The organism is gamma proteobacterium symbiont of Scutellera amethystina (genome assembly GCF_059730845.1).
Genome location: NZ_AP035936.1, coordinates 1 through 111,789, shown reverse-complemented (window position 1 = coordinate 111,789; position 111,789 = coordinate 1). Strand labels below are relative to the sequence as shown.

The following is a 111,789-nucleotide window of genomic DNA, read 5'->3' as shown; positions in this document are numbered from 1 at the left end:
TCAGAAGCAGAAGCATCACACCGCACAGCGCGGGAATGGCACGCTGCAAAAACGGACGCAGGCGCGCAGGCGAGCGCATCTTTTTTGGCGTGACCTGAAGGGGCACCACCGTGGCCCGGGTGGGCAGCGTCTCAGGCTGCGTCAGGGAGCGAGTCTGGCTTTTCATCACGACCTCTCTTTGTGGTTAATGGCAAAGCTGGCGGCGTAAACGGCAGGATTCGTGCCATCCCACACCTTGCCGTCGATCAGGGTGCTGCTGCGCATCTCACTGCCGGGCAACGTGATGTTGCCGACGGCGCTCGCTGCCTGTTTGTAGATATCAATTCGGTTGATCTGCTTTGCGACGCCCAGATAGTCCGGATCCTCGGTCAGCATTCCCCAGCGCTTAAGCTGGGTGAGGAACCACATGCCATCGGACAGATACGGGAAACTGACGCTGCCGTCATGGAAGAAGCGCATCGCATGCGGGTCTTGCCATTTGTGTCCCAGCCCGTTTTCGTACTGGCCGAGCATGCGACCCTGCAGAATCTCAGGTTTGGTGTTGATCCAGGCGCGTCCGGCCAGCACCTGCGCCGTTTCGCGGCGGTTATCATCGGAGGCATCGATCCAGCGTGCCGCCTCCAGGACAGCCGCCGTCAGCGCGCGCGCCGTATTGGGGTTTTCTTTCACCCACGCGGCGCGGGTGCCAAGAATTTTTTCGGGGTGATCGGGCCAAATCTGCTGACTGGTAGCGACGGTAAAACCAATATCATCACTGATGGCGCGCTGATTCCACGGCTCGCCCACACAGAAGCCGCTCATATTGCCAATCTTCATATTCATCACCATCTGCGGCGGCGGCACGACGACAGTGCGCACGTCATCAAATGGATTGATACCGGCATTCGCCAGCCAGTAGTAGAGCCACATCGCGTGGGTACTGGTCGGAAAGGTATGCGCAAAGGTGAGACTGCCTTTGGCCTTGCTGTCGATGGTCTTTTTCAGGCTGGCGGCATCGGTGACTTTTTGCGCTTTAAGCTGGTTCGACAGGGAGATTGCCTGGCCATTGTTATTGAGCGTCATCAGGTTCGCCATCGCATGCTGAGGACCGGCAACGCCCAGTTGCAGGCCATAGATCATGCTGTACAGGACGTGTGCTGCATCGAGCTCACCGGAGATCAGTTTGTCGCGGACGGCTGCCCAACTGGCTTCTTTACTGGGCTGTAGCGTCAGACCATATTTTTTGTCGAAGCCTTTCACCGAGGCCATGACGACCGGCGCACAGTCGGTCAGTGGAATAAATCCCACCCGCACGGTGGCTTTTTCTGGCGCATCGGAACCCGCCGCCCATACGGCGTTGCGCAATCCCGGCAACAGCCACAGCCCGCCAGCGGCGGCGCTGGATAACAGCAGTTGACGTCGAGACAGTGAAACTGGCGATTTGCTCATTTTTTGCCACCCTCAGGAAATAAAAAAAGGCGTCCTCTCCACTGCTTTCACAGGGAGATGGACGCCTTTATCCAAAAGCACTCGCTTTACCGCCGTTGGCAAAGCTAATGCATACACTTAATAGGGTAAAGCAAACTGCATGCCAGCTTTGAAACGGCCCTGCGCGTGGCGATCAGGGCTTTCCCCGGGCTGGTTTTTTAACCGATTTTGCACGTTTTTGACGCAGAATACGCACAAGCATTGTGCAGCTAACGCTTTAGAGTTATCTCTTCATTGTGGCTGCCACCGTGACGATCGCCTGGGCGATTTCCGGTAGCCGTTTATTCTGATCCATCGCGCTTTTACGCAGCCGTTGCCAGGCGTGCTCTTCACTCAGCCCATGCTGCTGCATCAGCCAGGTTTTGGCCTGGTCGAGCAGTTTGCGCTCTTCCAGCGTGGCGCGCAGGGTGGCCAGCTCATTGGCCTGATGCTGTAAACGCTGAGACTGCTCCGTGATCAACGACAGCAGTGAACGACCCAGCTGGGGTGCCAGCCCGTCGCTGTTCAGCGCACCGGACTCGGTGGGCAGCCAGTCCACCCCGGAGACATATAAAGTAAAATCGCAGCCCGACTGCGCCACATGCAGAGGTTCAGCTGCCTGATGCTGTGCCAGTGCGATCGCCTCGCGGCAGCGCAACATCAGCGTGGCTGACAGCCGATCCTCCAGCAATTTCATTTGGTCGATGCGCTGTGACAGCAGCGAAAACCAGTGCAGCGCGCCACTGTCGTCCCGCCGACCGTCGGTACAGGCAATGCGTCGCAGTCGTTCAATTTCACGACTGGCCTGCGCCAGCGGCTGCCAGTGGTGTAAAACCGCCTCATCGGCAAACTGCTGGAAGGTCGAAAAGCTTTGTTCCTGTGCTTCAATTAAGGCCACCATGGCGCTGCGCTGCTCCGCGCTAAATTGTCCGGCAGCAAAGCCGGCCGCTCCCAGGGCGCGTTCCTGTCCCGTCAGCTCTTTGCCCTGCATAAAGCTGAATAGCGCAATGAGCGCGCGGGTAATGTCAGGATGGCTGGCGGTGTCGGCGGCCTCAAAAACCAGGTTCAGTAAGCTACGGATAATGGTACTGAACGCCGCAACGGCCTGCGCGTGCGCGATCTGCTGTTGCGTAATCTGCTGGCGCAACGCCGGTAATCCGGCCAGGGCCTGCAGCGCGGCGGCGATCAGGTTGCAGAAGCGGCTGTATCCCGGCTGGGCTTCAACCCTGGGTAAGGCCTGGCAAAAATCCCGTTGGCAGCGCGTCACATCCTGCTCACTGGCGAGCCGTTGCTCGCCGTAAAGCCTGCCTTCTGAACATATCCACAGATTGCTCGCCCCCCGCTCGCGCTGAAGCTGATGCACCAGCTCGCTGACGGTGGTAATGAGTTTGCCGGTCTGGCGAAGGCGTTGCAGGCTGGCAATATCGCTTTGCCTTGAGGCCTGTAACCAACTCAGTGCGTCATCCATTGCTCCCCCACCCTTTGATGCCAAAAAGTGAGTCAAGCAAAAGCCGTGCCGTTTTCGTATCACCTCATTTCTCTTCACGAGAATCGCAGCGGCTGCCCGGTCATAAAAATCTTTCTATGACCAAAAAGTATCCCGGTCCGCGTGGAGACGAGAACGTAGTGGTCTAAACAATGTATTTGATTTTCTGACAAATTTCGCAAATTTACGCACAGCTGAAAATCTGACCTTGCAAATCATGCCGTTGTGGATATGCTATATACATATCATATACGTTTCATATAAAGGCCAGCTATGGGTATCGTCAAAATTTCGGATTTAATGCATGAGAACCTGCGCATCGCCAGCACGGCGCTCAGTCGTTCGATCAACGCGCAGGCGGAGCACTGGATGAAAATCGGCATGCTGGCCGAACTTTATCCGCAGCTCAGCCATCAGGAACTGACACGCCTGCTGATGCGGGTCGAACGTGATGGCGGCGCTGAACTGGCGCAGCTGCTTGACCAACCTTCCTTTATTCCGCAGGGAATCGCGCAATGAGTATTAAACTGCATACCGCTGAAGAAATTGAACGGGCGCGCGCCGCCGGTCACGCCGCCGCCAAAGTCCTGGAGATGATCGCGCCCTGGGTGAAACCCGGCGTTACCACCGATGAACTGGATCGCCGCTGTCATGACTATATTGTCAATGAGCTAAAGGTCATTCCGGCTAACATTGGCTATCAGGGTTACACCCGTACCGTTTGCACCTCGGTTAATCACGTGGTGTGCCACGGGATTCCGGGCGAGAAAAAGCTCAAAGACGGCGACATCGTCAATATCGACGTGGCGGTCATCAAAGATGGCTGGTACGGCGACACCAGCCGCATGTATTTCGTCGGTCAGCCTTCGGTACGCGCTAAGCGCCTGGTTGACGTGACGTATGAATCAATGGTGGCAGGCATTCGGGTGGTGAAACCCGGTGCAACGCTGGGCGATATCGGTGCGGCTATTCAGCAGGTCGCTGAAAAGGCCGGTTTTTCCGTGGTACGCGAGTATTGCGGTCACGGCGTCGGCGAGATCTACCACGGCGATCCGCAAATTTTGCATTACGGCACGCCGGGCCAGGGGCTGGCGCTGCAGGCTGGCATGATTTTTACCATTGAGCCCATGATTAACGCCGGCAAAGCGGGCACCAGCGTGCTGTCTGATGGCTGGACGGTGGTGACCAAAGATCGCTCCCTGTCCGCGCAGTGGGAGCACACTGTCGCCGTCACGGATACCGGCTTCGACCTGCTCACGCCCTGGCCGGAGGGTACCGGTGATTACGCCGCGATCGTTTAACGCCTGCCAATCGTCCAATCTGTGATCTCTATTGTAGTACAATCAAAATAGATTGTACTACACTGCTAACTCATGACGATTTATATCGCTCATGTGCAATATCACTATCGGCATAGTTAATGCTGCCGCGTGGCCGAAATAAAATGATTTTTATTTTCGGCTGTACTTCATTTATTGCTTAGCAAGCGAAACAGATCATTCATGACATCGCTACCCTTGCGCCTGTCTGCCGGCGCGGAGTGGCGTAATGCTGCGTGACGAGGTGGATATGATAAGTTCCGATGTTTCTGGTTCTACGTTGAGTCAATTAAATAAGCGCATCATCCCGTTTATCGTAATCTGTTATTTTGTCGCTAATCTCGATAAAACCAATATCTCTATCGCTGCGCTGCAAATGAATGCCGATCTCGGGCTTACCACCAGCATGTACGGCCTCGGTGTCGGCATGTTCTATATTTCCTACATTCTTTTCGAAATTCCCAGTAATGTCATTATGACCAAAGTCGGCGCCCGGCGCTGGATAGCGCGCATTATGATTACCTGGGGCATTGTCAGTACCGGCATGGCGCTGGTTCATAGCGCCAATCAGTTATATGTAATGCGTTTTTTACTCGGTATGGCCGAAGCCGGTTTTGCGCCGGGTATTATCTATTATATTTCCTGCTGGTTCCCTAAAAGTAACCGCGCACGTGCAATGTCTTTCTTTTATATGGGATCGGTGGGCGCGTCGATTATTGGTCTGCCCATTTCCGGTGCCATTCTCAATATGCATGGCATTGCCGATATCGCAGGCTGGCGCTGGCTTTTCGCGCTGGAAGGCATTCCCGCGGTAGTGCTTGGTTGTCTGGTGCTGTGGCGCTTACCCGATAAGCCCGACGATGCTGTCTGGTTAACTACACCGCAAAAACACTGGCTGCGCCAGCGCCTCGAACAGGACAATCTGGGTGTTACCCTGAATAAGAACCACTCCTGGCTGCAGGCATTAAAAGATCGCACGGTGTTATTGCTCAGTCTGGTATGGTTTTTACAGGCGTTTGGCTCGATCGGTATTACGTTGTTCATGCCGTTGATTATTAAAAGCATGGCCGCTGAGCAGAGTAATTTTATTATCAGCCTGTTATCCGCCCTGCCCTTTGTGATGGCCTGCGTATTTATGTATTTAAACGGACGCCACTCCGATCGCAGCGGTGAACGCGCCTGGCATATGGGCTTGCCATTAATTTTATCGGGCCTGGCACTAACCGGCGCGATTTATTCGGACAGCCTGTTGCTGTCCTATATTTTGCTGGTCTTCACCGTCGGGCTTAACTTTGCCCTGACGCCAATATTCTGGGCAGTGACCACAGAAAAATTAGCTGGCGTAGCTGCTGCGGCATCGATTGCCTTTATCAACACGGTGGCAAATTTTGTCGGACTGGGTTTACCGCCGCTGCTGGGAAAAATGAAAGATGCGACGCAAAGTTATCACTCAGGATTGCTGATTGTGGCGATGGCGCTGATTGTCGGCGGTATTCTCGGTATTATTATCGCCCGTCCATCGGGCGGTGCCGGTGCCAGCAAAACCCGCGCGCCGCATGCCGAAACCGGGCACTGAACGTGATTACGGCCCGCCTGCGGGCCTGACACTGGCCATCGCCTCTATCACCTCAGTCATGCGCTGAATCACCATCTGCGCCGCCCGCGATAGCTGGCGCGACGGCGCAGTACACAGCGCCAGGGTCAGCGGTCGCATCACGCTGTGCCTGAGCGGTACAAAGCAGAGCTGGTTCTCCTGCACCTCGGTCATTACGTCCAGCAGGCTCAGCACGCTGATGCCGGTGCCCTGCGCGATCAGGCTGCGAATCAGGCGGATGTCGTTACAGGCGATAATGTTTTCCGGCGCCAGGCCCTGCTTGCGGTACAGCGCATCGACACGTTCGTGGACCACCAGCGCGGCGCCAGGCACAATGTGTCGCTCATGACTGAGTTCGCTGAGCGACAGCAGCGGCCTCGTGCTAAGCGGATGGTCGGCGGCCATCACCACGCCCATCTCCAGTTCGGCAAACGCCAGCACTTCAAGTCCGCTCTGCCCGGCGGGATCGAGAATCAGGCCAAAATCGATTTCCGACTGGCGAATCATCTGGCTGATGCGGTGGCTGTTGTCCACCGTCAGCTCCAGCCGCAGCCACTGATGCTGGCGTGCGATATCGGCGATGGCGTCTGCCACGCTGCCTTTGGTCAGCGACTGCACCAGCCCGGCCGTGACGTTACCGCGCTTAAGTCCCTGTATATCATCGAAACGCTGCCGCGTGACGCGAAACTCACGCTGCCAGCGCATCACATCGTCATACAGCAATTCTCCGGCGGTGGTCATGCGCAGCCCTTCCGGCAAACGTTCGAACAGCGGCGTACCAAAACTCTCTTCCGCCTGCAGAATCTGCCGGTTAATGGCAGAAGCGGAAACGTGCAGTTGCTCAGCGGCTTTGCGCAAACTGCCGCTGCGCGCCACTTCGGCAAAATAGACGGCAAAGCGGGAAAACGGGCTCATTGCTCACCTGTACGGTTTTTTGCAACACATGGCTGCATTCTTGCTGATGGATTTGCACAGGCAAGCATATTAACAATGTCCTGACAAAAATGAAGCCTTCTATTTCGCCTTGTGTGAGCACCTGACAGGACAACAGCATGAATAACATTACGCCTCCCGCACACTGCACGTTTGAACCTGATGACTGGCTGCGTCTGGCGCGACAGTGGCATCCGGTTGCCCGTTCCTGTGATATCGCCGGCGCACCGACCAAAGCGGTGCTGCTTGACGAGCAGCTGGTGCTGTATCGTCTGCAGGGTCAGGTGGTAGCGGCACGCGACGTTTGCCCGCATCGTGGCGTCCCGCTGACGCTGGGTTTTCATGATGAAGAGGGTATTGTCTGCCCTTATCACGGCTTGCGCTTCGGTGCCGGTGGCCGCTGCAATCGCATCCCGTCCAGCCCCGACCAGCCGATTCCGGCCAAACTCAATTTGATCAGTTACGCGGTGGAAGAGCGCTTTGGGTTGATTTGGGTGTGCCTCGCGCCGGATGCTGACCAGCCCGCGCCGCTGCCCACCATGCCGCACTGGGATGATGCTGGTTTTCAACAGATCAACTGTCCCGGTTTTGACGTCAACGGCTTTGCCGGACGCCAGGTGGAAGGTTTTCTGGATGTGGCGCACTTCGCCTGGGTGCACACGGAAACCTTCGCCGATCCCAACAACCAGGTAGTACCTGCCTATAACCCGGTCGAAACCGAGACCGGTTTTGCCGTGGATTACTGGAGCTCAGTGAGTAACTTTGCCGCTGACAGTCCGCAGCAGGCGCCGGAAGGATTTAGCTGGCTGCGTCATTTCGAGATGCATCTGCCGTTTACCGCCACGCTGACCATTCATTTCCCCGGCGAATCGCGCCTGGTGATCATGAATGCCGCGTCGCCGGTGTCGGCGCGCAAAACGCGCATGTTTGCGCCCATCGCGCGTAATTTTGACCTGCACATCCCGGTCGAAGAGGTGCACGCCTTCAATCAGCGCGTATTCGAAGAAGACCGCCTGATGGTGGAAACCCAGCAGCCGGAGCGTTTGCCGCTCGACCTCGCTCTGGAAGCGCATATTCCGGCCGATCGCAGCTCCATTGCTTATCGTCGCGGCCTGAAGCGCATGGGCTTCGGCGAATTTTTCCTGGTGTAAGGAGGCAACGATGAGTGATCTGCTGAATGTGGTGGTGGATGGCCTGTATCGTCAGGGCCGTCACAATCTCAGCGTCACGCTGGTGGCGGAAAATGGCCAGCCGCTGCCGGACTGGCAACCGGGTGCGCACATTGATGTCCACCTGCGTGATGGTCTGATACGTCAGTACTCACTGACCGGACGCTGCGATGACGCGCGCGGCTATCAAATCTGTATTGCCCGCGACGGGCAATCACGCGGGGGCTCGCGCTACGTGCACGACACGCTGCGCCCCGGCCAGACGATTGCGATTTCGCCACCGCGCAACCTGTTTCCTCTGCAACCGGCCGCTAAAGTCATTTTGCTGGCGGCCGGAATTGGCATTACGCCGCTATACGCCATGGCGCTGGCGCTGGAGGCCGCCGCCGTGCCTTTTGTGCTGCATTACTTCGTGCGCCAGCGCGGTGATGAAGCTTTTGCCGCCGAACTGGCGCAGCGTTTTCAGCATGGATTTTGTGAAATCTGGTACAGCAGCGAAGGCCGCAGCGCCCGTGATTATCCACCGGCGGAACTGCTTGATGCTGCCGCCGACACGCATCTGTACCTGTGCGGGCCGGAAGGGTTTATGACGCACATGCAGCAGCAGGCGCTGGCGCGCGGCTGGGATAGCGCCAATATTCACGCTGAAGCGTTCAAACCTGTCGCCCGCACGGCTGGCGCGGAAGAGGGCTTTACCGTGACGCTGGCACGCAGTGGGCAGCAATGTACCATTCCACCTGACAAAACCATTGCCACGGTGCTGCTGGAGCATGGCGTCGACGTTCCGCTCTCCTGCGAGATGGGCATGTGCGGCGCCTGCCTGACGCGGGTCACCGCCGGAGAGATCGATCACCGCGATACCGTGCAGTCTGACAGCGAAAAAAGCGCCCCGGAGCAGTACATCGCCTTGTGCTGCTCGCGCAGCAAGTCGGCGGAACTGGTGATTGATCTCTAGGGCGCGCCGTAGGATGACTTAATCCGTGCCGGAAAGCTCAGGTTCAGTGCGCAGCACAATGGCTTCTTCTGCCGCCTGTGGCAGCAGTTGCAGCAGCCAGCTGGCCATCTGGCTTTCCTGCTGCAGGATGCGCCGCACGATCCTGACATCCTCCCCCTCTTCCGCCTGCTCTGCGGCCACCAGCAACGTCGAGTAGGTGGCGATTTTATAGTTACAGAACACGTAGCTGCTGACGGCCACACGGATGCCCTCTTCATCCTGCAGCATGTCGCTGGCGGCCTGACCGACCACCGACATCCGGCCTAACGACTCCTTCAGCACCGACCAGCTGCTGTCATACTGGCGCAGCAGCGTTTTCACCTGCTGCTGCTGGTCACGGCTCTGCTCAAGATACTGCTCAATACGCGCCTGCAACGCGGGATGATCCGTCAGACGTGATGCAGCCGCCTTAAGCAGGCTCTCCGCATGTTTCTCCATAGCATGCGCATCGCGCAGCCAGTCCAGATATACAGATTCCTTCGTCATGGTTTGCTCCAAAGTGAATGACACGGGCGATCTACCTCAACGGCGTCAGAGACGGATCCCTGATCGGGCAGCACGCTTTGACCTCATCGCTTTCAGGCTGGTTATCTGAAAAATAAGCGAAGCGCTAATTAAGTCCAGGCGAACAACTTAATTAAACGTAGCAAGCAAGCCGGGCTGTGCAAGAAAGGTTTTTAAGAAATGCGACAGCGGTTAATTGTCACAACGTCATCAATTCACACTAGCGTCGCTAAAAGAACGCTTCCCTTTATGAAAGTAAAATGTTAACAATTCCCCCCCCAGATGATTTGCCGGAATAAATCAGCCGAATTGACTCATCGTTAAACAACCAACGTGCTGTAAATTAAAAGTTAAGATTATTCCTGGCTTGATTATGGTAAAAACATCGCTACATTTATTTTTGCTTCATGCGGGTATGAACAGAGAGGAAAAAATGAAGGATCCAAAGAAGAAACCTGAAGAGGAAGAAAAAGTGACGCAACGTCGTGGGGGTTCAGGCAACTTCGCCGCCGATAAGGAGCGCGCGGCTGAAGCAGGCCGCAAAGGCGGTCAGGTCAGTGGTGGTAACTTCAAAAATGACCCACAGCGCGCCATTGAAGCCGGCAGGAAGGGAGGAAAGATCAGTCGTCGTAAATAACCACTCCCCATCTTTGTATTGATTTAACCTCGATAACTTTTTGCACTGTGCTCTCCTGACATCGCGTTTACGCTTCGCTTAAACGCACGTCTAATCTTGTCAGGAGAGTAATTTTCCCATCCGAAAACAATTAATCGATCAAATCTTCAGCGATCCTGCGTTATTTACCGCTTCGCTTATCAGGCGACCGCTTTTCAGTTTATTTATCCTAAAATTAAATCATTGATTATTTAACTATCAGCTTCAGGCACCCTATATTTGTACAAGCCACGCAGAGTTGTACACTTTTATTTAATCTGCGTTAATTACCCGGGCTGATATATATACACAAGCTTACAATTGGCTAACTCCACAATATTTAAGGAATTATTGCATACGCAATGCACCTTACATGGATTAATTACCCGCTATCCGCTTGATATCACCCCGCTTTTAGCTAAATTCTCCATTCACGCTCACTATTGCGTCGCTATTAACCTGACGCTAAGGGAAACGCATGAACGCTGACCTCAATGACTGTATTGCGCTGTGCTATCGCTGCGCGACCGCCTGCGACCACTGTGCTGCCGCCTGTCTGATGGATGCTGATGCCAGTGAGATGAGTCCCTGCATTACGCTCAATCAGCAGTGCGCGGCGCTGTGTCGCGTAACCGCCCAACTGCTGGCTGCCCAGAGTGAACTGAGCGAGCAGCTCTGTACCATCACGTCGATGGCCTGTCAGCTGGCTGGTTGGGAGTGCCAGAAGCACCAGCATCCACACTGTCAGACCTGTGCGGAAATTTGCCTGCAGTGCGCAGATAGCTGCATGACGGTGGGCATGGCGGAATAACGGATAGAGTTACCGGGAGGGCGGTGGCAGGTCGCCAGTGCGGTGACTGGCGACCTGGCTTAATGATCCTGCATCACCAACCCGCCATCGACATACAGCGTCTGGCCGGTGACAAATTCGCTCCACGCTGATGCCAGAAACAGCACTGGCCCGGCGATATCCGCGGCGCGCGCCAGTCGTCCGAGCGGCGTTTGCGCCGTCAGCGCATGGCGTACCGCTTCTGGCGTATGTTGACTGGCGTCGGTGGGATACACCAGTCCCGGCGCCACGCAGTTCACCCGAATGCCCAGCCCCCCCAGTTCGGCCGCCAGCGTCCGGCTAAAGCCCGTCAGCGCGGCTTTTGCGGTGATATAGTCGTGATAAGCCACCGCCGGCCGGGCGATCAAATCACTTACCAGATTGATGATACTGCCGCGCGCGCGGCGGCGCATCAGCGGCAAGGCCGCCTGACACACGTTGTAGCAGGCGTTCACTGCGCCATCAAACTGCGTCTGGTAAGCAGACCAGGACGTTTCCCAGAAGCGCTGGCGCTGGTCCGGATCGAAGCGATAAGGTGCGAAGGCATTGTTCACCACCACATCCAGTCGCCCGGTAGCGGCCTCGATCTGCTGCATCATATCGGCTACCTGTGCGGCACAGGTCACATCGGCGGCAATCGCCAGTGCCCCCCCGCCCTGTGCTTCACAGGCCGCGACTACCTGCGAAGCGGCGTCGTGATTACGTAAATAGTTGACCACGACAAACGCGCCTTCGGCGGCAAAGGCCTGGGCAATGGCGGCGCCAATACCGCGGCTGGCGCCGGTCACCAGCACGGTGTGATTGCTGAATTTCATTGCGTTTCTCCACGCCCGCTCAGTCAAGATAGGGCGCATAGTGTTCAGCGGCGGTTTCCGCCGCCTGTTCGATTTCGCACAGGGTGACCAGATCCAGCAGGCTAAAACGGCCATCGTGATGCCAGCCCGCCTCCGGTGAAGTCATGTTACCCAGCGCCGTGATGCGCGTGACGCCCGCCGCACCGAGCTGCGCCGCCAGCCGAAACAGCACCTCGGGCGCGGCCGCGAGGCCAACGCTTTGCAGATACGCGCGCTGCGCGGCTACCCAGCTTACCGCCTCCTCCAGCATATCCACGGCAATCACCTTCAGCGTACGTCCGAGCGCGCCCGGTTGTAACGGCTCCGGCTTGTCGACGTACACCACCGCCCAGGCATCGTGCTCATCGCCGTACAGCGTGCGGTCACCGCTCAGCGCAGATATTTCCTCCGCGTTACGCCACGCGGCCACAGCCTGACTTTCACCCAGCGTCAGCGTCGCGCGCGGATAGCGCTGTGCCAGCGCGGCAAGTTCATGGGCGAGGTAAGCAGCAAACTCCTGTGGCGACACCCGGCCACCGCGCTCAATAAACAGCGCCTGCGGCGAGTAACAGCCGGCCTGGTCATAGCGCATCACATCGTAAGCCACCTGACGCGCCAGCGCCGTACCGCGCCGCACGTCCAGCGCCGACCGCGCCACCATGCCAAAACTGATTTTGTGGCCGTGCGGCAGAAAGCGCGTGGCTGGCGGCAGACGCCGCTGCATCGCCGTCAGCGCGGCTTCTCCGCCATAAGCCATCACCACGTCTGCCTCGCGGAACCACTGCTGCTCAGTGCTTTCATCACCGCCCTGCCACCATACAACGGCCAGACAGTCGCCCAGCTGCGGATCGATCTCCGCCAGCAGCTGGGCGAACCAGCCCGCCATCAGCGGCTCTGCGCTCGCCACTTTGCCCACGCTTCCCGCCTTCACCAAGAGGCCGGCAATCAGGCTCCACAGCGACAAACCCGGCACATTGCCGGCCCAGACCTGCAGCAACAGCTGCGGACCAAACGCGCGGGCAAAGCCGCCTTTTGGCCGCGGCTGAAAATCGTCCAGCATCTGCACGTTGCCGAAATCCTCCGCCAGAAAACGCCGCAGCTGCGGTTCACGGAAGGTTTTGAGATAGCCGGTTAAACCGAGCCGCAGCATCCCGGCGTCATAGCCGGTAACCAGCGGCAGCAACCGCTCCGCCTGCTGGCGCAACGGGTGCGAACGGTCAAGCAGGCGCGCGATGGCTTCATCAATCAACGCGGTAATGCGCGCTACGCTCAGGGTGTGCAGGTAGCGGCGCGCGTTATCGCGAACGCTGGCCGCCAGCGTGGCAATCTGCGCCTCGGACAGCACCGGCACGCACACTTCCAGCGCGCTGCCCTGCTGGCCAAAGTGCAGGCTGTGCCACGTTACCTCGCTGTGGCGGATGCCCGGCAGATGTCCGGCATACACTTTCATGCCCGTGCCTGCGCAGCAGCGAGAAACGATTCCATTGCCAGCGAGCAGCCTTTGGCATCGGCGCCCGCGACGCGGCCCAGCAACTGAAACCCGCCGGGCACCATCACGCCGGCATCTTCGGTCAGAATGGCGGAAACAGAATTGAAATGGGCGAGATCGTGATGCACCAGTACGCCTGTCTCACCTTCCGGCACGTCCGCACCGGTCAGCGGATTGACCACGCGCGTGCGGATCCAGTGCGGTCCGGATTTCACCGGCGGGCAGATTTCATTGCCGGCATCGTAAAACTGGGTGCTGAGTTCAGTCATGCCGTACATATTGATGCAGTGCGAACGCGGCACGCCGAGCGTCTGCTGCAGCGCGCTATAAAACGCCTCCGCCGCAACTTCACGCGACTGGCCCTTAAAACCCCCGGTGTCGAGGATGCGGCTGCCCGGTGGCAGTCTGAAACGCCGCTGCTGACGCGCCAGTTCGTCCAGCAGGTGGACAAAACTGTAGCTGGCACCCAGCAGGGCATAGGGTTGGCCGCTGGCCTGCGCCTGCTCCAGCGCGGCGATCAGACGCGGCAGTTTCAGCCCCTGCGCATCCACCATCACTTCGCTGTCTGGCGTGCCACATTCTTGCATCGCCAGCGTCAGATAATGGGCCAGCGAAGAGTTGGGCAGCTCGCTGCTGTGCGGAAACAGGATCGCCATCGGCAGGCGCGGATAACCGGCCATAAAGCGCTGGCGGAAATTGATCAGCATTGAGCGATCGTAAACTGCCAGCGTCGGGTGATAGCTGCGCCCCCGGCCAGTACCCGTGGTGCCGCTGGTCATAAAGATGTGGGGAATCTCCGCCACTGGACGGCAGCTCAGCGTCAGATCTTTAAACGCCGTAATCGGCACCGCCGGAATCTGCCGCCACTGTTTTACCGTCAGCGGCGTGCGGCCGCGCTGGCGGGCGAAGCGGGCGTAAGGAAGATTGTGTTCGAATTGCCACGCGAACAGCTGCAGTGCCAGCTGGTTGAAATCCGCTTCCGTGGTTTCTTCGCGCTGCATAAACGCCAGCAGCGCGGCAATGATTGACGCTTCGGTCATGAAAGTGCCCTCTTTGGATTGCGGCATAACGGCCAGCCAGGGGCTGAGTGATGCGCAGGATTCGCAGAAAGGCGCAAAGAGGGAATGAGGGCGTGCAGTGACCCCGGTTCCACATCCCTACGCCGGTATTAGCCGGATCAGGTTCAGAGGGTCACTACGTTGCCGGCCGTGACAGCCGCGCGGGTAGAATCTCAGCCCTCTAACAGGGCACCCCTTGGAACAAGCTGCATTCTGGGGTCGGAACGGAGGGCGTGTCAAGGCGGGAAGGCGGAGAACCCCCCGCTTCAGCTACGCGATTATTAACGTGCAATATCACTCACAGGAGCGCGATCGGTCCGGCTGACGCAGGCAAAGCGATCGCTGAGCAGCGGATAGTTTTGCGCATCCGGCAGTTCAAAGTGCCACCATTCGGTGGGCATCCCGACAAAACCGCCGCCGAGCATGATGGCGTTCAGCAACAGGCGATGGCGCTGCGCCTGCTGCGGCACGTTGGGATGGTACGGGTGCGACTCAGCAGACATGTCGTCAAACCCGGTCCCCATCTCCAGAATGTTGCCCGACTCATCCACCAGCGTCACATCGATCGCCACGCCACGGCTGTGATTCGAGCCCCGCGCCGGTGGCACCACATAATCCGCGTCGGGACAGGCATCCCACAAGTGCCACTGCGCCTGCTGCGGACGATACGCGTCCAGCACCAGCAGGCGGAACCCCGCCAGCCGGGCGATGTCACTGCTGCGGCGCAGCGCGGCGGCGGCATCCGGATGCAGCAGCGCCTGCGCGTCGCGATAAATAGCATACCCGGCGATGTTATCGGCTGTGGCGTATTTCAGATCAAACATCAGGCCCGGCAAGGTGGCAGCCAAATCGATTAATTCAACGTCCTGCACTGTACATCATCCTGTTAATTGTTAGCCGGCAGCGTAAAGGGCTGGCGCGGCAGCGTGGTGAGTCGCTCTGCGCCCTGTGCCGTGACGCGCACGGTTTCACTGAAGGCGAGGCCCTGCGCTGAAATATACATGTGAAACACCATGTTTTCCTCCAGTAACCACGGCGCCTGAGGATGAAAACAGCAGCTGAAATCGCTCGGACGCGGGGTGCGCGTATACAGACCCAGCGCATAACCGGTGATGTTGCTGTAATCCTCACGCAGCCCGGCGCTGAGCACCGCCTCACGCGCGACGGCATCCACCGTACAGGCCGCAACGCCCGGCTTCATCGCCCGCAGCTGGCGATCCTGAATGGCGATCAGCTGTTGTGCCAGCGCCGCGCGCGCCGCAGAGATTTCACCGACAATCAGCGGACGCATCAGGCGCGCGCTGTAGTGCCGCACTTTAGGGATCAGCTCAACGTGCAGTACATCGCCCGGTTGCAGATGCTGCTCATGGCCGCTGGCATGCAAAAATCCGCTGTCGCCGCTGGCGATAACAATCGGTCCGGTTTCACCGCTGTCAGCACCGAGCCGCAGAAATTGTGCCGCCGCCAGCGCGGCGACATCACGCACGCGCCAGCCGCCCTGCACCTGCGCACTCAGCTGGGCCAGCGTGGCATCGGCAATGCCGGCGGCCTGGCGTAAGCTGGCGATTTCAGCCTGAAATTTGACGCTGCGCAGCCGGTCGCTGAGATCGCTTACATCACACCAGCGCACCCCAGGCAGATGGCGCGCCAGCTGTTGCCAGCTGTGTACCGTCATGCCGTAGGATGCATAATCCGCGCCCAGCCGCGCCCGCTGATAGCCGCGCCGCGTCAGGCTTTGCGCCACCGCCAGCCACGGATCGTCTTCATCACGGTACGCGTCAATCGCCAGCTGCGGTGACTGCGCGCGGCACGGCGCGGCATCCAGCTGGCGCAGCACCATCCACGGTTCGTCCTGCAACGGCACCAGACAGGCACGATAACGCGTTTCCGACACGGTATAACCGGTTAACCATGCCAGCAGTTCGCCATGATCGATCAGCATCACCTCGATGTCGGCGGCGCGCATGGCGCTGCGCAGCCGTGACAGCGCGTCGGCGATCATGACGCCGGTTCAACCGGCTGGCAGATGTCGAGGATCGCCAGCAAATAGATGCGCACCATATCAAGAAATTCACTGATCTCGACGCGCTCGTCCGGCATGGTGTTGTACTTGCCGCCGGGTCCGCACACGATGCCCTCCATGCCCGCATGCTGATACAGATGCGCCGCATCGGTACCGTAGAAGGCGGGCGGCGTGATCACCCCGGTGGGCTGCGGCGTGCCGCGCACGGTCTGCCAGCCGCGATTGACCGCTTTAACGATTGGCGATTCCGGCGACACCTCAAACGGCAGCATGGTGGGTTTATCGCGCAGGCCGTCATCGAACAGCTGCGCCTGCAGGCCCGGATAGCGCTGGCACAGTGCATCCAGCAGGGCCTGCAGATCGGCCAGCACGCCGTCCACCGTTTGCCCCGGCGCAAAGCGAGCGGAGCCTTTCAGGCGGACAAAATCCGCGACCTGCGGCGGCCGCCACTCCTGCAAATCACGCCCCAGCGCACCGTGTACGGTGCCAATATGGCCACGGTTAATTTTGCGGTGTTCTGCACTTTTCGCTCCGCTGAAAGTGATGTTATTGATCTGCGGAATCAGTTCGACCGCCGCCGCAATCGCGTCGACCGCCTCCTCACGCTTTGACAGATGGCGCGTATCGCCGGTCAGTTCAATGGTGAACATCAGCGAGCCGGCATGCATGGTCAGTGCCTGTAAATCCGTGGGTTCGGCATTGATGAAATAGTCGGCGCGTACGCCCTGCTCAATCGCCGCCAGCGTACCGATGCCGCCCTGTAACTCGCCGACCACGTATGTGAGGATCACGTCGCCCCTGAGCTTCACGCCGGCATCAATCAACGTCTTCAGCGCGCAGAAATAGGCGGCATCGCCCGCTTTCATGTTAGAAACGCCGATGCCGTAAATAAACTGCTCGTCGATTTTTCCCGCCCAGGGATCGACGGTCCAGCCTTCGGTGACCGGGTTAGTATCAAGATGACCGTTGAACAGCAGGCTGTGGCCGCCTCCGCTGCCGGCCAGCCGCCCAATGGCGTTCAGCCGATCGCCGGCCACCGGCTGCAGTTCCGTCTCCAGCCCCAGCTGCGCCATCTGTTCCGCCATATAGCGGGCTAATTCGCGTTCGCCCTCGGTGGCACTGTAACTTTTGTGCTGCACCATTTTTGCCAGGAAAGCGAGGCAGTATTCACGATCGATGTGATGAATTAACTCTTCAGGGTTCATGCGCTTCTCGTTATGCCACGGATTGGGTCAGATCAGGGATGTGCACGGCATCAAGCAGTGCACGGGTGTAAGGATGCTGTGCCTGCGCCCGCATATTCTCGCCGGGCAGCACTTCCACCACATCGCCGCGATACATCACCGCCACGCGATGCGCGATCTGGCGGATGAGATTGAGATCGTGGGTGATGAACAGATACGCCGTGCCGTAGCGACGGCGCAGCTCCAGCAGCAGCTCGATGATGGTGGCCTGCACCGACACATCCAGCGCCGCCGTGATTTCATCGCAAATCACCAGGTCCGGCGGGTTAGCGAAGGCGCGCGCAATCGCTACGCGCTGTTTTTGCCCACCCGAGAGCGCGTGCGGATAGCGGCTGGCAAATTCCGCAGGCAGCCGCACTTCCTGCAGCAGACGCGCCACCGCCTGCGTCTCGCTTTCTCCCGGTGGCAGTCCATGCAGCCGCAGCGGACGCGCGATAATTTCGCCGACGGTCATGCGCGGATTGAGTGACGCATCCGGATGCTGAAAAATCATCTGCACGCGGCGGCGATACGCCGGGTCCATCTGCGCGCGGCCATATAACGTCGCGCCGCAGAAGTCGATGCTGCCACTGAACGGCACCAGGCCGGTTATCGCCTTGCCGAGTGAAGATTTACCCGAACCGGACTCGCCGACCACGCCGAGAATTTCGCCCTGATGCACCGTCAGCGAAACCGCATTGGCGGCCCGCGTCGTGTTCGCCTCCCGTTTCAGCAGCCGATCGAGCACGCCGTGCTGGCCATAATTAATCGTCAGCGCCTGCAGGCTGAGCAGCGGCTGACTGCCGGCCGCATCCGCGACCAGCCGATGCTGCGGATCCGGCACCGCGGCAATCAGTTTGCGCGTATACGCATGCGCGGGTGCGCTGAATAGCGTGCGCGTAGCGGCCTGCTCGACGATACGGCCCTGCTCCAGCACGCATACGCGGTCGGCCACTTTCGCCACCAGCGCCAGATCGTGTGAGATATACAGCGACGCAACGCCGGTCTCGGCGCGCAGTCGCTCGTAGAGATCGAGGATTTGCGCCGAGCTGATGACGTCCAGCGCCGTGGTCGGCTCATCAAAAATCAGGCAGTCCGGCTGGCAGGCGAAGGCGGTAGCGATCAGGATGCGCTGCTTCTCACCGCCGGAAACCTGATGCGGATAGCGCTGCATCATGCGTGCCGGGTGCTTCAGCTCGACATCGCGCAGCAGCGATTCCCCCAGCTGCTGCGCTTCGCGCGCTGACAGCCCACGATGACGGCGCAGCACTTCGGTGACCTGTTCACCCAGCGTCAGCGTCGGGTTCAGCGACGCGCTGGGATCCTGAAAAATCATGCCAAGCTTTTTACCGCGCAGCGCCATCAGTTGGTTCGCTGGCAGCTGCAGCAGGCTCTCGCCGTTCAGCCGGATATCACCCGCCTGCTCGCGTGCGTTACTGGCCAGCCAGCGCATGATCGCCCAGCCGAGGGTGGTCTTGCCGGAGCCGGATTCCCCTACCAGCCCCAGCACTTCGCCCGGCATCACCTGCAGGGTGATATCGCGCAGTACTGGCAGCGAATGGCCGCGCGCTAACGCATAATCGAGGCTGTAATTGTCCACCGACAGCACCGGGTTGTGCGGACTCTTCATTTGTGGCTCCCTGGATTTAACACATCACGCAGGCCATCGCCCAGCAGGTTGAAGCCAATCGCCACCAGCGCGATAGCCAGACCGGGGATCATCATCATCCACGGTGCTTTAAAGAAATAGCTGCGCGCCTCGGACACCATCAGCCCCCACTCCGGCTCGGGCGGTTGCGCGCCGAGGCCGAGAAAGCTCAGCGTGGCAAACAGCATGATGGCGAATGCCACGCGAATGGTGGCTTCTACGATGATCGGCGCGAGAATGTTCGGCAGCATTTCGCGCAGAATGATGTAGTAACCCGCTTCGCCGCGCGCGATGGCGGCGCTGATGTAGTCCTGCTGACGCGCCGCCAGCGCCACGCTGCGCGCAATGCGCACCATGCCCGGCACGAAGGCGATAGTGATAGCCAGCACGGCGTTCATGCTGCTCTGCCCCAGGGTGCTGACAATCAGCAGCGCAAACAGCAGGCTGGGAATCGCCATCACCGCATCCATGGTGCGCATCAGGAATTCATCCACTTTGCCGCCCAGATAGGCGCTGGCGGTGCCCAGCACCGAGCCAATAACCATCGCCAGCGCGGTCGCCAGCAGCGACAGCAAAATGGTGGATCGCGCGCCGACCAGCACCCGGCTGAAAATGTCGCGCCCCAGCTGATCGGTGCCGAACCAGTGCTCTTCGCTGGGCGGGCGGTAACGCGTCAGAATTGAGATCGCTTCCGGATCAAACGGTGCCACGTGCGCGCCGCCCGCCACCATCAGCAGCGCCAGCAGCAATATCAGCACACCCGCCGCACCCTGCGGCGAGCGCAGTAATCGTTTCAGTATTTCAGGCATAGGAAATCCGCTTATCGAGCATCACGTAGGCCAAATCCGCGAGGAAATTCACCACGGCATAGGTTGCCGCGAGGATCATCACGCCGGCCTGAATGGTGGGCAAATCGCGCGCCTGTACCGCGACGATCAGCTCCCGGCCAATACCGGGAATGGCAAAAATCTCCTCCACCACCACAATCCCGCCCAGCAGATAGCCGACGTCGAGCGCCACAATGGTGATGGTGGGCAGCAGGCCATTGCGCAGTGCATGGCGCCACAGGATGCGCCGGCGCGACAGGCCTTTCAGCCACGCGGCGCGAACGTAGTCGGTGTGCAGCACGTCAACCATTTCTGAGCGCACCATGCGCGAAACGTGTGCCACCAGAATCAGCGCAACGGTGATCGACGGCAGAATCAGGTGCTGAATACCGCTGATAAAATTTTCGCTGAGCGGCACGTAGCCGGTGGCGGGCAGAATCTGCCAGACATCGGCAAACAGCAGCAGCACCAGCGTGGCGGTGACGAATTCCGGAAACGAGATGCCCATATATGAGATCACGCTGACCAGCACATCGGCGGTCTTACCGCGCCGCACGGCCGCCCAGATGCCGAGCGGAATGGCGATCACCAGCATCAGCAACAGGGCGCACAGCGCCAGCAGCAGCGAGCGCGACAGCGCCGTCAGCAGCGTTGGCCCGACCGCCAGGCCATTACGCATCGACACGCCAAAGTTGCCCTGCAGCGCCTGCGTCAGCCAGTGCCAGTATTGCAGCCAGGCGGGCGCATCCAGCCCAAGCCGCGCCCGCACCGCCGCCAGCGCTTCCGGCGTGGCGTTTTGTCCCAGTAGCGTGACCGCGGCATCGGCGGGCAGCAGCTGAGTGATGCCAAACACCAGCAGCGACACCACCAGCAGCGTGTAAATCATCAGCAGCAGGCGTTTAAGCAGGTAACTTGCTGTCACGTTCGCTCCTTACAGGCTGCGCTTTGGCGCGTTAGCGGTCAGCCAGACATGATCGAGGCGGAACACCGCACCGCGCGGATGCAGATGATAGCCCGCCACGTGCTCACGACTGGCAGCCAGCAAATCAAAGAAGGTCGGGATTAACGAGGGCACCTCGTCGTGCATCAGCTGCTGGGCTTTGCCGTACAGCTGGGTGCGCAGCGTTTCGTCATTGGTTTCGCGCGCCGCCATCACCGCACCGTCGAAAGCCGCATTGTTCCAGCGCGTTTCGTTCCACGCCGCTGTTGAGGTATAGAGCAGAGAAAACACCGCATCTGGCGTCGGCTGCATATTGTAAAAGCCGACGTAGAAATTGCCCTTCTTCCACACCTGATCGAGATAGGTGCTGTGTGCCATGGTCTGCACATTGATGCGGAAACCGCCCGGTTTCGCCATCTCCCGCAGGGCAATCCCCAGCTGGGTGCGGGTTGACGGCTTGTCTGAGGCGACAAGCGTTAAATCCAGCCCATTCGGATAACCGGCCTCCGCCAGCAGCGCTTTGGCTTTGCTGTAATCCAGCGCTTTTTGCGTTAGCTGCACGTAATACGGATAAGCGGCGTTGATCGGCGTGTCGTTACCCGGCGATCCGAGCCCGTCTGCGACAAAATCCACCGATGCCTGGCGGTCCACGCATAACGCCAGCGCCTGGCGGACGCGCACATCATTAAACGGCTTTTGATCGCAGCCCATGTTGACGTTAAGAAACTGGCCGGACGCCACGCGCAGCGGCAGCACGCCCGCCGATTTGGCTAAGCGGGCGAACTCGCTCGACTGCGCACTCAGCATCAGATCGGTATCGCCGGCGATCAGCGCGGAGCTTTCAGCGATGGCATCGGGATACACCACCACTTCCACGCCATCCAGATACGGCCGCGTGGCGTCATAATAGTACGGGTTGCGTTTCACCACGATTTTGCGTTCCGGATCGTAAGACACCAGCTGGAACGGCCCGGCCCCCAGCGAGGCGCTGCTCAGCTTGTCGTACTGCCCCTGCGCGATATGCGCCGGGATGATTTTGGCATCCGGATAGGCCAGCATCACCGGCAGATCGGCATAAGGCGCCTCGGTCTCAATCAGGACGGTGTTATTGTCTTTAGCGCTTACCGTTTTAATCGGGCCGATGTTGTGCAGCGCCGGTGAGGCGTTTTTCGGGTCCAGCAGCGCCTGCAGGCTGGCGACCACATCCGCTGCGGTGAGCGGCGAACCGTCGCTGAAGCGCAGATCGGGCCGCAGCGTGAAGGTCCACTGGGTTAAGTCGTCGTTCGGCTGCCAGGACTGCGCCAGATCGGCTTCCGCTTTCATCGCCTGCGTCAGGCGGGTTAAGCCGCTGTACAGCAGCTCTGCCACCAGATATTCCGGATTAACCCGCACCTGATGGGGATTGAGCACGCTGACCGCCTGGTCAACGCTGATGCGCAATACGCCACCTTTACGCGGCGTGCCGCCCGGGGTCGCGCTGGCAACGGCGGCAGCCGAGGCACTGAATGACCAGGGCAGCAGCGCCGCTCCGGTCAGGGCGGTTGAACTGGCGATAAACTGTCTGCGGTTTAACCCTTTCATGGCGCACATCTTCTGTTCCTCGTTGGTTTATTAATTACCCTGGGTTGGCTGAAAATCATTGGCGAGATACGCCAGAATCGACTGCGAAAGTGCAATAACATCTGCCATCGTGGTGTATTCATCGGCGGCATGAATGCGGTTATCGGGACGGGCAAGTCCGCCCAGCAGAATTTCCTGAATGCCGGCCTGCTGTACCCAGCCCATATCCGAGCTGGTGGCGGATCCCCAGGCTTTGAATTCTGCTGGCGGGAAGCCGAAGCCCTGGCTGAGCGCCGCCTGCCAGCGCGGCCAGTGCGGACCGGTGGGATCGGCGACTGGCGCCAGATGGCCAATCAGCTGCAGCGTGACGTCGCTGGCGGCGCTGCCCTGCATCGCCTTATCCACGCACTGCGTCAGCTCCTGCCACACGTCGGCAAACGGCTCTTCCGGCGCATAACGGCGATTAACCAGCAGCTCGAAGCGTTCCGGAATGGTGGAGCCTTTACTGCCGCCGTGCGCGGCGGCCAGCGTCAGTAAGGCGGTGAGCGGCCGGCCCTGATAATGCGGCGGTGCGGGCATTGCCGAAACCCGCTGTTCCACCTCGCCTTTCAGCTGATACAGCGCATTCATCAGCGGAAGCGCAGCCTCAATAGCATTGATACCCTGCAGCGGATCGCCGGAGTGCGCCGAGCGGCCGCTGACGATAATTTTGATATCGATACTGCCAAAACAGCCGGCCCAGATGCGCGGCACCGCGCCGCCGTTGAAGCTGAGCAGGTGACCGTGAAATAACTGCTGCTCCGCCAGATAACGAATACCGGGATAAAGGCCGCCCTCTTCATCGGTACAGAGTAAAAACACCGGGTTATAGCGCAGGCTGAGTTGAAAGCGCTGCGCGGCCCGCACCGCAGCCAGCGCGGCCACGATGGTGCCTTTCATATCCGCGGCGCCGCGTCCAAACAGCTTGTTTTCCGCAACGCTGAGCGCCAGCGGCGGAAAGCGCCAGCCATCGCCGGCCGGAACCGTATCGGTGTGAAAGTAGAGATTGCAGTTTTCAGCCGCGCCGGCATCCAGCGCGGCCAGCAGATTCACCCGCTCGCCCTGCGCGCTGCCGTCCGGCGTCTGCCACAGCGCGTCGGGCACCGAAACGCGCTGCAGGTTAAAATGCAGCGGCTGCAGCATCGTGCTCAGCAGGTCGGCGAATGCTGCGTAACCCCGTCCGGGCGGGAAGCAGGTATCCACCGCCAGCATGCGTTGCAGATCGTCAAGAATCTGCGCCTGATCGTCGGCGATATGGGTCAGAGCGCGCTGTAGTGATGAATTTTCCTGCATAAACTGTTCACTTATTGTATTTCTATATAGTTTATAGATAATGCAAATGAACAGCTGGGGTCAATCGGTAATCGGAAACATGCAAAAAAACTATGACGCGCACGACGTTCCTCAATTCAGTCGCCTGAACGAAGGCGAAGGCGCTCCGCTGTACGAAGTAGTGAAGCGCCATATCAGTGAATCCATCCTGCAGGGCGAACTGCCGGCAGGCACCATTTTGCCCAGTGAAAACAGTCTGGCGGCGAAGTTCGGTGTCTCGGTCGGTACGGTGCGCAAGGCGCTGGCGGCGCTCACGACGGAAGGGATGCTGATGCGCCGGCGCAAAACCGGCACGGTGGTGACCGGCTGGGCGCCGCTGCATAACCTCAGCCATTTCTTTCACTATTTTCGTCTGCATGACAAATCGGGCGGTTTGCTGCAGTCGGAAACGCGACTGCTGGAGTATCAGCACAGCCGCGCCAGCGCCGACGAGGCCGATAAGCTGCAGATCGCACCAGGTGACGCAGTGATTCGCCTGAAACGCCTGCGCCGGGTGAAGGGCATTGCGGCCATGCATGAAACGCTGGTGCTGCCCGCCGCGCGTCTGCCCGACTTTCCGCCGGCGGAACAGCTACCGCAGCTGCTGTATCGTTACCTGTTTGAGCAGTACGATGTGCGTGTTGCAGCGGTGCGCGAGCAGATCAGCGCCACGCTCGCCACGGAAGAAGATGCCAGCCTGCTGGAACTTGCTCTGCCGCACGCGGTGATGGTGATCGATGAGGTCTCTTTTGATCAAAGCGCCACGCCGGTGATTCTTGCGCATCACCGTTTCAGCACAGAACACTTTATGTATGTCAATGAGATACGCTGATTACATGGATGTTTTACTGTAAGGTGTTTCAGATGCGCATCGACGCGCACCTGATTAATTTGAACCAAAACGCAGCGAACGTTGTGAATAACAACCGCTAAGGTGACCTCACTGAACAGGACATTTCCCATGGCAGCACGGCAGCACCATTACCAGATTCACCTTCGCTGGAGCGGCAATCGCGGCGATGGCACAGCTTCTTATACCGCTTACGATCGTGAAAGCGAATTACAGGCACCCGGTAAACCGCCCATTTTGCTGAGTGCCGATCCGGCATTTCGTGGGGATAAAACGCGCTGGAATCCTGAGGAATTGCTGCTGGCGTCTGCGGCGGCCTGCCATAAGCTGTGGTATTTACACCTGTGCGCCGATGCCGGCATTGTGGTGGAGGAGTATGAAGATGCTGCCGAAGGGAACATGGTCGAGGGGGCGCGTGGACGCTTTACCGATATCACGCTGAAGCCGCGCATCAAACTGCGCGACCCAGCGGATGCCGATCGCGCGCGGGCATTGCATCATCAGGCACACGAAGCCTGCTTCATCGCCAACTCGCTGAATTTTCCAGTAAACTGCGATCCTGAATTTTTCTGATTATGATGCGCGGGCCAGCGGCGTTTGCCACAGCCGCACGCCGTTGCGCCCGGCGCGCTTCACTTCATACAGCGCTTCATCCGCATGGCGCAGCCAGTCGCTTAACGATTCGGCGCTGACCGCAGGCGCAATACCGATACTGACCGAGCAGCGAAACTCTGCCGAGGCCGGTAAGCGCAGCTGGGCAATCTTCTCTTTTAGCCTTTCGGCCAGCTCCACCACCGATTCATCGCTGGCCTGATGCACGATAACGCCCAGCTCATCGCCGCCAAAGCGCGCCGGAATGTCCTGCAGCCCGACATAGTTGCGCAGCAGCGCCGAAATCTCGGCCAGCAGAAAATCGCCCGCCTCATGGCCCCAGCTATCATTGACCACTTTGAAGTGATCGACATCCAGCAACAGCAGATAGCCGCTGCTATCGCCGCGCCGCGTGCTGAGAAACTCACTCTCCAGCCGCCGCTCAAACAGGCGGCGGTTAGGGATTTTCAGGCCGGGATCCATCAGCGCGATGCGCTCCAGTTCACGGTTGCGGGTGCGTAAATGCCAGGTGAGATTGTACGAAGCCACGCTGAGTACCAGCATGTAACAGGTAGCCAGCGGCAGCGTCAGCCAGACGGTTTGCGTGCTGAACGCCAGATTTACGCTGGTGCCATCCAGCAGCCACACCATAATAAACCCGCACAAAAATGCCTGTATGGCGGCAATCAGCTGCGCGCCGCCGCCAGCGGCATAGCGATCCGATGCCAGCACCGCCATGATGACAAAAGAGGGCATCGGGCTTAACGCCATCAGCGCCACCCAGATTCCGCCGAAGGCGGCATCCAGCGTCAGATTCTGGCGTTCGGTACCGGTTGAGTCTTCGGCACGAAGCGCACGCTGATACGCCAGCCATGGCCAGAAAAAGGCGTTCACAAACAGCAGCGCGCTGAATGCCAGTCCGCGCTGCATTTCCAGCAACACTGAGAGAATCGGAAAGAAACAGAGGATCGTGCCGAGCTGACGCATGATGAACATACGACGAACGAAGCGTTTTGACCGGCGCTTCAAATGGTTTTCATCAGGCGAGTAGTAATTCATTCACGGGAAAATTCAGGTCGACAAAAATGGCAGTGTATCGGGAAAAAGTCGCCCTGCGGCGACTTTTTTTAAGAATTTTCACCTTGCATATTGGCGACACGCAAATAAGAAGCGCTTTGCTGCCAATAGCAGCAGCGGCCAGCGGGTAAAGTTCGCTGCCGCTGCGCGTGTTTTTTAGTTCACTGCCCCTTGCAAACGGAACTGGCTGACCAGCCGCTGCAGCATGAATGCCTGCTCTTCCAGCGCCTGTGCGGAATGGGATGACGCAGTGACCAGCGACGCATTTTGCTGAGTGGTACCGTCCAGCTCACCTACCGCGCGCGCGATTTGCTCAATGCCGCGGCTCTGCTCATCAGAAGCAGCCGAGATCTCCGCCATGATTTCATTTACGCGTGCGATGCTACTGACAATCTGCTCCATCGTTTCACCCGCGCGCGCCACCTGCTGATGGCCGTTGCTGATACGCCCTACCGATTCGCCAATCAGTCGTTCAATATCTTTCGCCGCTCCGGCACTGCGCTGGGCCAGATTACGCACTTCGCTGGCGACCACCGCAAAGCCTCGCCCCTGCTCGCCGGCGCGGGCGGCTTCAACCGCTGCGTTGAGTGCCAGGATGTTGGTCTGGAAGGCGATGCTGTTGATCACCGCAGTAATCTCGGCAATTTTCTTTGAACTATCAGAAATCTCGCCCATGGTGCTGACGACGTTGTGCACCGCAATACCGCCCTGACTGGCGTTATGCGTCGCTTCCGCCGCGATCTGGCTGGCGAGACGCGCATTGCTGGCATTATTTTTCACCGTGGCGGTCAGCTGCTCCATGCTGGCGGCGGTTTCCACCACCGCAGCCGATTGCTGGGCGGTGCGCGACGACAACTCCAGGTTTCCCTGATGTATAGTGCTGGCAGCCTGCGACACATTGCTGACGCTGTGCAGCACCTCGCCAATCATGCCGCGCAGCCGCGCATTCATGCGTCCCATGGCAGAGGTGAGCTGGCCGAGCTCGTCCTGGCGATTAGTGACAAACTGCGAGCTGAGGTCGCCGCTGGCAATGCGTTCCGCCAGCGCGAGGTTGTGGAACACCGGGCGCGTAATCTGCCGGATAATGGTCCAGGCCACCAGCACGCCCAGCACTATTGCCAGGCTGCCAATCAGCAGCGAGAGCGCCGCTGACCCGTTAGCCAGTTCATCGTTACGCGCCTTAACCAGGGCGATGATCTGTTTGATCGCCGCGCTGCTGTTATCGCCCGCCACTTTGACGGTGTTTTCCGCGACACGCAGCTGGCCGTAAATCGCTGCCGCCTGCAGGCTCAGATCTTTGAAACGTTCGGTATCCTGCCATAGCGCGTTAAATCCGCCCTGCTGCTCCGCCGGTAGCTGAGTCAATAGCGTGTTCATGTCCTGCCCGGCGCGCTGAAAATCATGTTCCAGTTTATTGCGCAGTGCCTCGCTGACGTTGAAGCGCAGCGCCCAGGCCTCTTCGCGCACATTACTGATGGCAAACAGCAGCTGATATATCTGGTTGGTGAGTTCGGGTGTGCTGACGGGGGTCCGGATTAGCCCGGTATAGCGCGACGTCATGTCCTGCTGGCTCAGCGCGTCCAGCTGGCTGCGCAGATCGTTGAGCTGTCGGGTTGCCTGTGTCATGGCGGTGATGCTGTGCTGGAAACGGGCAAGATGGCTGGCGACATCGTTGAGCAACCCTCTGGCGTCCGCCGTCCACGGCAGCTGCTGGGCCTGCTGCGTCAGTTGCTGAGCGTGCGTGACGTAATCCGTCATGGTGCCGCCCGCTTTGTCTTCGCCGTATAGATATTTAAGACGATTGATTTTGGCCTGAAAGACTTCAATGTTGATGTCATAAATCAGATTGGTTTTCTGATAGATGTCGTGAATCTGGTTGAATCGTTGCACGCTGAGCGCTGTAGCCAGCGCCACCAGCAGCAGGACGATGCCGAAGCCCGCCGCCAGCTTGCGCGTAATGCGCACATTCCGTAATCGGGAGACCAGTCCCATGTCTCGCTCCTGTCATTGTTGTTTTTGTTGAGTTTGCAGAAGGGGTTATCGGACCGTAGCGGGAATTGTTTACTGTTGCGGGGCGAAAATGTGCTGTGTCATAAAAGCGGTATAGTATTTAGCCAAAATACTCTTTTAAAGCACTTCTTAAAGCGCTAATATCAGCACCATAAAGTGTTAATATACTTCACCTGTTTTCATTATCTAAGTCCGGATATCTCACCATGCCATTTCAGATCCTGTCAAACACCGCTGCCAGCATCACCGATTTAAAGCGTGATCCCATGGGAACAGTGCGTTCAGCGGAAGGGGAAACCATTGCTATCTTAAACCGCAACGAGCCCGCTTTTTACTGCGTTCCACCGGCTGTTTACCAATATCTGATGGAATTAGCAGAAGATGCAGAACTGGGTCGTATCGCTGATGAACGCATTTCTGAATTAGCGGATGCGAAAGAGATTTCGCTGGATGACTTATAAATTAAAGTTCGTTCCTTCCGCTGAAAAGGAGTGGAAGAAACTGGGTCATCCGGTGCGTGAGCAGTTTAAGAAAAAGCTGGTACAACGGCTGGAAAATCCCCGTGTCCCCTCAGCACAACTTCACGGCCGAAAAGATCAGTACAAAATAAAACTACGTGCTTCAGGCTATCGCCTGGTGTACCTGGTGCAGGATGAAACCATCACTGTCATGGTATTAGGTGTGGGTAAACGCGAAGGCAGTCAGGTCTATGCGGATACGGAATACAGATTGCCTGAGTAATCTGTTGATAGCAAAGCCGGCGATTTCAGCCTGAAATCGCCGGCCATGGCTGGGCAATTACCAGCGAGTCGCCAGCATATCAATGACGAAACGGTACTTCACCTCGCCCTTCAGCATACGCGCGAAGGCCGTTTCGATCTCTTCACCGGCGATCAGCTCAATATCTGCCGTGATGTTATGCTCGCCGCAGAAATCCAGCATCTCCTGAGTCTCTTCAATGCTACCGATGGATGAACCGCTGATGCTCAGACGGCGAAACACCAGCGGCGTGACGTTCGGCGACTGATGCGGTTGGTCAGGAATGCCGACCAGCACCAGACGGCCATTGGTCTTCAGCGTCGCGAGGTAAGGATCGAGATCGTGCGGTGCCGCCACGCAGTCAATGATGAAATCAAGCGAGGTCTGGCATGCCGCCATCTGCGCGACATCACGCGACACCACCACGCGCGTCGCACCAAGACGACGTGCGTCAGCGCCTTTTTCCGGTGAGGTAGTAAACAGGGTTACCTCGGCGTCCAATGCGCTGGCCAGTTTTACCGCCATGTGGCCCAAACCACCCAGCCCCACCACCCCGACGTTATCGCCGGCTTTGACGCCAAAATGGCGCAGCGGTGACCACACCGTTACGCCCGCACACAGCAGCGGTGCCACGCCCGCCAGCGCCAGATTGTGCGGAATCGACACGACGAAATGCTGATCGACCACCACATGCTGCGCATAGCCGCCCCAGGTGCTGTCGCCGGTGTATTTATCGATGCCGTTGTAAGTGGCGGTGAAGCCCGCTTCGCAGTACTGCTCTTCCTGCTGCTGGCAGAAGTGGCAGGCACGGCAGGAATCCACCATTACGCCCACACCGACCACATCACCGGCTTTGAAGCGCGTAACCTGAGTTCCGGTCTCCAGCACGCGTCCAACGATCTCGTGGCCCGGCACCAGCGGATAACGACTGACCGCCCACTCATTGCGTGCCATGTGCAAATCGGAATGGCATACGCCGCAGTAAAGAATTTCAATTTTTACGTCCTGTTGCTGCAGCGGACGCAAGGTAATCTGGCCGGCAGCCAGAGGTTGCGCTGCATCCTGTGCCACCAGTGCGTTAATTTTCATGATGCCTTCCTCAAATTCTGATGTGGGCTGAATGAAGGCGGCAGACTATAATCAACGCGGTGCAGAATTGATAGTAGTCACCATTTGGTGACCATAAAGGAGAGTGCGATGCCTGCCTGGGTTGATGGCAAACTGGTTTTCTATGCGGATTCGCCACCGCGCCGTCTGATGGATCTGTTTTCGGTGAAATGGAGCACGATGGTGCTGCACGCGTTGTATCACTGGCCGGGACAGCGCGCCCGTACCGGTGAACTGCAGCGTAGCCTGCAGGGGATTTCGAAAAAAATGCTGTTTCAGACACTGAAAGAGCTGGAGCAGCGCGGCTTAATTGCACGTCAGGTCTACGAAGTGATTCCACCGAAAGTGGATTACCGGCTGACCGCGCTGGGGATGACCTTCGCCCGGCCAATTGAGCAGATGTATCAGTGGGGATTAGAAAACCAGGCGGCACTGGATGAGATGGAAGCTAACCTTCGCGCAGCAGGCGGCACGCCGGCGGAAAACGCCCGCCCTGCAGCGTCATCCGCCAGTGAATAACCACGCGCGGGTCGCATACTGTTCGTCGCGGCGCGATTTATCACACATTAAATAGCGCCGCAGTTCGTGGATCGATCCAGTGACCGTTAACCAAACGGCGTTTCGCGTGCCAGCAGACGGGCGATGACGTTGAGAGCGCCCTCGTCGTTATTACTTTCCGTCCGATAACGCGCGACGGCTGCCACCGGTGCAGCGGCGTTGGCCATGGCAAAGCTGTAACAGGCCTGGCGCAGCATTTCGATATCGTTGGCGCTGTCGCCAATCGCCAGCACTTCACAATCATCAATGCCCCACTTCTCCTGCAGCAGCGCGATGCCGTGCGCCTTATGACAGCCGGGAATGATTAAATCGACAAAGCCAAATCCGCTTGAGACCGGATGCATGATGTTTTCAATCGCGTTCAGTTCGCTGTGCAGACGTGCCAGCAGCGCCTCGACACCTTCGTGTGCCAGATTCAGCGAAAACTTGAAAATGGTATCGTCGATATCGTACAGGCTGTCGCGCTTCTCCAGCCGGCGATAGTGATTGGCCAGCATGGCGACCACCTCATCCGGCATTGACTTGTGCACATAGGCTCCGTTGCGACCGCACACCACGGTGCTGATCTCCGGTTCTTTGGCGAGAATATCCAGCACCTGATGAACACGTTCCGGCGCCAGTTCACCGCAGAAAATTTCTTCGTTGCTGTCGGATACCCAGGCACCGTTTTCAGCCACGAAGGCGATCTCATCTTTGATAGCGGGAAAATAGTGCTGCAACTGATAATACTGATTGCCGCTGGCGACCACGAAACGGATGCCTTTCTCCTTCAGCAGCGCGTACTGGCGCGCAAAACGCTGCGCGTTGTACTGCTTATTGTCATCGAGAAATGTCCCATCCATATCCACCGCAATCATTTTTACTGCCATCATGCTCTCCCGTCTCTGTGTGCCGTCAATCCATCCGGCTTTACCAAGGTTTTATCAAGCTTACTCGCGGTGTGGATTAATGAGAATGTGAATAATGAGTTTGTTAACCGCTTTCAGAGATTTCCAGCCCATTTTTTACTGCAATTCGGCCCCTTTTTCTCTGATCCAGGCACAGAACATGTCTGCCATATCGCGCGCATAAGCCTGAATTTCTGCTGCGCTGCGCGGCGATTCGGAAAAATGCTTGCCGACGTCACCCAGCGTGCTGTTGATTAAATCCGCCGCCCGCGCCACCTCAGCCGCGTCCCGCTGCGGCAGCAGCTGTTGCAGAAACTCGCACATCACATTCTCGCCATTGGCGCGCGCGGCCTGCACTTCCGGCGCATCCCGGTAAAGCGGCGCGGCATCATTCAGTGCGGTGCGCATCGCCGCCTCTTCACACTCCGAGTGCAGGAACGCCCAGGTCAGCTGGTGCAAGCGCTGACGCGGCGTGGATGTGCTGTCGCGCAGAATCGAACCCAGCAGATCGCCGGTTCGCTGCCACTCTTCGCTCTGCAGACGGAAAAGGATAGCGGCCTTATTGGGAAAATACTGGTACAGCGATCCAATACTGACGCCCGCCCGTTCGGCCACGCGGGCAGTGGTAAAGCGCGTGGCACCCTCCTGCTCCAGAACCTGAGTCGCCGCCTGCAAAATGGCTGCTACCAGCTCACTGGATCGCGCCTGCTGCGGCTTTTTTCTTTCAGAAATCTTAGCGTTACGTTGTGTGGCCATCGTCTGCTCCTGAAAGCGAATAGTAAAATGCGAGTAATTCATCGTATTCTGTTCCTGACGCAAAATCCACTTTCTGATGCAGGAACCCCGATGATGAACACCCTGACTTCCGCGCCGCTGGCGCCGCTGCTTAACTATCTGTTTGAGCTGGCGGATAACATGGCGCATCCCACCAATGAAGCGTTTCGCGTGATGTCCGATGAGGAGCAAACGCGTCTGCTGCGGAGCAAAACCGATTACCGCGAACTTTACGGTCATTTAAAAGATGTGCCGCTGGCGGTCTCGCGGGAAACCGGCAAACTGCTGTATATGCTGGCGCGCAGCAGCCGGGCGCAGCATATCGTTGAGTTTGGTACCTCGTTTGGTCTCTCCACCCTGCACCTGGCGGCGGCGGTGCGCGATAACGGCGGCGGCCGCATCATCACCAGCGAGTTTGAACCGGGCAAAGTGGCGCTGGCGCGCAATCATTTTGCCGATGCTGGCGTCAGTGACCTGATTGAAATTCGCGTGGGCGATGCGCTGGACACGCTGAGTCAGGACCTGCCAGCCAGCGTTGATATGCTGGTGCTGGATGGCGCGAAGGCGATCTATCCGGAGATTTTGCAGCTGGTGCAGCCCTGGTTGCGTCCGGGTGCCCTGATTGTGGCCGATGATGCCGATTTCAGCCCGGAATATCTGGAAATGGTCCACGGCAGCCGCCTCTATGCCTCGCTGCCGTTTGCTGATGGCGTCGAAGTTTCAATGTGGCTGGGATCGCCACATAAAGGCGCTTAACAGCGTCACGTTTATGTTATATCGTTACAATCCCGTGCTCTGATTGAGGTTGCTGCGATGAAGGTTACCGTTCCACTGTTAGTGATTGCTTTTGCTTCGGCGAAAGCGGGGGCATTTCAGGCGAAAATCGATCCGTTAAAGCTGGCGCTGAAACCGGCTAATGCGCTCGCCAGCACCGATCAGGCGCAGCCGCTGGCAATTGCCGAAGCGCATGCGCGCCTGGCGGCGGCGGTGAGCGGCTGTCAGTGTCCGTTCTGCACCCAGATGCGGCTGATGAATACCGGGTTATGATGATAGGTTCGTCGCCGCACAGCCCGCTGCGCGGCGACGCTTCAGTCAAACCATGGCTGAAACGGATCAGGCAACTGTGCCCAGCCGTCTGGCCCCAGCGCCATCTCCTCATCGGTCAGTAACGCATGGTGCAGCTGCTGACGCAGCACGGTTTCATCCATATCGATACCGATGATCACCAGCTCCTGCCGCGCATCCCCCGTGCCCTCATGCCAGTTTTCGCGGATGTAATGCAGCGTGTCTGCGTCCTGCGGCCAGCGATCTTCAGGCACGCAGGCCCACCACATCCCGGCCAGCCCCTGCCGCGTGACGCCGCCGGCCTGCGACCAGGATCCGGCGTGACGCGGGCGGGTTGCCAGCCAGAAATATCCTTTCGACCGCACCACGCCCTGCATGTGCTGCGTAATCACCTGATAAAAACGCTGCGGATGGAAGGGACGCCGCGCGCGGAAAACAAAGCTGCGGATGCCGTACTCTTCAGTTTCAGGCGTGTGCTCGCCGCGCAACTCTTTCAGCCAGCCGGGGGCCTGTGCCGCAGCATCGAAGTCAAACAGGCCGGTATTCAGTACCTGATCAAGCGCCACCTGACCAAACTGAGCGCGAATAATCCGCGCACGGGGATTGAGCGAGTGCAGAATCGCGGTCAACCGTGCCTGCTCCGCCGCATCAATCAGGTCGGTTTTGTTGAGAATCAGCACATCGCAGAATTCAATCTGATCGATCAGCAAATCGACCACCGTGCGCTCATCCTCCTCACCGAGCGATTCGCCGCGCGATCGGACGCTTTCGCTGGAATCATAGTCACGCAGGAAATTGTAGCCATCCACCACGGTCACCATGGTATCCAGCGCCGCCACGGCGGACAGGCTTTGCCCCTCTTCATCGGCAAACGTAAAGGTTTCCGCCACCGGCAGCGGCTCAGAGATGCCGGTCGATTCAATCACCAGATGATCAAAGCGCCCCTCTTTCGCCAGCCGGTTGACTTCCAGCAGCAGATCTTCGCGCAGCGTGCAGCAGATGCAGCCGTTGCTCATTTCCACCAGCTTCTCGTCGGTACGTGACAACGCCGCCCCGCCCTCGCGCACCAGCGCGGCATCAATATTCACTTCCGACATATCGTTGACGATCACCGCCACGCGGCGGCCTTCGCGGTTGTTGAGAATATGGTTAAGCAAAGTGGTTTTTCCGGCACCGAGAAAGCCAGAGAGTACGGTGACCGGCAGCCGCCTGAAGCCGCCGTTTGTGGATAAAGCTGACATAATCACTCCTGAATAATGACATCACGCGCACCTGAAAGGGTGCTGATATTGATATGTTATAACATAACAATATGCAGTGTCATGATCGTCGTGCACTTTTTGTGGGGTTTTGCTTTGGGCAGGATGGGAACAGCGGGCCGGGCGCCCGCTGCGGACAATTACTGGTTGTCCGGATAGCTCAGTTCGATGGCATCGTCCGGCAGTTGAGTGAAGGTTTTCACGAGGGTATGGAAATCAGCCACCGGTTTGAGATCGGCAAACTGCTGCGGATAGAGATCCTTCGCGAGGATTTCCATGCCGATAATGTTGTACGGGTGATTGTAGAAGTGATGATACACCCCGTACACGCGCCCCTGCTTCACCGGCGCGATTTGCGCCAGACCGGTACGCTGCAATAACGTCTGGAACGTGGCACGCACTTCCTGCGGCTGCACGCCGTAACCAAACGGCAGCACGTTGCTGTTTGGCCGCTTTGAACCGGTCATGATGTAAACGTCCGGTTTCATGGCGATGATTTTTTCCAGCGCGACAAAGCCGGCATTGCCTGGCAGCAGTGCCGAACCAATATTTTTGCCGCCGACCGCTTCTACCAGCCCACCCCAGCCATTATGGCTGTGGGTAAAGCAGCAGTTATCGCTGTTACCGGCAATGGGTTCGATAAATACCGTGGGTTTGTTTTTGACCTTCGCAACGGCTTGCGTGATGCGGTCGAAGCGCTGCTGGTAAAAATCGGTGTAGGCTTTGGCTTCGCTTTCGCGGTTCAGCACTTTGCCCAGCAGCGTGACGCTCGGGGCGGTGTTTTGTGCCGGATGCAGTTCATAATCGACGAACAGCACCGGGATGTGCAGGTTGTTCAGCGTGCTCAGCACGCCGGATTGTTCCAGCGCCGGCTTAGCGCGCAGCTGCGCAATCATCAGATCCGGTTTCTGCGCCAGCACGCTTTCCAGATTAACCTGGCCTTGATCGCTGAAGCCCATATCGACAATTTTTGTCGCTTCAGGCCAGCGGCGCTTCAGCATATCCCAGGTTTGCGTATCCTGCTTTTTCGGCAGATTGTTCCAGGCCACAACGCGTTTAAACGGATTGTCGCGATCGAGCAGCGCCAGCGTCAACACATCGCGGCCATCCTGCAGAATGATGTGCTGCGGTTCTTTGCTGATTGTTTGCGTGTGACCATCCATGTCGGTGACGGTGAGCGGATAGTCAGTCGCGCAGGCTGCGGTTGAGACCAGAATCCCCATTGCCAGTAACAGGCGCGTTTTCATGCCAAAACTCCGTGGTAAAAGAAATAGTTATTATTATCAATTACCTTAACACAACCTTAATCACGGCAAAATAAACCCGACGGCACGCGGTTGTAAGCGAATAATACGGCGCCGGGAGCCCGCCGCATTACGCTGTGGCGAAGCAACGGCTCAGGTGAAATCAGACAATTTCTGCCCAGACGCGATCAGTTCCTGCAGCAGCATCTGTCGGCGTTCCGCCGGAGTATCACGGCTGACCATAAAGCAGATTGCCGCAACCGCCTGGCCGCTGCGCGAGCGAATCGGTGCAGCCATACAGCAGGTAAAGCTTTCGGACAGACCTTCGGTCATGCAGTAGCCCAGCTGGCCGGCACGGTGAATCTCTTCGAGGAAGGTCTGCTTGTCGAGAATCTGACCGCTGGCCAGCCGATAATCCTCCTCCGGAATCAGGTCGAGAATGGCGCTGTCCGACCAGTTACTCAGCAGTAAACGACCGGTCGCCGTCCAGGTGATCGGCACGCGCACACCGATATCAGAGGTGATTTTAAACGGATGGGCGTTACTCTCCGACAGCACCACGGTGTATTTGTTACCTTCCAGCATACACAGCTGCACGGTTTCGCCATGACGCGCCACGATCTCAACCATAAGCTGATGTGCACGACGGATCAGATCGTTGTGGGCCATGTAATCCGCACCGTAATAGTGCATTTCACGACCGAAAAACACGGCACCTTCCGCATCAAGCTCAACCAGACCCGCTTCACTCAGCAAACTGACCAGCTCATAAATACTGGAGCGCGGTGCACCGGTCGCTTCGATTAAATCTCGCATCGCCATAGGCTGACGCGCGATATGCAGCTGGCGAAAAATATCAATAACCCGGTCAACACCGCGTGCCCGGGACGTTTTTTCATCCGGCATACGCTCACTCCCCTGTCGTTATGGTGCTACTCATCTGCGTTTAAAAAGAGCTGCATGATACACCCGGCAAACGAAATTACCCATCCCCGCAATAATAAAAATCTTTCCGGCGACTTTATTTATCATGCGCTATTTTCGGGCCCCATTGTGGCGCATAAAAAAGATGGGACTCGCTGTTAAATTCGATAGCGGTCACATTTCCATTCAAAAAAATCACGCACTGGAATTTATTTTGCGATCGCACCAGCACGGCAAAAAATTAATTGCCGATTGCCATATTGCAAAAAAGCAACAGCTGTGCAAATCTCGTCCTATCCGGTATTGCAGATAGCAGTCTGGTATATCAGACAGAAACGGTAGTGTGCAAAGGAGCAGAAAGACATGACGATCAAACGTTATGGCATTGAGGGCGGTACCGGTACCGGCGGGCAAAAATTGCCGTTCGCCCGCGCCGTGGAGGCCGATGGCTGGCTGTATATCTCAGGCCAGACGCCGATGCGCGACGGCGAAGTAGTAGAGGGCGGCATCATCGAACAGACACAGTTAGCGTTCGACAACTGCCTCACTATCATGCGCGAAGCGGGTTATCGCGTGGAGGATGTGGTCCATGTGACGGCGGTGTTGACCGACGCGCGTTATTTCAGTTCTTTCAACAAAGTATTCAGTGAGATATTCAGTGGTCATCCACCGGCGCGTATTTGTAGCGTGCAGGATTTAGTGGTCGACTGCAAAGTCGAAGTGGACATGAAATGTTTCCGCGCCGACCGTAAATAAGTAATACCGTTCAACCAGGCTGCGATGTTCATTTTCTTCGCCAACACCAGGCCAGCCTGATATTAATTAATGCATTTGCTTTTTCAATAAAATAACCCGAAATACGCGGTGCGGCCGCTGCGCTGGCGATCGTCTATTAAACGGGTGATGCGGAATAACGCCGTCTCGTCAAACATTTAAAGAGAGCATAAAGATGAATGCAACATCGCTGAAATTAAGTGCCAAAACCGTGGCCGGTGCGCTGGTCTTGCTGGCGATAGCAGGCTGTACGCCGACCGAAGAGAAAAAAGAGGCTGGCGCCGCGCCACAGTCGGCGCTGCAAACCGTGCTGCAGCGCGGCACATTGCGCGTCGGTGACTGCCTGAGCTTCGCACCGTTCGGTTTTTATGACAAAGACGGCAACCCGGATGGTTACGACGTTGACCTGGCGAAAGCGCTGGCCAAAGAGATGGGCGTGAAGCTGGAAATGGTCAACACCACCAGCGCCAACCGCATCCCTAATCTGCAAACCAACAAAGTCGATGTGGTGTTTTGTAACTTCACCCGCAATCTGGAACGTGCCAAAGAGATTGGCTTCACCCATCCGTACGTAGTAGCCAGTGAGGCAATGCTGGTGCGCAAAAACAGCGGCATTCAATCTGCGCATGACATGGCCGGCAAAACCATTGCCACAGTGAAAGGCTCGACCAATGGCGACGAAGTGCGCAACCTCGGCATCGACGTGAAAATTCAGGAGTACGACTCATCCCAGGCGGCGATTCTGGCCGTCAAACAGGGCCAGGCCGATGCGATGATCGAGGATAACAACTTCCTCGCTTACCAGGCGAAGCTCGATCCGTCACTGGCCGTAACTAACGAAGCGCTGGTACCACTGGAGTACAACGCCTTTGGGGTGAAACAGGGCGACCAGGTATGGACCAATTACCTCAACGAATTCCTGTTTGAAATCAACGCATCCGGTGAGAACGCCCAGCTGTATGAGAAATGGTTCGGCAGCAAACCGCGTTATCCGCTGAATCCGCAATACTGATTGTCAGCCCACGGCGCAGTCGCACAGGCTGCGCCGCCTGAAGGAGTCATACCATGAGTTATCAATGGCTAACCCTGTGGCGTTACGCCGACACCTTTCTGGAGGCCGCGTGGCTCACGCTGCAGGTTACCCTGCTGGCGTTCGCGCTGGCGGTGGCGCTCGGTCTGCTGGCCGCGCTGGCGAAATCTTCACCGCTGGCGCCGCTGCGCTGGATCAGCCACTGTTATGTTGAGTTCATCCGCAATACACCGGTGCTGCTGCAAATTTTTATCATCTTTTTTGGCCTGCCGTCGCTCGGTATCACCATGAGCGCCTTTACCGCCGGGGTGCTGGCACTGGGTATTAACGTGGGTGCCTATTTGTCGGAAACCTTCCGCGCCGGTATTCAGTCCGTGGCGAAGGGCCAGCTGGAAGCGGCGTATATCCTCGGCATTCCGCGCCACCAGATTTTCCTCAGTGTGGTGCTGCCGCAGGCTGCTCGCGCCGTCTGGCCGGCGATCATTAATAACCTGATTCAGCTGCTGCTCGGTACGTCGCTGCTCTCGGCGATCGCCCTGCCGGAGCTGACCGGCACCGCCACGGTGATCAACGCGCGCACCCTGCTTTATATCCAGACTTTCAGCGTGGTTGCCCTGGTGTATCTGGTGCTGAGCAACCTGTTTTCATGGCTTGGCACCGTGGCCGGACGCCGGCTGTTCCACCCGCCGCTGGTGACGCCGGTAAAAAAGTCCGGCTGGCGGTGGGCAAAAAAATGGCTGATTAATCCAGTGAAACGGGAGAATGCGTTATGAGCGAACTTATCATTAGCTCGCTGCCAATCCTGCTGAAAGGGCTGGTCATCACCTTACTGCTGTCCATCGCCGCTATCGCCGGCAGCACCCTGCTCGGTTTACTGGCCGCGGTGCTTCGCACCAGCCGTCTGCCGATCGCCAGAGAGATTGCCGTGCTGTACACCGAGCTGTTTCGCGGCACGCCGGTGCTGATCACCCTGATGTTCATTTACTTCGGCGTGGCCTATTTTGGCTATGAAATCAATTTGTTCGCCGCCGGCATTCTGGGCCTGAGCATTTATCAGGGCGCTTACATTGCTGAAGTGTTCCGGGCCGGCATTGAAGCCGTGCCGAAAGGGCAGTGGGAAGTGTCGTGGATCCTCGGATTATCAAAACGCCAGACGTTTCTCAGCGTAGTGCTGCCACAAACGCGCGGCATCGTGCTGCCGCCGCTGGTGGGCCAGTATCTTTCGCTGATCAAAGATACGTCGATTGTCAGCATGATCGGCATGTCGGAGCTGATGCACCAGGGGCAGGCGATTGTCGATCGCATTGGCCAGCCGGTGGTGGTTTACGGCCTGGTCGCCCTGCTCTACTTCGCTGTCTGCTTTCCGCTTTCCCGTTGGGTTCAACATCATCAAACCAGGAGCCAGTTATCATGAGCAAATCCGCCATTACGCTGAGCCGTATTACCAAATCCTTTGGCGCAACCCAGGTACTGAAAGAGATCAGCCTGGACGTGTCGCCGGGCGAAGTGTTGGTGCTGATTGGCGCCTCCGGCTCGGGAAAAAGTACCGTGCTGCGCATTATGAGTGGCCTGGAAACCGCCGACGGCGGCGAAATCTGGGTTAATGAAGTACCGCTGCACGACCGTAAACGCAGCAGTGAAATTTGCGGCCACGTCGGCATGGTGTTTCAGCAGTTCAACCTGTTCCCGCATAAAACCGCACTCGGCAACGTGACGCTGGCGCTGATCAAAGCGCAGAAGCTGTCCGAAGCGGAAGCGAACAAACGCGGCATGGCGGCGCTGACGCGCGTTGGCCTGGCGGAGCGCGCGCATCACTATCCGGCTCAGCTGTCCGGCGGCCAGCAACAGCGTGTGGCGATTGCCCGCGCGCTGGCGGTCGAGCCGAAAATCATGTTCTTCGATGAAGCCACCTCCGCGCTCGATCCCGAGCTGGTTGGTGAAGTGATGGAAGTGATGCGCAGTCTGGCACGGGAAGGCATGACCATGGTGGTGGTGACGCATGAAATGGGCTTTGCGCGTAAAACCGCCGATCGCGTGGTGTTTATGGACCAGGGGGTGATCGCCGAACAGGGTTCGCCGGAGCAGATTTTTGTTAATCCGCAGAATCCGCGTACCCAGCAGTTTTTGTCGCGCGTGCTTGAACACTAACAGGAGGCAGGATGTCGATTCACTTCCCTTTGCAGGCCGATGGCGCGCTGGATGCGCTGCAGCCTGCGCCGCGGTTTAAATCGGTGGCCGGAACGGGCAATCAGCCGCTGGCTAACGGTACGCCGGTGTTTAACAGCCCTGAAGTTTTCTCACCGCTGATGCTGATGAAACAATCGGCGCTGGAGAATAACCTGCGGCAACTGGCAGCGTTCTGCCAGGAAAACGGCGTGATGCTGGCTGCGCACGGCAAAACCTCGATGTCGCCGGCGATTCTGCGCCGTGCCGTCAGTGAAGGCGGCGCCTGGGGCCTGAGCGCAGCGACGCCGGCCCAGGTGCGCGCGCTGCGCCAGTTTGGCATCCGCAACGTGTTTCTCGCCAATGAACTGGTCGATCCCGCCGGGATTCGCTGGATTGGCCAGTGGCAACAGCAGCATGCCGATCACGGCTTTCTCTGTTATGTGGATTCGCTGCAGGGCGTAAAACTGCTTGAGCAGCATCTCGGCGGCGCACAGATCGCCGTGCTGCTGGAGATGTCGGTCAGCGGCGGCCGCACCGGCTGTCGCTCGCCGCAGACCGCGCTGGAAATCGCCCAGGCAATCCATGACAGCCGCTCGCTGCAGCTGGTGGGGGTGGCCGGATATGAAGGTGCGCTGGGTGCCGGACGCGATGCTGCAGGCGTACAGCGCGTGAAAGATTACTGCGAGATGATGATCGCGACCGCCGCGCTGCTGGCTGAACACCAGCTGTTTGCCAGCGGAGAAATTATTCTCAGCGCCGGCGGTGGCGCGTGGTTCGATGTGGTCGCGGCCTGCTTCAGCGCGGCACAGTTGCCGCTGCCGGTCACGCCGCTGATTCGATCAGGTGCGTACATGGCACACGACAGCGGCTTATATGAACGCATTGCCCCCTTTGCGCAGCCGGGTGCAACGCACCATTTCAGCGCCGCACTGGAGATCTGGGGCCGCGTGTTATCGCGTCCGGAGCCGGGGCTGGCGTTTGTTGATTTCGGCCGGCGCGATGTGCCGTTCGATCAGGATCTGCCCAATCCGCTGTGGATTCGTCAGGTGGACGGCAGCGCACCGCGCGCGGCCACGCATTTGCGCATCACCGACGTCAACGATCAGCACGCTTATTTGCAGTTACCGGCGGACGATCCGCTGCAACCGGGCGACTGGATTGGCTGCGGCATTTCCCATCCCTGTACCGCATTTGATAAGTGGCGCTATTTACCGTTGGTGGATGATGACTATTGCGTCACCGATTCACTGGAAACAGCGTTCTGACGCTTTTTCAGCCACAAAAAAGGCTGCCAGTGCTGGCAGCCAGTTCTGGCACATCCCTGTGCGACCATGCGGGTCGGCGTTGTGCCTTCAATGAGCACATAATAACACAGATTATAATTAGCAGGCTAGTTATTTGTTGCCAGCGCCAGCTTCACCGCGTCCTGCGCATGGATTAATGTGGTATCGAACAGCGGCACCGCCGCATCCTCCGCTTTAACCAGCAGCGTGATTTCGGTACAGCCAAGGATAATGGCTTCAGCCCCTTGTGCCACCAGCTGAGCAATGATGTCACGGTACTGCGCGCGTGATTCTTCACGGATCACGCCAAGGCACAGCTCCTGATAAATAATGTCGTGCACCGTTTTACGTCCGGTAGCGTCCGGTACCAGCACCTCGATGTCATATTGCTGCTCAAGGCGCCCTTTATAGAATTCCTGCTCCATGGTGAACGCGGTCGCCAGCAGACCGACGCGTTTCACGCCGGCCTGACGAATGCGTTGTGCCGTGGCGTCAGCGATATGCAGCAGCGGAATGCGGGTGGCCGTGGTGATCTGATCGGCGACTTTGTGCATGGTGTTGGTGCACAGCACAATGAAATCCGCCCCGCCCTTCTCCAGGCTACGGGCGGCTTCGGCCAGGATTTCACCGGCCTGCTGCCATTCACCGGCGACCTGCAATTTCTCAATCTGCTGAAAATCGACGCTGTACATCAGGCTGCGCGCCGAGTGCAGTCCGCCCAGCTGTTGCTTTACCTGTTCATTGATGATGCGGTAATAGAGCGCGGTGGATTCCCAGCTCATGCCGCCAATCAGGCCAATCATTTTCATCAGTTACCGTTCCCCACGGAAATTAGCTCGTCTGGCACTGTACGGTATTCAATGAAGGCATGAAAGCGTCGCGACGCTGAACCGCATCGCAGGCACAAAAAAGCCCGGGATAACCCGGGCTAAGCACGTTAACGGAGAAAGGGATTGTTATTATTTGTACAGCTCAGCAGTCATGTCGACGCCGTTGTCTGCGCGGGCGCTGGTGATTTTGTAGCTGTCTGCACCACTCGCTTTAGCCTGAGCGGCAACCTGGGCTTCAGCGCTATCCAGGGTGCTGCCGTGGACGGAGATGCTTTCAGCGGCGAAGCTACCGAAAGAGATCATAGAAAGAGCAGCAACAGCAGCGATGGTCAGAGTTTTTACGTTTTTCATGGTCATATTCCTTCAATGTTTGGGTCAGAGCTGAATGCTCTGCATGGAAGTTATAGTAACCATTGTTATTATTACCGACCTAACAAAAAGTGCGATCTTAATCACACTATGTGCGGTTTTGCTCTGGCAGCGGCTGCGGCCAGCGCGCGCCAGGAAAGAGCGACAGACGGATATTGAACAGATGAAACAGCGGCGCAAACAGCGCATTTTCCTGCTGCGCCGCCGCCTCCAGCCGTAGCAGCAACACATCAAGCTCATGCAAAAGCGCTGGCGACGGCGTGCTGTCCAGCGTTTTCAGCCGCTGCTTAAGAAACTGGCTCAGCTCGTGAAACATGGCTGCGCTTTCTATCTGGTTCGCCAGCAGCAGGTGCCGATGACGGGTGTAATAGTCATAGCAGTTAGCCCCGAGCCAGGCTTCCGCAATCAGGTTACCGCCCGCCACCAGTTCCGGTGCCGGATCGACGCGTTTACGCGGCAGAATCACGTTTACCCTGTCCAGCGTGCGTGCGACAAATTGCTGCCGCGCCGTCAGCGTGGCGGTGTTCATGCGCAGCGCGGTAATAAACTGCAGCAGATCGCGAATGCCTTTGCGCAGCGCACGCGTGGCCGTCCACGCCGGGCGTTTGTTGCGAATCAGCAGCGTCAGTACCAGCGCAACGGCAATGCCCACCAGCGTGGAGATCATGGCATTCACTATGAGCTGCAAATCGGGTTTGAAATGGTGGCTCATGCCGATCAAACCGGGGATCTGCGTGGCGACGATGAGACCGATCAGGTTGGTTGACGGATTGGCGATCACCAGCCCTAAAGCAAACAATCCCGGCGCGAGGCAAATCACCAGTGCTTCAAACGTCACCGCCTGCGGAATCAGCAGCGTGACGTAAATCAGGCTGATCGCCATGGAGATCAGTACGCCCTTCAGAAACAACTTCATCGGCGCGATGGGGCTATCCAGCCCGGCGAAGAACGAACACAGCACCGCCGCCATCATCGGCGCGGTTGAACCATCACGCCAGCCGCTGCCGATCCAGAACAGGCAGGTGGCAAAAGTGGCGATGAAGGCAGTAAAGCACGACAGCAGCAGCAGACCTTTATCGACATGCTTGTGCGCGCGTGAGGCCTTGCCCGGTTTCACCGCTGGCGTCCAGTCACTGACGCGCTCGCTGACGCTGTGGTAAGCATCGGCAATACGGACAAAATTGAGTAACCGTTCCAGCAGGCCGATGAGCAAAATGCTCTCTTCACTGTTAAGCCGCCCTGCGCGCCAGGCCTGCTGCAGCTGCTCCTGAGCGTCGGTGAGGCGATCGCGCACCGGCTGCTGCGCGTCGCCGTTCAGCCATTGTAAAAATTGCTGAAAGGCCGTCGCGACATAATCGGGAAAGCGGATCTGCTGCTGTGCCAGCAGATTCAGACGCGATTCAATGGCGGTGAGCGTCGGGATAAGGTACGACAAATGCTGATACTGCACGCTGACCAGCCGCACCAGCCGCCGCGCCGCATCCCCTTCATAAACGCAGTGGGTGATCAGCGTTTCGACGTTAAGCGGATAGTTGGCCATCTGCACCAGAATATCCTCGCGCTCCAGCGATTTTGCCGCAGGCATCGCCGTCATCAGCTCGCTACACAATTTACGCGCGTTCTGATACCACAGCCCGGCGCTCTGTTCGAGCAGATGGCGCATCGAAACCGGGAAGATCAGCCGATGCACCAGGCTGCTGCAGACAATCGCCACGGTGATTTCCTCAATGCGGGAAATTACCGTATAGGTAATGGCGCCGGGCGAGGTCACATCGGGAAAGCCCATAATGGCGGCGCTGTAGCCGGCCAGCATAAAGACGTAACTTTTTGGCGTGCGGTCGTGCAGCGAGAGATACAGGCAGACGGCAACCCAGAGTGAAATACACAGGCTGAACAGCATCGGCGACTGGACCGTAGCCGGATAGATCAACAGAGTAAACAGCCCGCCCAGCACGGTGCCAAAAAAGCGAAACACCGATTTGGACACCGTCGAAGCGGAATAAAGCTGCGAGGCAACATACACGGTGGTCAGTGACCAGGCGGGTTTGTCCAGGTTGAGTTCCAGCGCAAGATAAAATGCCAGAAAAGCGGCCAGACAGGTTTTGGCAGAGAACAGCACGGCGCTTCGGGAAAACCACTTCATAGAACGGGAGCAACCTATAGCAGGCAACGTTATCGCTTATCCTGACAGAAGCCTGCGGCGTTGACATTTTGATTTGTTATACAAATTATTACCGTGCTAATTATCCGGTTCTCTATGCAACTTGCCCATTACAGTGAATGCTGATGCAGGCTGGGATTAGAGTTATAAGCGATATTAAAAAGTTATTTATTGGTTATATAACAACTTTGCCAGGATGGACGAAAAACCACGAGAGACGTCCCATGAAAGCACAACGTTTTGCCCTGAGCGCACTGGCACTCAGCTTCGGCCTGCTCGCCACGCACGCCTTTGCCGCCAACCCGGAAACCGTCACCATCGGCTATCAGAAAGCCAACATTTTTGCACTGCTGAAATATCGCGGCACGCTGGATGAGACCTTCAAAAAAGAGGGTATTGCGGTGCGCTGGGTGGAATTCCCCGCCGGCCCGCAAATGCTGGAGGGGCTCAACGTGGGCAGTATCGATCTGGCCGCCACCGGCGATGCGCCACCCGCCTTTGCGCAGGCGGCAAAGGCCGATCTGATTTATCTCGGACATTCACCCGCTAACCCCAAAACCGAAGCTATCGTAGTACCGAAAGACTCACCCATCAAAAGCGTGGCCGATCTCAAAGGCAAACGCGTTGGCCTGAACAAGGGTTCAGACGTCAATTATCTGCTGGTGAAAGCGCTGGAAGATGCCGGGCTGAACTATAAAGATGTCACGCCGGTTTACCTGCCACCGGCCGATGCGCGCGCCGCCTTCCAGAAAGGCGCAATTGATGCCTGGGTAATCTGGGATCCCTATCTGGCTGAGGTCGAAGCCAACGCCGGCGCGCGTGAAGTGCGCAACGCCGAAGGTCTGGTGCCGCACTACACCTTCTATCTTGCCAGCCGCCCGTTTGCCGAAAACCACCCACAAACGGCTAAGCAGGTGGTTGACGAGTTGAGCAAGCTGAGCGACTGGGCCAATCAGCATCAGGATGAAGCCGCGGCGATTCTGGCGAAATCCACCGGTCTGGATAAATCCATCTGGCAGACCACGCTGCAACGCCTGCCTTATGGCGCGTCACGCATGTCACCGCAGGTGTTTGCGGAACAGCAGGCGCTGGCGGACACCTTCATCCGCGTCGGCCTGCTGCCAGTGAAAGTCGATGTGCGCAGCGCGACCTGGTCACTGGATAAGAAATGACCCCTCTAAGTTCTGGCGATTAAGCGCCTGGCCTGAAGCGGAGTAAGCCTGTTTTCCACGGCCGGACGGTAAGTTACCGCATCCAGCGGGAAAACTTATCGCCCTCCGCTTAACCTTTCACAAGGAGGGCATGCCGGCTCATCTGATCACATCGACCGGTACCTGACGTTTATTCAGCTGATTTTCAGCTTAAACAGCCGATTCATTGCCACCCGGCCTGAATCGGTTACGTTGACTTCACGGTATCCCTGTATACGCTTTACCCATTCTTTTTGCAGGAAAAGCGTAAACAGGGCTGAGCCCGCGTCACCGCCGAGGTGGAAACGCCTTTCACTCCAGTCCAGACAGGGGCAACAGGGCTTGCGCCGTGTGCGGGAGTTAAGTAAAACGCCCATGTTCTCAAAATGGATTTTGCCGGCTGATGTCAGTCCCGAACCCTCTGCTTCCAGCCAGTTTTCCCTAAGCATAAAGTCATAAATTTCGACAGCAAGCTCGCCTGCCAAATGGTCATAGCAGGTGCGTGCATAACGCAGATGAAGCGGCGTACTGGAAACGGGGGCCTTAATGGTCCCCATGGAAACCCCCATCAGGTTTTCCAGCAATCCGGCGATATGATGACCGGCCAGACTGTAATAGCGATGACGCCCCTGCATCAGGCAAATGACCAGACCGCTGCTGAGGAGTCGGTTCAGATGCCCGCTGGTTGTCGACGCTGCTATGCCAGCCACTACGCTAAGTTCGGTCGCTGTCCATGCGCGCCCATCCATCAGAGCACACAGAATACTCACCCTTGACGGGTCCGCCAGCGCAGACGCCACCATTGCCATCGATGTTTCAGGCACATTATCCGGCTCACTTGCGCGCGTTGTATTAAGGAGGTTCATTCAGAAGGTATTGCCCATTTTCGGGTTACTTCACCTGCCCTGACATCATCATCCGTGATAAGAATGAGCCGGTTACTGTGGTCGCTGTACTGTACCAGAATATTGATGCCGTTCCGGGCAAGAGCATCAGCTATTTCGCCCAGCTCGCCGGGACGTTCCTGCGCTAATTTTCTGACCAGAGGACGACATACGTTGCAGACGTCAAAACCGGCTTCAGTTAATACCGTGCGCGCTTTATAGCCGTCTTCAACGAGGAAGTGTGCATGCCCGCCTTCAGGCGTTGTAAACACGCCACCCCCTTCGAGACCCACACCGTTTTTCCCCAATACACTTCCCAGAAAACCCAGTGAGCCCGGGCTATTTTTGAGAATAACGTGAATATCATGCATGCTGATTAGTTCCCTTATCAGAAGAGTAATCACGGAACACGCTGGCTACCCGTATTCTGTAGAATGAAAAAATCGACTGCCTGCCTTCTTGCTGCGCGGCCTGATGCATCACATTGCGTTTCCACCCGGCGACAGAATCCTCATCTTCCCACCAGGACAAAGAGAGGATCTTGCCGGGCGTGGTCAGGCTCTGGAAGCGCTCAATGGAAATAAATCCAGGCGTGTCGGATAACAGAGGTTTCAGCTCAGAAGCGAGCTGAAGATATCGCTCCTGAGCTGCTGGCAGGGCTTCTGCCTCAAAAAGTACTGCAATCATGGTCCGCTCCGTCGTTTATTTTCGGACAGCTTAATGAAGACGAAACCATGTTGCTTCGGTCAGTACCGAAGTGTGTTTGTTAGCGAAGCCATCGGCATGAATAAGCGATAAACAGCACATTCAGGAGTTTAAAGTCGGGAATGGGGATCCACTGGCAATGACCGCTTAGGTGACAAAGCGAAATCCTGCGCAATTTGATGTCTGCTACCTTGCCACCTCCAGTTACACTACGCGGAGCATCGGCCAGCCCATGCCAGTTTTCATCAGGATAAACAAAACCGGGCAATCGCCCGGTTTTGTTTTTACAGATATCATCTGAGGCTTATGCTGCAGCAAACTGTTTTTGTACGGCCAGGGCTGTGCGGCGGAAGGCCACGCCTTTTTCATCAAACAGATGTGCGTGCTGTGGCGGGATCATCAGCCCAACGTCATCACCCAGGCTCAGCTCCAGCTCTTCCGCATGTTTAACCAGAACAGGATCGAAGCCTTCTACCGCAATGTAGAAGTATGCGGCTTCCCCCAGATGCTCGATGTGCTGGATCTGACCTATAAGATGCGCCTCAGACTTATTGCACAGACGCAGATGTTCAGGACGAATACCTACTTTCACCTTCTCACCTGACTGCGCCACGGCGGTATTGACCTCAACATCAATGACCTCTCCTGCATGACCCAGCCGAACTTTGCTGCTTTGCGCGCTGCTATTGATCAACTCTGCAGGAAGGAAGTTCATTTTGGGTGAGCCGATAAAGCCGGCGACAAACGCATTGACCGGGTGGTGATAGAGTTCAAGCGGATGACCCACCTGCGCAATTGAACCTTCATTGAGCATGGCCGCGCCACTGTTCAGCAGCACGATCTTATCGGCCAGCGTCATGGCTTCAACCTGATCGTGCGTGACGTAAATCATCGTATTGCCAAGTTTATGGTGCAGCCTGGCGATTTCCACGCGAGTTGCTACACGCAGCGACGCGTCCAGATTCGACAACGGTTCGTCAAACAGAAATACCTCCGGGTTACGTACAATCGCGCGCCCGATGGCCACGCGCTGACGCTGTCCACCAGAGAGCGCTTTCGGAAGACGCTGGAGTAACGGCTCAAGCTGCAGAATTTTGGCCGCATTCAGCACGCGAGACTCAATCTCCGCCTTTTCGGTTTTAGCGAGCTTTAGGTTAAACGCCATATTGTCGTAAATGGTCATGTGCGGATAAAGCGCGTAGCTCTGGAACACCATCGCTACACCGCGATCGGCGGGTGCCAGCTTATTGACGACCTTATCACCGATGCGAATTTCACCCGAGGAGATGGTCTCCAGCCCGGCGATCATACGCAGCAGCGTAGACTTACCGCAGCCTGATGGCCCGATAAACACGCAAAACTCGCCGTGTTTAATTTCAAGATCGACCTGATTGATAACCTGCGTATCGTGAAAGCGCTTAAACACATTGCTCAGACGTATACCTGACATAATTCAATACTCCTCTCTTCTGAGCTACTTGACGCCGCCCATGGTTAAACCGCGCACCAGATGTTTTTGTACCAGCAGACCGAGCACCAGCATCGGCAGCATCACCAGGGTTCCTGCCGCAGTCAGCGGCCCCCACTCTGTCCCCTGGAAGGTCAGGAATGAGGTGATCGCGACTGGCAGCGTCTGTGTGGAGTCACCAGAGAGCGTCAGGACAATCTGGAATTCATTCCAGATAAAGAACAGCGTCAATACGCCTGATGCGGCCAGGCCGGTTCTTGCCAGCGGCAGCATGACGCTGCGAAACACGCGCCATTCGCTGGCACCATCAACGCGCGCCGCTTCACGAATTTCAGGGGGAATATCTTCAAAGAAAGTAGTGATCATCAGAATGGTAAATGGCACGTTAGCTATGGTGTAAACCAGAATCAGCACCAGATAGTTATCCGTCATGCCAAGCTTCGTAATGAGGTAATACACCGGAATAACCAGCATGATGACCGGTGCGTAGCGCAGGCTCATGATGAACTGCTTAGCCTGTCCTTTTCGCTCAATAAAGAACACCAGTCCATAGGCAAAGAGCGACCCGAAGACCAGGCACAGGAACGTTGAGACCAGCGAAATCAGCAGGCTGTTACCGAATGCGCGAATGAAATCGCCATTGCTCAGCACCTGTCGATAGTTGTCCAGAATCGGCGTAAACCAGAGCTTTGGTGGCATGGCGAAGGCATCTAAGTACGTTTTAAATGACATTGTCACGAGCCAGTAGATCGGCAGCAGGAAAAACGCCAGTATGACTATCAGCACCAGCCAGAAGCCGGTTCTCCGACAGATAAACTTCAGTGAATCACTCATCTTTCATTACCTTCTTACTGGCGAATGACAGCACCACGATCACCAGCAGCGTGTTGATGATGGCAATCACCACCGCTGCGCTGATACGAAAATCCTGGAACCCGGTGAGGTAGGCGTACATGTTGGTGGTTTCCGTCGCCAGGGCCGGGCCGCCACGGGTCATCACATAAATCAGGTCAAAAGATTTGAACGCATCAATCATGCGCAGGAATAGCGCCATAAGAATGATGGGCTTTATCATCGGCAGCTTGATGAAGGCCAGCAGCCGCCAGCTACGTGCACCATCCAGCTCAGCCGCTTCAAGAGGTTCATTTGGTAACGCGTCCAGCCCTGCGGATACCAGCAGGATAATGAAAGGCGTCCACTGCCAGATATCCGCCAGAATCAGCGAGGCCATTGCTGTGCCGGGATTGCCTAACCAGTCAATTGGCGCGATGCCAAACATGCCCGCGATCCAGTTGAACAGCCCGGCATTAGGATCGTAGAAAATACGCCAGATAAGTCCCGCCACGATGGGGGTTACTATCATGGGTAAAAGTAACAGCGCTCGTACCAGCTTGCGGCCAAAGAAATCGCGGCTGATGAACAGCGCAATGGCACTGCCCAGTACCAGTTCTGCCACCGTGGATCCCGCCACATAGACCAGCGTATGCCACAGAGAGAGCCACATGCGGGGTTCTTTCAGCACCTCAATGAAGTTCGCCAGACCGATGAAATCAAACGGCGGTGGCGACATCAAATCGATGTCATACACGGACAAATAGATGGCGTAACCCAGCGTGTAGAACGAAACCAGCAGCAATACAATCAATAACGGCAGAGTAAACGCCTGCTGCGTGAGTTTTGCTTTCATAGTTTTACCTGGATCTGCGTAAGAAATTCATTTCCCTCAGCACGCCTGAACGCACTGAGGGAGAAAGGTTAACGAGACAACGCTTTATTGTTACGGGTGTTCGCTGCCTTCAGTGCGCTTTCAACAGACTGGGTGCCAGCCAGCGCTTCAGACAGGGCAATGCCGGTGATATTGATGATCTGCGTAGCCTGCGGCACGGTAGGCAGATATTTCGCGTTTCCGTTCTTCAGAGCAGCAAGCATGCCGTCCTTGAAAGCGCCATAGCGCTGAGCAAAAGCATCACTGTTAATGGCGCTGAGCGAACTCACACCAGCGTTCGGATTCAGCTCAACAGATTTCATCTGCGTCTGGCTGGCGGTTGCCCAACTGATGAATTTCCAGGCGGCATCCTGATGCTTACTGTCACTGTTGATGAACATACCGTGAACCTGAAGTGCGCCGCTGTTACCCGGATGATCACCCGGCTGTGCAGGAACCGGGGCATAACCGACTTTCCCGACGACTGAAGATTGTTTCGGGTCTTCATTGAAACCACCGTTCACGGTAGAGTCGATGGTCATCGCCGCTTTGCCCTGCTGGAACACCAGACGGTTTTCCTGCCAGCCAAAGTTAGCCGCACCAATCGGGCCGTAATTCTTCAGGATATTCACGAACGCATTTGTAGCTGCAATCGCCTCGGGTGATGAGATGGCAGACTTGCCGTTACTGTCGATCCACTGGCCGCCGTAGCCCCACAGGAAGGCAGCCCACGCAAAGGTGTTCTGAATACCCTGTGCGCCACGAAGAGTGATACCCGCGACCTGACCGTTCGTTTTCTCCTTGATGGTTTTAGCGGCTGCGGTCAGCTCATCAAAGGTTTTCGGCACGGCGATACCGTACTGCTCAAACAGGTCTTTGCGATACATCAGGAAGGTACTCTCCCCGTATACCGGTAGGCCGTAATAAGCATCTTTATAACGCAGCGTATCTGCATAGCTCGGTACCAGATCCGCTTTGTCATAAAATTTGGTCTCACTCTTCATCCACTTATCAACGGGTGTGATATAGCCTGCCGAGGCGTAACCCACGGCGTGAACCCAGTCGTCCATAACGACGTCGTAACGTCCGCTGTGCGAGGAGAAGGCCAGCAAAGCTTTAGAGGTAAGATCGTTGTAAGGTACAATTTCCGCCTGAACCTTAATACCGGTCTCTTTTTCAAATTCCGGCAAAAGCGCTTTGATGGAATCACTGGTGCTGTGTCCTTCAAGCAGTACACGAAGGGTTTCCTCTGCGCTGGCGTTACCTGCCAGCAGAAGTGTGCCAATAACACCTGCAATACCCATTTTTTTTATGCTCATCTCATCACCTGGTTTATTCAGTCAGAATGTCAGACCCGGACGATTTCGCCGGTACGGGCGGAGTCCATAATGGCAAGCGTAATGCGCAGCGCCTCGTTAGCTTCTTCACCGGTCGCGACTGTCGTCGTGCCGTTGCGGACATCACCGAGGAACGACATCAGCTCTTCACGCAGGTCGCCTTTGATTTCACCCTGGCTCAGCGGCCAGTGCTGGGTGTCGATATAACGGTTAGCCATTTCGGACGCGTGATACAGTCCTGACTCACCGCATTCAATTTCAATCAGCCCTTTTGTCGACAAGATCGACATTTTGGCATCGAGCAGCGTGCGTGAACCGGCCGGCAGTGCCCAGGAGCTTTCCAGATTCACGACAGTGCTGTCCGCGAAGCGAATGATGGCGAACACGGAATCCTCGGTACCCAGATGGCCAAGCAACTTGTTGGTGGTCTGCGCATACACGCTCACCGGCTGGGTGTGCTTCAGCAGCCACAGGATCATGTCCACGTCGTGTACCGTAACGTGCAGCGGCAACGGCAGGCTGCCACCGTAACGGGCCGGACCTTCAATCGCCGGGCTGTTACGACGAGCAGTAATGTGGCTGACTTCGCCTGCGCTACCAGTCGCCAGAATTTCCTGAGCACGGGAGTAGCGCGGGTCGAAACGCAGCAGGAAGCCAATACCCAGCTTCACGTTGGCATCGCGGGCAGCGCGGATGATGGCTTCGCCGTCTTCCATCGTTGCGGCAATTGGTTTTTCCAGGAAGATGTGCGCACCTACTCTGGCGGCCGCGAGGGCCGGTGCCAGGTGGAAATCATCCTTGGTGCAGATGCTGACGATGTTGGGTTTTTCCTGATCCAGCATCTGGTTAAAATCTTCATAGCAGTTCAGCTTCGGGATCCACTCCTTCAGCGCTTCACTGCGGGACAGGTCCGGGTCGGCCACGCCAACCACATCAACGCCATACATCTGCTGCCAGATGCGGGCATGCATTGCTCCCATGAAACCTGCGCCAATGACGCATACTTTAATAACGCTGTCTGTCATTTCACTTTCCTCAGTACCTGGTTTGAAAACTACATAACGTTCTCGCGGCATATCAGTTGATTCAAATAACATGCCAGAATAAGTCCAGATTAATACCAAAGTAAAAATTATTTGTATATCAACGCAATCAGCGTTAAATCAATATTTTTGCAACATATTTAACCTGTTATAACGCCTGATCCTGACTGCTGTCCAGCACGATCATGGTGCTCCTGGTCAAAATCAGAGCACCATCACGGTGCGAGAAGTATGTCTTCAAAATACCAATTTACAGATCTGGTATTATTGTGGTTATCTGATGGGTAATTGCAAAACCAACAGGAACGGAAGATGACGCTCGATGTGAATAAACTTAAAAATCAGTTGGTTGTTTCGTGCCAGCCCGTAACTGATGGGCCAATGGATCACGTCGACATCGTGGTCGCGATGGCGCGTAGCGCAGAACTGGCAGGCGCGGGTGCCGTGCGTATCGAAGGTGTGGAGAACGTGAAGCAGGTTTCTAAGTCGCTGGAAATCCCGGTGATTGGTATTGTGAAGCGTGATCTGGATGATTCGCCGGTGCGCATTACACCTTTCCTGCAAGACGTTGTTGATCTGATAGCTGCCGGAGCCAGCATTATTGCAGTGGATGCTACCGATCGTCAGCGCCCGGTTCCCGTTACAGATCTCTATAAGCTTGGCCGTCAGTCAAATGTGTTACTTATGGCCGACTGCTCGTCACTGAAAGATGGCATTGCTGCCGCTGAGATGGGCTTTGATTTTATTGGCACCACCCTCTCAGGTTATACCGATGAAACTGCCGATCAGCCGATGGATCGACCAGACCTTGAACTCATCTCAGCGCTGGCAGCTCGCGGTTATCGTGTGATGGCGGAAGGCCGTACCCGCACGCCGGATCACGCCGCAGCAGCGCTGAAAGCAGGCGCGTTTGCAGTAACGGTCGGATCTGCCATCACCCGCGTCGAGCACATCACTGATTGGTACAAAGCAGCACTGGCTGACGTGATTAAGGGGAGAACAACGGCATGATACTGGCGCTGGACATTGGCGGGACAAAGCTGTCCGCTGCATGGATTGAGGGGCAGGAATGTATTGCTCGCAGGCAGGTACCCATGCAGCATGATGAGGCGGGTTTTCTGGCGGCGTTACGCGAGGTCACCCAATCAGACTATCCAGTTGAGCGCGTGGCTGTTGCCGCAACGGGTTATTTGCGCGAAGGCCGCGTATGGTCGGTTAATCTCAACACCATCCCCTTCTGGAAAGGTTTTGCGCTGGGCGAAGTGCTGGAGAAGCAGTTTAACTGTCCGGTGATCATGCTCAATGATGCGCAGGCTGCGGCATGGGGAGAGTACCTTCCACGCCAGCATAATCGTACAGATCTGCTTTTCATTACCCTTTCTACCGGGGTCGGAGGTGGCCTCATTTGCGACGGGAAACTACGGATTGGTCCGCAGGGGCTGTCCGGACATATCGGGCATGCGACGGTGAGCGTTGCACCGCTGGATCCGGATGCAGGGCGCTGTGGTTGTGGACGCACGGGTTGTCTGGAACATATCGCTTCCGGCACTGCCCTTGCCCGCCAGGCCACGGCACTTTTTGGCCGCCGGATCGACAGCCGCGAACTGTTTTCACTGGCGGCAGATGAACCACAGGCCAGTGCGATCCTCGACAACGCAGCCGCGGCTGTAGCACAGGCCATTGCCGATACGCTCATGGTTGTGGACATCCAGGAGGTGGTGCTGGGTGGAAGTGTAGGTCTGGCAGAAGGCATGATAGCGCGGGTTAATAAGGCACTTCAGGTCTTCCCGGCACTGTTCAACCTGCCCGTGACGGCAGCACTGGGCGAGGGTGATGCCGGTTTACTGGGCGCTGCTGACTGGGCACAGCACAATTAGATGGCACTGATTTACTGGCCCGACGAGATATCTCGCTGTAGCTCAACCAGAAAGTCGTAACTGTCGCCCCGGTACCAGGTATGGGTGTATTCAATCGGTCGGCCATCTTCCAGATAGCAGTGGCGTTCTACGTGTAATGCCGGGCTGTGCGCTGGCATATCCAGCAGATGGCTGTGTTCGCGGTTTAGCGGTTCTGCACGAATACGCTGAAGCGCCCGAGCAGGCATGAACCCATGCAACTGAAACACGGCATACAGGGAATCTTTCAGCTCATTCATATCCGGAATAAACGTCTGTGGCACAACCGCAATTTCAACGGCCATCGGACGATCGTCGACAGTTCGCAGGCGCTTCAGACGCCAAACCAGTGCGCCAGGAGAGAGGTTGAGCGCAATGATTTCCGAAGGCGATGCGTGCGTCAGCTCTTTCTCAAGCCACTGGGCACCTGGTTGATAGCCACGTGAAATCATGTCCTCACTGAAACTGGTCAGCGATGACAGCGGCTTTTCAACTCTGCCAGCGACCGTACTGCGTGCACCGCGTCGCTGAATAATGATCTGCGCATTCGCCAGTTCGCTCAATGCCCGGCGCACCGTCACGCGAGACAGGTTCAGTAGTTCTGACAGCTCGCGTTCGCTTGGAATAGCGTATCCGGCTTTCAAATCACCGCGGGTGATCATGTCGCGAAAACCTTTCTCAAGGCGAAGATACAGCGGGCCGACGGCACGATTTGTATCGTCACAGTAAGTTTTTAGTGTCTCGATGAATTTCGTATCCATGCTCAGCCGTCCCTTCCTCATGAGAGTTCAAAGATACCTGATGTTTACCTGCTGGCATAGGGATGAAACTCCCGTTTTAACAAAACTGGTATCCTCTGGTATGGTTCGCGTTATTTTACCAGGATGCAGCAATGATGAGGGGCCGCGAGAAGATCCCGGCATTCCTGAAGAAAAATGAAAGGTCGAAAAACTACCAGTTTGACCTGCCGGATTCAGGCCAGACATTTCAGTTAATGATGCGACTGATGACTTAAAACAGCATAGGCAGCGTCGCAGTGGCCGTCTGCTGGCTTGCCGTTGAATACGGGTTCCCAGCGCCGTAAGTCCGCGGATGAGTACTTCAACCTGCAGCATGGCACCCACCTTAGCGCTCAGCGATCCGGCGGTAAGCGAGCCTTCCCGTCCTGCCCCCTATTGCCGCAGCGCCCATATACGGCGAGCGCCATAAATAGTACGAATTGCGCCCTCACTCATAGCCATGCTCTCCCCAAAAAATAGATTTTATCTTCCAGTCACATGTTAAAAAAAACCGAAAATAGGAGAGAATGTATAGCAGTATATATTTCTAAAAATGAGTGATAAATCAAATAACTGCTTAAAATCTAAGAAACTACATGTAAGCAAAAGAAATAATTTCCGTATAAAACCGTAAAATTATGAATTAACAGGAAACCGTTAAACAGAAACGTTATTCAATTACGCCAGATAAAATCACCAAAAAGATAAATTAGCAAAATCACACCAGTTTTGTCTTGTTTTCATAAAAATAAAAAAGTTGAAAGTAAATTACTCACGGTGTATTTGTTTGTCTGGCAATGTTTTTTATTAAGCTCACCACAGCCATAAACAGGAGTTATTTATGAAAGTAATCGCAAGAGACCTTTTAGACGAAATATCTGGAGCCGGGGGTCGTAACGATTCCTCCTATAGCTCAGGGCGTAATAACACCAGTAATAAGGGTGGCTCGAGTTCAGGATCCAATGGTAATCCCCGATATAATGAATCAGGCGTGGTAAACTGTAATAATGGTATTATTGGCGGAGCTATTTCCGGTGCAGCCGGGGGAATCGGTGGTGTAGCATTGGGCATAGCGGGTGGCGCATTTGCTGGCGGCTGCTTTACAGGAAGCGGTAACGGTGGAAATAACTCTGGTAATAATAGCTCTTCTGGAAGCTGTAACTCCGGTGGAATGGGTGGCTCCTGCAGCCGTTAAAAATAATCACCCGCCGCTTCTTTTGCGGCGGGTATTAAGGAGGATTAATTGAAACTTATCATAAAAAATATTATTTTATTTTCATCAATAATGACTGGCTTTTTGTTTCTCAGTGGTGCAGGTATCTTCCCAGGATTCAACACCTTTAAACCTCCCGTTGAATTATCCAGGTTAGTCATCACTATCAGCTCATTAATATCTTTTGTGTTGCTAGGCGGTAAGATTATAAAGATTTTATTTAAAGATGATATAAAAGCACATGGTAACATTAAATGAACAAAAAAGATGGATATTTATTCTTATCTGTTTTTATTGTTATGGTTATTCTTACCGGGGCTCCACTGCTTTTACCTGAACAGTTAAGAATGATGTCGATCGTGTCTGGTATGTTTTTCCCATTGATGTTCACGGTGGAGATCCTGGTTATTACACCTCTTTATTTTTTGTTTTTGAGAGAAAAAGAAGGTTTTGGGGTGGGAAATTTCAACCTGAAAGATTTCATCCTTTATTTATCCATTATTTTGATTATACAGTTCATCCTCCCAAAACTGTTCTTCGAAGAAGAAACCTATGACAGTCATTCTGAGAAAATCCTGCCTGCAATCACCTTTATTTTTATACAAATATCTTATATTTTAATGGCGCCTGTTTATGAGGAAATTGCAATCAGAGGTGCGCTATTCGGATCACTGACCATTTTTCTCAAAGCAAAATTCCCTGCGACAATTTTATCCTCTCTGATCTTCGCCGTTTTACATACTCAGTATTCAGGCTACAAGCCATTAATCATTCTTTTTTTTGTTTCATTAACGCTTACAGCAGCGAGAGTTCGGTCAAAGGGATTATTATTGCCAGTCATACTGCATGCGCTGATGAATTGTATCATCATAAATAAAAGCTATATTTTTGGCAGTTAAATGAAAAAGGATTTCCCACCATATAGTATACTTTTATAAGGAGATGACATTGTTTCGCAGGGAGGCGGTTGATTATCAGAGGATGAGATTGCGTGGCCGGACACTGCTGCTTCCCGGAATCCCTTTTTGGGCAGTGGCGAGCCTGTGTTTCTTTTTTATTGCAGCATTTTTGACATTCATTATCGCCGGAACCTATAGCCGCAGGATCAACGTCTCAGGTGAGATATCGACTTATCCCCGCGCTGCAACTCTCTACTCCGGTGTTCAGGGTACAGTTGTAAAACGATACGTTCACGAAGGGCAATCAGTTGAGGCCGGCTCGCCCGTATACCAAATTGATGTAAGCAAAAGTACACGTAACGGTGTCATAAGCGAAAATGAACGCAGGGATATTGACAACCAGCTTAACCGGATTTCACAGATAGTCAGTCGCCTGGAAAGCAATAAGAAAGCTACGCTGGACATGTTAGAGAAGCAAAAAGAACAATACATCTCAGCCTTCCTGCACTCTACGAATATTCTGCGTCGCGCACAGGAAGGGCTCCGTATCATGAAAGAAAATATGGATAACTATCGCCAGTATCAGAAGCTTGGACTCGTTAACAAAGAACAACTCATTAGCCAGGTAGCTCTTTATTACCAGCAACAGAACAGTCTTCTCGGTTTGTCAGTTCAAAATGATAATAATTCTCTTCAGATAACGTCACTGGATAGCCAGATCCATACTCAGGCAGCCGATTTTGACAATCAAATCTATCAGATGGAACTACAGCGCTTTGAACTTCAAAAAGAGCGAACCCGTATTGATGCCGATGACACCATTATCGTGCGGGCACTAGCCGCTGGTCGTATAGATTCGCTGAGCGTTACAGTGGGACAAATGGTTAATCCGGGTGATAGCCTGCTACAGATTACTCCAGAAAAAATAGAATATTACGCTCTGGTGCTTTGGGTCCCTGATAACGCCATTCCTTATATTAATCCCGGTGACCGGGTCAATATTCGTTATGAGGCTTTCCCAGTAGAGAAGTTCGGCCAGTTTGCCGGCACGGTTTCTGTTATCTCAAGAACGCCTGCATCGCTGCAGGAAATGCACAGCTACCGAAGCGCTCCCTCATCCGCTTTAAACACTGTTTCTCCCTATTACAAGGTCATCGTCAGGCCTGAAATGCAGGAAGTCAGGTATGTCGGAAAACGACTGCGCCTGGAAAATGGCATTCAAGCGCAGAGCACAATGTTTCTGGAGAAAAGGAAAATCTATCAATGGATGATCGCCCCCTTCTACGATATGAAGGTCAGTACTTCAGGACCAGTCAATGAATAGAATGACCTTTAAAACTTTGGTCGCGAAGTTGGAAATAAAGTTACGCAACCGACTGCCGATGATCCACCAGACCGAGTCTGCTGAATGTGGCCTTGCCTGCCTGGCAATGATCTGCGGACATTATGGCAAGAATGTGGACCTGATAGCGCTCAGGCAACAGTTTAATCTGTCATCTCGCGGTACTTCGCTATCCGGACTGACGGATATGGCTGAACAGTTGGGAATGAAAACCCGCCCTCTTTCGCTCGACATCGACGAGATTGGGGCTCTGAAGATGCCGTGCATTTTACACTGGGAATTTAATCATTTTGTAGTGCTGGTCAGCGCCAGGAACAATCGCATGGTGCTACACGATCCGGCGCGCGGACGGCGGACGGTTAGCCTTAAAGAACTTTCGCAGAGTTTTACCGGTGTGGCGCTGGAAGCCTGTCCTGGGAGTAATTTTACTGCCGAAAATGTCCTCAACAAAATTAGCCTCAGATCCCTTATTAGCAGCGTACACGGTCTAAAGCGAGCGCTCGGTAAAATATTTTGTCTGTCGCTGGTGTTTGAAACCATCAATCTGGTAATGCCGATCGGTACACAGCTGGTAATGGATCATGCCATACCGGCAGGAGACAAGAGTTTACTGACGGTAATCTGCGTCGGACTGATTTTTTTCATCCTGCTTAGGGCCGTAGTCGGTATGGTACGCGCCTGGTCAGCACTAATTATGGCAACGCTTATAAACGTGCAGTGGCAATCCAGCCTCTTCAGTCATCTGTTATGTCTGCCGCTCAGCTATTTTGAGCGACGTAAGATGGGTGATATCCAGTCACGATTTAGCTCACTGGATACGCTGCGCAACACTTTCACCACCAGTATAGTCGGTGCCATCATGGACAGTATCATGGTCATTGGAGTGGTGATTATGATGGTGCTTTATGGTGGATGGCTGACCTGGATTGTGATGGCATTTACCGTCCTTTATGTATTGCTGCGCCTGCTAACTTATGGACGCTACCGACAGCTGTCAGAAGAATCACTTGTCAGAGAAGCTCGTGCCAGTTCTTACTTTATGGAAACGTTATACGGCATTGCCGCTGTAAAAATACAGGGAATGGGACGGCGTCGCGCCGCCCACTGGTTAAACCTTGAAATTGACTCAATTAATACCAGCATTCGCATTACTAAAATGGACATGCTGTTTGGCGGTATCAACACATTGATTATTGCCTGCGATCAAATTACTGTGCTTTGGCTGGGTACGAGTCAGGTTATCGATAACCAAATGACTATCGGAATGTTTGTTGCATTCGGTGCTTTTCGGGGACAATTCTCTGATCGCATCAGTTCACTGACGGAGTTTGTATTACAGCTGCGCATGGTGAGCCTGCATAATGAACGCATTGCCGATATTGCACTAAATCCGCGGGAAAATCATAAACCTGACCGCTATTACGAAACAGGGTTAAAGCCTTTAGGACTGGAGACCCATGAAATTAGCTATCGTTACGACACTCAGTCACCTTACATATTTCGTAAAATGAATATCTCAATCCTGCCGGGGCAGAGCGTGGCAATCACGGGCCCTTCCGGGGCAGGAAAATCTACGTTACTTAAAATATTATGCGGGCTATTTTCCCCCGACAGCGGAAGAGTAGAGATAGAGGGTGTTGATATTCAGCAGATTGGAATCAATAACTACCATAAAATGATCGCCTGCGTCATGCAGCATGACAAGCTGTTCAGTGGTTCAATCAGGGAAAATATCTGTAGTTTTGCAGACGAGGCTGATGAAGTCTGGATGAAAGAATGCGCCCGCGCCAGCTACATTCATGAGGTGATTATGCGTATGCCGATGGGTTATGAAACTCTTATAGGCGAGCTGGGTGAAGGGCTTTCTGGCGGACAAAAGCAACGCCTGTTCATTGCGCGAGCACTTTATAAAAAACCATCAATTTTGTTTCTGGATGAGGCGACAAGTGCGTTGGATAATGAGAGTGAAGCGATGGTGAACCGGGCAATCAGAGAGCTCAACATTACCAGAATCATTGTCGCACACAGGGAAAGTACGATCGCCTCAGCTGACAGAGTTATTACTCTGGATTGATCGCAGTTGGATATCGTCAACAAAAGGATTCATGGTGCTTTTCGTCATTTATCATGTCTGCTTAGATTAAAAGCAAACAGATACAAACAGCAACGTCGCACTAATTAGTCCCCTCTAGCCCCACGCCCTGTTTTGCATCACCACCCGGTACCCGTCGGGATCGACGAAGGTTTGCCCATTCACATCCCAGTAAGGATTGAAAGAATTCGTCCGTTTAAAACCCGCTTCAACCATGCTTTCGCATGCCAGCTTCCATGCATTTTCATCCGGATAATAGAGGACGAGGAGATCGTCTTCGGTTGGCGAGGGTATAACGGGATGTCCCGGGCAGCAGGTGAATTCGAGGTGCCAGTCGAGGTCTTTTCGCCCCAGCATCACGCCATTGAAACCGTCGTGATCGTGGAATTCGGCAATTTTTTGCAGATCCAGTCCCTGACTAAACATCAGCACCGATCGTTCAAGCTGGGTGACGGGTCTGGCAATGCGCATGTGCGTAAACATCTGGCTAGACTCCTGAAAACGTTTTTCTGGGTGTTGTTAACCCGGTAGAGTTTACACATGATCGGGTTGGTCATTTGTCGATGAGAGCCTGCGCAACCTGCCCTGCCCGCGTTGTGCGCGTCTGGCTATGCTCCGCGCCGTTATAACCCGGATGGCAGCAACGGTTATTCAGGTTTCCCGATCGGCGCACTGCGCAGCGGGCGACAAATCACGGTCATGGCAACGGCGCTGCACAGGGGAAACAGCGCCAGCAGCAGCCAGGGATAAATAGCCTGCGTTGAAGGGACAAGCGCGTTGTCCAGCAGCGGTCCTAACATTAAATTGCCGGCCAGCACCGCGAAGCCGCTGGCGGTGGCCAGGGCGCCGTAATGTGCACCCAGCGTCGCGGGGTCGGCAAAACGGGGAATCAAATCCTTGGCCGACGGCACCAGCAGCATCTGGCCGAATGTCAAAAACGTCACCAGACACACCGCAGGGATCAATCGCAGCCAGCCGTCAGGCGGGGTTGTTGACGCGAACAGGGCCACGCTGGCAAACGCGGCGGAGAGCAGCAAAAAACCCACCGGTAAAACTTTTACCGTTCCCACGCGTCGTGCAAAGCGCGCCAGCGGCAGCTGAAAAGCGATGATCAACACCGAGGCCAGCATAAAAAGTGGGCCAAGATCTTTCTCGCTGCCGCCTGCTCGCCGAATCTCCACTGGCAACGCCAGATACAGCTGGTTGTAGCTCAAAAGCCACGAGCTGTAAGCCACGATGAAAGCGACAAAACGCGGCTGGCGGAAGATCATCCACCAGGGGACAATTTTTAGCGCCTGTTTGCTGTTACCTGTAGCAGGGAGAAAAAAGTACAGGACAATCAGCGCGATGACAAATACCGCGGCCCCTGCCAGCGCCACCTGGCGGAAACCGAATCCGGTCAGCAGTGCGCCAGCCACCGGGCCCAGTACGGCACCAAGTTCGCCGCACACCGCAAACAACGCAAACCACTCCGCGCGGCCGCGCTTGCCTTGCGCCTCGCTTTGCGTTCCCGCTTTGGCCAGCAGCGCTTCAATTGACGGGGAAAACAGCGCACCGCCGATGCCTGTCAGACAGGCACCCAGAATGATCGGCCACAGCGATTGCCCCAGCGCCAGCAAAAGATAACCCGCAATCCGGACCAGACAGCCACACAGGATAATGATCTTTGCGCCGTAACGGTCAGAGAGCGCACCGCCCAGCAGAAACATCCCCTGTTGGGAGAACGTGCGTAATCCCAGAATCAGCCCGATAACGCCGCCGGAGAGCAACATATCATCGCGTAAGAATATCGCCAGAAAGGGAACAACCGCGTAAAAGCCAATATTGAAAACAAACTGGCTGCCCAGCAAAACGCCCGGGCGCAGGGTAGAGACAGGACGCAGCGAGAAAGAAAGCATGCTACCTGGCCCTAAAGAATGAAATGAATGTGCTTCTTGCCATGAAAGCGGGAGATCTCAATTTTGGTTTTCACCCGGAATACCTGCCAAAGCAGCGCCTCGGTCAGGATATCCTGCGGCGTGCCGGTTGCGATGATTTGACCGTTCTGCATCACGATCAGCGAATCACAGAACATCGATGCGTGGTTGAGATCGTGAATGGCGACAATGCTGGTAACCGGTAACTCGCTGATCAGCTGCATTAATTGCATCTGGTGATGGATATCCAGATGGTTGGTCGGTTCGTCCAGCAGAATTTCGCTCGGCGTTTGCGCCAGTGCGCGGGCAATGTGCACACGCTGACGTTCGCCACCGGAGAGACTCAGCCATCCCTGCTCACTTTTCTCCAGCATGTCCACGCGCTGCAGAGCGGCCGTCACAGTCTCGTCATCGTGCGCACTCCAGTTAGAGAATGGCGAATGATGCGGAATGCGCCCCAGTTTCACCACATCGCGCACACGCATATTGGCGTCAGTCATGCCGTGCTGCTCGACGAATGCCACCCGACGACCAAGCTGTTTGCGGGCGATGCGGGCGATATTTTGCCCGTCCAGCGTCACACAGCCGGTATCCGGGCGCCGCAGGCCGGCAAGGATGCGCAGGAGGGAAGATTTACCACAGCCGTTTGGACCAATCAGCCCTACCGTTTCACCACGGGAAATGTGCAGCGACACGTTATCGACGATGACCTTTTTTCCGACCTTCCAGCTAATGTTGTCAGCGGAGATACTCATTATTTATTCCCCGAACGCCAGATAATCACCGCAAAGAACGGCACGCCAACCAGCGCGGTCACCACGCCTACCGGCAGGCTTTGCGGGGCAATCAGCAGGCGTGAAGCAATATCTGCCAGCACCATCAGAATGGCACCGGCCAGTGCGCTGGCAATCAGTAACGTGCGATGCAGCGGACCAAAGAAGAAACGCATGACATGCGGCACCACCAGGCCAATAAAACCAATCGAACCGGCCATGCTGACGATGGTGGCGGTGATGAGCGCGGTGGTGATAAAGAGCGCCAAACGCACCTGAGGCACCGCAATGCCCAGCGAAGCAGCCGCATCATCACCAAAGGTGAACGCATCCAGCGCCCGGGAATAGTAAAGACAAACGGCCAGCCCGATGGTCACTACCACCAGCACCAGCTGGAATTCCGGCCAGCGCACGCCACTGAAGCTGCCCAGCAACCAGAACATCACATCGCGCGCCTGCTGCGCACTGGCAGAAGTGCTGATGGTGTAAGCGGTGATGGCATTAAACAGCTGGGAAGCCGCAACGCCAGCCAGGATGGTGCGTTCATTACCGCCGCGCGCCCCTTTCGTCAGAAAAGCGACAAAGGCAAAGGCGGTGAAGGCGCCGGCAAAGGCTCCCGCCGACAGCGAGACGGCCCCGCTGCCGATGCCCAACACCACGACAGAAACCGCCCCGGTGGAGGCACCGGCAGAGACACCGAGCACATAAGGCTCAGCCAGCGCATTCTTCAGCAGGCTTTGCAAAACGGCACCGCAAATCGCCAATCCGGCGCCACAGCATGCCGCCACCAGCGCCCGGCTCAGGCGAAAGTCCCAAATCACACTTTCGTAGATGCGGCTCAGGGGAACGTGCGTGAGCCCCATTTTATTGCTAATGGCATAAAAGACGCTTTTTAGCGGGATCGACAGTTCTCCGACGCTGACACCGGTCGCAATCACCAGCAATAATAACGCCACGGCAGCCACCAGCGAGGCGGTCAGGAACAGCCCCTGTCGCGCCTGAACAACAGCGATAGTCATCAGTTCAGTTCCAGTTTTCTCAGCTGCTCACCCACCTGTTCGGCTCCGTAGATAGTGCGGATGGTCGGGTTCATGGCCTGGCCATCCATCACCACGATGTGGCCTTTTTTTACCGCATCCAGCTGGCTGACGGCAGGATCGCTTTTCAGGAATTTGATTTTCTCTTCGGCTTTATCCAGCGCCCAGCGATTGCGATCGAGACTGGAGACCACGATCACATCCGGATTGGCAGCAATGATGCTCTCCCAGCTGACCGTCGGCCATTCGGTCTCTGACGTGATGGCGTTGTGCCCGCCCAGCACGCTGGCGATGAATCCGGATGGACTGTTTTTACCGCCCACATAGGCATCTGCAGACGGTGACGAGCTTGAGAACCAAAACACAAACGAGAGATCTTTCTTGCTGCTACCAAACTCCTGACGCAGTGCCGCTTCACGTTTTTTGAAATCGGCAATCACCGCCTGGCCACGATCTTCCACGTTGAAAATTTTGGCGAAGTCCTGAATCTCCTGATACAGGTACGTCATATCCCACAGCTGCTGGCGACTGCCATACATATCCCCTGCGGCTTTTTTGGTGGCGCACATTCCTGGCGACACATAACTGTTCACGCCAAGGGTGATTAAATCTTCGCGTTTTGCCACCTTGCTCTCGGGTCCCAGCAGCAGCGGCGTCTGGGCAGGAACGAAGTCCGGATTTTGCGCCAGCACGGATTCGAGGGTGGGGATTTCTACCGTCAGCGTTTTGATTTTTGCATTCTGTTCAGCCAGCTGTGGCAACACTTTAGTTGGCCAGAACGCGCTGGCGATGACCTTATCCTGCAGGCCGAGCAGCAGCAAAATTTCTGCGGTATTTTGCCCCAGCGCCACCACGCGCTCAGGCGGTTTGGTGAAGGTCTCTTTATAGCCGCAGTTTTCAATCGTGAGAGGATAGGTGGTGGCCAGCGCAGAACTAACCGATGCAAACACCAAACATAACGTGCAGATGACCTTTTTCATTAACCCCTATCCCCATTGATATTGTTTTGAGAAGCCCGCGCCGCTTTAATGCAAATGAAACTCATTAACGAAGCGGGCTTTTATACAATGGGCATTTTAAGGTGTCAACGGGAGATTGTTTCCCAGAGTTATCATCGTCATGGACCTGCCAGGATCGCATACCGGACGTTCTGTAAAAGCCTGTCCGCAGCCAGCCGGTCCCCTTCCCTGCTGGCGTCACGTATTTAATACGCAGAGCATGCCAGGCCAGCATTCGCTTCGCGGCACCCGGTAAGAGGCGTCCGCCGATTCAGGCCTGACGCTGACCGCACTCAGCGATGTTTACCGGTTGCCTGCGCTTTTCTGACAGCTGCAGACTGAGCATCGCCAGCAGAATAAAGACCACCGACATGCCGATCAGCCCGTAAAAGCCGGCCAGTGGATATATCCATGATGCGACCGCCGAGCCAAAGCCGATACCGCCAAACATGAAGGCACTGGTCAGCGCCAGCGCAATGCCGCGATGGCGGACTGATGCCAGCTCGACGATCCGGCGCTGCTGGCTGGGCCAGAGCAGATCGGTGGCAAACGCCCAGACCACCAGTGCCGCCAGCAGCACGACCAGCGCTTTCGGCAGCACGGCGATAAGCGCCGTATCGACAATGAGCAGCGTCATGCCGCTCAGCAGCAGCTTCTCAGCGGTAAAGCGTGTCGCCGCGCGGGTGACCCAGAGATTGCCCAGCACGCCGGCAACGCCCAGCACGGCCAGCGCTGCGGAGACCGCATGCGTGCCGCCAGTGTAGGTGTCGCGAATGAGCGGCGCGATAAAAGCGTAAAAGCTGTAAACGCCGGAAGTAATAAAAAACACCACCAGGAAAGCCGTCAGGTATTTGCCATCGGCCAGCACGCCGGCCATCTCACGCAGCCGGATGCGCGTCCCGGCACTGTCATCCGGCACCGTCAGCAAAATATTCAGCCCGCTCAGCAGACTCAGCAATCCGACCAGCACAAACAGGGCTTTCGCGCCCCACAGGCTGGCTACCCAGGCGGCGAGCGGAATACCGGCAAGGCTTGCCATCGATACCCCGAGCAGCACCATGCCGATGGCCCGGCCGCGTAGCTGTTCATGGACCAGTTCGGAGCCCAGCGCAACCAACACCGGACCGATGAACCCGGCGCCGGCCCCCATCAGGATGCGTGAGGCGAGCAGTGCGTTGTAGCCCGGCGACAGCACAAACGCGAAGGCGCCCAGGCTAAATAGTGCAATGCCGGTGAGCACCAGCCGACGACGGCGCAGGTGACCAAACAGCACCTGCACCAGCGGAGCCGCCAGCGCGAAGGTGAGTCCGAAAACACTCAGTAAGCGCGCGCTCTGCGCATCAGTCAGCTGCCAGGCTGCTGAGATGGCCGGCAGACTGCCAGCGACAGACAGCGCGCCGGTAGCCTGAACGAAGTAGGCAATGCTCAGCGCACGCAGCGCGCGGCGCTGGGAAGAGGTGATGACAGCGTTCATTATTTCTCTCCGGCATAAACTTCAGGGGCGCTGCCCCTGAAATGTTTACTGAACAGGAATCGGGTTATCCGCCACAGACTGGTTGAACTGATTCACCAGCGTATGCTCGTTCGCGCCCGGGTTATCGCGCACCGGCAGCACGCGGTCGACAATCGCTTCGATGGTGTCGGTACCCAGCTTTTCAAACGTCTCGCTGATGAAGGCGTCCAGCGGCATGGCGCGCGGGTCGCCGCTTTTATAAATCAGATCGGTATCCACCCACGGCGGTGAGATTTCGATGACCTGCACGCCGGTATCACGCAGCAGGAAGCGCTGCGACAGGGTATAGGAGTGAATCGCGGCCTTGGTGGCCGAGTAAAGCGCGTTGGTCGCCAGCGGCAGGAAGGCCAGCACCGAGCTGTTGTTAATCAGCACCGCGTCCGGCTGCTGCTTCAGGTGTTCGATAAAGGCCGCACTGACGCGTACCGGTCCCAGAATGTTGGTGTTCAGTAGCGTCACCGCCTGCGCGTCATCCAGTTCGCCCGCCGCATTATCAAACGGCATGATGCCAGCATTATTGATGACCACGTTCAGGGCCGGATAGCGTTCCAGCACGCTCTGTGCGGCGGCCTGAATGCTGTCGGCGCGCGTGACGTCCAGCACCACATAGTCCATGCCCGGACTGGCGGCGGTGACTTCCTGCAGCAGCGCCTCGCGGCGTCCGGAGATGATCACCTGGTTGCCCAGCTGATGAAATTTTTCTGCCATTGCGCGGCCGATGCCAGAAGTGCCGCCCGTGATGAAGATGGTGTTATCGGTCAGTTTCATGATCTGATTCCTTAATGGGACAGTTATTAGGATTGCGATTCTGAATAAGGGGCGTTCAGTGCACAGAGACGGGCCGATAGCGTTCAGCCGGCGCGTCGCTGCCGAGGTGCGGCATCATGGACTGACGCGCCTGCTCATAGCGGGTCCAGAGCGCTTCGTCCTGCAGGGACGGAATAGTAATGAGCTCGCCGCGGGCGAAGCCGGTGAGCGCCGCATCAACCATCTCCTGCGCGCTCATGACGATGTTCGGGTCAAGCTGGTCAACCGGCAGACCGCCGTTATCCCAGAACGGCGTTGCGGTGGCACCAGGCAGTACGGCCTGTACCTGAATCCCCTTACCGGCCAGTTCATGGTGCAGCGACTGACTGAACGCCAGCACGTAAGCCTTGCTGCCGCCGTAAACACCGTTCAGCAGCTCAGGCGCAATGCTGACGATCGAGGCGATGTTGATGATGGCGCCGCGTCCGCGCGCCACCATGCCAGGCACCAGCGCATAGGTCAGGCGGGTCAGCGCGATGACGTTGAGGTTAATCATGGCGTTCATCTGCGCCACGTCGCTGTCCAGCAATGGGGTATGGGTGCCGATGCCGGCGTTATTCACCAGCAGTGTGATGCTCGCGTCCTGACGCAGCTTTTCTTCCAGCGCGTTCAGCTGTGCGGCATCGGCCAGGTCCGCGGTGATGACTTCCACGCTGCGGCCGCTGTCGGTAGTGATGTGTTCAGCCAGCTGGTTCAGGCGGTTGTGATTGCGGGCCACGATGATCAGGTCATAGCCCATGCGTGCCAGGCGGCCGGCGTACAGTGCGCCCATACCGGTAGAGGCACCGGTGACAACGGCAGTGCCGCGGTTGGTGTGTGTCTGCTGCGTCATGATATTCACCTTGTCAGTTATCGGGTTGGTGAATTCATAGTACGCAGTCGCGCACCGGCGCGGCTGACGAGAAAGGTCGTGATTTCGGACAACATGATGACCGGGATGCCGGCCATCGTGATCAGAAGGCGTTCAGGCGTGACAGCGCGCGTCAGGCTTTACCGGTGCGCAGCGACTGCGGCGGGATGCCGTAACCGCGAATGAACACTTCCCGCATATGGCGGCGATCGCGGAAGCCGGATTCTCGGGCTATCACCTCCATCGGCAGCCTGCTCTGCTCGATCAGCAAGCGGGCGTTTTCCAGTCGTAATCCCTCAATAGCTTTGGCCGGCGACTTGCCCGTCTCAGAACGGAACAGGCGGCTGAGCTGCCGCGCGCTGAGGTGAACGGCATCCGCAAGGTCTTCGATGGTCAGCGCTTTGCTGAGATTGTTGCGCGCATATTCCAGCGCCGACTGCAGCCGGTCGCTGCGCGGAGAGAGCATCAGCATCTCAGAGTGCTGCGTCTGTCCGCCGGAGCGGCGGTGATGCATGACCAGCAGGTGCGCCACGCTGCGCGCCACTTCGGCACCGAGATCTTTCTCCACCATTCCCAGCGCCATATCCAGTCCGGCGGTGAGTCCCGCCGAGGTCCAGATGTGATCGTCAATAATGAAGATGCGGTCTTCTTCTATCCGCGTCGTCGGGTGCAGCAGTTGCAGACTCTGGGCATGTACCCAGTGCGTAGTGGCGCGGCGCTCCGATAACAGACCGGCCTGCCCCAGCACGAATGCGCCGGTACAGATCCCGGCCACCCGGCGGGCCCGGGGCGCCTGCACCTGCAGAAAATCAACGATGCCCGCTGTGGCCGGCAACTCCAGCGGTGTCATTACACCTGCGACCAGCCAGGTATCCATTTCCATATCTGTATGGATCGGCTGGCTGTCGACGCCGAAGCCGGAAGAGGACTGCACCGCGCCACCGCGCTCTGAATAAACCGTGCAGTGGTAAAACGGTTCGCCGTTTACCTGATTGGCAAACTCAAAAATGCTCAGCGTGGATAATCCCAGAACCTGGAAATGATCGGAAATCAGTAAACCTACCCGGTGCATCATCGTCTCCTTCAGTCGTCCGGCACCGTCTGCCACACTGTGTCCGGCCTGATGTTAAGCAGGGTGAGCCATGACAATAACCCGATTTCGTTCAGCGGTATCACCTGCGGAAAAATAAAAAAGGCGATGACACCGACCTGCTGCGGATCTTCTGCGCCGTTTTATGTTAAGAGTACCCGATCGGGCAGTTCGCCAGGCATAGGGTTTTAAACAGGCGGCCATTGCCCAGGTCATCAATCAGAGAAAAACCATGAAAAAATCGATCGTTCCTGAAGAATTTCAGCACTATTACCATGACTGGCACTTCTCTCCCGTTATCGAAGCCGATGGCACCCTGTATCTTTCCGGGGTGACGGCAGCGCGGAAAGACAAACCGATAAGTACCCACCCTGAAGAACAATTCCATGATGCGTTTTATAAGCTGGGTGTGTATTTAAACGCTGCCGGACTGGACTATGAACATATACTGGAGATGACCACCTTTCATATCGATCTTAAAAAACACATCGGGGTATTTTCTAAGGTCAAAGATGTGTATATCAAAGCCCCCTACCCGGCATGGTCTGCCATCGGCGTGTCAGAGTTCATTCCGGAAAACGCCCTGGTGGAAATGCGGATTGTGGCGAAAAGGGTGCTTCAGGCGGATGGGCAAAAATAACCGCAACCGCCGCTTACGTCACAGGGCTGTGATTACAGCCCTGCTTCTTCGGCAATTATTCGACTTTTCCCTGCATCAGCTGCCGGTATTTCATGCTGTCGTGGTACATCTCATGGAATACACGGTATTTACGGTCGTAATACTCTTTGATTTTGTTGGTCTGCGGCGTGATGGTCTTACCGATGCGGCTCATGGCGGCCATCGCTTCGGGTAAAGAGTCGTACGCACCCGCCGCCACGGTGCCCATCATGGCGCTGCCGAGCAACATGGCTTCACTCTCTTCCGGTAACAGCATTGCGCAGCCCGTCGCGTTGGAATGTTCCTGCACAAAGATGGGATTTTTGGTGCCGCCCCCGCTGGCCATAATGGTATCAATGCAGTAACCACTCTGGTTCATGGTCTCAATAATGTGGCGAGTGCCAAGCGCCAGCGCCTGAATGGTGGCGAGATAATGCAGCGCCATGTCTTCCGGCGTGCGTGACAGTTTCAGGCCAGTCAGCGTGCCGGTCAGGGTCGGATTGGCACGCGGTGAGCGGTTGCCATGGAAATAAGGCAGCATATGAATGTCTTTGGTCAGGAAGGCAATATTCTCGGGTTCTCCCGCCATCTTGCGCAGTATGCCGTTGAGCACTTCATAGATGGTTTTGCCGCTGTCTTTGCCCTGCTTGAGCAGATCCTGATAACACGGATGCGACTGAATCACATGGTCAATCAGCGCGCCGGTGGTGGATTGCCCGCCTTCGTTCAGCCAGTAATCCGGCAAAATCGCCGAATAGTACGGCCCCCAGATGCCGCCGATATAGCGCGCGCTGCGCGACATCGCCATATGGGCCGTGGACGTGCCGCCAATCAGCGCGATGCGGTTGTCAAAATCCGCTGATTCGCCGGATGCGCCGCTGGCACCGAGAATACCGAGGCTGCCGGCGTGCGCATCAATAATCGAAACGCTGACCGCCGTGCCCGCCATTAACCCCATCTCTGCGGCGGCGCGCTGCGTCAGGCCATGCCCCAGCGGCTCACCCATGGTTTTCACTTCGCTGCCGATCTTTGCCGCGTTGTTTTCCAGTAAATCCTCCAGGCCAATCTGGCGGAAATAGCTCGGATCCCAGCGGTCTTCATGGCCGATATAGGTCCATTTGCAGACGGTAGAACATAAAGAGCGCGTGGTATCCTGGGTGGCACGCCAGGTGAGGAAATCCGGCAGGTCGAACAGATGCCCGACGTTGCTCCAGGTGGTCGGCATGTGCTGTTTCAGCCACAGCAGTTTGGGAGTCTGCATTTCCGGCGAGATAATCCCGCCAACAAACTCCAGCACGCGATGGCCGGTGGCATTGATGCGTTCTGCCTGCGTGATAGCGCGGTGATCCATCCAGACAATAATGTTCTGCTCGCTGCGTCCGGTCGGGCTGACGGTCAGCGGTTTGCCTTCTTTATCCAGCACCACCAGCGAACAGGTGGCGTCAAAACCGATGCCTTTCACCTGAATCGGGTTGATATCCGCCTGACTGATAACGTCTTTAATCGCGTTACACACGGACTGCCAGATCTCATCAGAGGATTGCTCAACAAAATCAGCTTTCGGGCGGTAGAGCGTGATCTCCCGGCTGGCCTGGCCGAGCATACGGCCAGTCATGTCGAAGACGCCCGCGCGGGCGCTGCCGGTTCCTACGTCGACGCCAATAAAATAACTCGCCATGTTCTTTCCTTTCTTGAAAAGCTTTCGCTTATGATTTTCTGTTTTGCAGAGCGATAAACAGGATCAGGACACAACCCCACAGCGCCATGGTCAGGTAACTACTGACGCCCATCAGGTTCAGGCCGCTTTCCAGCATTTGCAGCACGATGAGCGCCAGCACCAGCCCAATCACCCGGCCAAAACCGCCGTCAGGGTTAATGCCGCCAAGCACCGAGGCCAGAATGGTCACCAGCAAATAGGAGTCGCCGTAGCCAGCCTGTGCCGAGTTAAATTTGGACATCATCAGCAGTGCCGCGCCCCACCCCAGCAGAGCTGAAAGGACGTACACCGCGATGGTGACTTTATGCGTGTTGACCCCGCTGAACCGCGTCGCCTGCTCGCTGGAACCCATCAGATACAGGCTGCGGCCGAGCGTAGTGTGTTCCAGAAACACCCACAGCAGCAGCGCCACCAGCAGGAATAACACCAGGGCGACCGGGATACCCAGCAGGCTGCCGTTGCTGAGGTACTGAATCACCGGCGGGAAACCGGAAATGACCGCGCCGTTGGTCAGCAGAATATTCAGTCCGGCGATCAGCGTCATGGTGCCGAGGGTTGCCAGAATCGGTGAAACTCCGATAAAGGCAATCAGCGCGCCATTGAGCACCCCAATCACCAGCGCCACACCCAGACCCGCAAGCAGCGCCAGTGCGACATATTCCGGCTGGTTCGGATGCGCCACCAGAATCGCCGCCATCACCAGCGAACACGCGTTGGCACCGGCAATGATCGAAAGGTTGATCCCGCCGGTCAGCATGGTAATGCCCATCCCCAGCGCCAGCATGCCCAGAATCGGTAACTGCGAGGAGATCGACTGGAAATTGCCGACGCTGTAAAAGCTGCCACCCAGCGTAAAGGAGAACAGCACCGCAACGGCCACAATGATCAGCAACTGCAAACGGATGATGCGGTCGCCGGGGAAGAATCGGTTTAACGTCGTCATGTCACATCCCCTTCGCCAGTTTGCGTTTTTCGTTCCACGCGGTGCTGCTAATGCTGACCAGAATGATCGCGCCGCTGAACACCTGATGCCAGTAAGATGAAATGCTCAGCAGGGTCATGCCATTTTGCAGGAAGGCCAGCAGCATCACGCCCAGAATGGTGCCGGTTAGCGAGCCGCGCCCGCCGGTCATGCTGGTGCCGCCTAATACCACCGCCGCCAGCACCGTCAGTTCATAACCGAGCAGGGAATTAGGTGCCACCGACTGGGTAATTTGCGCCTGTACCACGGCAGCAATACCCGCCAGCAATCCCATAAAACCGTAAACGTAAAAATGCAGCCGCAGGATGTTCAGACCAAGACGCGATGCGGCGTCACGGTTGCTGCCCATGGCGTAAATCTGGCGGCCCACGCGGGTGCGATTCATCAGGACGCCGGTAACGATGATCACTCCCAGCAGGCAAAGCAGCGGCAGGGTCAGGCCATAGTCGTAACCGTCGGCGGCGGTGAAAGAGAACCAGCTGATCCCGTTCATAAACCAGTCGGGGAAACCGTACAACCAGGTGCCGTTAGTCAGATACACCAGCAAACCGTAAAACAGGTTCAGCGTCGCGATGGTGATAATGATGGCCGGCACGCGCAGCCAGTACACCAGAAAACCGTTGACCAGGCCGAGCAGCAACCCAATCCCCATCGACATGGCAAACGCCAGCGGAAAGCTGCCACCGTGATGAATGATGTAGCTCGCCATCACGTACTGACCGATGGAGGTGACAGCGGGAAAGGAGATGTCGATGCCGCCGGCAATCAGCACCACAAACAGTCCACAGGCCAGAATGCCCAGAATGGCATAGCTGGTGGCGACGTCTGTCAGGTTACCCAGCGTCATAAATTCACTGCTGCTGGCGCTCAGACCCACCACCAGCAGCAGCACCAGTAATCCCAGCCAGAATTCGTGCTGGGTAAACAGTTTCGATAGCGATTTGTTACCCATTAATCACCTCCGCAATCTGCGCTTCGCTGCTCTGGTGCGGCGCGAACTCCGCTACCAGTTCGCCTTTGCGCATCACCAGCACGCGATGGCTGTTGTAATACGCTTCCGGGATTTCATCGCAAATCATCAGCACCGCCATGCCGGATTCCGCCAGATCGCGGGCAATGCGGTAAATGCCTTCTTTATTGGCTATATCCACCCCTACCGTTGGTGAATCGAGGATCAGGATATGGGGCCGCGTCGCCACCCATTTGGCGATGGCGATACGTTGTGCATTGCCGCCGGAGAGCGTCTTAACCGGTAAACTGCTGTCCGGAACTTTAATGTTCAGGTCACGGATCAGGTCTTTAACCACCGCCGCGGCTTTGCGGTGATCCATCAATCCGGCGCCGGTATGCAGCTTGTCGAAAATCGATACCAGCGTGTTGTCATAAATGGATTGATCCATGATGAGCCCCTGCGTCAGCCGGTCTTCCGACACATAGGCGATGCCGTGACGAATGGCGTCGCGGTTAGAGTGGAATTTCACCACCTTGCCGTTAATGCGGATCTCTCCGCTGTCCGGCTGGCTCATGCCAAACAGGCTCAGACAGAGTTCCGTGCGGCCCGAACCGAGCAGGCCGATAATCGACGTGATTTCTCCCTGGCGCAGCGACAGCGAAATATTGTGATACTGCCCTTTGCGGCTCAGCTGGCTGATTTCCAGCAGTGGCGTCACATCGGCCGGCGCCTGGTGCGGCAGGTGGCTATAGGTGAAACGCTGCCCGGTCATCAGGAACGCCAGTTCATGGCTGTCGAGTTCACTGGCCGGATAGGTGCCGACCAGTTTGCCGTCGCGCATCACGCTGATACGATCGGCTACTTCCATCACTTCATCGAGACGGTGACTGACGAACACCACGCAGATACCGGCAGCTTTGAGTTCATTCACCACCCGCAGCAGACCATTCACCTCGCTGCGGGTCAGTGACGCCGTCGGTTCATCCATAATCACCAGACTGGCGTCAGCAGCGATGGCACGGCATATTGCCACTAACTGGCGGTCAGCGATCGACAGCTTTTCAACTTTACGATCCGGATCCAGAGCAACGCCGACCCGTTGCATCGCCGCCAGCGCTTTTTTGCGCATTGACTCGCGATGTACCCAGAAATCACCGCCCGGTAAATAGCGGTGAATAACGATATTTTCGGCGACTGACAGATTGGGAAATAACGACAAATCCTGATAAATAACCTGAATACCGTAATAAGAAGACAGCTGTGGCGTCAGGGTATGAAAAAGTTTTCCGTCCAGCGTAATGGCCGCGCCCTTTTCCGGTTGATAAACCCCGGAAATGACTTTAATTATGGTGCTTTTGCCGCAGCCATTCTGCCCGGCCAGACAATGCACCTCACCTTTATTCAGCGTCAGGCTGACATTATCCAGTGCTAATACGCCGGGGAACTTTTTACTGATTTTTTCGAGGCTGATAAAGGCCTCAGCATTGGCGGGGGACGTGCTGAGCGTATTCATCATAGATCCTTAAGCCTGCCCATCCTATTTCCAGCCGGGTGTTGGCGATGCTCGCTTATCCGAATCATTTATTTATATCTCATCGAATTTCACTGACTTTCGCCGCGCCTGACGCGAATTATTCAGGGTATATGTTTTCAATCTCTGAGTAGAAGTTCAGATACAGCACAACATACAACGCCGTATCTGTTTCTATTTGCCTGGTGTGGCGCTGGAGATAATCTATCTCCGTTAAATTAAGGTGTTAAACATTCTTATCAGAAGCCAAGTGATTTCGCATTCTCTGGCGTTACTTCGAGAATTTTATTAAAGCGAATCACTTTCTTATCCATATCGACATCGGCTTTGCCCAGACCTTCAATGCTCAGGTCTTTAGTGACTTCTTTACCCTGCAGCAGCTGATCGGCAACCGAAACCAGGGCGTAACCGGCATCTTTTGGATCCCACAGCAGGACTTTCTTAATGTCACCGCGCATCAGATATGGCGCAGCCTGAGCCGGCATAGCGATACCGACAACCGCGATCTTATTTTTTGCGCGCTTCTGCTGAACCGCCTGGCCGGCACCGATCGGACCAAGGGAACCGAAACCAATAATCCCTTTCAGATCAGGATAGGTTTTCATTAAATCCAGCGTGGTGGAGTATGATTTATCAATATTTTCTGCCACCGGCAGGCGTGACGTGACTTCATGCATGTCCGGGTATTTTTCTTTCTGATATTTGATCGCCGCATTGGCCCACGCATTATGTAATGGCACGGTCAAAGAGCCGACATAAATGGCATAACCGCCTTTGCCACCCATATCTTTTGCCAGCTCGTCCATATTGGCTTCCGCATATTTCTGGCTGTCGATGGTTTCGACATCCCACTGACCAATTTGCTGGTCCGGCGATTCATGGGTTAATACCACGATGCCCTGCTCGCGCGCTTTTTTCAGTACCGGCTCCAGTACTTTGGCATCGTTTGGCACCACAATGATGGCGTCAACTTTTTTGGCAATCAGATCTTCAATCACCTTGACCTGCTGCGCCGGATCGGGCGTCGATGCGCCAACCTGATAAGCGTTGACATCCAGTTTCTGCGCGGCTTCTTTTACGCCGACTTCCATGCGGGTGAACCACGGAATACCGGTAACTTTGGCCACCACGGCGATATCGTAAGGTTTGGCAGCGAATGAGGGTGTTGTGAATAACATGCACGCTGAAACCACACATGCACTGACTAATGCGAGGTTAAATTTCATTTTGGTACCTTTCTGATGAGGTTCTGGTATAGGGAACAGGCGGTTGCTATTTAATTCACGCTCAGAGATTAACTTACGCGTACATAGGTTTTCGCGCAGATGTGATGGAAATGTGAGCAAAGCCCATAAATGTTAAGTTATATAATTTTAAATGTTAAATAAATGTTAATAGATGGAGGGTTCTGGCACGCTTTTGAGCTTTATAATAGCTTTCACTGCCATTTTGCAACATTAAAACATCTAATTATTAACAATAATGTTACATACAAAACACCACGCTAAGGGTTTTACGACTGAAAAGTCACCGCGGTGTCTTTTAAATTGCACGGATTGTGAACAGCGTCACGGGAGCAGGCGCAGAGGTTTTGCACTGCCTGTGCAGATGCCCGGGCACGATGAAACCACATCCGCACCAGAGGCAGATCGGGCATGCACGCAGCTATAATTCCTTATGAGCGAGGAGCGGACAGCGCTCAAAGATCACTCTCATACTCGATAGCCTCTTTAATTTTCGCCAGGGCCTCGCTCAACTGACTCATCGTGACTGAGCCAAGCGCCAGACGAATAGCATGCGGCACACAGTTTGAAGTGCTGAAAGGCTCTGCTGTGGAAACAGAGATATTTTGCTGCATCAATCGATGTACAAGCCTGTCAGCCCTCACTTCCTGAGGCAGTGATAACCAGATAAAGTAAGCGTTGGCATGGCTTACCCATTCACTGTTCACAAGTATTTTGCGCGCCAGCGCCTGCCGCTGACGCGCGTCCCGTCTTTTCAGCGCCTCAAAGCGTTTAAGTGTGCCATCTTTAATCCAGTCGCAGACAATCGAAACCATGAGGGAGGGAGTATTCCAGGTCGTTGCCCTGATGGCTCGCTCCAGGGCGATTCGCATTTCAGCGGGACACACCACAGCACCGACGCGCAGGCCAGTGGCAACGCTTTTAGCAAAACCGGTAACATAAACGGTTCTTTCGGGCGCATAAGTGGCAAGCGGCGGCGGTGGACGACGGACAAGAAATGCATAGGCCGCGTCTTCGATGATAAGCAGATCGAACGTTCTGGCAATCCGGGCCAGCTCCCTGCGCTGGGCATCATTCATAACCCAGCCAAGCGGGTTATGCAGTGTTGGCATGGTATACACCGCGCGCAGGCGCCGGCGTTGGCAGATTTGCCTGAATGCCGTCAGGTCCGGTCCACTGGCATCAGCGGGTATTGCCACCAGTTCCAGATGATAGAGGCTGGCCAGGGCTTTGAAGCCAGGATAGGTCAGAGCATCTACTGCCACCACATCCCCGGGTTTCAGCAGCCCCATGACAGCAACGCTAAGACCGTGCTGCGCGCCATTTACAATTAAAACCTCATCAGCAGATGCGGTCAGGCCGGAGTCATTAAGCCATAGCGCGATTGTCTCCCTGTCGCTTTGCCTGCCAGCGTGCGGCTGGTAACGCAACAGTGAAGCCAGATCGCCAGATGTGGCCAGCTGTCGCATTGCTTCGCGTAACCGTTCCGCCTGGTCCGGTAGCGAAGGATAGTTGAAGTTCAGATCCAGCACGTCTGACGCCACTGCGTGCTGATCCAGACCCAGCCCTTCGGGCAGCGAAATTTCCCTGACAAACGTTCCTCTTCCGGTTTCTCCGCTCACCAATCCCATGGCTTCCAGCTCAGCGTAAACGCGGGTAGCCGTTGCCAGAGACACGTGCTTTTCAGCCGACAGCGCTCTGTGGGTAGGCAGGCGGGTGCCCGGCACGAGCGCGCCTGTTCGTATCGCGGAAGCGAATTCATCCACGATGACTTTGTATCGAGCTTTCATGAATTGTATCTATGACAATTATTTGATTGTCCTGGATGCTGGTACTTAGCATGGGCGCTGTCAACGTTATCTGTTAAATCATTTATCAAACTTAATGAGGTCTGTTGTGACAGCTACCAAGGTAAAAAATACACATTCTGGCCTGAAGTCAGGTTGGCTGAACGGGCTGACCGGCGTGATCATCTTCAGTGGCTCTTTGCCCGCAACACGCATAGCAGTGCGGGAAATGGATCCCTTTTTTCTGACTTTTTCACGTGCTTCAATTGCCGGTGTGCTGGCCATTATGATGATTCTCTTTTTAAGTCAGGCTCGTCCTCAGCGACATCAGCTGATTTCTCTGGTTGTCGTTGCTACAGGTGTAGTGGTTGGTTTTCCTCTTCTGACAGCCATGGCGCTGCAGCACGTTACCTCGGCTCACTCTATTGTCTTCCTCGGTCTGCTACCCATGGCGACGGCTATTTTCGGCGTTGTCAGAGGAGGCGAAAGGCCCAGGCTGGCTTTCTGGATTTTTTCAGTCGCCGGCAGCCTGCTGGTGATGGGATTTGCCCTACTCCAGAAAGGTTCTGTATCAGTAACCGGCGATCTTCTGATGCTGGCTTCCGTGATTGTGTGTGGCCTCGGCTATGCCGAAGGTGCAAAGCTTTCGCGTGAATTGGGAGGATGGCAGGTTATCTGCTGGGCACTGATTATGTCCCTGCCGCTGATGCTTGTTGCCACCCTGGAGACCTTGCCGGAGAACATGGGCGAAATAAGCCTGCAGGCGTGGCTTTCACTGGGATATGTATCGCTGTTCAGTATGCTGATTGGTTTCATTTTCTGGTACAGGGGACTGGCTGCGGGCGGCATCGCCGCTGTGGGACAATTACAGTTGCTGCAGCCATTCTTTGGTCTCGGACTTTCAGCAACGTTACTGTCTGAAACGGTAAGCCCGATGATGATTCTCATAACGCTCGGCGTGATCCTGTGTGTCGTTGGCTCGCGCAGGTTTGCAGATTAGTCCTTAGCCTCCTGTCGTCTGGATTTACGTAAGTGTCCGCGTTGGGCAAAAAGTGAACTACAATATGCGACGATCAGCCTGATTATTAATACCGGTACAGTTCATGCTATAAACGATGAAACTTTTCATTCACCGACGATTGAGGGAATTTTCATGTTTGCGGTTGAGGAAATAAAAAAGAAGTATCCTGGCGCAGATGCCTGGCAAATGGGTGACAGTGCGGAACTGGCCAGCGAGCTGGCGGAACTGGTAAAAAAAGGCATCAAAACAGCTTCCTGCGGATCGTTTACCGCTTACCAGCAGGAGGAGTCTGCTCCGAAGATTGGGAGCTATAACATTATTCTTGATGGTCAGAATACCCCGGTCTGTGTGATCAGATTGATTTCACTGCGGCTGGTGCGTTTTTGTGATGTAACAGAAGAGTTTGCCCGCAAAGAAGGTGAAGGCGATTTAAGTCTTGAATTCTGGCAGAAAGAACACCAGCGCTTTTTTAGCCGTGAAGGTCATTTTTCAGAAGATATGGAGTTGATTGCTGAAGAATTTGAAGTGGTGGAAATGCTGTAAAATCAGGCAAATAATTAGCATTTTATCGGCGGCCATCAATAATAATGTCCGCTTTTAGCCTATAGATGACTTAGCACAAGTCCGTGTCTGCTAAAAGCGCGAAGCGGTCACCCGCTGTTTATCGACAAAAAATGCAGGCTTGTAGCATAATGCTTATCAATTGAGAGTAAACAGCAGGCACATTTTTGTAGCGGCGCAATTTATTGCGCGAAGCATTGATGGGCACGGTGCTGCTATTAGTAGGCGCGATTAATCGCGCCGCTACGAAATGTGCGGTAAGTAAATTTGGGACTTAACTGAACGGCATTAAGGCTTATAGCATGGTTGCTTATTTATCAACGGGAGCTGGTTTCTATCCATCTGATGCTGTGTATCCATCATAAATGCATAGTTAAACCGATTTCAGTAATGCTTTTTCCTGGAAAAAATCCCATCGCATTTAGTGTGTAGCAATAAAGCAGGCTTATCATATAGTTGGATGGTCAACTTTCGAAACTCAGCAGGTAATCGAATGATCTTAAGTGTTAATCACGTTGGTTTTTCAGTTAAAAACATTGAAGACTCCGTATTCTTCTGGACTCATATCCTTGGAGGTGAATTATTACGCGAAGGAAAAATGTCTGGACCCATAATCGATGAAGTCACAGGTGCAAGGGGAGCTGATGTACGGATGGCTTTGCTTGAACTGGCTGGTATCAAAATTGAATTACTACAATATAATAATATTGAGCAGCCAGCAGAACCTTCAGCACCTTATATCCCAGGCTACGCTCACCTTGCTTTTACAGTTGAAGATCTTGATACACTGTTGAGCAAAGTATCAGACTATGGCTGGAAGACGCCGGGTAAACCTCAGACAGTGTTGTCAGGACCGATGAAGGGAACCAGAGTAATATATTTACAAAGCCCTGATGGTCAGACGCTAGAGTTGATGGAGCACAGTCAATGAAGTCCACATGGCATAGCCCGTTATCTGCTTATTGAAACAGTGATGTTTGCAAAGTCCGCTTCTGGCACAAAGCGGACAGACGCGGAGCATGGTCCGCTATGAGCGAAAAGCGGACACTTAAAACTGATATTTGTTAGATTGATTACAGGGAACTAAATGATTAACATCTGCTCTTTCGGACAAAGAAAATGACTGTTAACGATTCTCTCTTCGCATTCTCTCTCGCAGCATTGTTACTTACCCTGACCCCCGGCCTTGATACGGCACTTATTCTGCGCACTGCTTGTGCAGAGGGCGGCAAAAAGGCTTTTCACGCTGCGCTTGGCATTGATGCTGGCTGTTTTTTATGGGGGGCGCTGGTCGCATTAGGCCTTGGTGCACTTCTGGTGGTTTCAGAAATGGCTTATACGGTGCTTAAAGTTTGTGGCGCGGTCTACCTGAGCTGGCTGGGTTTACAACTGCTGATACGTCCCCGATCATCTTTCAGTGATGGCGATGATGACAATGGTTTTCAGGGGAACTGGTTTATCAGAGGAATGTTGGGAAATGTGCTAAACCCTAAAATGGGCATTTTCTATGTCTCCTTTTTGCCGCAGTTCATACCTGCCGGTCACTCTCCTTTGATATGGACTTTTATCCTGGTCAGCATCCACGTGGCGATTGGGACTATATGGTCAGTCACACTCATTTTAAGCACGCATTTTGCGTCAGCTATTTTGAAGAAAAATCGCGTTGTCCAGATGATGGACAGAGCAACAGGGGGCTTATTTTTATGCTTTGCGGCTAAACTTGCTATGAGCACAAGATAGCTGGCAGGACTGGCTGAAAACGTCCGCTTCTGGCACAAAGCGGACGTCAGCAACCGCATCATACGGTCCCTACAGAGAAACCGGGTAGACAGCTTTTGATATCAGGGCTGAAAGGTTTCAAAGAAATGCTTCTCAGCCTATGTCTCACATATTAATGTGTTTAAACAAATCACTTACATGGAATGAAGAGAGTAATGTACTGGGAGTCAGAAAGGCTGCTTTACAGACCAGTAGTAATGTCCGATCTGGATGCGCTGTTTGGCATTTACGGTGACATCAGAACTCAAGCGTTTAACCCGAGGGGTCCACATCGGGACATTGAGCATAGTCGTAATGCTATCCTGCAGCGAACCGCAGATCGTGAGCGTTATGGGTTTGACGACTGGGCTGTTTCTGAAAAGGCGGATCCAGAAAGGATCATTGGCTTTGGAGGTGTATTTGTTAGTCAGTTCAATGGCCGACAAACGAATAATTTGGGCTACCGGTTTGAACCAGAATCATGGGGGAAAGGTTATGCAACCGAGCTTGCCTGTCGCGCTTTAATATATGCATTCGACGAGCTAAAACTTCCTGAAATTGTCGGAGTTACACGCGAAAATCATATCGCCTCTCGCCGCGTTCTTGAAAAAGCAGGTCTGTTGTTTAACCAAAGGATAGACAATCATGAGGACCCACCGGCTAACCTGATGTTCACTCTGACTCTCGAGCAATGGAAAAGGTTAAAACGACAGCCTCGATGCATGGTTACATCTTTTGACTACATAATGTTAAGTCCACTATGAGCTAAGAACGTACATCGATTTTTGAGAAGGATAACTGTTATGATAAATTCTGACGTAAAGACATTCAATTGATAGAAATCGGTGAAGGTAATAAAAGGGAGGTGTAATGTTCGTCCCGGATTTTATTAATGAAGTTCATGGAGAGTTTATACTTGTAGCCAGCCACAGCCTGGCATCTCCGGAATCAATAAAACTCAGTATTGCGTATAATATTGCCAGAATATCCTATGGACTATCGCAACTTCCATCGCACATTCAAACTTGTCGGGTCGTCTATGATATCAGAGGACAATCGATCTCCGACCTGGTCCTGGCCCAGATTAAAGAAGCATTCGAGCAGGTAGCAATTGTGGAGTTTAAATTCTGATGGGACTTCAGTTAATTGTAAAAGCTGATCTTAAGAAGATAGAAAAAGCTTTGGGCTCACTGACATCAGGTTGTGAAATATTCGCTATTGCTGAAGGCCTTTTCGGCATTTCAATTCCAGAGCGAACTCTCTCATCCGTAGGTGAAGATGTCGTTCTACACAAACTTGAACAACTCAAGCGTTTTGACCTTTGGCAGGGGGCCTGGCAAGAGCCAAAACGGCGTTGGCTCTGGTGAGTTTCAGCTTTGAGCGATCTGCGGATATTACTGACAACGCGGTGTATCAATCTTTTGGGGCAGGTCATGGACATTCACAGCTTTGCCATGCAGGTCATGCACAATCACGAACCGATCTGTTTCGCAGATGCGTCAAAAAGGCAGCGTAGAACACTACAACAGCGAGACATGCTTCTGCTTTAAAACCATGCGCAGCTCTTTATCAGGTTCGCCATCAACAATCAGCGTACTGGCCAGCTCCAGATCCCCAATCGCGAAGGCGGAGGCGGAATTAAGTTTCTCTTTTGACACCATGACAACGGTCTCGGCGGCTCTCCCCGCCAGCGCGCGCTTTATGCCAGCCTCTTCATAGTTGCCGGTCGTGAGGCCGGCGGTTTTATGCACGCCGGTAACGCCCATGAAAAACAGATCAGCATTAATACGCGCAGCCGCCTCATGGACAGCCGATCCCACCGCGACCACCGAGTGGCGATAGAGCAGCCCGCCCAGCGTTATCACTTCTACCCGTGGAAAATCCACCAGCGCAACCGCAATATCGGGGCTGTGGGTGATCGCCGTGAAAGCCAGGTCTGCTGGCAGCAACTGCACCAGTTCTGCTGTGGTAGTGCCGCCATCAATAATCACCACCTGACCGGGCTGAATCAGCTTCACCGCCTTTTGTGCCACACACTGTTTGGAACTCATTTGCACGTTTTTGCGTTTTTCGAAGGATGCCAGCGCGGCTGAAACCGGCAGCGCGCCGCCGTGCACGCGCTGTAACAATCCTTCAGCGGCCAGTTCCCGCAAATCGCGGCGTATTGAGTCCTCGGATATGCCGAAACGCTGACTGAGCTCACCTGACATCACCTGATTTTCAGCCGCCAGAATCTTCAGAATCTGTTGTTTACGCTGGCTCGATAGCATAATTACCACTCACGTTTTTTCTTGAATTTGCACGATTATGCATGATAGCGTCTGTTTTGTCATCTTCAGGAGGCAAGCTATGCAGCAGAAAATACGCAATATCCGTGAGCAGCTGTTGTCCGACAACTGGTACACCCTGAAAAAATACACCTTCGAATTACAGCGCCGTGACGGCTCATGGCAGGAGCAGCAGCGTGAAGCGTATGACCGCGGTAATGGTGCCGTCGTGCTTCTCTATAACCGCCAAAAGCGCAGCGTGGTGCTGACCCGCCAGTTTCGCTTGCCGGTTTTCATTAATGGTCACCACGGTTTTTTGATTGAAGCGGCTGCCGGGCTGCTCGATAACGCTTCGCCGGAAACCCGCATTGTCGCGGAGGCAGAAGAAGAAACCGGTTACCGGGTGCAGCATATTGAAAAAGTCATGGAAGCCTTTATGAGTCCGGGTTCGGTTACCGAGAAACTCTATTTCTTTATCGCCGAATATGCTGATGACGATCGCCAGAGCAAAGGCGGTGGCCTTGCCGACGAGGGCGAGGATATTGAACTACTGGAATGGCCTTTGACTCAGGCGCTGAGCGCAATTCGCAGCGGGGAGATTATGGATGCGAAAACCATCATGTTACTGCAATACGTTGCCATGAATATCCATTTTGAGGAGCCAATACCATGCTGATCCTGATCGCCGGCCCTGTGCGCAGCGGCACCGAAGGAGACCCGGTTTTAATTCACGCGAATATGCGGAAATTAGACGAAGCTGCACTGCAGGTTTATCACAAAGGGCATACGCCGGTGATTGGAGAATGGCTGGCATTACCTCTTGCCGCCGCCGCAGGTTCACAGGCAATCGGTGATGAAATCAGTGAGGCTTATCTTTATCCGGTTGCCCATCGGCTGATTCAACATTGCGACGCGATCTTACGTATGCCGGGCACGTCGCACGGCGCCGATAACGATATACGGATTGGCAGAGAACGCGGGTTAAACATTTATACTGACATAGATGAGATTCCGATCGGGTGATTATTCTTTCACTGGATGGCGACGATGCCAGCACGGCCATTCAGGCTTATGGACATTTGGCTTGTCGCCGTCATTCAAACAAGAGTATTTTTCGCGAATAAAACAAACTCATTGATGCCCGGGAAATATGCCAGTCTTGCTGATCGCTTTTTCTCTGCATCGTCTGATGCAGTGATTCATAACATCAGGCGGCCCTATCCGCAGCAGGCTGACAACGACGTGCCAGCCTGAGTCAGGCATCTGAATTAATGCTATCGTGTCTGGCTTAACGCCTCACAGGCATGACAACGATAATTGGTACCAGGATGGAAACAGGCATGCTCATTCCGCGCACACCCTCTTCCGGCTGCGATTGCGATAATGACAGCGCAGCCACTCGTACAGAGTTCTGGCGCGATCCGTCGCTGGATTTTGTCGAAAGTCGTCGCGCGTGTCACAGCCGCGCATGTTACAGACCACACAGTCATCCAACCTTTTCAATTGGCGCAGTTGACGCAGGCGGCAGCCTGTTCACAGGCGCATCCGGTGGTCCCTGTACTTTAAAACCTGGAATGATGGTTTTTATTCCCGCCGGCGCGGTTCACTCCTGTAATCCATTGCTTCACAAGCACTGGAGCTATCAGATGTTACATATGGATGCCGCGTGGTTAAATGCTTTACTTGCTGAAATGGACGATGTTTCAGGCGGCTTCATCAGTCAAGGTGAAGTTCGGGTGACGAATAATCAGGAGCGCTATCATCGCTTTTGTGAACTGAATAACCTCCTGTTTTCGACTGCCAGTACAGAAGACAAAAATACAGCGCTAATCGAGTTTATTGGCGACAGTAAATATGGCACCGGCCCGGTGAAAGCCTTTCCTGTCATGGCGTCTGACATCAGTCGGGCATTACACAACGTGATTGAAGTATTGCAGCAGGCTGAAAGGCAGCCGTGGGCGTTGTCGGAGCTGGCAAGCCTTTCAGGCTTGAGTCGTTATCAGCTCATCAGAGCATTTCGCGCTGCGACTGGCATGACACCGCATGCTTATCAGCTTAATTTGCGCATAAACAAAGCACGTCACTGGCTTCAGTCAGGCTGTGACATTACCGATATCGCTTACCGGCTGGGTTTCGCTGACCAGAGTCATTTTCAGCGCGTATTTAAGGCCCACACTGGCGTGACGCCAGGCTGCTATCGAACCTGAGCAAGTGCAATTTTGTTCAATACAATCCTGCCCGGGAGTTGCACCCTGTTAAAAATTTTTAAGAGGGTAATACCGTGTTGCAGCAATTTCTTATCGTGGCAGCAGCGCATTTTCTGGCGTTGCTGTCGCCCGGCCCGGATTTTTTTCTCGTGGCACGCACCTCAATCAGAGCCGGCTGGCGGCGCGCCGCCAATGTCTGCCTGGGGATAGCCATAGCGAACGGCGTGTTTATACTGGCTGCCTTCAGCGGTATCACGCTTTTCCATCCTGAGAGCATCAGTTTTATCGTTATTCAGCTCGCGGGCTGTGCTTATTTACTCTATGTCGGTCTGCTTTTTATCCGCTTTGCTGGCATGAGCTCATTGTCTGCCTGCAGCGTCAAAACAGCGGAATCAGTAACTCAGCCTGCTGGTGCCTCGAACCATTACCGTGAACTGGGCATGGGTTTTCTCTCCGGAATACTCAATCCCAAGAATGCGCTGTTTTACGTGAGTCTGGCCACGCTTATTGGTGGTGGCGATGCGATGGTGAATGTGAAAGTCGTCTATGGCATATGGATGTTTAGTGTCGTGCTGCTATGGGATTTACTGGTCGCCGCTTTCATTGGCAATCGTCTGGTACTTCAGCACTTTTCCCGGTTATTACCCTGGCTGGAACGTATCTCAGGAATGATGTTGATTGGCCTGGCATTGAGTGTCATCGTGGTTAATTTAATTTCGATAGTCTGACAGACAGTAACGGGTTTCCATTTTTTATTGCACAAACCACTGCCTTTGCTGATGGCAAAGCCACTATCACCTTTTAGATGAAGGCATTATTTATGAGTGATTCTACATCTACATCCATCGGTCTGCTGCTGTTCCCTGCGCTTACGCAGCTTGACCTGACCGGTCCGTTTGAAGTCTTTGCGCGGGCACCAGACACGAAAGTGCATCTCATCTGGAAAAATCTGGAGCTTGTGGTGTCAGACCGGGGGATGGCGATTCAGCCAACCACCACGTTCGACACGTGTCCTGCGCTGGATATCATCTGTATTCCCGGCGGGCCGGGGCAGATAAACCTGATGGAGGATGAAGAAGTCCTTTCGTTTATCCGGGCTCAAAGTAAACAGGCGAAGCTGGTAACGTCGGTATGCACCGGATCGCTTGTGCTCGGCGCGGCCGGGCTTCTGAAGGGATATAAAGCGACGACGCACTGGGCTTCGCTGGATCAGCTGGCGCTATTGGGCGCAGAGCCGGTAAATGAGCGCGTTGTACGCGACCGCAACCGTATAACGGGCGCCGGTGTGACTTCAGGTATCGATTTTGCCCTCAGCGTCGTATCAGAGATGTTCGGACCGGATATCGCGCAAAACATTCAGCTGCATATGGAATATGACCCTGCCCCGCCCTTTGACTGTGGCTCGCCCCGCTCCGCATCTGAAGAACAGCTGAAAAAAGCTCAGCAACAGGTTGCGCCATTTATTGAAAAGCGGCGGCAGGCGACGCTGAAAGCCGCAGCCAGACTGCAGAAATAACGGGCCGGCACGGAGCGGACTTCCCCACCGACCGATGTCCTTTATGAGCGAAAAACGGACCTACAGGTAACAGTGAATAGGCTTCGGTCATCATAAATTTATTTTGCATTAAAGAACGTGCCCTTCAGAAATTACACCGCTAAATGGCTTGCGATGATAGGGTTACATCCTTGCCACATTAAGAGGAAAAACGAATGATTGTAAGGACCTGGCACGGTTGTGTTCCGCTTAAACACGCTGAAGATTTTGCGAAACACCTTGAGAAGACAGGTGTGGAACATTCACGAAGCATTGCCGGGAATATAGGCGCTTATGTGCGCAGAGAAACACAGGGTGACTGGGAGCATTTCTTTCTGGCAACTTACTGGAAGGATCTGCAGTCAGTAAAGACTTTCGCGGGAGAAAACTATCACGTGGCAGTGACGTATCCGGATGACGAACAATTTGAGTTACTTTCAGATCCATACGTTTTTCAGCACACCGTGGAAACCGTTTTACCGCTTTAGCCCCCTTTTCAGGGCGACTTAACGGTTGTCCTGATTCGTCTCTAAGTTGATTCGAAGCGTCAATGTCCGCTTTGCGCGACGAGCGGACGTTTCTCTCAATAGTCACGAGCCGGCAGGTACCCCCCTGGATTCAGAGGCTAAGCAGTGAAATGCCCGTGTTCAGAGTGAGTCCCAGACATGTCCGGCTTATTACATTACTGATATTTCATAAATGAGGTGATGGTTAAGATTGCCGCCTCATTCTATATTTCATTAAGGCAATACTTACTATTAGGGACATCTGGCATGATCACGCAACGCACGCTTAAAACAACCTTTGCTCTGATGATTGGTTTCGCCGTTTTTGTTGCACCGGCTTATGCAAACCCTGGCAATGGCAATGGCAATGGCAATGGCAATGGCAATGGCAATGGCAATGGCAATGGCAATCACGGTAATAATGGCGCGCACGGAAATAAAGAGCAGGGTTACGCATCGTCGAAAAACGAACATGGACATCGCAAGAACGCCCGGCACCCCGATCATGTTCAATCTGATATCAGCTTCTCTCAGGCACGAGCGCTCGCCGTCAACTATGGCCTGGTAGGCTATCAGTCTCTGCCGCCGGGAATCGCTAAGAAAGTGGCGCGTGGGAAAGCATTGCCACCGGGTATTGCTAAGAAAAATTTGCCAGCATCGATGATCAATGCGCTACCTTACTACCCCGGCTACGAGTGGCGCGCGGTGGGAGATGATTTAGTGCTTATTGCGCTGAGCACAGCAGTTGTGACCGCCGTGATTAACGGTGTGTTCAACTAACCACAGACTGCAAGCCCGGCAAAAAGAGATCGCCGGCAAAGTCATGTATACGCAAACAACCTGTTTCCCGAATTGCTTGCAAATTAAACGGATGATGTCCGCTTTTCGCTCAAAGCGGACATCGGTCTGTTCGTCAATTCGTTCTATGGCAAAAGCCGATGTTTACGATTATCCGACTCAAATGCCCCCAGACGAAACTCACATAGTGCTGTATTTAGCGGCTATTTACTGAGTGGGAAAAGGTGAATCAAATTAGCGGCCAGGGGATAAATACCTAATGATCGCGTTGAAGCCCTGAGGTCATCAATGGAGGCACCTTCTTTCGGCATGCTTCCTCCCCACACCGTAATTCCTTCCGAAAGATGCGACGGGCGCTGCTGGCTTTCGTCACTAATTTCAACGGTTTCACCATTACTTAATGTGATAATCAAAGATGCAACATCCTGTGTTTCGGATGTTCCATTTTCTTTTTTAAGTGTAATTTTCATTAGCCTTTTCTCCGTCATGATCATTTATATGGCTATAATACCAGGCGTTTAGCTCCCTCGCACGATTATCACATTAATGTTGTGTTCCCTTCTCGCTCATCGCGGGCATTAGCAAATCATGAAAAATGATAATTAAAAAATTAGTTATTACAAAGTTGAATAATCCGTTATCTCTTTCATGCCTGATAAATAACTTTAGCTGAGGAGGAATGATGTCAGACGAAGACCAGAAATGCCTCGAAGCTTGTTATCTTTGTTGCGGCATGTAATCACTGTGCGGCTTCGTGCCCTGAGGAACAGAGGCTGCGCATGTGCATTAAACTGGATAAGCAGTGGGCAAATTTCTGCCGGATTTACGCTGATATGTCATTAATGTGGTCATGCCAGATATAGCCAGCCACAGACAGGCAGTTTTCGTTCTCCCTCTTCCCACCGCCTGAATGTGTCTTAGCTCTTCTGAGTTACCTGAATTTCAGGGTTTCAGAATGACTTTTGTCCAGCCATTATCACGATCATCAAAATGCTTATAGCCTTCGGCAGCGTCTGCCAGAGCAAGTCGATGCGAGATGATCTGCGCCGGATTGGCTCTGCCCTGATGGATAAGCCTTGCGAGCTGGCGGTTGTACGCTTTGACATTACACTGACCGGTCTTGATTGACTGACCTTTGAACCAGAAATTCCCAAAATCGAATGGCACTTTACCCTCTTTGGCCAGGTCGGTCGCGCCTCCGGGATCCTGCGGAACAAAAACGCCGACCGCACCGATGCCGCCCGTGGCCTTAGTTGACGCGACAAGACTGTTAAGCGTGGCAGAGTTATCCTCGTGGCCATGCTTGTTGCAACATTGATACCCCACACACTCACAACCGCAATCCGTGCCGCGCCCGTCGGTTAACTCGAGAATTTTGTTTACAGCCTCATCGCCCACCCCATTGATCGCTACTGCGCCCAGCTGTTCGGCCAGCGCCAGTCTGTCCGGATGGGTATCAACCACAAACACCTGCGATGCGCCTTTAATCATGGCCGAGTGAGCCGCCATCAGGCCGACCGGGCCTGCACCATAAATCGCCACATTTTCTCCGGGGCGCAATCCTGCCAGTTCAGTGGCATGCCAGCCGGTGGGGAAGATGTCGGAAAGTAAAACGTAGTCCTCCTCTTTTTCTACCGCATCCGGCGGCAGCACCAGACAGTTAAAGTCAGCATAGGGCACACGCAGTAACTCCGCCTGGCCGCCATCCCACTCGCCCATTTCAGCAAAGCCATAGGCGGCCCCGGCCGTACCCGGATTTGCCGTCAGGCAGTAGCCGGTTAACCCTTTCTCGCAATTTTCACAGAATCCGCAGCCGACATTAAAGGGCAGGCAGACATAATCGCCAACTTTGACCCGCTCAACCGCGCTGCCGATTTCAATGACTTGCCCCAGATTTTCATGGCCAAAGATGCGACCCTGTTCGAAGCTGGTTCGTCCTTCGTACATATGCAGATCTGAACCGCAGATATTGGTGGTGGTAATACGGACAAGCACATCGGTAGGGCGAACGATTTTGGGATCCGGAACCTCTTTGACTGAAACGTCAAAAGGTCCGTTATAGACAACTGCTTTCATGGTGTTCTCCTCACGTGCATGATCAGTTATGAAGGCTGCGGCTGCGTGACGCTTTGCTGCCGCCGCCCTCTCAGTGATGCTGCTTTTTCAATCAAACGGCTTGGTTGAATGTGTAAGTGTAGAACAGCTCATGAAGTCACCCGGGAGTATTAATATTATGTAACTCTATGAATTGTAAGCACCGTTTCGCTAAACGCCCTTTATCTCCGCCTTCTTCCAGGCCCCTGGCGCACCACACCGCTACGCTGACTTAGCCTTGCACGGAATCCCGTAACAGCTATTGTCCCCAACCTCTGCCTGGTTTGAGTACCACATGAAAAAGCCCACTCCAGGGTGGGCTTAGGCGTACAAATGGTGATCAGCGTCATGCAATTAATCAAGTATACCGGAGGGACAGTAATTGCCTTCCCATCCAACTATCTTAGCGCCTGGATCCAGATCTCTCACCGATACGCTATCCCCGCCAAATTCTGAGCCAGTGACGATGATATCGTAATCATGATTTGGCTGAGGAATGAATCTGGTGGAGACAGATCGTTCTGTATTTTGGTAGTAGCCCGGCTGAGTCCAGTAATGAATTATACTTATCAGCTGCCCCGGCTTGATCGTAAATTCATTTATGAAAGCCCCTTTATTGTTACTTGATTCTGGCATTCCGATTTTTTTATTTCCTGACACAGGAATACCGAGAATAGCCAGACCAGCCGTAACCCGGCGCTCTAAAACTTTTTTATAACAGCCACTCGACTGTTTTTCGTAAAATTGCAGGGCTGTATTGCCCTCAGATGCAGCACGAACCCTGGCTGCATCTGAACCTTTATAGTCTTCCAGAGAAGGCCTAAACCCAGCCGAACATCCACTTAACAACGTTACTATTATTCCCGTAATGACCAGTTTTCCATACATGCGCATCTCCTTACGTTTCTGTCGCTCCTGTTTTTATCGGCCTGTGGGTGTGAAATCTTTAACAGATATTAAGCCAGCCATCCGGGGATAATCTGTCCCTGAGATACCTGCCTGACACCTGAACAATGTCCGCTCCTGGCACCAAACGGCCCTACCCCCTGCGAATTCCGTTATTAACAACACGCTGCCATCATAGCTAAAGCAAAGCATCAGGTGATTATTGAGACTTAACCTGTTAGTTTAAAACGATGAAAACTTGCTCAGCCCTGTCTTCCGCAATCATTATTATCACCTTGCACGTTCAGGTGGGATAACGTTTGCCATTTTCCCGCCGGTAAGGCGGGCCTTACCGGTAATCAACCAGTGAGGTCAGCCATGAACACCACCGATGTCGCATCACCTGAAAAATCCACGCTTCACCTGTTATGTGGAAAAATTGCGTCGGGTAAATCCACGTTATCCGCAAAATTAGGTGCTGCACCACATACTCTCATTATCAGTGAGGATCGCTGGCTTGCAGCGCTCTATGCCGATGAAATGCACACGGTCGCGGATTACGTGCAGTATTCCTCTAAGCTCAGAAATGCCATGAAACCGCATCTGGTGTCATTACTTAACGCGGGGATGTCGGTAGTCCTGGATTTTCCGGCTAATACACCCGCCAGTCGTGAATGGATGATGAGTATCATCAAAGCATCAGGGGCTGCTAACCAGATGCATTTCCTTAACGTCCCTGATGAGGTGTGTAAGAGCCGATTACGTGCCCGTAACGCAGCAGGCACCCACGATTTTGCCGCTTCAGATGAACAGTTTGAAATCATAAGCCGTTATTTCTCAGCACCAGCGGCTGATGAAGGTTTCAATATTATTGAATACCGCTCTTAAGCCGCCGGGTTGCGGCTTAAGAGGTGCTAATTCCATGACGCAGCCGGATTCTGCGCCATTAAACGGCGCCCGATAACGGCGCCGTTAGTTCATCAAGGCTGGTTACCCCTCTCCCCTGCCGATTTGCCAGATGCCGGTTGGTGGCGTGCCGTTGACTTTCCAGTCACCGATGTCGCGCGCTTTGTAGATCACCGGGTTATGCGACGAGACGGTGCGCGCATTGCGCCAGTGACGATCCAGCGCTTTGCTGACGCGCGTATCCGATGCGCCAAGCGCATTAAACAATTCGGTGGCGGCACGCGGCACCAGCTCGCTGGCGATTACCTGCGCCTGTCCGGCCTCGGCTTCCGCCAGGTTGTTGATGGCGGCGATGGCCGCTTCATCGGCACTCAAGTGCGCTTCATACGCTGATTGCAGTGAATGGGTAGCGCGAATCACCGTGGCTTCGACGGCAAATGCCAGACTGGTGATCTCGCCCACCACCTGCAGCACCTGTGCATCCTGCCGCGAGGCAGCTCCGTTGCCGTGACTGTAAACGCGGTTGCGTGCGGCAACGGCTGCCGCGCCGTCCCGCGCGACCGCGCGCGCAATGCCCGCCAGCGTCGCCAGCAACACGTGCTGGTAATACGCGGTCTGATAACGGAAGCGCGTGGCAAAATCATACACGTGCTGCGTCTCCACATGCGCGTGCTCGAAGCGCGTCGTGCCACTGCCGGTCAGGCGCTGGCCAAATCCGTCCCAGTCATCTTCACGCGTGACGCCCGGCTGATGCGTATTCACCAGCGCGATCACGTCACCCTGATTGTCATCGCGACGCGCGTAAACATCTATCCAGTCGGCGAACAGCGCACCGGTACTGTAAAACTTCTCGCCATTCAGCGTCCAGCCATTGGCGGCAGGCGTAACGCGGGTGATCACGTCGCCCAGCCTGACGTTGCCAATTTCCGTCCAGCCGCTGCCCACCAGCTCGCCATCAACAAAACGGCGAAACCACGCATCGCGCTCCGCATTGTCCGGCTGGTTAAGCCGGTCCTCGACAAACGCAAAGTGCGCGCGCAGCGCCTGCGGCAGGTTGGAATCCGCTTCCGCCAGCTCAATCAACAGCTGAAACAGCTGCGGCAGCGAGGCGCCCCAGCCACCTTTTTGCTGTGGAATACGCACCGTGCCAAAACCGGCTTCCTTCAGCCACTGCAGCGGTTCATAAGGCAAGGTACGCGTACGCTCGCGTTCCGCCGCGCCCGCCGCGATGCGGGCAAACAGCGGTCGGAAGTGCGCCGCCAGCGTGTCATAGTCAGTACCGGTAGAGAGAATGCTCATGTTTTACTCCTGAGGGGAAAGGTCGTCGATGTCGTGGTGGGTCGGTTCGTGACGCACCACCAGCAGGAAAAAGATCGGAATGATGGCGGCCAGCGATACCACCCAGAACATGTTGGTGCCGAGCGCCGCCTGCAGAATCGGCAGAATGAACAGCGCCAGCGCACTGCCGATGCCCGACAGCGCACGGCTAAAGCCGACGCCAGTCGCGCGAATCGAGGTGGGATACGAGAGCGCCGGATAGACCATCAGCTGTGCGCCCGGCCCGAATCCTTCGGCAAACAGCCATAGTCCGAGCATCAGCACCGCAAACACGATGCCCACTAGCGCCTGCGGGTGGCCAATCAACGCCAGCGCCACCAGAGCCAAAAACTGCAGCGCAAAGCCAGCGATCGCCACGTGGCGTGACGGATATTTCCACGCCAGGCGCATCCCCAGCAGCCCGCCGGTAAAGGCAAATAGCGCGTTCAGCCCCAGCGAAGCTGAGATAGTCTCGAACACACCGGCACCAAGAAACTGCGCCAGTATCGACGGCAGGAAGAAGGCGATGGCGGTGTACTCAAACGAAATACAGATATTCATTACGCCGGCAACGATGGTGCGTTCACGCCACGGCTTCTGGAACAGTACGCGAAAACTCACCTTCGGCGCCGCCGCCGCGGGTGGCGTTTCTGGTTCTGCTTCGTGTGCATGAATACCGTACGAATCACGCAGGATACGCACCGCCGAGGTCAGATCGCCCTGATTCGCGGCCCACAACGGTGATTCATTCATGAACTTACTGCGCACCGCGATGATCAACAGCGCAGGTACCGCGCCAAACAGCAGCGAGGCGCGCCACAGCCAGTCGAGATGATCTTCAGGCAGCAGAAAATAGAGGCCAAAAATCAGCAGGAAACACACAGTGGAAGCCGCATACCACATCGGGCACCAGGCCGCGAGCCGTGCGGCTTTGTTGCCTTTGCCGGCAAATTTAGAGAATTCCGCCAGATAAGACATCGCCACCGGCAGATCGATGCCCACGCCAATGCCCATCAGGAAACGCGCGCCAATCAGCACCCAGACGTTGGGTGCTAAGCCCGCCGCTATCGCCGATACGACAAAAAACAGCATGTCGGCCATGAACACCGAATAGCGGCCGTACTTATCCGTCAGCCAGCCACCAATCAGGTTGCCGACGATGGTGCCAACCATGATGGATGAGGTGACCAGCCCGGTGGTGAACGGCGATAGCTGGAACTCGCGCACCACGTCATCGATGCCGTACGACAGTGTGGTCAGGTCGTAAGCGTCGAGGAACACGCCACCCAACGCGAGAAACACAATCATGCGCGCATAGTTATTTTTGCTACTGCGGGTGTTGATCAGCCTTGCCACATCACTGACCGAACGTACCGGTTGCGAAACCGGCAAGGTGTTTTCTAAAGGAAGAGTACTCATAACGCCTCACGTCTGTTTTTGTTGTGCAGGTGAGGTGGTTATAAGCGCTTTATGCAGGGAACCAAAGCAACAATATTTGCTATTAATTACAATATAATCAATAAGATAATAAATACACCAACACTAAAACCCGAACGCGCAATGCGGGTCCGGGTAGCGTATTCGGCAGTAAAGTTATTCAGCAGAAACCGGCACCAGCACGCCTTTGACCAGCGGGTCATCGGTGGTTTTTAGCCACTGCTGTACGCGCGGATCGGCAAATGCCTGTCTGAGTTTGACGATGTTCTCCTGCTCCAGGTAAGGCGTACCGATCACCAGCTGCGAGGCAAAGGTGCGCGGCGCGGGCGGGAACAGAATGCCTTTGTCACGCGGGACTTTACCGGCGTCAAACTGCGACACATAACCAATCGCTGCATCGACCGAATTAAGCGCCCGCGGCATGGTCAGCAGATCCAGCTCTTTAAACACGAAACCGTGCGGATTACCGACAATGTTTTTCAGTTTGGCGGTGCGCGGTTCTACCGTTGGATCGAGGGTGATCAATCCCTGACGCGCCAGCAGCCAGAGCGCCTGGCCCTGATTCGCCCCATCGTCAGGCACCACAATGGTTGCGCCCTGCGGCAGATCCGCCACCGAGTGGTAGCGATCGGAGTAAATACCAAAGGCCCACTGGAACAGAGGCAGGCTGGAAGTGAGCTGGAAGCCGTTAGCATCGACCACCTGCTTCAGCCACCACTGATGCTGATAGACCGTCGCAGCATACTGCCCTTCTGCTACCGCACGGTCCGCCTGCACCGGATCCTGCACACCGACCGCCTCCAGCTTCAGGCCGTAGTCCGGCGCGATATGCTCACCCACATAGTCGATCAGCTTCTGTTCCCCGGCCATTGCCGGCTCATAATGCACTTTCAGCGTGGTGCCAAACACCACCGCCTGCGGCTGCTGGCTGCGCCACAACCAGCCAGCGGCGGCCAGCAAAATGACCACTATAATCAGCAGCAACCACGGCCAGCGGCGTGTTTTACGTAACTCAAATTCTTGTGTTGTCATAACGATGTCCCCTGAGGATGGCGTAAGGCCGCAACCAGCCGGTCGCCGAAAAATTGAATGGTATGAATCAGTGCAATTAACACCACGATGGTGGCGATCATGATGTGGTTATCGAACCGCTGATAGCCATACACCACCGCCAGGTAGCCAATGCCGCCAGCGCCAATGGTGCCGGCGATGGCCGAGTACTCAATCATGGAGATCAGGTTGAGCGTGATGGCTGCGACAATCGCCGGCAGCGCTTCACTCAGCTGGGCGGAGCGGATGATCTGCCAGCGCGAACCGCCGCACACCAGCCCCACGGCAGTAACTTCACCAGGCAGCTCACGTAATGCGTTGTCGACCAGGCGGCCAAAGAAAGGAATACCGGCGGCGATCATCGGTACCACCGCCGCCGGAATGCCGATGGTGGTGCCGGTGAGCCAGAAGGTAAACGGAATGATGGCCGCCATCAGCACCAGAAACGGTAACGAGCGCCCCATATTGACGATCCAGCTCAGCACCCGATGCACACCGCGCTGCGGAAACAGTCCGCGCGGCGAGGTGTTAAACAGCACCACGCCGACCACGCCACCGAGGCTCACCACAAACAGCATCACGATGCCGACCATCAGCGCGGTTTCACCCAGCGCCGGCAGCATCAGTGCCGGAATTTCAGGCCAGGGCGTGTCCTGGCTTATTACGGATACGCTCATACCGCCTCCCGTAATGGCGGCACGCTGACAGCAACGCTGGCCGCCAGGCCATACTGCTCCAGCTGCGTCAGCAACCGTGCCAGCGGCACCTGCTCCTGCTGAAAATGAATGCCCACCTGCAACCGTCCGGCCTGGATGCCATTGACCCGCTCGACATGCGCACCCAGCAGATCCACCTTTAAAGCGAACTGCTGGCTGATGCGCGAAATCCAGTCGCTGGCCACCGCGACATCGGTACGGTAGCTAAGCTGCAGCACCAGTCCGGCATCACTGACTTGTGCCGTCAGCGGCAGCAGCCGCTGGCCGAGCGCGCTGTCCGGCTGTGCCAGCAGCGCACTGACGGTGCCATACTGTACTATCTCTCCATCGCGAATCTCGGCAACCGCATCCGCCGCCTGACGTACGGCATCCATTTCATGGGTGATTAGCACGATTGCCAGCCGGTAGTCGTCACGCAGTTTTTTCAGCAGCTCAAGGATGGTGACCGTCGCTTCCGGATCGAGGCCGGAGGTGGCTTCGTCGGCCAGCAGTACAGAGGGACGTAGCGCCAGCGCGCGGGCAATACCAATGCGCTGCCGCTGCCCACCGGAGAGCTGGGCGGGAAAGGTGCTGGCTTTGTGGCTTAGCCCGACACTCTCCAGCAGCTCGCCGACGCGGGCGCGGATATCGCGCTCGACCACGCCGAGATAGCGCAGCGGCAGCGCGATATTTTCCCAGGCACTTTTACGCTGCAGCAGCGCGGAAGACTGAAATACCGTGCCGATGGCGCGACGCGCGCGGCGCAGCGCTTCGCCATCCAGCCGGGATAAATCGCTGCCGTTAACCCGGATGCTGCCGCCGCTCGGCTGCTCCAGCAGGCTGATGCATTTCGCCAGCGTAGATTTTCCGGCACCGCTCGGTCCGACCACCGCGGTGATGCTGGCTTCCGGCACCTGCAGCGTGATGTTTTTCAGCACTTCAGTGACGCGACCGTCCGGCGCACGGTAGTGCTTACTCAGCCGTTCGATTTCGATCATAAGACCTCCTGCTGCTGTGCGCTGCGTACGCGATAGCCGGCACCCGGATGCGGCGCGGTGAGCTGCGGTCCGGCGGCAAACAGCTTTTCGCGCAGCGTGCCCGCCGCGTAATCCTGCTTGTAAACGCCGCGCTTTTGCAGCTCCGGAATCAGCAGCTCAACCACATCCTCAAAGGTTTCGTGGGTCAGCGCGTAAGCGAGGTTGAAACCATCCACGTCGGTCTCTTCCACCCAGCTCTGCAGCTCATCCGCCACCGTTGCGGCACTGCCCACCAGCAACGGACCAAAACCGCCGATGCCGACCCAATCCGCCAACGCTTTCACCGTCCACTGACGGTCGGGATCGGCGGTGGAGAAGGTTTCAACCGCTGACTGAATGGCGTTGGTGTGCAGGTATTTCAGCACCTGATCCGGCTGATATTGTCCAAAGTCGATGCCGGTCCAGCCGGAGACCAGCGCCAGCGCGCCTTCGTAGCTGACCCAGTTTTTATACTCCTGCCACTTCGCCTGTGCCGCCCGATCGGTTTCACCGACAATCACCGTCTGCAGGTTGAAGATCAAAATACTGCGCGGATCGCGACCGGCTTCGGCTGCACGACGCCGGATGTCGGCCACGGTTTTCTTTAACAGCACTTTGGACGGCGCGGCGACAAACACACATTCTGCGTGCTCAGCGGCAAACTGTTTGCCGCGGCTCGATGCACCGGCCTGATATAGCACCGGCGTGCGCTGCGGCGAGGGTTCACACAGATGGATGCCCGGTACGTTAAAGAAGGTACCCTGATGGTTAATCGGATGGATTTTGCTGGGATCGCTAAAAATGCGACGCTGACGATCGCGCAGCACCGCATCCTGCTCCCAGCTGCCTTCCAGCAGTTTATAGACCACCTGCAGGTACTCATCGGCATAGTCATAGCGGCTGTCATGATCGGTTTGCGCTTTATGACCAATGTTGCGCGCGCCGCTCTCCAGATAGGAGGTGACGATGTTCCAGCCAATGCGGCCTTTGGTCAGATGGTCCAGCGTCGACAAACGGCGCGCGAACGGATAAGGATGCTCAAACGACAGCGAGGCGGTTAAGCCGAAACCGAGGTGCTCTGTGACCAGCGCCATCGGCGTAATCAACGCCAGCGGATCGTTCACCGGCACCTGAGTGGCCTGGCGTATCGCCGCGTCACCGTTGCCGTTCAGCACATCGTAAATGCCGAGCACATCGGCAATGAACAGGCCGTCAAACTTGCCGCGCTCCAGCAGGCGCGCCAAATCAACCCAGTATTCCAGATCCTTATACTGCCAGGAGCGGTCACGGGGATGGGCCCAGAGTCCGGGCGACTGGTGACCGACACAGTTCATATCAAAGGCATTCAGGCGTATTTCGCGTTGCGATGGCATAGCAATCTCCATAGCGAGGCCGTGGTCGTGCGGCGACCCGGCGTTCGTCAGTTAATTTTCAGGATGTTGAGTGTTCAGGAGGCGGAAGGGGGACATCGCTCAGCGTGAGCGACAGGCAATACCTTAAGAATTTCATCCGCTACGGCGGCCGCGTGATCGGCCACCTGTGGCAATCCCATCAGCTCACCAAAGCGGGCGCGCGCCGCCGGGCCCACGACAAACAGGCGTGCGTTGGGCTGGCCGTGCCGGTTGAGGGTGTGCGAGTGGTGATCCACATCAATGCCGAAGCCGAGCGCATCGGCGCGGATCAGGCCCTGCTCACTGAGCGATTGCAGCAGCGGCTGGCTGGTCGTCAGCGCTTCATGTCCCGGTCCGGTCGTGACAATCAATTTATCCAGCACATGGTTTTGCCGGGTGCCATCGCGCTGACGCAGGGTGATTTCCAGTTGCTGCGGGTGAGCGTGAATCGCCACGAGGCGAGCGGCCAATACCTGCAGACTACCTTGCTGCTGTCGCCGGGCGATGACGGCGGCGACCTGTGGAGCAATGCGATAGCGATGCACATCCCACCATGAACGCAGATGACGCGCAAAGCGTCGCTGTTCAGGCAGCGGAAGTGACTGCCAGATGGCTTGCCCCTGCACACGCACCTCATCAAGCACACGCTGCCACGGCAGCTGCTGCGCGGCGGCGCGAGCGACTTCATCACGAATATGCCGCAGCCAGTGACGCGCGCTGGGCTGAGGTTGCGCGGCCAGCGTCCACTCCGGCCATTCGCCGCTGAGATTAGCGCGTGACAGTTGTCCGCGCCGTGAGAACGCCAGCAGCGGCCCCTGATGCTGACGCGTCGCCAGCGAAGCCACCACATCAGCCATGCTCAGGCCGGTGCCGACAATCGCCACCGATGCGTCAGGCTCAACGTTATCCAGCACGCCTGGCTGCCACGGGTTGGCAATCAGCGCCGGATGGTCGGCAAACGGTTGTAGCATGCGTGGCAGCGACGGCGGTGGATGGCTGATCGCCAGCGCCAGGATGTCGCCAGTCAGGGTTTCACCGTTACTCAACAGCAGTTGTTGCCCTTCCCACGCCAGCGCACGCGCCTGGACGTGACGCAGAGTGACATGCGGATGCGCCTCAGCAGCGGCGGCAAACTGCTGCGCCAGGTAGCGGCCAAACAGCGCACGCTGCGGATACACCGCGCCATCGGCGCAGTGTGCTGCTGAATCCAGTGAGCATTCCGGTTGCTGACGATACCAGCGATCAAAGGCGCCCTGCTCTTCTCCGCTGAGCTGCATACGCGCAGCCGGCACGTTGATGCGGTGTGCCGGTTCCGGCGTGGAATAGGCAACACCGGCGCCGAGGCTGGCGCGCGGTTCGACCACTGTAATCAGTAGCGGCGCGAGCGACGTGCGGGCGAGGTGGATCGCCAGCGCTGTGCCGCTGAAGCCCCCGCCGACAATAATAATGTGCGCTGTTGCCATCGCCTTCTCCTGCATCAGCTGGCGCTCGTCTGTTTCGCCGATGGGCGCTTATCGCCGCCGATGGTTTCACCAAACGGACCAGTGTTAATGGTACGGGCGCGCTGCTGCTGACCGTGGGCCAGCGGTAACAGCGGCAGCAGCAATTCAGCCACGCGATGCGCCTCTTCCAGATGCGGATAGCCCGAAAGAATGAAGTTAGTCACGCCGAGCGCCTGGTATTCCCGGATGCGTTCAGCGACCTGCTGCGGGCTGCCCACCAGCGCGGTGCCGGCACCGCCGCGCACCAGTCCGACGCCTGCCCACAGATTCGGCGCAATGTAGAGGTTATCACGCGAACCGTTGTGCAGCGCACTCATGCGCGCCTGACCGGCGGAATCCATGCGGGCAAAAATCTTCTGCGCCTGAGCGATGGTGTCGTCATCCAGATGGGCAATCAGTTTATCCGCCGCCGCTCGGGCTTCTTCTTCGGTTTCACGCACAATCACATGCAGGCGGATACCGTATTCGAGTTTCCGGCCGCGTGACTCAGCGCGCTCACGTACGACCGCCAGTTTTTCTGCTACCTGCGCCGGTGGCTCGCCCCAGGTGAGATAGGTGTCAATCTGCTGCGCCGCCACGTCGATCGCTGCCTCCGATGAGCCACCAAAGTAGAGCGGTGGACCGTTTTCCTGCACCGGTGGAAACAGCACCTCAGCGCCTTCAACCTGAATATGCTCGCCCTGATAATCCACTTTTTCGCCGCGCATCAGCCGGCTATACACATCCAGAAACTCGCGAGTCACTTCATAACGTTCACTGTGGTTGAGGAAGATGCCATCGCCTTTGTTCTCCACCGGATCGCCGCCGGTGACCACGTTAATCAGCAGACGGCCTTCCGACAGACGATCCAGCGTGGTGGCCATGCGCGCTGCCAGCGTGGGTGGCTGTAACCCCGGACGGACGGCGACCAGATAGCGCAGCCGGCGCGTCATGGGTGCCAGCGCGGAAGCCACCAGCCAGGAATCCTCACAGCTTTTCCCTGTCGGAATGAGGACGCCGTAGAAGCCCAGATTGTCGGCGGCCAGCGCGACCTGCTGTAAATAGGCTAAATCAACCGGGCGTCCGCCTTCTGTGGTACCCAGGTAACGGCCATCGCCGTGCGTCGGCAGGAACCAGAAGACATTTATGCTCTCGTGCGCAGAATTGGCCATTATGCTTATCCTATATAACTTTATGAGAAAACGTTCATTCTTAACTTTCTATTTGGTTATATAGGCGTAAGCGAAAAGCATGCCAGCTTTTAACGAAACAGAGATTGTGCATTTTCAGTCAGTTAGGTCATCAGAGCCCGTCATGTCTGTTGCAATTGCAACGCAACGCCAACAGCATTTGCTGCATATGCAACTGCTTATGCTTTTTTCCTGCTGTTCATTGCCACTTGCCGGGTTTAGCGTGATGGCAGACCTTTACAGGAGCCATCTCATGCTGACACCTTACAATCAACCGGATTCACCTCGCCTGGTCGACCCGGCATCGCTGGCTTTCCAGTCGCTGCTGGATAAATTCGCCCCCACCGACGCCACGGTGCTGATTGTGGGCGAAACCGGCACCGGCAAAGAAGTGGTCGCGCGGTATCTGCATCACCACAGTCCACGCCGGCATGCCCCGTTTCTGGCCGTCAACTGCGGTGCCCTGACGGAAAGCCTGGCAGAAGCTGAATTGTTTGGACATGAGAAAGGAGCCTTCACCGGCGCGACTCAGGCGCACCCTGGCTGGTTTGAAGCGGCGCAGGGCGGCACGCTGCTGCTGGATGAGATAGGTGAACTGAGCCTGCCGCTGCAGGTTAAACTGCTGCGCGTCCTTCAGGAGCGTGAGATCACACGCGTCGGTTCACGCAAGGCCATTAAAATAGACGTGCGCGTTATCGCCGCAACCCATGTCGATCTGGCCCAGGCAATTCGCGAACGGCGTTTTCGTGAAGATCTGTTTTATCGCCTGAATATCGCCGTTGTTCCCCTGCCACCGCTGCGCCAGCGTCGCGAGGACATCCCGCTGCTGGCCCAGCATTTCCTCTCCCTTTACGCACGCCGACTTGGCCGTCCGGCGCGTCGCCTGTCTTCTGACGCGCTGGAAGCGCTGCGCGACTACAGCTGGCCCGGCAATATTCGTGAGCTGGAGAATACGCTGCACAATGCGGTGCTGCTCAGTCGCGATGAGACATTGACACCGACGCAGCTGCGGCTGGCAGGTTACAGTGAACGCGCATACAGCGAAACGGACGATTCGACGCTGGATAGTTTCCTGCGCCAGCAGATTACGCGCGAACCCCAACAGCTGTTTGATCGGGTGATTCAGAGTCTGATCAGTAATGCACTGGAAATAGCGGACAACAATCAGACGCAGGCCGCCACGCTGCTGGGCATTAGCCGGCACACGCTGCGCACGCATCTGGCACAGATGGGCGTCATAAAAGGGCGGCGTAAGTCTGCCGTCATAGCCTTCGCGCACGCCAGCGGGGCCGCGCGCCCTGAACGCGAGTTGCGCATCGGCTTTCAGAAATTTGGCAATCTTGGCGTGTTGAAAGCGCGCCAGACGCTGGAACAGTGCTTCAACCAGCAGGGTATCAGCGTGGTGTGGAGCGAGTTTCCTGCCGGTCCGCAACTGTTGTATGCGCTGCAGAATAATGAGATTGATTTTGGTACCACCGGTGAAGTGCCACCTATCTTCGCTCAGGCCAGCGGTAACGCCGTGACTTATATCGCCTGGGAGCCACCCGCACCGGGCAGCGTCGGGATTGTGGTGCCACGCGACAGTACTATCCACAGCCTGGCAGATTTGCGGGGTAAGCGTATCTCGGTCAATAAAGGATCGAATGTTCACTGGCTGCTGTTGCAGCTGCTTGAGGAAGCCGGCATCGGTCTGGATGAAATTAAAGTGGTGTACACGCCGCCGAAATATCCGCTCACAGCCAGCGATTACCTGGCCGTCGATGCCTGGATGATGTGGGATCCGCTGCTGAGTGCCGCAGAAAGCAACGCCGATTTGCGCGTGCTGGAGAAGGGCGAAGGCCGGGTGCGCAATCACCAGTTTTATCTGGCGCGCCATGATTATGTGCAGCAGCATGACGATATCGTGCAGCAGCTGGTAACGAGCCTGCAGCAAACCGGGACCTTTATCGATAATCATCGCCATGAAGCTGCCACTATGCTGGCGCAGGAACTGGGGCTGGAGTTCGCAGCCGTGGAACGTGCCTTATCCCGTCGCAGCCACCAGACGCGGGCCATGGTTTTCCACGTCATCAAAGAACAGCAAACTATCGCTGACCGCTTTTATGCGCTCGGTTTGATTCATAAACCGGTGCGCGTGCGTGATGCAGTGTGGCAGTCGCCCAGCCAGACGGCGCTTATGGCATAGCGGCTACAGTAAAAGTTATCCACGTTTTCTGTGGATAACACATTGAATATCGTCTGGCTAAATCCCGGTTTTTCTCACGGCAGCATGAAGATTTACTGTGAAATTCGGGCGATTTCACCCTGAAATCCTGCTGATAAAAACCCTGTTTTCAAGTAGTTAGAGGTGAAATCGCCATGGCGAATGTCGCCTGATTCCGGCAAATCTCGTTAAGGATTCTCCCTGCTCGTTTCACTGTTGCTTTCGCATCCAGCAAAGCTTGCCATCATCAAAGCTTCAACCGGCGATGGCGCGGTTTCATCGTATTGCATTGCTGAGCTGGCGATTTCAGCCTGAAATTCCGGCTAAGGTTGATGTGATTTCATGCACTTAGCGCTGAAATCACGCTGGCGAAGGATGAAATTTTGGGGGGAGAAATCAGGTGGGTGAGGTAACAATCTGTAGCGGCACGGTACAGGGTGTACGGGATTGTGCTGCTACAGTTTGCTTATCATCAGAGGTGAAGCGCTATTACTGATTGAGATACTTATTCAGCGTCTCGGTGATAACGCGATCCAGCTCTTCCTGTAATTCTCTGGACTGGCGGTTAAACTCATAGCTAAACATGCGTCCGCGCGTTTTTTTGCGGGCGTAACGGTCTTTATCCGCGAAGGTCCACAGCGGTGTCGCCACCACTTTATCTTTAGCCGGCGCCTGCACCAGTGTCTGGCTGCCGTTACGGACCAGCCGCAGGATGCCATTCTTGACTTCATCTTCCGCCAGGCCTTCACGCGCACAGACGCTGTCCACATCCATACCGATGGTTTCAATCAGAGCGTCTACCGTCTGACCGGTTTCCTGCAGTTTTTCGTAGGCCTGCAACAGCGTTTTGTAGTCAGGATAGGTCAACTCTGAATGGTTCGGGAACAGGGTGACCAGTTCCAGCGGCACACTGGCAGCCTGCAGCGCGCGGGTTACTTTTGCCTGAGACAGCCCTTCACTCTGCGCAATCTCTTTTTGCGACAGGCCGCTGTCTTTCAGTGACAGCAAACGCATGCCGACTTCACGCAGATTATGCTCACGCGCGGTCTGGATATCCTGCGCCAGACGACGGGCTTCTTCGGCAGAGATGGCAACGTCGGTAACCAGCACATCCAGCCCGGTTTTACAGTGCAGCGCGGCCGCCCGACGACGCGAACCATCGAGGATTTCAATCCGATCGCCACGCTTCACGCCGATGGCCGGGAAGAACTGCTGCAGTTTAATGGTACGGATGATATCGCGCAGTGACTCTGGCGTGAGACCGGACTGGTCACGGCCGTTGGTTTCCATCACCACGTACGTACGTTCTTCTATCTCTTTAGCCGTGATGTGTTCCAGCGTGAACAGGGCGCGTTTACCGGTGGAAAGGATAAACGTCTGGGAGTGACCATCCTCGCTGGGTTCATTTTGTAACGGGCTCTGGCTGAAGGTGCGGCCAATAGTGATTCTTTTTGCGCTCATAATAACCTCAGTTCAGGCGGATAAATTCAATACGATCAAAGACGGCTTTGGCAAAGTCTTCTGCCGCCGAACGCGCGTTTTTCAGGGCTTCGCTGCTGCCGACATAAGTCGATGGGTTAGCGGAGATAACCGTGTCGAACGATTCACCACAGCGTTCAAAGCCATCCAGCCGCGGCAGCGCTGCATCCAGCATATCGCCACCAAATATCTCTTTCGCCAGGCTGTGACACATCTTGTGGTCCGCTTTATTCGACAGCTTGGACATAAAGCCAATGTTGCCCTGCAACCGGCAGGTGGCTCCCGACTCTTCGATGATGTCGATAAGCTCGGGCAGGCGCGTCAGATACTTCAGCGTGGAGTGGAAATCAACCTGTGCCGGCGGCACCGGCGTCATCAGCAAATCGGAAGCGGCAATGGCGTTTTTCAGGAAGGCATCCAGATGTGGGCCGCTGTCAATAAAGATGAAGTCGTAATCTTTTTTCAGCTTAGCCACCACGTTTTCATACAGCACCGCATGCACGTTTTGCTGCGGAAGATGCTCCGCACACAGCTCTTCCCAGCGTGAAGCAATGAAAGCGTCATCGATTGAGGCGGGCAGTACGTCAACGCCAGGAATAATCGACGGCACAATAAATTCACTTTTCAGCTCTTCGCGGCTGACGTTTTGCAGCATCGCCTGAGCTGCGGTGGCCTCAACCAAACCGACCGAACGTTCATGATTCAGGAACATGGTGGCCGAAGACTGCGGATCGAGATCGATAACCAGGATACGTAAATCTTCAAACAGCAGGTGCGGATGCGCGCGCAGCGCGTGCGCCAGCGATACCGTTGAAACGGTTTTAGACACGCCGCCTTTCAGGTTACCGACAAACAGCGTAAACGCTTCAGGATGGCGATCGCGGTATTTCGGGACGCCGCGATGATGGTAGATGTCGATAATATTTTGGATCGACATCGCGTACTTGGTGGAACTGCCGGCCGCACGCTTATCAAACGGATAGCCGTTTTCTTCCATCTCGTTAACCGCGTAATCGACACTGGCGCGCGTCAGCTTGGGCAACTTGGCTAACGCCGCTTTGGCATAGACCTGGTAAAAAGTATTCTCGTGTAACTCTTCTTTTTGCGCCTGAATCTGCTCCGTCAGGCTCATCAGCATTCTTTCTGAGCGTTGAGCGACTTTCAGAACCTGCTTCTCATCGTTAGCCATACTTGCTCCACACATGTAGGATTTATGACTTTATACCGAAATCCTGCACATGAGGCAAATCTATCTCATCTGTTCATCATCGGCTCGCGTTGTAAAAAGACCTTTTGCAATAGGGGGTTAAACCAGACGTTCACTGCAGTCAGTAGTGCGCGTTGATTGTTTACCCATCAATTGATGAAAATGTGCTCGGCGTAAGGGCGGCACTCTGCCACTGTTCACTGTAATCAGTAACTGGCATGTCTGGCTGAGGCGGTTAATCACGGTGAAATACTGCGCGCCGTTACCTGACAGAGCAGTCCGCACGTTCACTGTAATCAGCGGGTGGCGAAAAGGAATGAACTGCGTTCACTGTACTCAGCGTAACATTCACTGCAATCAGTAACCCTGCCGTAAGATTTACTGTAATCAGTAATTCTTAGCGCAGGGACAGCGCCACCGGCGCCAGGATGAGCCAGTGCGCAAAAGTAAATGTTCACTGTAGTCAGTGGTTCCGCGCATCATCCGCTCAACAAATGGTCAGGATTCACTGTAGTCAGCACAAGCCCACTACATTCCTCCCTCACTTACTGCCTGCAATGCACGGTGTGAGGGGGTGCGGCCGGCCAGTGAGAAGGGGAGAAGCTGCACACGATGAGAATCACCCGGATTACGATTGCGGGCTGGCGAGCATCGCCTGCAGGAAGATTGGGCTGCGCCGTGCAGTGCCATGTTCAGGGCCGCCTCGCTGGCGGCAATCTGCCAGCGCATCGATTCATGCAGGTGTAAGATTCACTGTAATCAGTAAACTGCGACGTCGATGCCAGCGGCATTCACTGTAGTCAGTAAACTATGAACGCCTTTTCGTCAATGTTCACTGTAATCAGTAATGTGACCTTTATCAGATATTCATAACCTGATCGCTGCGGCGCATTCACTGTAGTCAGTAAAAGGAAAAGCGTGTTTAAGCCTGAACTGCTGACCTGCCTGACTAAGCATTCACTGTAATCAGTAAATCCGATCATCTTTATCGCGCCAGGTTGAGAGATGGTCGCGAAGCACAGGGAAGGGCACTCAGCTAACAACATTCACTGTAATCAGCAGGCGAGCTGGCGCGCGCTGCGCTTTGAGGCAGCAAGACCTGACAAACACGTTCACTGTAATCAGTAAATGCCCGCTACGCCTCAGCCCCAATAATGTTCACTGTAGTCAGTAGCTGGCTTTATCTCCCTTGCAGACCAGTGCCTGCGGTGAGGGCAGGGGAGTGTTGAGAACGTTCACTGCAATCAGTAACGCAGAGAGCCGTTTCGTCATGAAATGACGTTCACTATAGTCGGTAAACCCTCCCACGATTCACTGTAATCAGCGATAGTGACCAACCCTGTCACTTTTACTGGTTACTTTTACAGCATAATTACTGAATACAGTGAATGTATTACTGTATATCGTTTATTACGCTTAATTTTCAGTCAGATACGATAAAGCGTTCACTGTAATCAGTGAGGTCGTATGCTTACGTGTTCACTGTGGTCAGCAGAATCGCCCGGCAGACCAGACATTCACTGTAATCAGCCAGACGGTCTCTGAAGGCACAAGCAAGATGTCTGTCAACCCACCTGGTAAGTACCCACTATCAATAAAAGCGCTGTTATGCATGAAAAGGAAGTTTGGAGGGTTTTTACGGAACAGGCGATACCGGCAGCGACCACTGATTACAGTGAATGCTACCGATTACAGTGAACAGATTAGGTTGTGCTGATTACAGTGAATGAGGGGAAAGCGGCAGTGTCACTTTTAGGCTCAGTGACACTGCGGGAAGAGGGCTGACTGATTACAGTGAATGAGTGAAGTCAGTCTTCGAAATCGAGGTCTTCCAGCGAATCGATACTTTCCAGATTGCTGATACCATCGAGTTTGGGTGTGCGGCTGTGGATGATGAAAAATACCGAACGGCCCCGTTTCACTTCGGAGTAGTCCAGATAGCCAATCTCTTTCAGCTGCTCCATGGCGCGCCGCACCACATGGTTTTGCGTGGTGGTTTTTGAGCCGAGATTAAGGCGCATGCGTAAGCGCGCCAGGGAGATAGGCGCCGGATTAGTGGGCAGGCTTTCCAGGTAGGTATACAGCGCCTGCGCCGACTCCTTACGCTTGAGGCGCGAGATAGCACGCAGCTGCAGCAGCACCTTGTGGTCGAAGTTATACAGCTCAAACAGCTTAGGATCGGCCTGAATACGCACCAGATCTTTCTCACGATCGTAGTAAGCCGACTGCACCAGGTGCGTGTGGTAGGCCTTACCATTCCCCTCAAACGACAGGGTATTGGTTGCGATGCGTCGCAGCGAGGCGTCAAGACGCTTACGCAGCGCCGCGGACGAGTTGGCTGAGGGAATACCGCACATCTTGACGAAGTCGATAAACGGCAGCGTGACGGTGTCGCCTTTCGACGGATAACGCGAGAAAGACTGAATGATGCCGGCCCAGGTTTTGAAATCATTATCCATATCCAGCCGTGCGCCAGTGATGGTAATCTTTTCATAACCTTCCGCTTTCACCAGCGACAGGTTTTTGAGCTCTTTGGTGGCATCGGTTGAAGCCATTGCGCCGGATTTTCCGCGCGCCGTTGACTTCAGGGTAGGAACAAACAGACCCAGGCGCATTAGTGCGACCGGTTGTACGGTGTTATTTTTATTGGGATGAAGCTGAATAACTTCACCACTGTTTTTCGTCACCGACAGAAAAGGTTCAAGTAACGCCTTGTTTTCACTCTCTTTATCTGCCATAGCCTGAGATCTTCATTCTGTGGATGAAAAGGATCGGTATCTG

111 protein-coding genes, 1 pseudogene and 1 riboswitch (1 of these 113 only partly in view) are annotated in these 111,789 nt (G+C 55.3%); of the genes and pseudogenes, 45 read left to right on the top strand and 67 right to left on the bottom strand.

What is annotated here, in order from left to right; all coding sequences use genetic code 11:
* The 3 genes from ntrB to AC6I79_RS20615 form a co-directional block, all read right to left on the bottom strand.
* Positions 1-166 carry the beginning of a nitrate ABC transporter permease gene (ntrB, locus tag AC6I79_RS20625; RefSeq protein ID WP_021508712.1) on the bottom strand. Its footprint begins 707 nt before the window's first position, so 166 of the gene's 873 nt are visible here — the first part of the coding sequence; its start codon is at positions 164-166; its stop codon lies off the left edge, out of view.
* Positions 166-1,428: a CmpA/NrtA family ABC transporter substrate-binding protein gene (locus AC6I79_RS20620; RefSeq protein WP_104187745.1), complete on the bottom strand. Its 1,263-nt coding sequence runs from the start codon at positions 1,426-1,428 to the stop codon at positions 166-168. Before AC6I79_RS20620 ends, ntrB begins: the two co-directional genes overlap by 1 nt.
* Positions 1,429-1,690: 262 nt before the next feature.
* Complete coding sequence (locus AC6I79_RS20615; RefSeq protein ID WP_021508714.1) at positions 1,691-2,914, bottom strand: nitrate regulatory protein; 1,224 nt, start codon at positions 2,912-2,914, stop codon at positions 1,691-1,693.
* A gap of 291 nt (positions 2,915-3,205) precedes the next feature.
* Between AC6I79_RS20615 and AC6I79_RS20610 the strand changes: the two genes are divergently transcribed.
* The 3 genes from AC6I79_RS20610 (at position 3,206) to AC6I79_RS20600 (ending at position 5,827) form a co-directional block, all read left to right on the top strand.
* A complete protein-coding gene (locus AC6I79_RS20610; protein WP_010615787.1) occupies positions 3,206-3,451 on the top strand; it encodes a ParD-like family protein in 246 nt (81 codons plus the stop codon).
* Positions 3,448-4,233: a type I methionyl aminopeptidase gene (map, locus tag AC6I79_RS20605; protein ID WP_150059739.1), complete on the top strand. Its 786-nt coding sequence runs from the start codon at positions 3,448-3,450 to the stop codon at positions 4,231-4,233. The genes AC6I79_RS20610 and map overlap by 4 nt, the downstream gene beginning before the upstream one ends.
* A gap of 268 nt (positions 4,234-4,501) precedes the next feature.
* Entirely contained in the window at positions 4,502-5,827 is a 1,326-nt protein-coding gene (locus tag AC6I79_RS20600; RefSeq protein ID WP_498027834.1) for an MFS transporter, read from the top strand.
* Positions 5,828-5,833: 6 nt separating this feature from the next.
* On the opposite strand, the gene AC6I79_RS20595 is transcribed toward AC6I79_RS20600, so the two are convergent.
* Positions 5,834-6,760, bottom strand: coding sequence for a LysR family transcriptional regulator (locus AC6I79_RS20595; protein ID WP_021508717.1), 927 nt, complete (start codon positions 6,758-6,760; stop codon positions 5,834-5,836).
* A gap of 137 nt (positions 6,761-6,897) precedes the next feature.
* Here AC6I79_RS20595 and hpxD point away from each other — a divergent pair, with 137 nt between their 5' ends.
* On the top strand, positions 6,898-7,929 hold the full coding sequence (gene hpxD, locus AC6I79_RS20590; protein ID WP_058781371.1) for a molybdenum cofactor-independent xanthine hydroxylase subunit HpxD: 1,032 nt from the start codon (positions 6,898-6,900) through the stop codon (positions 7,927-7,929).
* Positions 7,930-7,939: 10 nt separating this feature from the next.
* The gene (locus AC6I79_RS20585; RefSeq protein WP_104187741.1) at positions 7,940-8,902 is read left to right on the top strand and encodes a PDR/VanB family oxidoreductase; all 963 of its coding nucleotides are present in this window, start codon (positions 7,940-7,942) and stop codon (positions 8,900-8,902) included.
* Between the two features lie 18 nt (positions 8,903-8,920).
* Here AC6I79_RS20585 and AC6I79_RS20580 read toward each other — a convergent pair whose 3' ends face one another.
* Positions 8,921-9,427: a DUF892 family protein gene (locus AC6I79_RS20580; RefSeq protein WP_058781369.1), complete on the bottom strand. Its 507-nt coding sequence runs from the start codon at positions 9,425-9,427 to the stop codon at positions 8,921-8,923.
* Positions 9,428-9,917: 490 nt separating this feature from the next.
* On the opposite strand from AC6I79_RS20580, the gene AC6I79_RS20575 reads away from it, so the two are divergent.
* Together AC6I79_RS20575 and AC6I79_RS20570 are read left to right on the top strand one after the other, a co-directional pair.
* Positions 9,918-10,082: a con-10 family general stress protein gene (locus AC6I79_RS20575; RefSeq protein WP_010615780.1), complete on the top strand. Its 165-nt coding sequence runs from the start codon at positions 9,918-9,920 to the stop codon at positions 10,080-10,082.
* Positions 10,083-10,578: 496 nt separating this feature from the next.
* Positions 10,579-10,911: a four-helix bundle copper-binding protein gene (locus AC6I79_RS20570; protein WP_104187739.1), complete on the top strand. Its 333-nt coding sequence runs from the start codon at positions 10,579-10,581 to the stop codon at positions 10,909-10,911.
* Between the two features lie 59 nt (positions 10,912-10,970).
* Here AC6I79_RS20570 and AC6I79_RS20565 read toward each other — a convergent pair whose 3' ends face one another.
* The 11 genes from AC6I79_RS20565 to AC6I79_RS20515 all read right to left on the bottom strand — a co-directional run bounded on the left by AC6I79_RS20565 (position 10,971) and on the right by AC6I79_RS20515 (position 23,862).
* Positions 10,971-11,744 carry an SDR family oxidoreductase gene (locus AC6I79_RS20565; protein WP_498027833.1) on the bottom strand — a complete coding sequence of 258 codons (774 nt, stop codon included), beginning with the start codon at positions 11,742-11,744 and terminating at the stop codon, positions 10,971-10,973.
* 19 nt (positions 11,745-11,763) lie between these two features.
* Positions 11,764-13,212 carry an acyl-CoA reductase gene (locus AC6I79_RS20560; protein WP_498027832.1) on the bottom strand — a complete coding sequence of 483 codons (1,449 nt, stop codon included), beginning with the start codon at positions 13,210-13,212 and terminating at the stop codon, positions 11,764-11,766.
* Positions 13,209-14,291 (bottom strand): LuxE/PaaK family acyltransferase, encoded by a 1,083-nt coding sequence (locus tag AC6I79_RS20555; protein WP_211725360.1) that lies wholly within the window; start codon positions 14,289-14,291, stop codon positions 13,209-13,211. Before AC6I79_RS20555 ends, AC6I79_RS20560 begins: the two co-directional genes overlap by 4 nt.
* 95 nt (positions 14,292-14,386) lie before the next feature.
* Positions 14,387-14,516: riboswitch (TPP riboswitch) on the bottom strand.
* A 74-nt stretch (positions 14,517-14,590) separates the two neighbouring features.
* Entirely contained in the window at positions 14,591-15,181 is a 591-nt protein-coding gene (ddpX, locus tag AC6I79_RS20550; protein WP_498027831.1) for a D-alanyl-D-alanine dipeptidase, read from the bottom strand.
* A gap of 14 nt (positions 15,182-15,195) precedes the next feature.
* Positions 15,196-16,311, bottom strand: a complete 1,116-nt coding sequence (locus AC6I79_RS20545) for a M24 family metallopeptidase (RefSeq protein ID WP_125310245.1) — start codon at positions 16,309-16,311, stop codon at positions 15,196-15,198.
* Complete coding sequence (locus AC6I79_RS20540) at positions 16,308-17,537, bottom strand: M20 family metallopeptidase (RefSeq protein ID WP_150360165.1); 1,230 nt, start codon at positions 17,535-17,537, stop codon at positions 16,308-16,310. Before AC6I79_RS20540 ends, AC6I79_RS20545 begins: the two co-directional genes overlap by 4 nt.
* 10 nt (positions 17,538-17,547) lie before the next feature.
* Positions 17,548-19,185: a dipeptide ABC transporter ATP-binding protein gene (locus AC6I79_RS20535; protein WP_498027830.1), complete on the bottom strand. Its 1,638-nt coding sequence runs from the start codon at positions 19,183-19,185 to the stop codon at positions 17,548-17,550.
* Positions 19,182-20,012: an ABC transporter permease gene (locus AC6I79_RS20530; RefSeq protein WP_150360163.1), complete on the bottom strand. Its 831-nt coding sequence runs from the start codon at positions 20,010-20,012 to the stop codon at positions 19,182-19,184. Before AC6I79_RS20530 ends, AC6I79_RS20535 begins: the two co-directional genes overlap by 4 nt.
* Positions 20,005-20,952 carry an ABC transporter permease gene (locus AC6I79_RS20525; protein ID WP_021508731.1) on the bottom strand — a complete coding sequence of 316 codons (948 nt, stop codon included), beginning with the start codon at positions 20,950-20,952 and terminating at the stop codon, positions 20,005-20,007. Before AC6I79_RS20525 ends, AC6I79_RS20530 begins: the two co-directional genes overlap by 8 nt.
* Before the next feature lie 9 nt (positions 20,953-20,961).
* Positions 20,962-22,560 (bottom strand): ABC transporter substrate-binding protein, encoded by a 1,599-nt coding sequence (locus AC6I79_RS20520; protein WP_498027829.1) that lies wholly within the window; start codon positions 22,558-22,560, stop codon positions 20,962-20,964.
* Positions 22,561-22,581: 21 nt separating this feature from the next.
* Complete coding sequence (locus AC6I79_RS20515; protein WP_498027828.1) at positions 22,582-23,862, bottom strand: M20 family metallopeptidase; 1,281 nt, start codon at positions 23,860-23,862, stop codon at positions 22,582-22,584.
* Positions 23,863-23,941: 79 nt separating this feature from the next.
* Here AC6I79_RS20515 and AC6I79_RS20510 point away from each other — a divergent pair, with 79 nt between their 5' ends.
* Both AC6I79_RS20510 and AC6I79_RS20505 read left to right on the top strand, forming a co-directional pair.
* Positions 23,942-24,712, top strand: coding sequence for a GntR family transcriptional regulator (locus AC6I79_RS20510; protein ID WP_104187723.1), 771 nt, complete (start codon positions 23,942-23,944; stop codon positions 24,710-24,712).
* A gap of 129 nt (positions 24,713-24,841) precedes the next feature.
* A complete protein-coding gene (locus AC6I79_RS20505; RefSeq protein WP_498027827.1) occupies positions 24,842-25,303 on the top strand; it encodes an OsmC family protein in 462 nt (153 codons plus the stop codon).
* On the opposite strand, the gene AC6I79_RS20500 is transcribed toward AC6I79_RS20505, so the two are convergent.
* Both AC6I79_RS20500 and AC6I79_RS20495 read right to left on the bottom strand, forming a co-directional pair.
* Entirely contained in the window at positions 25,304-26,380 is a 1,077-nt protein-coding gene (locus AC6I79_RS20500; protein ID WP_058770474.1) for a diguanylate cyclase, read from the bottom strand. It abuts the gene before it with no gap.
* A 174-nt stretch (positions 26,381-26,554) separates the two neighbouring features.
* Positions 26,555-28,390, bottom strand: a complete 1,836-nt coding sequence (locus tag AC6I79_RS20495) for a methyl-accepting chemotaxis protein (RefSeq protein WP_159377537.1) — start codon at positions 28,388-28,390, stop codon at positions 26,555-26,557.
* Between the two features lie 224 nt (positions 28,391-28,614).
* On the opposite strand from AC6I79_RS20495, the gene AC6I79_RS20490 reads away from it, so the two are divergent.
* Both AC6I79_RS20490 and AC6I79_RS20485 read left to right on the top strand, forming a co-directional pair.
* On the top strand, positions 28,615-28,869 hold the full coding sequence (locus AC6I79_RS20490; protein WP_058758675.1) for a type II toxin-antitoxin system Phd/YefM family antitoxin: 255 nt from the start codon (positions 28,615-28,617) through the stop codon (positions 28,867-28,869).
* Positions 28,859-29,149, top strand: a complete 291-nt coding sequence (locus tag AC6I79_RS20485; RefSeq protein WP_058758676.1) for a type II toxin-antitoxin system RelE family toxin — start codon at positions 28,859-28,861, stop codon at positions 29,147-29,149. The genes AC6I79_RS20490 and AC6I79_RS20485 overlap by 11 nt, the downstream gene beginning before the upstream one ends.
* A gap of 57 nt (positions 29,150-29,206) precedes the next feature.
* On the opposite strand, the gene AC6I79_RS20480 is transcribed toward AC6I79_RS20485, so the two are convergent.
* On the bottom strand, positions 29,207-30,256 hold the full coding sequence (locus AC6I79_RS20480; RefSeq protein WP_159377538.1) for an NAD(P)-dependent alcohol dehydrogenase: 1,050 nt from the start codon (positions 30,254-30,256) through the stop codon (positions 29,207-29,209).
* A 108-nt stretch (positions 30,257-30,364) separates the two neighbouring features.
* Here AC6I79_RS20480 and AC6I79_RS20475 point away from each other — a divergent pair, with 108 nt between their 5' ends.
* Positions 30,365-30,793, top strand: a complete 429-nt coding sequence (locus tag AC6I79_RS20475) for a winged helix-turn-helix transcriptional regulator (protein ID WP_058770471.1) — start codon at positions 30,365-30,367, stop codon at positions 30,791-30,793.
* 86 nt (positions 30,794-30,879) lie between these two features.
* Here the strand turns inward: AC6I79_RS20475 and AC6I79_RS20470 are convergent, their stop codons facing one another.
* Together AC6I79_RS20470 and AC6I79_RS20465 are read right to left on the bottom strand one after the other, a co-directional pair.
* Complete coding sequence (locus tag AC6I79_RS20470) at positions 30,880-31,701, bottom strand: Cof-type HAD-IIB family hydrolase (RefSeq protein ID WP_021508741.1); 822 nt, start codon at positions 31,699-31,701, stop codon at positions 30,880-30,882.
* A 135-nt stretch (positions 31,702-31,836) separates the two neighbouring features.
* On the bottom strand, positions 31,837-32,475 hold the full coding sequence (locus AC6I79_RS20465; protein WP_159377539.1) for a TetR/AcrR family transcriptional regulator: 639 nt from the start codon (positions 32,473-32,475) through the stop codon (positions 31,837-31,839).
* A gap of 93 nt (positions 32,476-32,568) precedes the next feature.
* Between AC6I79_RS20465 and AC6I79_RS20460 the strand changes: the two genes are divergently transcribed.
* Together AC6I79_RS20460 and AC6I79_RS20455 are read left to right on the top strand one after the other, a co-directional pair.
* The gene (locus AC6I79_RS20460) at positions 32,569-33,249 is read left to right on the top strand and encodes an O-methyltransferase (protein WP_498027899.1); all 681 of its coding nucleotides are present in this window, start codon (positions 32,569-32,571) and stop codon (positions 33,247-33,249) included.
* Between the two features lie 57 nt (positions 33,250-33,306).
* Positions 33,307-33,540, top strand: a complete 234-nt coding sequence (locus AC6I79_RS20455) for a hypothetical protein (protein WP_058781352.1) — start codon at positions 33,307-33,309, stop codon at positions 33,538-33,540.
* 41 nt (positions 33,541-33,581) lie between these two features.
* Here the strand turns inward: AC6I79_RS20455 and zigA are convergent, their stop codons facing one another.
* The 3 genes from zigA to AC6I79_RS20440 form a co-directional block, all read right to left on the bottom strand.
* Complete coding sequence (zigA, locus tag AC6I79_RS20450) at positions 33,582-34,799, bottom strand: zinc metallochaperone GTPase ZigA (protein ID WP_498027826.1); 1,218 nt, start codon at positions 34,797-34,799, stop codon at positions 33,582-33,584.
* Between the two features lie 158 nt (positions 34,800-34,957).
* Positions 34,958-36,064, bottom strand: coding sequence for an ABC transporter substrate-binding protein (locus tag AC6I79_RS20445; protein WP_021508746.1), 1,107 nt, complete (start codon positions 36,062-36,064; stop codon positions 34,958-34,960).
* Positions 36,065-36,214: 150 nt separating this feature from the next.
* Positions 36,215-36,967: an IclR family transcriptional regulator gene (locus AC6I79_RS20440; RefSeq protein WP_010615761.1), complete on the bottom strand. Its 753-nt coding sequence runs from the start codon at positions 36,965-36,967 to the stop codon at positions 36,215-36,217.
* 381 nt (positions 36,968-37,348) lie between these two features.
* Here AC6I79_RS20440 and AC6I79_RS20435 point away from each other — a divergent pair, with 381 nt between their 5' ends.
* From AC6I79_RS20435 to AC6I79_RS20410, 6 genes are all read left to right on the top strand, one after another.
* Entirely contained in the window at positions 37,349-37,741 is a 393-nt protein-coding gene (locus AC6I79_RS20435; RefSeq protein ID WP_021508748.1) for a RidA family protein, read from the top strand.
* Between the two features lie 193 nt (positions 37,742-37,934).
* The gene (locus AC6I79_RS20430) at positions 37,935-38,771 is read left to right on the top strand and encodes an ABC transporter substrate-binding protein (protein WP_021508749.1); all 837 of its coding nucleotides are present in this window, start codon (positions 37,935-37,937) and stop codon (positions 38,769-38,771) included.
* A gap of 53 nt (positions 38,772-38,824) precedes the next feature.
* Positions 38,825-39,562 (top strand): amino acid ABC transporter permease, encoded by a 738-nt coding sequence (locus AC6I79_RS20425; protein ID WP_021508750.1) that lies wholly within the window; start codon positions 38,825-38,827, stop codon positions 39,560-39,562.
* Entirely contained in the window at positions 39,559-40,203 is a 645-nt protein-coding gene (locus AC6I79_RS20420) for an amino acid ABC transporter permease (RefSeq protein WP_021508751.1), read from the top strand. Before AC6I79_RS20425 ends, AC6I79_RS20420 begins: the two co-directional genes overlap by 4 nt.
* On the top strand, positions 40,200-40,937 hold the full coding sequence (locus AC6I79_RS20415) for an amino acid ABC transporter ATP-binding protein (RefSeq protein ID WP_021508752.1): 738 nt from the start codon (positions 40,200-40,202) through the stop codon (positions 40,935-40,937). The genes AC6I79_RS20420 and AC6I79_RS20415 overlap by 4 nt, the downstream gene beginning before the upstream one ends.
* 11 nt (positions 40,938-40,948) lie before the next feature.
* A complete protein-coding gene (locus tag AC6I79_RS20410; RefSeq protein WP_498027825.1) occupies positions 40,949-42,220 on the top strand; it encodes an alanine racemase in 1,272 nt (423 codons plus the stop codon).
* Between the two features lie 125 nt (positions 42,221-42,345).
* Here AC6I79_RS20410 and AC6I79_RS20405 read toward each other — a convergent pair whose 3' ends face one another.
* The 3 genes from AC6I79_RS20405 to AC6I79_RS20395 all read right to left on the bottom strand — a co-directional run bounded on the left by AC6I79_RS20405 (position 42,346) and on the right by AC6I79_RS20395 (position 45,580).
* Positions 42,346-43,047, bottom strand: coding sequence for an aspartate/glutamate racemase family protein (locus AC6I79_RS20405; protein ID WP_058758684.1), 702 nt, complete (start codon positions 43,045-43,047; stop codon positions 42,346-42,348).
* Positions 43,048-43,197: 150 nt separating this feature from the next.
* On the bottom strand, positions 43,198-43,419 hold the full coding sequence (locus tag AC6I79_RS20400) for a YdgH/BhsA/McbA-like domain containing protein (protein WP_010615756.1): 222 nt from the start codon (positions 43,417-43,419) through the stop codon (positions 43,198-43,200).
* Between the two features lie 106 nt (positions 43,420-43,525).
* Positions 43,526-45,580: an FUSC family protein gene (locus tag AC6I79_RS20395; protein WP_498027824.1), complete on the bottom strand. Its 2,055-nt coding sequence runs from the start codon at positions 45,578-45,580 to the stop codon at positions 43,526-43,528.
* Between the two features lie 242 nt (positions 45,581-45,822).
* Between AC6I79_RS20395 and AC6I79_RS20390 the strand changes: the two genes are divergently transcribed.
* Entirely contained in the window at positions 45,823-46,770 is a 948-nt protein-coding gene (locus tag AC6I79_RS20390; RefSeq protein WP_498027823.1) for a sulfonate ABC transporter substrate-binding protein, read from the top strand.
* A gap of 173 nt (positions 46,771-46,943) precedes the next feature.
* On the opposite strand, the gene AC6I79_RS20385 is transcribed toward AC6I79_RS20390, so the two are convergent.
* The 8 genes from AC6I79_RS20385 to AC6I79_RS20350 form a co-directional block, all read right to left on the bottom strand.
* Complete coding sequence (locus tag AC6I79_RS20385) at positions 46,944-47,654, bottom strand: ArsR/SmtB family transcription factor (protein WP_498027822.1); 711 nt, start codon at positions 47,652-47,654, stop codon at positions 46,944-46,946.
* Positions 47,651-48,043: an amino acid-binding protein gene (locus AC6I79_RS20380; protein WP_211725331.1), complete on the bottom strand. Its 393-nt coding sequence runs from the start codon at positions 48,041-48,043 to the stop codon at positions 47,651-47,653. The genes AC6I79_RS20385 and AC6I79_RS20380 overlap by 4 nt, the downstream gene beginning before the upstream one ends.
* Complete coding sequence (locus tag AC6I79_RS20375; protein WP_211725330.1) at positions 48,036-48,359, bottom strand: antibiotic biosynthesis monooxygenase family protein; 324 nt, start codon at positions 48,357-48,359, stop codon at positions 48,036-48,038. The genes AC6I79_RS20380 and AC6I79_RS20375 overlap by 8 nt, the downstream gene beginning before the upstream one ends.
* A 322-nt stretch (positions 48,360-48,681) precedes the next feature.
* Positions 48,682-49,827, bottom strand: coding sequence for an ABC transporter ATP-binding protein (locus AC6I79_RS20370; RefSeq protein ID WP_211725329.1), 1,146 nt, complete (start codon positions 49,825-49,827; stop codon positions 48,682-48,684).
* Positions 49,828-49,851: 24 nt separating this feature from the next.
* Positions 49,852-50,679, bottom strand: a complete 828-nt coding sequence (locus tag AC6I79_RS20365) for a carbohydrate ABC transporter permease (RefSeq protein WP_159377545.1) — start codon at positions 50,677-50,679, stop codon at positions 49,852-49,854.
* Positions 50,672-51,532: a carbohydrate ABC transporter permease gene (locus AC6I79_RS20360; protein ID WP_058770459.1), complete on the bottom strand. Its 861-nt coding sequence runs from the start codon at positions 51,530-51,532 to the stop codon at positions 50,672-50,674. Before AC6I79_RS20360 ends, AC6I79_RS20365 begins: the two co-directional genes overlap by 8 nt.
* Positions 51,533-51,600: 68 nt before the next feature.
* On the bottom strand, positions 51,601-52,869 hold the full coding sequence (locus AC6I79_RS20355; protein ID WP_058770458.1) for an ABC transporter substrate-binding protein: 1,269 nt from the start codon (positions 52,867-52,869) through the stop codon (positions 51,601-51,603).
* Positions 52,870-52,898: 29 nt separating this feature from the next.
* Positions 52,899-53,912, bottom strand: coding sequence for a Gfo/Idh/MocA family protein (locus tag AC6I79_RS20350; RefSeq protein WP_159377546.1), 1,014 nt, complete (start codon positions 53,910-53,912; stop codon positions 52,899-52,901).
* A gap of 330 nt (positions 53,913-54,242) precedes the next feature.
* Between AC6I79_RS20350 and AC6I79_RS20345 the strand changes: the two genes are divergently transcribed.
* Positions 54,243-54,941: an N-acetylmannosamine-6-phosphate 2-epimerase gene (locus AC6I79_RS20345; protein ID WP_058770456.1), complete on the top strand. Its 699-nt coding sequence runs from the start codon at positions 54,243-54,245 to the stop codon at positions 54,939-54,941.
* The gene (locus AC6I79_RS20340) at positions 54,938-55,807 is read left to right on the top strand and encodes an N-acetylmannosamine kinase (RefSeq protein WP_211725611.1); all 870 of its coding nucleotides are present in this window, start codon (positions 54,938-54,940) and stop codon (positions 55,805-55,807) included. Before AC6I79_RS20345 ends, AC6I79_RS20340 begins: the two co-directional genes overlap by 4 nt.
* An 11-nt stretch (positions 55,808-55,818) precedes the next feature.
* Here AC6I79_RS20340 and AC6I79_RS20335 read toward each other — a convergent pair whose 3' ends face one another.
* Complete coding sequence (locus AC6I79_RS20335; protein ID WP_211725610.1) at positions 55,819-56,586, bottom strand: GntR family transcriptional regulator; 768 nt, start codon at positions 56,584-56,586, stop codon at positions 55,819-55,821.
* 250 nt (positions 56,587-56,836) lie between these two features.
* Positions 56,837-56,985 (bottom strand): annotated as a pseudogene (locus tag AC6I79_RS20330) (RpiR family transcriptional regulator); the annotation flags it as partial.
* A gap of 460 nt (positions 56,986-57,445) precedes the next feature.
* On the opposite strand from AC6I79_RS20330, the gene AC6I79_RS20325 reads away from it, so the two are divergent.
* From AC6I79_RS20325 to AC6I79_RS20305, 5 genes are read left to right on the top strand one after another with little or no spacing between them, the layout of a single operon-like run.
* Complete coding sequence (locus AC6I79_RS20325; protein ID WP_072208585.1) at positions 57,446-57,799, top strand: hypothetical protein; 354 nt, start codon at positions 57,446-57,448, stop codon at positions 57,797-57,799.
* 48 nt (positions 57,800-57,847) lie between these two features.
* On the top strand, positions 57,848-58,075 hold the full coding sequence (locus AC6I79_RS20320) for a hypothetical protein (protein WP_159377548.1): 228 nt from the start codon (positions 57,848-57,850) through the stop codon (positions 58,073-58,075).
* Complete coding sequence (locus AC6I79_RS20315; protein ID WP_159377549.1) at positions 58,072-58,716, top strand: CPBP family intramembrane glutamic endopeptidase; 645 nt, start codon at positions 58,072-58,074, stop codon at positions 58,714-58,716. The genes AC6I79_RS20320 and AC6I79_RS20315 overlap by 4 nt, the downstream gene beginning before the upstream one ends.
* A gap of 49 nt (positions 58,717-58,765) precedes the next feature.
* A complete protein-coding gene (locus AC6I79_RS20310; protein ID WP_159377775.1) occupies positions 58,766-60,040 on the top strand; it encodes an HlyD family secretion protein in 1,275 nt (424 codons plus the stop codon).
* Complete coding sequence (locus tag AC6I79_RS20305; RefSeq protein ID WP_159377550.1) at positions 60,033-62,132, top strand: peptidase domain-containing ABC transporter; 2,100 nt, start codon at positions 60,033-60,035, stop codon at positions 62,130-62,132. The genes AC6I79_RS20310 and AC6I79_RS20305 overlap by 8 nt, the downstream gene beginning before the upstream one ends.
* 114 nt (positions 62,133-62,246) lie before the next feature.
* On the opposite strand, the gene AC6I79_RS20300 is transcribed toward AC6I79_RS20305, so the two are convergent.
* From AC6I79_RS20300 to AC6I79_RS20260, 9 genes are all read right to left on the bottom strand, one after another.
* Positions 62,247-62,633 (bottom strand): VOC family protein, encoded by a 387-nt coding sequence (locus tag AC6I79_RS20300; protein WP_159377551.1) that lies wholly within the window; start codon positions 62,631-62,633, stop codon positions 62,247-62,249.
* A gap of 164 nt (positions 62,634-62,797) precedes the next feature.
* A complete protein-coding gene (locus tag AC6I79_RS20295; protein WP_498027821.1) occupies positions 62,798-64,048 on the bottom strand; it encodes an MDR family MFS transporter in 1,251 nt (416 codons plus the stop codon).
* 11 nt (positions 64,049-64,059) lie between these two features.
* A complete protein-coding gene (gene eitC, locus AC6I79_RS20290) occupies positions 64,060-64,821 on the bottom strand; it encodes a siderophore ABC transporter ATP-binding protein EitC (protein WP_159377553.1) in 762 nt (253 codons plus the stop codon).
* A complete protein-coding gene (locus AC6I79_RS20285) occupies positions 64,821-65,858 on the bottom strand; it encodes a FecCD family ABC transporter permease (RefSeq protein ID WP_159377554.1) in 1,038 nt (345 codons plus the stop codon). Before AC6I79_RS20285 ends, eitC begins: the two co-directional genes overlap by 1 nt.
* The gene (gene eitA / locus AC6I79_RS20280) at positions 65,858-66,856 is read right to left on the bottom strand and encodes a siderophore ABC transporter substrate-binding protein EitA (protein ID WP_021508766.1); all 999 of its coding nucleotides are present in this window, start codon (positions 66,854-66,856) and stop codon (positions 65,858-65,860) included. The genes AC6I79_RS20285 and eitA overlap by 1 nt, the downstream gene beginning before the upstream one ends.
* Before the next feature lie 289 nt (positions 66,857-67,145).
* On the bottom strand, positions 67,146-68,348 hold the full coding sequence (locus AC6I79_RS20275; protein WP_159377555.1) for an MFS transporter: 1,203 nt from the start codon (positions 68,346-68,348) through the stop codon (positions 67,146-67,148).
* A gap of 45 nt (positions 68,349-68,393) precedes the next feature.
* Positions 68,394-69,155, bottom strand: a complete 762-nt coding sequence (locus AC6I79_RS20270; protein WP_021508768.1) for an SDR family oxidoreductase — start codon at positions 69,153-69,155, stop codon at positions 68,394-68,396.
* A 55-nt stretch (positions 69,156-69,210) separates the two neighbouring features.
* The gene (locus AC6I79_RS20265; RefSeq protein ID WP_104187693.1) at positions 69,211-70,026 is read right to left on the bottom strand and encodes an SDR family NAD(P)-dependent oxidoreductase; all 816 of its coding nucleotides are present in this window, start codon (positions 70,024-70,026) and stop codon (positions 69,211-69,213) included.
* A gap of 151 nt (positions 70,027-70,177) precedes the next feature.
* A complete protein-coding gene (locus AC6I79_RS20260; RefSeq protein WP_159377776.1) occupies positions 70,178-71,116 on the bottom strand; it encodes a GlxA family transcriptional regulator in 939 nt (312 codons plus the stop codon).
* Between the two features lie 250 nt (positions 71,117-71,366).
* Here AC6I79_RS20260 and AC6I79_RS20255 point away from each other — a divergent pair, with 250 nt between their 5' ends.
* The gene (locus tag AC6I79_RS20255) at positions 71,367-71,774 is read left to right on the top strand and encodes a Rid family hydrolase (RefSeq protein ID WP_021508771.1); all 408 of its coding nucleotides are present in this window, start codon (positions 71,367-71,369) and stop codon (positions 71,772-71,774) included.
* Between the two features lie 55 nt (positions 71,775-71,829).
* Here the strand turns inward: AC6I79_RS20255 and AC6I79_RS20250 are convergent, their stop codons facing one another.
* The 6 genes from AC6I79_RS20250 to AC6I79_RS20225 all read right to left on the bottom strand — a co-directional run bounded on the left by AC6I79_RS20250 (position 71,830) and on the right by AC6I79_RS20225 (position 80,008).
* Entirely contained in the window at positions 71,830-73,470 is a 1,641-nt protein-coding gene (locus AC6I79_RS20250) for an FGGY-family carbohydrate kinase (RefSeq protein WP_058770441.1), read from the bottom strand.
* A gap of 28 nt (positions 73,471-73,498) precedes the next feature.
* Complete coding sequence (locus AC6I79_RS20245) at positions 73,499-74,452, bottom strand: ABC transporter permease (protein ID WP_058758909.1); 954 nt, start codon at positions 74,450-74,452, stop codon at positions 73,499-73,501.
* 1 nt (position 74,453) lies between these two features.
* Complete coding sequence (locus AC6I79_RS20240; protein WP_021508774.1) at positions 74,454-75,443, bottom strand: ABC transporter permease; 990 nt, start codon at positions 75,441-75,443, stop codon at positions 74,454-74,456.
* Positions 75,436-76,956 carry a sugar ABC transporter ATP-binding protein gene (locus AC6I79_RS20235; protein WP_159377777.1) on the bottom strand — a complete coding sequence of 507 codons (1,521 nt, stop codon included), beginning with the start codon at positions 76,954-76,956 and terminating at the stop codon, positions 75,436-75,438. Before AC6I79_RS20235 ends, AC6I79_RS20240 begins: the two co-directional genes overlap by 8 nt.
* Positions 76,957-77,213: 257 nt before the next feature.
* Positions 77,214-78,200, bottom strand: coding sequence for an autoinducer 2 ABC transporter substrate-binding protein (locus AC6I79_RS20230; RefSeq protein ID WP_058776182.1), 987 nt, complete (start codon positions 78,198-78,200; stop codon positions 77,214-77,216).
* Between the two features lie 473 nt (positions 78,201-78,673).
* Positions 78,674-80,008: an aminotransferase-like domain-containing protein gene (locus tag AC6I79_RS20225; protein ID WP_159377556.1), complete on the bottom strand. Its 1,335-nt coding sequence runs from the start codon at positions 80,006-80,008 to the stop codon at positions 78,674-78,676.
* A gap of 94 nt (positions 80,009-80,102) precedes the next feature.
* On the opposite strand from AC6I79_RS20225, the gene AC6I79_RS20220 reads away from it, so the two are divergent.
* The 7 genes from AC6I79_RS20220 to AC6I79_RS20190 all read left to right on the top strand — a co-directional run bounded on the left by AC6I79_RS20220 (position 80,103) and on the right by AC6I79_RS20190 (position 84,712).
* The gene (locus AC6I79_RS20220) at positions 80,103-81,005 is read left to right on the top strand and encodes a DMT family transporter (RefSeq protein WP_159377557.1); all 903 of its coding nucleotides are present in this window, start codon (positions 80,103-80,105) and stop codon (positions 81,003-81,005) included.
* A gap of 153 nt (positions 81,006-81,158) precedes the next feature.
* The gene (locus tag AC6I79_RS20215) at positions 81,159-81,569 is read left to right on the top strand and encodes an ASCH domain-containing protein (RefSeq protein WP_159377558.1); all 411 of its coding nucleotides are present in this window, start codon (positions 81,159-81,161) and stop codon (positions 81,567-81,569) included.
* A gap of 511 nt (positions 81,570-82,080) precedes the next feature.
* The gene (locus AC6I79_RS20210) at positions 82,081-82,518 is read left to right on the top strand and encodes a VOC family protein (RefSeq protein ID WP_150360141.1); all 438 of its coding nucleotides are present in this window, start codon (positions 82,081-82,083) and stop codon (positions 82,516-82,518) included.
* Positions 82,519-82,706: 188 nt separating this feature from the next.
* Entirely contained in the window at positions 82,707-83,327 is a 621-nt protein-coding gene (locus tag AC6I79_RS20205; RefSeq protein ID WP_104093487.1) for a LysE family translocator, read from the top strand.
* Between the two features lie 194 nt (positions 83,328-83,521).
* On the top strand, positions 83,522-84,109 hold the full coding sequence (locus AC6I79_RS20200) for a GNAT family N-acetyltransferase (RefSeq protein ID WP_498027820.1): 588 nt from the start codon (positions 83,522-83,524) through the stop codon (positions 84,107-84,109).
* A gap of 106 nt (positions 84,110-84,215) precedes the next feature.
* Entirely contained in the window at positions 84,216-84,476 is a 261-nt protein-coding gene (locus AC6I79_RS20195) for a hypothetical protein (RefSeq protein WP_104093485.1), read from the top strand.
* A complete protein-coding gene (locus AC6I79_RS20190) occupies positions 84,476-84,712 on the top strand; it encodes a hypothetical protein (protein WP_159377560.1) in 237 nt (78 codons plus the stop codon). Before AC6I79_RS20195 ends, AC6I79_RS20190 begins: the two co-directional genes overlap by 1 nt.
* Before the next feature lie 153 nt (positions 84,713-84,865).
* On the opposite strand, the gene AC6I79_RS20185 is transcribed toward AC6I79_RS20190, so the two are convergent.
* The gene (locus tag AC6I79_RS20185; RefSeq protein ID WP_150360139.1) at positions 84,866-85,615 is read right to left on the bottom strand and encodes a DeoR/GlpR family DNA-binding transcription regulator; all 750 of its coding nucleotides are present in this window, start codon (positions 85,613-85,615) and stop codon (positions 84,866-84,868) included.
* Between the two features lie 79 nt (positions 85,616-85,694).
* On the opposite strand from AC6I79_RS20185, the gene AC6I79_RS20180 reads away from it, so the two are divergent.
* The 7 genes from AC6I79_RS20180 to AC6I79_RS20150 all read left to right on the top strand — a co-directional run bounded on the left by AC6I79_RS20180 (position 85,695) and on the right by AC6I79_RS20150 (position 90,639).
* Positions 85,695-86,288, top strand: a complete 594-nt coding sequence (locus tag AC6I79_RS20180; RefSeq protein WP_159377778.1) for an NUDIX domain-containing protein — start codon at positions 85,695-85,697, stop codon at positions 86,286-86,288.
* On the top strand, positions 86,282-86,635 hold the full coding sequence (locus AC6I79_RS20175) for an NUDIX hydrolase (protein WP_159377561.1): 354 nt from the start codon (positions 86,282-86,284) through the stop codon (positions 86,633-86,635). The genes AC6I79_RS20180 and AC6I79_RS20175 overlap by 7 nt, the downstream gene beginning before the upstream one ends.
* A gap of 317 nt (positions 86,636-86,952) precedes the next feature.
* Positions 86,953-87,819: an AraC family transcriptional regulator gene (locus AC6I79_RS20170; RefSeq protein ID WP_159377562.1), complete on the top strand. Its 867-nt coding sequence runs from the start codon at positions 86,953-86,955 to the stop codon at positions 87,817-87,819.
* A 77-nt stretch (positions 87,820-87,896) separates the two neighbouring features.
* Entirely contained in the window at positions 87,897-88,547 is a 651-nt protein-coding gene (locus AC6I79_RS20165) for a LysE family translocator (RefSeq protein ID WP_058759240.1), read from the top strand.
* A 92-nt stretch (positions 88,548-88,639) separates the two neighbouring features.
* On the top strand, positions 88,640-89,335 hold the full coding sequence (locus tag AC6I79_RS20160; protein ID WP_159377563.1) for a DJ-1/PfpI family protein: 696 nt from the start codon (positions 88,640-88,642) through the stop codon (positions 89,333-89,335).
* 194 nt (positions 89,336-89,529) lie between these two features.
* A complete protein-coding gene (locus AC6I79_RS20155) occupies positions 89,530-89,841 on the top strand; it encodes a hypothetical protein (protein ID WP_088517478.1) in 312 nt (103 codons plus the stop codon).
* Positions 89,842-90,126: 285 nt separating this feature from the next.
* The gene (locus tag AC6I79_RS20150; protein ID WP_498027819.1) at positions 90,127-90,639 is read left to right on the top strand and encodes an anti-virulence regulator CigR family protein; all 513 of its coding nucleotides are present in this window, start codon (positions 90,127-90,129) and stop codon (positions 90,637-90,639) included.
* 221 nt (positions 90,640-90,860) lie between these two features.
* On the opposite strand, the gene AC6I79_RS20145 is transcribed toward AC6I79_RS20150, so the two are convergent.
* From AC6I79_RS20145 to AC6I79_RS20135, 3 genes are all read right to left on the bottom strand, one after another.
* A complete protein-coding gene (locus AC6I79_RS20145; protein ID WP_072208583.1) occupies positions 90,861-91,127 on the bottom strand; it encodes a hypothetical protein in 267 nt (88 codons plus the stop codon).
* 472 nt (positions 91,128-91,599) lie between these two features.
* A complete protein-coding gene (locus tag AC6I79_RS20140; protein ID WP_159377564.1) occupies positions 91,600-92,733 on the bottom strand; it encodes a glutathione-independent formaldehyde dehydrogenase in 1,134 nt (377 codons plus the stop codon).
* Between the two features lie 372 nt (positions 92,734-93,105).
* Entirely contained in the window at positions 93,106-93,639 is a 534-nt protein-coding gene (locus AC6I79_RS20135) for a hypothetical protein (RefSeq protein ID WP_159377565.1), read from the bottom strand.
* 375 nt (positions 93,640-94,014) lie between these two features.
* Between AC6I79_RS20135 and AC6I79_RS20130 the strand changes: the two genes are divergently transcribed.
* Complete coding sequence (locus tag AC6I79_RS20130; RefSeq protein WP_159377566.1) at positions 94,015-94,524, top strand: P-loop nucleotide/nucleoside kinase family protein; 510 nt, start codon at positions 94,015-94,017, stop codon at positions 94,522-94,524.
* A 102-nt stretch (positions 94,525-94,626) separates the two neighbouring features.
* Here AC6I79_RS20130 and AC6I79_RS20125 read toward each other — a convergent pair whose 3' ends face one another.
* The 8 genes from AC6I79_RS20125 to ssuD form a co-directional block, all read right to left on the bottom strand.
* A complete protein-coding gene (locus tag AC6I79_RS20125) occupies positions 94,627-95,841 on the bottom strand; it encodes an acyl-CoA dehydrogenase family protein (RefSeq protein WP_159377567.1) in 1,215 nt (404 codons plus the stop codon).
* Between the two features lie 3 nt (positions 95,842-95,844).
* Complete coding sequence (locus AC6I79_RS20120; RefSeq protein ID WP_159377568.1) at positions 95,845-97,278, bottom strand: MFS transporter; 1,434 nt, start codon at positions 97,276-97,278, stop codon at positions 95,845-95,847.
* A gap of 174 nt (positions 97,279-97,452) precedes the next feature.
* The gene (locus AC6I79_RS20115) at positions 97,453-98,328 is read right to left on the bottom strand and encodes a MetQ/NlpA family ABC transporter substrate-binding protein (protein ID WP_125311071.1); all 876 of its coding nucleotides are present in this window, start codon (positions 98,326-98,328) and stop codon (positions 97,453-97,455) included.
* On the bottom strand, positions 98,325-99,023 hold the full coding sequence (locus tag AC6I79_RS20110; RefSeq protein WP_136546619.1) for a methionine ABC transporter permease: 699 nt from the start codon (positions 99,021-99,023) through the stop codon (positions 98,325-98,327). Before AC6I79_RS20110 ends, AC6I79_RS20115 begins: the two co-directional genes overlap by 4 nt.
* Positions 99,020-100,039: a methionine ABC transporter ATP-binding protein gene (locus AC6I79_RS20105; RefSeq protein WP_159377569.1), complete on the bottom strand. Its 1,020-nt coding sequence runs from the start codon at positions 100,037-100,039 to the stop codon at positions 99,020-99,022. Before AC6I79_RS20105 ends, AC6I79_RS20110 begins: the two co-directional genes overlap by 4 nt.
* Positions 100,036-101,430, bottom strand: a complete 1,395-nt coding sequence (locus AC6I79_RS20100; RefSeq protein WP_152390885.1) for an LLM class flavin-dependent oxidoreductase — start codon at positions 101,428-101,430, stop codon at positions 100,036-100,038. The genes AC6I79_RS20105 and AC6I79_RS20100 overlap by 4 nt, the downstream gene beginning before the upstream one ends.
* Positions 101,431-101,504: 74 nt before the next feature.
* The gene (locus AC6I79_RS20095) at positions 101,505-102,911 is read right to left on the bottom strand and encodes an FAD/NAD(P)-binding protein (protein ID WP_498027818.1); all 1,407 of its coding nucleotides are present in this window, start codon (positions 102,909-102,911) and stop codon (positions 101,505-101,507) included.
* 14 nt (positions 102,912-102,925) lie between these two features.
* Positions 102,926-104,101 carry an FMNH2-dependent alkanesulfonate monooxygenase gene (ssuD, locus tag AC6I79_RS20090; RefSeq protein WP_159377571.1) on the bottom strand — a complete coding sequence of 392 codons (1,176 nt, stop codon included), beginning with the start codon at positions 104,099-104,101 and terminating at the stop codon, positions 102,926-102,928.
* 271 nt (positions 104,102-104,372) lie between these two features.
* On the opposite strand from ssuD, the gene AC6I79_RS20085 reads away from it, so the two are divergent.
* Entirely contained in the window at positions 104,373-106,304 is a 1,932-nt protein-coding gene (locus AC6I79_RS20085) for a sigma-54-dependent Fis family transcriptional regulator (protein ID WP_159377572.1), read from the top strand.
* A 507-nt stretch (positions 106,305-106,811) separates the two neighbouring features.
* On the opposite strand, the gene AC6I79_RS20080 is transcribed toward AC6I79_RS20085, so the two are convergent.
* The 3 genes from AC6I79_RS20080 to AC6I79_RS20070 form a co-directional block, all read right to left on the bottom strand.
* A complete protein-coding gene (locus AC6I79_RS20080) occupies positions 106,812-107,783 on the bottom strand; it encodes a ParB family protein (RefSeq protein WP_058780984.1) in 972 nt (323 codons plus the stop codon).
* A gap of 7 nt (positions 107,784-107,790) precedes the next feature.
* Positions 107,791-108,990, bottom strand: coding sequence for an AAA family ATPase (locus tag AC6I79_RS20075; protein ID WP_058776156.1), 1,200 nt, complete (start codon positions 108,988-108,990; stop codon positions 107,791-107,793).
* A gap of 1,826 nt (positions 108,991-110,816) precedes the next feature.
* A complete protein-coding gene (locus tag AC6I79_RS20070; RefSeq protein WP_021508802.1) occupies positions 110,817-111,746 on the bottom strand; it encodes a RepB family plasmid replication initiator protein in 930 nt (309 codons plus the stop codon).
* Positions 111,747-111,789: the final 43 nt, after the last annotated feature.

What these genes read in the sequence shown, in the direction of transcription:
- AC6I79_RS20180 (WP_159377778.1), top strand. Translation starts at nt 85,695, where the DNA reads ATGCAGCAGAAAATACGCAATATCCGTGAGCAGCTGTTGTCCGACAAC.
- AC6I79_RS20535 (WP_498027830.1), bottom strand. Translation starts at nt 19,185, where the DNA reads ATGAAGAGTCCGCACAACCCGGTGCTGTCGGTGGACAATTACAGCCTC.
- AC6I79_RS20125 (WP_159377567.1), bottom strand. Translation starts at nt 95,841, where the DNA reads ATGAGCATTCTCTCTACCGGTACTGACTATGACACGCTGGCGGCGCAC.
- AC6I79_RS20545 (WP_125310245.1), bottom strand. Translation starts at nt 16,311, where the DNA reads ATGATCGCCGACGCGCTGTCACGGCTGCGCAGCGCCATGCGCGCCGCC.
- AC6I79_RS20465 (WP_159377539.1), bottom strand. Translation starts at nt 32,475, where the DNA reads ATGGCCACACAACGTAACGCTAAGATTTCTGAAAGAAAAAAGCCGCAG.
- AC6I79_RS20405 (WP_058758684.1), bottom strand. Translation starts at nt 43,047, where the DNA reads ATGAAAATGATTGGCCTGATTGGCGGCATGAGCTGGGAATCCACCGCG.
- AC6I79_RS20105 (WP_159377569.1), bottom strand. Translation starts at nt 100,039, where the DNA reads ATGATCGAAATCGAACGGCTGAGTAAGCACTACCGTGCGCCGGACGGT.
- AC6I79_RS20375 (WP_211725330.1), bottom strand. Translation starts at nt 48,359, where the DNA reads ATGATTGCAGTACTTTTTGAGGCAGAAGCCCTGCCAGCAGCTCAGGAG.
- AC6I79_RS20185 (WP_150360139.1), bottom strand. Translation starts at nt 85,615, where the DNA reads ATGCTATCGAGCCAGCGTAAACAACAGATTCTGAAGATTCTGGCGGCT.
- AC6I79_RS20470 (WP_021508741.1), bottom strand. Translation starts at nt 31,701, where the DNA reads ATGGCAGTAAAAATGATTGCGGTGGATATGGATGGGACATTTCTCGAT.
- AC6I79_RS20485 (WP_058758676.1), top strand. Translation starts at nt 28,859, where the DNA reads ATGACTTATAAATTAAAGTTCGTTCCTTCCGCTGAAAAGGAGTGGAAG.
- AC6I79_RS20215 (WP_159377558.1), top strand. Translation starts at nt 81,159, where the DNA reads ATGTTTGCGGTTGAGGAAATAAAAAAGAAGTATCCTGGCGCAGATGCC.
- AC6I79_RS20420 (WP_021508751.1), top strand. Translation starts at nt 39,559, where the DNA reads ATGAGCGAACTTATCATTAGCTCGCTGCCAATCCTGCTGAAAGGGCTG.
- AC6I79_RS20475 (WP_058770471.1), top strand. Translation starts at nt 30,365, where the DNA reads ATGCCTGCCTGGGTTGATGGCAAACTGGTTTTCTATGCGGATTCGCCA.
- AC6I79_RS20400 (WP_010615756.1), bottom strand. Translation starts at nt 43,419, where the DNA reads ATGAAAAACGTAAAAACTCTGACCATCGCTGCTGTTGCTGCTCTTTCT.
- AC6I79_RS20570 (WP_104187739.1), top strand. Translation starts at nt 10,579, where the DNA reads ATGAACGCTGACCTCAATGACTGTATTGCGCTGTGCTATCGCTGCGCG.
- zigA (WP_498027826.1), bottom strand. Translation starts at nt 34,799, where the DNA reads ATGTCAGCTTTATCCACAAACGGCGGCTTCAGGCGGCTGCCGGTCACC.
- AC6I79_RS20365 (WP_159377545.1), bottom strand. Translation starts at nt 50,679, where the DNA reads ATGAGTGATTCACTGAAGTTTATCTGTCGGAGAACCGGCTTCTGGCTG.
- AC6I79_RS20260 (WP_159377776.1), bottom strand. Translation starts at nt 71,116, where the DNA reads ATGCACCGGGTAGGTTTACTGATTTCCGATCATTTCCAGGTTCTGGGA.
- AC6I79_RS20080 (WP_058780984.1), bottom strand. Translation starts at nt 107,783, where the DNA reads ATGAGCGCAAAAAGAATCACTATTGGCCGCACCTTCAGCCAGAGCCCG.
- AC6I79_RS20565 (WP_498027833.1), bottom strand. Translation starts at nt 11,744, where the DNA reads ATGAAATTCAGCAATCACACCGTGCTGGTGACCGGCGCCAGCCGCGGT.
- AC6I79_RS20190 (WP_159377560.1), top strand. Translation starts at nt 84,476, where the DNA reads ATGGGACTTCAGTTAATTGTAAAAGCTGATCTTAAGAAGATAGAAAAA.
- AC6I79_RS20505 (WP_498027827.1), top strand. Translation starts at nt 24,842, where the DNA reads ATGGCAGCACGGCAGCACCATTACCAGATTCACCTTCGCTGGAGCGGC.
- AC6I79_RS20355 (WP_058770458.1), bottom strand. Translation starts at nt 52,869, where the DNA reads ATGAGCATAAAAAAAATGGGTATTGCAGGTGTTATTGGCACACTTCTG.
- eitC (WP_159377553.1), bottom strand. Translation starts at nt 64,821, where the DNA reads ATGAGTATCTCCGCTGACAACATTAGCTGGAAGGTCGGAAAAAAGGTC.
- AC6I79_RS20240 (WP_021508774.1), bottom strand. Translation starts at nt 75,443, where the DNA reads ATGGGTAACAAATCGCTATCGAAACTGTTTACCCAGCACGAATTCTGG.
- AC6I79_RS20070 (WP_021508802.1), bottom strand. Translation starts at nt 111,746, where the DNA reads ATGGCAGATAAAGAGAGTGAAAACAAGGCGTTACTTGAACCTTTTCTG.
- AC6I79_RS20385 (WP_498027822.1), bottom strand. Translation starts at nt 47,654, where the DNA reads ATGAACCTCCTTAATACAACGCGCGCAAGTGAGCCGGATAATGTGCCT.
- AC6I79_RS20100 (WP_152390885.1), bottom strand. Translation starts at nt 101,430, where the DNA reads ATGCCATCGCAACGCGAAATACGCCTGAATGCCTTTGATATGAACTGT.
- AC6I79_RS20440 (WP_010615761.1), bottom strand. Translation starts at nt 36,967, where the DNA reads ATGCCGGATGAAAAAACGTCCCGGGCACGCGGTGTTGACCGGGTTATT.
- AC6I79_RS20370 (WP_211725329.1), bottom strand. Translation starts at nt 49,827, where the DNA reads ATGTCAGGTATACGTCTGAGCAATGTGTTTAAGCGCTTTCACGATACG.
- AC6I79_RS20150 (WP_498027819.1), top strand. Translation starts at nt 90,127, where the DNA reads ATGATCACGCAACGCACGCTTAAAACAACCTTTGCTCTGATGATTGGT.
- AC6I79_RS20115 (WP_125311071.1), bottom strand. Translation starts at nt 98,328, where the DNA reads ATGACAACACAAGAATTTGAGTTACGTAAAACACGCCGCTGGCCGTGG.
- AC6I79_RS20345 (WP_058770456.1), top strand. Translation starts at nt 54,243, where the DNA reads ATGACGCTCGATGTGAATAAACTTAAAAATCAGTTGGTTGTTTCGTGC.
- AC6I79_RS20425 (WP_021508750.1), top strand. Translation starts at nt 38,825, where the DNA reads ATGAGTTATCAATGGCTAACCCTGTGGCGTTACGCCGACACCTTTCTG.
- AC6I79_RS20490 (WP_058758675.1), top strand. Translation starts at nt 28,615, where the DNA reads ATGCCATTTCAGATCCTGTCAAACACCGCTGCCAGCATCACCGATTTA.
- AC6I79_RS20600 (WP_498027834.1), top strand. Translation starts at nt 4,502, where the DNA reads ATGATAAGTTCCGATGTTTCTGGTTCTACGTTGAGTCAATTAAATAAG.
- AC6I79_RS20435 (WP_021508748.1), top strand. Translation starts at nt 37,349, where the DNA reads ATGACGATCAAACGTTATGGCATTGAGGGCGGTACCGGTACCGGCGGG.
- AC6I79_RS20235 (WP_159377777.1), bottom strand. Translation starts at nt 76,956, where the DNA reads ATGAATACGCTCAGCACGTCCCCCGCCAATGCTGAGGCCTTTATCAGC.
- AC6I79_RS20415 (WP_021508752.1), top strand. Translation starts at nt 40,200, where the DNA reads ATGAGCAAATCCGCCATTACGCTGAGCCGTATTACCAAATCCTTTGGC.
- AC6I79_RS20335 (WP_211725610.1), bottom strand. Translation starts at nt 56,586, where the DNA reads ATGGATACGAAATTCATCGAGACACTAAAAACTTACTGTGACGATACA.
- AC6I79_RS20585 (WP_104187741.1), top strand. Translation starts at nt 7,940, where the DNA reads ATGAGTGATCTGCTGAATGTGGTGGTGGATGGCCTGTATCGTCAGGGC.
- AC6I79_RS20325 (WP_072208585.1), top strand. Translation starts at nt 57,446, where the DNA reads ATGAAAGTAATCGCAAGAGACCTTTTAGACGAAATATCTGGAGCCGGG.
- AC6I79_RS20145 (WP_072208583.1), bottom strand. Translation starts at nt 91,127, where the DNA reads ATGAAAATTACACTTAAAAAAGAAAATGGAACATCCGAAACACAGGAT.
- hpxD (WP_058781371.1), top strand. Translation starts at nt 6,898, where the DNA reads ATGAATAACATTACGCCTCCCGCACACTGCACGTTTGAACCTGATGAC.
- AC6I79_RS20135 (WP_159377565.1), bottom strand. Translation starts at nt 93,639, where the DNA reads ATGTATGGAAAACTGGTCATTACGGGAATAATAGTAACGTTGTTAAGT.
- AC6I79_RS20480 (WP_159377538.1), bottom strand. Translation starts at nt 30,256, where the DNA reads ATGAAAATTAACGCACTGGTGGCACAGGATGCAGCGCAACCTCTGGCT.
- AC6I79_RS20210 (WP_150360141.1), top strand. Translation starts at nt 82,081, where the DNA reads ATGATCTTAAGTGTTAATCACGTTGGTTTTTCAGTTAAAAACATTGAA.
- AC6I79_RS20610 (WP_010615787.1), top strand. Translation starts at nt 3,206, where the DNA reads ATGGGTATCGTCAAAATTTCGGATTTAATGCATGAGAACCTGCGCATC.
- AC6I79_RS20175 (WP_159377561.1), top strand. Translation starts at nt 86,282, where the DNA reads ATGCTGATCCTGATCGCCGGCCCTGTGCGCAGCGGCACCGAAGGAGAC.
- AC6I79_RS20295 (WP_498027821.1), bottom strand. Translation starts at nt 64,048, where the DNA reads ATGCTTTCTTTCTCGCTGCGTCCTGTCTCTACCCTGCGCCCGGGCGTT.
- AC6I79_RS20395 (WP_498027824.1), bottom strand. Translation starts at nt 45,580, where the DNA reads ATGAAGTGGTTTTCCCGAAGCGCCGTGCTGTTCTCTGCCAAAACCTGT.
- AC6I79_RS20285 (WP_159377554.1), bottom strand. Translation starts at nt 65,858, where the DNA reads ATGACTATCGCTGTTGTTCAGGCGCGACAGGGGCTGTTCCTGACCGCC.
- AC6I79_RS20315 (WP_159377549.1), top strand. Translation starts at nt 58,072, where the DNA reads ATGAACAAAAAAGATGGATATTTATTCTTATCTGTTTTTATTGTTATG.
- AC6I79_RS20230 (WP_058776182.1), bottom strand. Translation starts at nt 78,200, where the DNA reads ATGAAATTTAACCTCGCATTAGTCAGTGCATGTGTGGTTTCAGCGTGC.
- AC6I79_RS20340 (WP_211725611.1), top strand. Translation starts at nt 54,938, where the DNA reads ATGATACTGGCGCTGGACATTGGCGGGACAAAGCTGTCCGCTGCATGG.
- AC6I79_RS20085 (WP_159377572.1), top strand. Translation starts at nt 104,373, where the DNA reads ATGCTGACACCTTACAATCAACCGGATTCACCTCGCCTGGTCGACCCG.
- AC6I79_RS20220 (WP_159377557.1), top strand. Translation starts at nt 80,103, where the DNA reads ATGAGGTCTGTTGTGACAGCTACCAAGGTAAAAAATACACATTCTGGC.
- AC6I79_RS20595 (WP_021508717.1), bottom strand. Translation starts at nt 6,760, where the DNA reads ATGAGCCCGTTTTCCCGCTTTGCCGTCTATTTTGCCGAAGTGGCGCGC.
- AC6I79_RS20225 (WP_159377556.1), bottom strand. Translation starts at nt 80,008, where the DNA reads ATGAAAGCTCGATACAAAGTCATCGTGGATGAATTCGCTTCCGCGATA.
- AC6I79_RS20460 (WP_498027899.1), top strand. Translation starts at nt 32,569, where the DNA reads ATGAACACCCTGACTTCCGCGCCGCTGGCGCCGCTGCTTAACTATCTG.
- AC6I79_RS20265 (WP_104187693.1), bottom strand. Translation starts at nt 70,026, where the DNA reads ATGACGCAGCAGACACACACCAACCGCGGCACTGCCGTTGTCACCGGT.
- AC6I79_RS20350 (WP_159377546.1), bottom strand. Translation starts at nt 53,912, where the DNA reads ATGACAGACAGCGTTATTAAAGTATGCGTCATTGGCGCAGGTTTCATG.
- AC6I79_RS20510 (WP_104187723.1), top strand. Translation starts at nt 23,942, where the DNA reads ATGCAAAAAAACTATGACGCGCACGACGTTCCTCAATTCAGTCGCCTG.
- AC6I79_RS20205 (WP_104093487.1), top strand. Translation starts at nt 82,707, where the DNA reads ATGACTGTTAACGATTCTCTCTTCGCATTCTCTCTCGCAGCATTGTTA.
- AC6I79_RS20300 (WP_159377551.1), bottom strand. Translation starts at nt 62,633, where the DNA reads ATGTTTACGCACATGCGCATTGCCAGACCCGTCACCCAGCTTGAACGA.
- AC6I79_RS20530 (WP_150360163.1), bottom strand. Translation starts at nt 20,012, where the DNA reads ATGCCTGAAATACTGAAACGATTACTGCGCTCGCCGCAGGGTGCGGCG.
- AC6I79_RS20160 (WP_159377563.1), top strand. Translation starts at nt 88,640, where the DNA reads ATGAGTGATTCTACATCTACATCCATCGGTCTGCTGCTGTTCCCTGCG.
- AC6I79_RS20500 (WP_058770474.1), bottom strand. Translation starts at nt 26,380, where the DNA reads ATGAATTACTACTCGCCTGATGAAAACCATTTGAAGCGCCGGTCAAAA.
- AC6I79_RS20270 (WP_021508768.1), bottom strand. Translation starts at nt 69,155, where the DNA reads ATGAAACTGACCGATAACACCATCTTCATCACGGGCGGCACTTCTGGC.
- AC6I79_RS20430 (WP_021508749.1), top strand. Translation starts at nt 37,935, where the DNA reads ATGAATGCAACATCGCTGAAATTAAGTGCCAAAACCGTGGCCGGTGCG.
- AC6I79_RS20615 (WP_021508714.1), bottom strand. Translation starts at nt 2,914, where the DNA reads ATGGATGACGCACTGAGTTGGTTACAGGCCTCAAGGCAAAGCGATATT.
- AC6I79_RS20520 (WP_498027829.1), bottom strand. Translation starts at nt 22,560, where the DNA reads ATGTGCGCCATGAAAGGGTTAAACCGCAGACAGTTTATCGCCAGTTCA.
- AC6I79_RS20110 (WP_136546619.1), bottom strand. Translation starts at nt 99,023, where the DNA reads ATGAGCGTATCCGTAATAAGCCAGGACACGCCCTGGCCTGAAATTCCG.
- AC6I79_RS20130 (WP_159377566.1), top strand. Translation starts at nt 94,015, where the DNA reads ATGAACACCACCGATGTCGCATCACCTGAAAAATCCACGCTTCACCTG.
- AC6I79_RS20255 (WP_021508771.1), top strand. Translation starts at nt 71,367, where the DNA reads ATGAAAAAATCGATCGTTCCTGAAGAATTTCAGCACTATTACCATGAC.
- AC6I79_RS20410 (WP_498027825.1), top strand. Translation starts at nt 40,949, where the DNA reads ATGTCGATTCACTTCCCTTTGCAGGCCGATGGCGCGCTGGATGCGCTG.
- AC6I79_RS20495 (WP_159377537.1), bottom strand. Translation starts at nt 28,390, where the DNA reads ATGGGACTGGTCTCCCGATTACGGAATGTGCGCATTACGCGCAAGCTG.
- eitA (WP_021508766.1), bottom strand. Translation starts at nt 66,856, where the DNA reads ATGAAAAAGGTCATCTGCACGTTATGTTTGGTGTTTGCATCGGTTAGT.
- AC6I79_RS20200 (WP_498027820.1), top strand. Translation starts at nt 83,522, where the DNA reads ATGTACTGGGAGTCAGAAAGGCTGCTTTACAGACCAGTAGTAATGTCC.
- AC6I79_RS20075 (WP_058776156.1), bottom strand. Translation starts at nt 108,990, where the DNA reads ATGGCTAACGATGAGAAGCAGGTTCTGAAAGTCGCTCAACGCTCAGAA.
- AC6I79_RS20455 (WP_058781352.1), top strand. Translation starts at nt 33,307, where the DNA reads ATGAAGGTTACCGTTCCACTGTTAGTGATTGCTTTTGCTTCGGCGAAA.
- AC6I79_RS20360 (WP_058770459.1), bottom strand. Translation starts at nt 51,532, where the DNA reads ATGAAAGCAAAACTCACGCAGCAGGCGTTTACTCTGCCGTTATTGATT.
- AC6I79_RS20305 (WP_159377550.1), top strand. Translation starts at nt 60,033, where the DNA reads ATGAATAGAATGACCTTTAAAACTTTGGTCGCGAAGTTGGAAATAAAG.
- map (WP_150059739.1), top strand. Translation starts at nt 3,448, where the DNA reads ATGAGTATTAAACTGCATACCGCTGAAGAAATTGAACGGGCGCGCGCC.
- AC6I79_RS20560 (WP_498027832.1), bottom strand. Translation starts at nt 13,212, where the DNA reads ATGAAAGTGTATGCCGGACATCTGCCGGGCATCCGCCACAGCGAGGTA.
- AC6I79_RS20620 (WP_104187745.1), bottom strand. Translation starts at nt 1,428, where the DNA reads ATGAGCAAATCGCCAGTTTCACTGTCTCGACGTCAACTGCTGTTATCC.
- AC6I79_RS20245 (WP_058758909.1), bottom strand. Translation starts at nt 74,452, where the DNA reads ATGACGACGTTAAACCGATTCTTCCCCGGCGACCGCATCATCCGTTTG.
- ssuD (WP_159377571.1), bottom strand. Translation starts at nt 104,101, where the DNA reads ATGGCCAATTCTGCGCACGAGAGCATAAATGTCTTCTGGTTCCTGCCG.
- AC6I79_RS20120 (WP_159377568.1), bottom strand. Translation starts at nt 97,278, where the DNA reads ATGAGTACTCTTCCTTTAGAAAACACCTTGCCGGTTTCGCAACCGGTA.
- AC6I79_RS20580 (WP_058781369.1), bottom strand. Translation starts at nt 9,427, where the DNA reads ATGACGAAGGAATCTGTATATCTGGACTGGCTGCGCGATGCGCATGCT.
- AC6I79_RS20155 (WP_088517478.1), top strand. Translation starts at nt 89,530, where the DNA reads ATGATTGTAAGGACCTGGCACGGTTGTGTTCCGCTTAAACACGCTGAA.
- AC6I79_RS20170 (WP_159377562.1), top strand. Translation starts at nt 86,953, where the DNA reads ATGCTCATTCCGCGCACACCCTCTTCCGGCTGCGATTGCGATAATGAC.
- AC6I79_RS20540 (WP_150360165.1), bottom strand. Translation starts at nt 17,537, where the DNA reads ATGAACCCTGAAGAGTTAATTCATCACATCGATCGTGAATACTGCCTC.
- AC6I79_RS20515 (WP_498027828.1), bottom strand. Translation starts at nt 23,862, where the DNA reads ATGCAGGAAAATTCATCACTACAGCGCGCTCTGACCCATATCGCCGAC.
- AC6I79_RS20195 (WP_104093485.1), top strand. Translation starts at nt 84,216, where the DNA reads ATGTTCGTCCCGGATTTTATTAATGAAGTTCATGGAGAGTTTATACTT.
- AC6I79_RS20555 (WP_211725360.1), bottom strand. Translation starts at nt 14,291, where the DNA reads ATGACCGAAGCGTCAATCATTGCCGCGCTGCTGGCGTTTATGCAGCGC.
- AC6I79_RS20380 (WP_211725331.1), bottom strand. Translation starts at nt 48,043, where the DNA reads ATGCATGATATTCACGTTATTCTCAAAAATAGCCCGGGCTCACTGGGT.
- AC6I79_RS20445 (WP_021508746.1), bottom strand. Translation starts at nt 36,064, where the DNA reads ATGAAAACGCGCCTGTTACTGGCAATGGGGATTCTGGTCTCAACCGCA.
- AC6I79_RS20390 (WP_498027823.1), top strand. Translation starts at nt 45,823, where the DNA reads ATGAAAGCACAACGTTTTGCCCTGAGCGCACTGGCACTCAGCTTCGGC.
- AC6I79_RS20095 (WP_498027818.1), bottom strand. Translation starts at nt 102,911, where the DNA reads ATGGCAACAGCGCACATTATTATTGTCGGCGGGGGCTTCAGCGGCACA.
- AC6I79_RS20250 (WP_058770441.1), bottom strand. Translation starts at nt 73,470, where the DNA reads ATGGCGAGTTATTTTATTGGCGTCGACGTAGGAACCGGCAGCGCCCGC.
- AC6I79_RS20275 (WP_159377555.1), bottom strand. Translation starts at nt 68,348, where the DNA reads ATGAACGCTGTCATCACCTCTTCCCAGCGCCGCGCGCTGCGTGCGCTG.
- AC6I79_RS20140 (WP_159377564.1), bottom strand. Translation starts at nt 92,733, where the DNA reads ATGAAAGCAGTTGTCTATAACGGACCTTTTGACGTTTCAGTCAAAGAG.